Raw genomic sequence first — 112,438 nt, 5'->3', positions numbered from 1 at the left:
CAGGGTGATGTGGTACGCCTTGCGCAGCGTCTCGTGCACGGTCCAGGTGGTCTCGTCGCCCTCGCGCAGGACGCAGGCGTCGCCCGGGCCGACGTCGAAGGTCGGGCCGCCCGTGACCGCGATGGTGGCGCGGCCGGAGACGACCACGAAGAGCTCGTTGGCCTCGGTGTCGGTGACGACGCCCGGGGTGATCTGCCAGATGCCGCGGAGCTGCCTGCCGTCCTCGGACTCCCACAGCACCTTGCCGGACACCTCCGGGGTGCCGGAGACGATCTGGCTGGGGTCGAGCGGGTCCGGCTCAAGCTCGGTGTCGGCGATGTGCACGGCGAAACTGGTCATGCCGCCGACCGTAGCCCGCGTGGGTGGCCCGGGGGAGGAGCAACCTGCGTCAGAGGTAACCGGCAGAATGACAAGTCGTATGGTCGTCCCGACCCGGCGGACGGCCGGGACAAGGCTGGGCTGCGGCACGACAGAGACGCGGTGGGGAGGGTGGCAGGCAGTGGGCGACGAGCTGGACGAGCACGATCGGGCACTGCTGCGCTTCGAGGCGCGCGCCTGGCGGAGCCGCGGCGCCAAGGACGCCGCGATCCGCGAGGAGCTCGGGTACTCACCCACCCGCTACACCCAACTGCTCAACTCACTGCTGGACCGCGAGGCCGCACTCGCCTTCGACCCGGTGCTGGTCAACCGCCTGCGCCGGATCCGGGAGCAGAAGCGGCAGCGTCGCTGAGCCCTTACGACTCGAGTCGTTACTGCTCGGCAAGCGTGTCCGCCAGGGCGGCGAGCAGGGCGGTAACGCCCGCCGGGCCCGGCACGACCAGGTCCGCCCGGTCCGCGATCGCCGCCAGCGGCGGTTCGCCCGTCGTCGGTGCGCTGTAGGCGAGGACGCCGGGCAGGCCGCCGGCACGCAGCTTCTCCACGGCGTCGAACGCCGCGATGTCGCCCAGGTCGTCGCCCGCGTAGAGGACGGATCCGGCCCGTCGCTCGGTGAGGAAGTCGGTCAGCGCGACGCCCTTGTCCACGCCCGGTGGACGCAGCTCCAGCACCATCCGGCCCGGCTCGACCACCAGCCCGTGCCGGGCCGCCAGGCCGCGCAGCGGTGCGTCGAGCGCCGCGAAGGCCGCCTCCGGGTCGTCGGCACGGCGGGTGTGGACGGCGACGGCGCGGCCCTTGTCCTCGATCCAGATGCCCTGCCAGGCGCCCTCGGAGTCCAGGAAACCGGGCAGTTCGGCGCGGACGGCCGCGATGCCCGGGTGTACCGCGGGGGCGTGCACCTCGCCGGACCGCGCGTCCCAGCGCTCCGCGCCGTAGTGGCCGAGCACGGTCAGGTTCTCCAGCCCGGTGACCCCGGCGAAGCCGCCGTGCCGGACGGCGACGCCCGCCGGTCTGCCGGTGACCACCACGATCGCGTCGACCAGCGGTGCGAGGCGCGTCAGCGCGGGGACGGCGTCCGGGTGCGCGCGCGCCTGGTCGGGATCGGCGACGATCGGCGCCAACGTCCCGTCGAAGTCGAGGGCGACGACGGCGCGACGGGGCGTGGCGAGCAGCGCGGCGAGCCCGGCTGCTCCGGCGGGGGTGCTCGGCTCGGGAATGCCCATGGCTACGACCATAACGGTGCTAACGACCGCCCGTCAGGGCGTGCAGCTGCTGCAGAAACCATTCCGTGGGCGGCAGTGCCGTGCCGGCCTCGGCCAGGCGCTTGCTGCGGGAGGCGCGTTCCTCCTCCGGCATCACCAGCGCCGCGGCGAGCGCGTCCGCCGTGGCGATGACGTCGTACGGGTTGACCGTGATCGCGTCCTCGCCCAGCTCCGCGAAGGCTCCGGCCTCGCGGGAGAGCACCAGCGCCACGCCCCGGTCCGAGACGACCGGGATCTCCTTGGCGACCAGGTTCATGCCGTCCCTGATCGGGTTGACCAACGCGACGTCCGCCAGCCGGTAGGCGGCCAGCGAACGCGGGAAGTCGTCGTTGACGTGCAGGATCACCGGCTGCCAACTCGGCGTGCCGAACTCGTCGTTGATCTCCTGCGCGGTCCGCAGCACCGCCGCCGTGTACTCGCGGTACTCCGGCAGGTCGTGGCGGGAGGGGTAGGCGAAGGCGATGTGGACGACCCGGTCGATCCACTCCGGCCGGGTGCGCAGCAGGTGCTGGTAGGCGAGCAGGCCGCGGACGATGTTCTTGCTCAGCTCGGTGCGGTCCACCCGGACGACGGTCCGACGGTCGCCGACCTGCTCGCGCAGCGTGGCCAAGCGGGCGTCCACGTCGGAGCGGTGGGCGCGCTCGCGGAGGAAGCCCGCGTCCGCGCCCAGCGGGTGCACGCCGAGGACGGTGGTCCGGCCCTCGTGGGTGACGGCCAGCAGCCCGTCGGAGTCCGCCGGGAGATCCGCCACCTCCGCGCCCAGCACCGCCTCGCAGCAGGCCGCGAAGGACCGCGCCCAACGCTCCGTCAGAAAGCCTGCCCGGTCCGCGCCCAGGATGCCGCGCAGCACGTCGGCGCCGACGTCGTCCGGCAGCAGCCGGTAGTAGTCCGGCGGAGCCCAGGGCGTGTGCGAGAAGTGGCCGATCCGCACGTCGGGACGGAGCTCGCGCAGCAGCCGCGGTGTCAGTGACAGGTGGTAGTCCTGGACCAGTACCGCCGCACCGGGCTCCGCGCAGGCCGCCAGCGCGTCAGCAAAGGCGCGGTTGTACGCCTCGTAGGAGGCCCACTCGCGGCGGAAGCTCGCGCCGAAGACGGGCTTGGTCGGCGTGTCGTAGAGGAGGTGGTGGACGAACCAGAGGGTCGAGTTGGCGATGCCGTTGTACGCCCGGGTGAAGGTGCCGGGGTCTATGTCCAGCATGTGCACGTCGGGGTCGGTCAGGCCCTGCCGGGCTGCCGCCCGGTCGCCCTCCGACAGCGCCGCGCAGACCCAGACGCTCTCCTGCTCGGTGCCGATCGCGGACAGGCCGGAGACCAGCCCGCCGCCGCCTCTGCGCGGGGTCAGCGTCCCGTCGTCCTCGACCGAGAACGAGACCGGGCCGCGGTTCGAGGCCAGGACGATCGGTGCGGTGCGTCGAGGGGCGGAGCCTGCGGAGCCATGTGCGGAGCCGGAACCGGGGGTAGTCGTTGGAGCCATGTCAGTCACCCTTGCCTAGGACGGGTGCGGGCAAACCTGCGGACCGGCCTGCCGCAGCGCGCTCGCGGTACTCCGGCACGCTCGCGACCGGGGGCCTTTCCACCAGCGTCACCTCGGTGCTGCTCGGCGTGAACCCGTTCGGCGTCCGGGTGAACTGGACCAGCTGCGGGGTGTCCGAGCCGGACGGCGCGACCAGCTCCTCCGGCGCCTTGAGCCGGTCCAGCGCCGTGCGGTAGATCGTCGCCGCCATCCGGCCGAGGGCCTGCGCGTCCTGGTGCCGGTGGTGCCGCACGCCGACGTCGACCTGGCCCAGCGCGTCCAGCCCGACCAGCTCCAACGCGTCGACGAGCAGGCCCAGTTCGACGCCGTAGCCGGTCGGGAAGGGGAGCTGCTCCAGCAGCGAGCGGCGTGCCGCGTACTCGCCGCCGAGCGGCTGGACGAAGCCGGCCAGCAGCGGCCAGTGCAGGTTGAGCAGCGGGCGGGCGACGAGCTCGGTGACCCGGCCGCCGCCCGCGGGTATGGAGCCGGCCTCGGTGTCGAAGGGCCGGTCGTACATCGCCTTGACCAGCGAGACCTCCGGATCGGTCAGCAGCGGGCCGATGATCCCGGAGACGAAGGTGGAGTCGAAGGCGCGCAGGTCCGAGTCGACGAAGCAGACGATGTCGCCCTCGGTGACCAGCAGCGACCGCCACAGCACCTCGCCCTTGCCCGGGCCCGCGGGCAGCCGGGGCAGGATGTCGTCGCGATGGATCACCCGCGCCCCCGCGGCCTCGGCCTCGTGCGCGGTCCGGTCGACCGAGCCGGAGTCGACCACGACCAGCTCGTCGACCAGCGGCACCGCCTCGACCAGGTCCCGGCGGATCGCGGTGACGATCTCGCCGACGGTCTCCTCCTCGTCGAGCGCGGGCAGCACCACGCTGACCGTCGCCCCGCTGTGCCGCTTGGCGGCCAGCAGGTCGGGCAGGGGCCGGTCGGCCGCGCTCCACGAACGGCGGCGCAGCCATTCCTCGACCTGGTCCAGCACGGGACTCCCTCTCCTCGACGCTCCTCGGGCACTCCTGAGGACACTCGTTACCGCAAGGCTCTCCCGAACTCTTCGCCGCCCGCTCCGGGCGCCGCGGTCGTCTCGCGTCTCGGACGGCACTGAGCGCTGGGTGGGCCTTCGGTTACAGTCTTGAGGACGAGGCGAGCCGACCGCACATTGGGGTCCGCCTCCGGACAAATGCGCCGCGCTCGGACGTGCGACGCCATAGCGCTCATCCAGAGGGACTGAGGGAACGGCCCGTTGAAGTCCCGGCAACCCCCCTGCCAGGTTGGCCGCAGCCCACGCGCGCTGCGGCCCCCCGGTCGGGAAGGTGCCAATTCCGTCCCGTGGCGAGACGCGCCCCGGGGAAGATGAGGAGAGAAGAGGTTCTCGCCATCATGGCCCTTTCCAGCAGTATCGCCGCCGACGCCTTCGGCCCCGCCGTCGCCCTTTCCTGTCGCGAGTGCGGCGCACGCACCCCCCTCGCCCCCGACTTCGCCTGCGCCGAGTGTTTCGGCCCGCTCGAGGTCGCCTACGAGCTTCCCGCCGGGGACCCGGAGGGCCTGCGCAAGCAGATCGAGAACGGCCCGAACAACATCTGGCGCTACGCCCCGCTGCTGCCGGTCTCCCCGGACGTCGCGGAGCGCCCGAGCCTGAACCCGGGCCTGACCAAGCTGGTCAAGGCGAACAACCTGGCCCGTGAGCTCGGCGTCACCGGCTCCCTGTACGTCAAGGACGACTCCGGCAACCCGACCCACTCCTTCAAGGACCGGGTCGTGGCCATCGCCGTCGAGGCCGCCCGCACCTTCGGCTTCACCACGCTCTCCTGCTCCTCCACCGGCAACCTGGCCGGCGCCGTGACGGCCGCCGCCGCCCGCACCGGTCTGCGTGCCTGTGTCTTCATCCCGCACGACCTGGAGGCGGGCAAGGTCGTCATGGCCGCGATCTACGGCGGCGACGTCGTCGGCATCAACGGCAACTACGACGATGTGAACCGCTTCTGCTCCGAGCTGATCGGCGACCCGATCGGCGAGGGCTGGGGCTTCGTCAACGTCAACCTGCGTCCGTACTACGGCGAGGGCTCCAAGACGCTGGCCTACGAGATCTGCGAGCAGCTCGGCTGGCGGATCCCGGACCAGCTGGTCATCCCGATCGCGTCCGGTTCGCAGCTGACGAAGATCGACAAGGGCCTCAAGGAGCTGATCGCCCTCGGCCTGGTCGAGGACAAGCCCTACAAGATCTTCGGCGCCCAGGCCGAGGGCTGCTCCCCGGTCTCCGCGGCCTTCAAGGCCGGGCACGACGTGGTCCGCCCGCAGAAGCCGGACACCATCGCCAAGTCGCTGGCCATCGGCAACCCGGCCGACGGCATCTACGTGCTCGACATCGTCCGCCGCACCGGTGGTGCGGTGGAGGACGTCAACGACGAGCAGGTGGTCGACGCGATCCGGCTGCTGGCCCGCACCGAGGGCATCTTCGCCGAGACGGCGGGTGGCGTCACCGTCGGCGTGCTGCGCAAGCTGATCGAGAACGGTCTGCTGGACCCGGCCGCCGAGACCGTCGTGCTCAACACCGGCGACGGCCTGAAGACCCTGGAGGCCGTGGCGGACGCCGCCCGCCCGACCGCCGTCATCCGCCCCACCCTTGACTCGTTCCGAGAGGCAGGCCTCGCATGAGCGTCACCGTCCGCATCCCCACCATCCTGCGCACCTACACCGACGGCAAGGCCGAGGTGACGGTCGAGGGCTCCACCCTGGCCGAGGTGATCAAGGATCTGGAGGCCAACCACACGGGCATCTCCGCCCGCCTCCTGGACGACAGCGGCAAGCTGCGCCGCTTCGTCAACGTCTACGTCAACGAGGACGACGTGCGCTTCGCCGAGGGCCTGGAGACGGCCACGCCGGACGGCGCGGGCGTCTCGATCATCCCCGCGGTCGCCGGCGGCTGCTGAGAGCCGACGGGATCGCCTCAGTCGTACCGACGAGTCGGAGCACCTCGCACCGGGGTGGCTCCGGCTCTGTCATTTCCAGCGGTTTAAGAGGAGTAGAGTGCTCCTGTACCGCGCTTGTCCCGTCCTGCGAGACGGTTGACCGATTCTTTATCGTCCGGCGATATGTCGGAAGCGCCCTGGTATGTCCGGCCCGAATTGCTCCCCTTTGCCGGACATTGCGCGTTATGTCTCTTAATGCGGTCCCAGAATTCTCGGTCGAATGCTCTGTTGCTCAGGGCATCGGAGTGGATACATTCAGCGTCGGTCGAGCCCGGCGCCTGCAGCCCGCAGCGTCTCGGACCCGGCCCGGTTCGCGGTGTGCGGACCGTGAAAGGGCCAGTAATAGGGGAGTTCGGAATGGCTCAGGGCACCGTCAAGTGGTTCAACGCGGAGAAGGGATACGGCTTCATCGCGGTCGACGGTGGTGCGGACGTGTTCGTCCACTACAGCGCGATCCAGATGGACGGGTACCGGTCGCTCGAAGAGGGCCAGCGGGTGGAGTTCGAGATCTCGCAGGGCCAGAAGGGCCCGCAGGCCGACATGGTCAAGGTTCTCGTCTGACCGCCACCTGCTGACATCGGCAGCGATCGCTGACTGATCAGGACCCGCAGAGCTCGTTCCAGACGAAACGATGCATCCACGCAGGTCTTCCGAAGGGCCCCTGTCCCGCCATGGGACAGGGGCCCTTCGACGTGTCCGCGGCCGTGTCCGCAGCCCCCCGGCTGCTTGCACTCGGAGGGGTCGAGTGCTAATCATTGGCGTTAGCACTCTGAGGTAGAGAGTGACAACGGGCCGGGTCGGTGAGGCCCCGGGCGAGGCGGGACGGAACCGCCGAAGGCCGGAGCCGTCCGTCGCGGGCGCAGGCGCGGTCCGAAGCAGCCAGTCTGTCCAGGAGGACCGCTTCCATGGCCAAGATCATTGCGTTCGACGAGGAGGCCCGTCGCGGCCTCGAGCGCGGTATGAACCAGCTCGCCGACGCCGTCAAGGTCACGCTCGGCCCCAAGGGCCGCAACGTCGTTCTGGAGAAGAAGTGGGGCGCTCCCACGATCACCAACGACGGTGTCTCGATCGCCAAGGAGATCGAGCTCGAGGACCCGTACGAGAAGATCGGCGCCGAGCTCGTCAAGGAGGTCGCCAAGAAGACCGACGACGTCGCGGGTGACGGCACCACCACCGCCACCGTGCTGGCCCAGGCTCTCGTCCGCGAGGGTCTGCGCAACGTCGCCGCCGGCGCCAACCCGATGGCTCTGAAGCGCGGCATCGAGAAGGCCGTCGAGGCCGTCTCCGCCCAGCTGCTCGAGCAGGCCAAGGACGTGGAGACCAAGGAGCAGATCGCCTCCACCGCCTCCATCTCCGCCGCCGACACCCAGATCGGCGAGCTGATCGCCGAGGCCATGGACAAGGTCGGCAAGGAAGGCGTCATCACCGTCGAGGAGTCCCAGACCTTCGGTCTGGAGCTCGAGCTCACTGAGGGTATGCGCTTCGACAAGGGCTTCATCTCGGCGTACTTCGCCACCGATCTGGAGCGCATGGAGACGGTCTTCGAGGACCCCTACATCCTCATCGCCAACTCCAAGATCGGTTCGATCAAGGACCTGCTCCCGCTCCTCGAGAAGGTCATGCAGTCCGGCAAGCCGCTGCTGATCATCGCCGAGGACGTCGAGGGCGAGGCGCTCTCCACCCTGGTCGTCAACAAGATCCGCGGCACCTTCAAGTCCGTCGCCGTCAAGGCCCCGGGCTTCGGTGACCGTCGCAAGGCCATGCTCGGCGACATCGCCATCCTCACCGGTGGCCAGGTCATCTCCGAGGAGGTCGGCCTCAAGCTGGAGTCCGCCGGTCTCGAGCTGCTCGGCCGCGCCCGCAAGGTCGTCGTCACCAAGGACGAGACCACCATCGTGGACGGCGCCGGCGAGAGCGACCAGGTCGCGGGCCGCGTGGCCCAGATCCGCGCCGAGATCGAGAACAGCGACTCGGACTACGACCGCGAGAAGCTGCAGGAGCGCCTGGCCAAGCTGGCCGGTGGCGTCGCCGTCATCAAGGCGGGCGCGGCCACCGAGGTCGAGCTCAAGGAGCGCAAGCACCGCATCGAGGACGCCGTCCGCAACGCCAAGGCCGCGGTCGAGGAGGGCATCGTCGCCGGTGGTGGCGTGGCCCTGCTCCAGGCCGGTGTCGCGTTCGACAAGCTCGAGCTGGACGGCGACGAGGCGACCGGTGCCAACATCGTGCGCGTCGCGCTCGAGGCCCCGATCAAGCAGATCGCGACCAACGCCGGCCTCGAGGGCGGTGTCGTGGTGGAGAAGGTGCGCAACCTCCCCGCCGGTCACGGCCTGAACGCCGCCACCAACGAGTACGTCGACCTGATCGCCGAGGGCATCATTGACCCGGCGAAGGTGACGCGCTCCGCGCTGCAGAACGCGGCGTCCATCGCCGCGCTCTTCCTCACCACCGAGGCCGTCATCGCCGACAAGCCGGAGAAGGCCGCGGCCCCGGCCGGCGGCGGCATGCCGGGCGGTGACATGGACTTCTGATCCTGACGGATCGGATGTTCTGAGCCCCACGGAAGGCGGCTCACCCCTCACGGGGGTGGGTCGCCTTCCGACTTTTTGCAGATGGGGACGTCTTTTGCAGATGGGGACGTTGCACTGTCCAGGGGCGCGGGGAACTACGCGAGAAACCACTGATATACGGATGGCCCTGTGAGGTCGGGGCTCTACCTGCACGGGTGGCTTGTCGCGCAGTTCCCCGCGCCCCTGGATAGGTGCAACGTCCCGTCGCGAGGAAAGGAGACACTGGAGTGATGGAGAACGCCCTGGAAACCTCCCTGCACGCCGCGCGCAGCGCCCTGCTGCGGGATCTGAGCGCACGGGACGTCGCCGACGCCGCAGTCGTCTCGCTGCTGGAGGATGCGATCGCGCAGCGGCGCTGGTGGGTGGAGCAGTGGCCGGACGGGGTGGACTACGTGTTGGGCCTGGTCGCCCAGGACGTTCAGGACAGGCTGCTGGAGGGGTGGGGGCGCTGGCCGCTCTGCCAGGTGTGCGCGGCCGAGGGGGATCCGCACGCGCTCTCCGTCGAGCCCGAGCTCGGTCCGGACCCGCACTGGGTCTGCGGCAAGGAGGGCGTGGTGGTCGCGCCGGTCGGAGAGCTCACCCCGTGATCCTGATCGACCCCCCGACCTGGCCCGGCCACGGGCGGCTCTGGTCGCACCTGGTGTCGGACCGGTCCTTCGACGAGCTGCACGCCTTTGCCCGGCGGCTCGGCGTGCCGGAGCGGGGCTTCGACGGGGACCACTACGACGTCCCCGAGCGCCTCTACGAGGCCGCGCTCGGCCTCGGCGCCGTGCCGGTGCGGAGCCGGGAGATCGTGGCCCGGCTGACCGGTGCGGGCCTGCGCCGCCCGAAGCGGCGCGCGCCGCGCGCCTGAGGTCAGCGCGTCAGCGAGCTCAGCGCATGAGCTTCTGGGCTGTCAGCCACTGGATCAGCTCCTCGATCTGGACCTCGCTCAGCGCACGTGCCGGGAAGGCGACGTCGCCGACGCTGCGGGTGCCCTCGAAGACCAGCCAGCCGCCCGTACGCCGGACCCGGCGCACCGCCGGCCAGCGGATCTGGTGCGAGACGAACTGGTTGCGCCAGCTCAGCCCGGCATCGGTGAAGCGCAGGGACATCTCGTTGCTGGTGGTGAGCGAGCGGAGCTTGTGGCCGACGATCTGGCCGTGCACCGAGAGCAGCATGACTGAGATCGCAAGAAGCGCCAGGTGCGACACGGACGCGGGGTGCGAGGCGAGGGCGATGACCAGCCCGGCGAGTCCGCAGAGCAGCCACAGGAGGTTGATCCACGCGCGGGTCCGCAGCCAGCGGCTGCGCAGCTCGCCGCGCGCATAGGCGAAGTCGGCCTCTATGTCCATGTGCCCCACCCGGATCGACTCAAGTGACGGGCGGCACCCTATCGCGCAGACGTGCAAGCTCGGTACGCATGTTCATGGCAGCCCGCTCCGCGTAGGCGGAGCGGGCGAGCTGGGTCCGGTAGAGCGAGGGCAGTGCCAGCAGCCGTTCCAGCACGTCCGCGCGGCCGTTGCGGAAGTCCTCGTCCGGCACGAACGCGTACTCCGCCCGCACCGCGGCCGCATAGCCCGCGTAGATCTGCGGCGGGGAGCCCAGCACCGCGAGGTCGGCGTCGCAGAGGACCTCGCCGTTGTGGTCGCCGGGGGCGGGGTCGTGGGCGGCGGTCAGCCGCACCAGGCGGGCGACCTCGGTGACGGCCTCGTCGGAGACACCCAGCTCGGGCAGAACGCGCTCGGCGAGGCGCGCGCTGCGCTCCTCGTTCTCGCTGCGGTCCGGGGCGTAGATCGCGTCGTGGAACCAGGCGGCCGCGCGGACCAGGTCGGCGTCCTCCGCGTGCCCGGCGAGCCGGTCGATCACGGAGAGCGTCGCGGCCAGGTGGCGCACCGTGTGGTACCGGCGCTGCGGCTCCGACCAGCGGCGCAGCAGCTGCTCGCCGTACGGCTCCGCCTCGGGGGCGGCGAAGAGCGCGGTCCAGCGGGCCAGCAGGGCGTCGGCGAGCGCCTGGTCCGGGTGCGCGGCGCTCTGCTGCCCGCCCGGCGGCGTGCCCGGCTGCGCCGCCTGGCCCCGTGGTCCCGGTTGCGGACCGGAACGTCGGGCGGCGGGGTGGGGGTTGGCATGCGACGGCTCTGGCATACAGCCATTGTGGTCCCGACAGCCCCTGATCCGCTGGGGTGCGGCCGGATGAGGGATGCGTCGGGTGCCTGCGAGGATCTAGGGTGTATTGGACTAGACCTGTTGGGATGCTTGGCCGTGCCCGTACGGCGGTTGCACGGTGGTCGCACGGCCGTCCGCGACGGTCGCGCGTCGAGAGCGGAGCAGAGAGGCTGCACATGAGTGATCGGGCGATCTTCGAGGTCATCGCGACCACCGCGGAGGACGCCGTCGCGGCTGCCGCGGGGGGTGCGGACCGGCTGGAGCTGGCCTCGGACATGGCGGCTGACGGGCTGACGCCGGACATCGCGGAGTTCGCCCGTATCCGGGCGGCGGTGCACGTCCCGCTTCGCGTCATGCTCCGTGACGGCGCGGGCTTCCGTGTCCGCGACCTCGACGCGCTCTGCGCGCGGGCGCAGGCGCTGCGTGCGGAGGGCGCGGAGGAGTTCGTCCTGGGCTTCCTGACCGCGGAGGGCGCGGTCGACCTCGCCGCGGTGCGGACCGTGCTCGACGCGATCCCCGGCTGCCGCTGGACCTTCCACCGCGCGCTGGACAACGCGGTGTCCCGCGACGCGGTCCGCGCCGCGATCGACGGCCTCCCTGGCCTGGACACGGTCCTCACGGCGGGCTCCCCGGAGGGTGTGTCCTCCGGGCTGAACGTTCTCGGTGAGGAGATCACCCGCGCGGGCGAGCCCGGTTACGCGCCGAGGATCCTCGTCGGCGGCGGCCTCCGCAGCGAGCACGTCGGGCGCCTGCGCGCGCTCGGCATCGACGGGTTCCACGTCGGCGGCATGGTCCGCGTCGCGGGCTGGGACAGCCCGCTCGACACCGGCCGCGTCCAACAGTGGCGCCGCCTCCTGGACGCGGACGTCCTGGCGGCGTAACGGGGGGTGCACTACCCGGGGGGCGCCCCGCGCCCCTGGGAAGTGCACCCCCGTCTGCTCACCGGCTAGACCAGCGCCTCCGGCAACGGCCGGGCGTGGAGGACGTCCAGGCCGGAGACGGCGCGGGTGAGGCAGACGTACAGCCGCCGCAGGCCCGTGCGGAGGTCGGCCTCGCCGTCGACGATCGCGGCGGGTTCGTCGAGGACCACGTAGTCGTACTCCAGGCCCTTGGCCAGCGAAGCAGGCACCAGCGTGAGCCGCGCCGCCGCGGACGTCTCCGTGCCGGGCTCCAGGTACGGCAGGCCGGCCGCCGTCAGCGCCGCGCCCAGCGCCGGGATGCGTGCGTCCGCGGCGATCAGGCCGGTCGAGCCCTCGTTCTCCAGCGCGGTGAGGCACGCCGTCACCACGGCGTCGGTCAGTGCCGGGGGCGTCGCGGGGGCCAGGGCGGAGGCGGTGTCGAGTGCCTGCGTGTCCTCCGGTGCGGACGTACCGTCGATGTGACGGATCGTCAGTGCTCCCGCGTTCTCGCGGATCGAGGAGGCCGGCGCCAGGTCGGGGGCGATCGAGGGCAGCAGGCGCGACGCGTAGTCGATCACCTCGCCCGGGACGCGGAAGCCCATGGTGAGCTCCTCGACCCGGGAACCGGGCTTGCCCAGGTGATGCAGGGCGGTCGCCCAGGTGTCCGTGGACCAGGGCGTCGTGCCCTGGGCGATGTCGCCGAGGACCGTCGCCGAGCCCGTGGTGCAGCGGCGGCCGACCGCGCGGTACTGCATCGGGGAGAGGTCCTGCGCCTCGTCCAGCACGACGTGCCCGAGCGAGGAGGTCCGCTCCACCAGGTCGCGGGCCTCGTCGACCAGGACGGAGTCGGCGGCCGTCCACGGCGCGGTCTTCACGCTTCGGCCGGGCTTGTCCCAGACCACGGCCGCCTGTTCGTCCCCGGTCAGGACGCCGTCCGCGCACTGCGCCAGGAACTCCGCGTCGCCGAGCAGGCGCAGCACCAGCTTTGCCGGGTCCACCGGCGGCCAGAGGGCCTTCGCGGTCGCCTTGACGGCGGCGTTGCGGGCCACCGCGTCCTGCACCCGGTCGTCGGGGGCCTCGCCGCCGTTCTCCATCTTGACCAGGACGGCGTGCGCGATCCGTTGCGGAAGCGCTGCCTGGGCTGCGCCGTAACGGATGTCACGGTCCATCAGTTCGCGGACGATGTCCTCGAGTTCGTAGGAGGCGACGCGCCAGCGTCGGGAGCCGCGGGCCACCACGCAGCCCTCGGTCGGCATGGTGATGCCGGACCGCACCGCGCGCCGCAGCACCTCGGCCATCCGCGCGTCGCCCTTGAGACGCGCCGCCTCCGGCGTGTCCACGCCCCGGAGCGGGACGTGGGAGACCAGCTCCTCGACGGTCGCCTGGGCGACGTCCAACTCGCCCAGGGCGGGCAGGACCTGCTCGATGTACTGGAGGAAGGACCGGTTCGGGCCGATGACCAGGGTGCCGGTCCGGGCCAGCCGCTCGCGGTGGGCGTAGAGCAGGTAGGCGACACGGTGCAGGCCGACCGCCGTCTTTCCGGTGCCGGGCGCCCCCTGGACGCAAACGGTGCCGTGGACGTCGGCGCGGACGATCTCGTCCTGCTCCGGCTGGATGGTTGCGACGATGTCGCGCATCGGACCGACGCGCGGGCGCTCGATCTCCGCCGCGAGCAGCGCGCTGGGGCCGGTCGTCTCCTTCGGGTCGCTGAGGTGCTCGTCCTCGTAGGCGGTCAACTCGCCGCCGGTGTAGCCGAAGCGGCGGCGCAGCGCGACGTCGTGCGGGTCCTTCTTGCTGGCTCGGTAGAAGGCCTGGGAGACGGGCGCGCGCCAGTCGATGACCATCGGGTCGCCGTCGGCGTCGTGCACGTGGCGGCGGCCGATGTAGAACTGTTCGCTCTCACTGCCTTCGGCGAGGTTCGCGCCCGGAGCGTGCAGGAAGTTGAGACGGCCGAAGAAGAGCGGGGTGTCCGCGAGGTCGGCCAGGGCCTTGATCCGGTCGTCGATCTCGCGCGCCAGGATAGCGGCGTTGACCCAGTTCCCGGTGACGTCGCTGATGTCGAGCGCCTCGACGTCCTCGCGCATGGCCCGCAGCGCGGACCGGGAGTAGGCGAGGTGGGCGCGTTCGCGGTCGAGCGGGTTGCCCGAATCGACGGCGGCGGGGTCGGTGGAAACAGGGGAGTCGGGGCTGTGCGCAGGCACGAAGAAGCCTTCCCGGCTGCGGGACACCGGGGGTGGCCGGCGCGCAGCGGTCTCAAAAAGTCTGCGATGGGAGATTTGAGAGCCGCCCGGTTACCGTCCGGGCGGCGCCTCCCCAGGTTCGCGACTTGGGAGGCGGCAGACCGGAAACCATATACCCGACGAAGGGTGGCGGGCGAATCATTTTCCGGCGTGAGCGACATCCGTGAGCGACATCCGTGAGCGAGATCGGCGAGCGAGGTCAGAGATCACCGGAGATCGGCCGAGATCAGCGGAGTCGACGGAGATTCAGCCGAGATTCAGCCGAGATCAGGGGTAACCCTGACGAACGGACGAGTCCGCGTACGTCCTGCGGAGGAGCTCTGGGGACGATCCGTTTCGCTCCGTGGGCTGACGACTTCGAGGGGACGAAAACCTAGCGTGGAGACATGGCTACCGCACACGTCGACTCCCGTCCCCGCGTCCGTCCCGACCGTCCCGTCGTTGCCCGTGGTGCCACCAAGGCGGAGCGCAAGCCGCGCAACCCGATCGCGGCCTGCGCCCGCGGTGTCGGCATCGTCGCCACCACGGCCATCTCCATCGTCCTGCTGGGCCGTGACGGCATCCCGGACGACTCCTCCTGAAGACCGCCCGACCGACCAGCGACCAGAGCTACAGCACGTCGTCCGCGTCCACGATCCGGTAGGAGTAGCCCTGTTCGGCCAGGAACCGCTGCCGGTGCGCGGCGAAGTCCTGGTCGATGGTGTCCCGGGCCACGACCGAGTAGAAGTGCGCCATGTGCCCGTCCGCCTTGGGACGCAGCACGCGGCCGAGCCGCTGGGCCTCCTCCTGGCGGGAGCCGAAGGTTCCGGAGACCTGGATCGCCACCGTCGCCTCGGGCAGGTCGATGGAGAAGTTGGCGACCTTGGACACCACCAGCACACTGATCTCGCCCTCACGGAAGGCGTCGAACAGCTTCTCGCGCTGTGCGTTCGTCGTCTCGCCCTTGATCACCGGCGCGTCCAGCGCCTCGCCCAGCTCGTCCAGCTGGTCGATGTACTGGCCGATGACCAGCGTCGGCTTTCCTCGGTGCTTCTCGACGAGCGCCTGGGTGACCCGCCGCTTGGTCGCCGTAGTGGCACAGAACCGGTAGCGCTCCTCCGGCTCGGCCGTCGCGTAGGAGAGCCGCTCCGAGTCGGTGAGGGTGACCCGCACCTCGCAGCAGTCCGCGGGGGCGATGTAGCCCTGCGCCTCGATCTCCTTCCACGGAGCGTCGAAGCGCTTGGGGCCGATGAGTGAGAAGACGTCGCCCTCGCGCCCGTCCTCCCGCACCAGCGTCGCGGTGAGGCCGATCCGGCGGCGGGCCTGCAGGTCCGCGGTGAACTTGAAGACGGGTGCGGGCAGCAGGTGCACCTCGTCGTAGATGATCAGGCCCCAGTCCCGCGAGTCGAACAGCTCCAGATGCGGGTAGACGCCCTTCCGTTTGGTCGTCATCACCTGGTAGGTGGCGATGGTGACCGGCCGGATCTCCTTGCGGGCGCCGCTGTACTCGCCGATCTCGTCCTCGGTGAGGGTGGTCCGCTTGACCAGCTCGTGCTTCCACTGGCGGGCCGAGACGGTGTTGGTGACCAGGATCAGCGTGGTCGCCTTGGCCTTGGCCATCGCCGCCGCGCCCACCAGCGTCTTGCCCGCGCCACAGGGCAGCACGACGACGCCGGAGCCGCCGTGCCAGAAACCGTCGGCGGCCTGCTCCTGGTAGGGACGCAGCTTCCAGCCGTCCTGGGCGAGCTCGATCGGGTGCGCCTCGCCGTCCACGTAGCCGGCGAAGTCCTCGGCGGGCCAGCCGAGCTTGAGCAGCACCTGCTTGATCTGGCCGCGCTCGGAGGGGTGCACGGCCACCGTGTCGGGGTCCAGGCGCTGGCCGACCAGCGGGGCGACCTTCTTGGACCGCAGCACCTCTTCGAGCACCGGACGGTCGGTCGTGGTCAGCACCAGACCGTGCACGGGGTGCTTGCTCAGCTGGAGGCGTCCGTAGCGGTCCATGGTGTCCGCGATGTCGACCAGCAGCGCGTGCGGCACCGGGTAGCGCGAGAAGCGGACCAGGGCGTCCACGACCTGCTCGGCGTCGTGCCCGGCAGCGCGCGCGTTCCACAGGCCCAGCGGGGTCACCCGATAGGTGTGCACGTGCTCGGGCGCGCGCTCCAGCTCCGCGAACGGCGCGATCGCACGGCGGCACTCGTCCGCGGCGTCGTGACCGGTCTCCAGCAGGAGCGTCTTGTCGGACTGGACGATGAGGGGACCTGAGCCGTCGTTCACGTACGTCTCTCCTCCGGTACCGGACGGTGGGCAAACCCCAAGTGTCCCGCATCGCGGCCCGGAGCGGAAAGCGACGTGACTGCGGTTACAGCGCCACAGCTCGTCGACGGCGGTGAGGTCGATGTCGTTCGGGCCCTGTGCACCGCGGTCCTACGCCTGCTCCGACTCCAACTCCGCGACGCCGGTGATGCGGTGGAGGCGGAAGGTGTGCATCTCCTCGTCGGCCTGGTCGAAGGCGGTGACGATGCCGCCCTCGACGCGGACCGGTTCGATGACGCGTTGGCTGGCCGCGCCGTCCGCGTTGACGTAGCCGATCCACACCGGGTCGCCGGTCAGGACGGCCGTCTGGAGGGTCGCCAGCGTCTCCGCGGCGGGTGTGCGCGGGAGCGGGCCGCCGGGAGTCACGGCGCGGTGCGGGACGGTGGCGGCGCGGTCGCCCGCGCGGATGGCCTTGAGGGCGACCGAGACCAGTGCCGGGGTGACCGGCGGCGGGCCGTCCGGGACCGGGGCCGGGGGAGTGCGCGGTGGTGTTCGCCGGGCGTCGGGACGGGTGATCAGGACGTCGCCCTCGGCGGACTCGGCCGCCGGGGCGTAGCCCATGGCGCGCAGCTGGGTCAGCACCGCAGCCGGATCCGCCTGGGCGGCCAGGACGGTCGGGGCCAGGCGGCGCAGCCGCAGCTGCGCTGCGCGGCGGTCGGCCAGCAGTTCGGCCAGCAGCGCGTCGTCGTCGCAGCGCAGATACGCCGACGCGGCGCCGACCCGGAGGCGGCCGTGGCGGCGGGCGACGTCGTCGACCAGGTAGCTGAGCGGCTGCGGCACCGGCGTGCTGGAGTGCTCGGCGAGGAAGGTGTGCAGCTCGGCCGCGCTGCGGCCCGCGTCGAGGGCGCGGCGCACCGACTCGGGCGTGAAGCGGTAGACGGTCGCGCCGCCCTTGGACTCGACGTCGGCTGCGACGGCCAGCGTCTGCGCCAGCGGCGTCTTGAGCGGGCCGGGCGCGATCGCGGTGAGGTCGGGCTGGAGGATCACCCGATCGAGTGGCTCCGGCAGCAGCACGTCCAGTCCCCGCTCGACCGCTGCCTCGGCACCGTCCAGCAGCGGAACGGCGAAGCGCGCCAGCGCGCCGCGTCCGGTCAGGCCGAGGAGTTCTGCCTCGTCGACCGTCCAGGCGACCAGGCGGTCGCGCAGCTCGCCGCCGCGCAGCGGGTGCTGCCAGCGCAGACGGTCCGTCAGGGCGGCCACGTCGCCGGCACCGCCCGGAGGCAGCGTCGCGAGCAGGATCAGCGTGTCGCGGCGGACCTCGGGGGCCAACGCCCGGTCGAGGCCGCCGCCGAGGGCGGGCAGCACCTTGTCCTTCGCGTCGCGGCTGCCGACGAGCGCGGCGATGCGGGTGGCGGTCAGCCAGGTGCGGGCCAGCAGCAGCCAGCGTTCCGCGACCGGACGGCGCAGCCACTCGTCGTAGGCGGGGGTCGGCGCCCAGCGCTCGTCCGCCTCGCCGTCCGGGGCCAGCAGGCCCGCGCCGTAGGCGAGTTCCAGCCAGAAGGCGGTCAGCTGCTCGGGCAGGTCCAACTGCTGCGCGGTACGCCGAAGTTCGCGGACGCCGAGCCCGCCCGCGCGCAGCACCGGCGGGGGGTCGGTGCTCCACAGGTCCAGCGCCTCCTCGACCGTGCGGACGGCCGTGAACGCCTGGGCGGCAGCGGCCCGGTCCGCCTGGTCCGAGTCGAGGCTGCGCGCGACCGTCACCTCGGGTGCGGTCGGCTCCAGTTGACGGTGCACCAGCCCGCCGCGCAGATGCAGGGCCACCTCGCGGGGCAGCACCACCGCGTCGCGTCCGGCGGGCAGCAGGAAGCCGCGTGCCTGCAGCCACTCCACTGGCGTGCGTGCGTCGGCGGCACGCACCGTACGCGGCGGCGTGGCACCGAAGGGGGGACCCCACACGAGCTTGTTGAGCACGCCGCGCGCGCCCTCCGGTGCCTGCGCGAGCAGCGCGTCCGCCCGCGTGTGGTCCCGGAAGAGGGCACTCAGCGAGGCGAGCGCGCTCACCTGGTCGTGGGTGCTCGGCAGTCCGGCGTCGGCGAGGATCTCCTGCAGGCGCCCGGGCGAGAGGCCGGCACCTGCCTCCGCGAAGGTCGGCCCGAGCCCGGTCGGACCGGTCTGTCCGGCCGCGGGCGCGAGCACGTCGCGGGCCGTGCGGATGAGCCGCAGGCGGTCGTCCGTGCCCCAGAGCAGGGCCGCTTCGCGCAGCGTCGCCAGCGCGGGCGCGAGGGCGGCGGCAGTCGCCGGTTCGTCGGCGACGCCGAGCAGGGCGCTGAGTTCGGCGGGCGCACAGGGGTCGCTCGCGACGGCGAGCGCCTCGGCCACCTGGAGCGTGAAGAGGTCCAGCCGCTCCAGCGCGCGGACCACGCTGGCCCGGGTGGAGCTGCGGGTCGCCAACTGGGTGACGTCGGCGGGCACGGGGTGGACCAGGTCGGGCCGGGAGCGCAGCAGCGCGGCGAGCGCGTCGTCGTCCCGGCCGCGCAGGTCCTCCGCGAGGGTCCGCGGCGCGGAGCTCGCGCCGTCGGCGGCGGTGGTGTCGGCGGCGGATCGAGCGGCGGCCCTGGATCCGTCGGTACTCCCGGTGCTCATCCGACCCAGGCTACCCGCTCGGTCTCCACCCGGTCCGGGTCCGGCGGCGTCCGGGGCGTCCGGCGGTGCCCCGGCGGCGTCCCGTCAAGGTCAGCGTGCGCGTGGTGACGCAGATGAGCTGGGGAGTACCGGTGAGGATCCACGGGTACGGGTGTGACAACCGCACCTGGCACGGAGGGCCTGTCCTAAGCTGACCGCCGAGCAGACCGGCAGGCCGACGGGCTGCGGGGAGGGCAGGGGCAGCATGGGGATCGAGAGCGAGCAGCTCGTCTACGACTATCTGAGCCGGGTCGGTGACCTGGCCCAGTCCGCTGCGCTGACCGCAGCGGACCGCGCCCGGTTGGTCAACTCCCTGCGCCAGACCATCGACACGCAGAAGGCGGCGTCGTCGTCGGGCTCGACCCGCGCGGAGGTGAACTCGGTCCGCAAGATCCTCTCCGGTCTGGGCGCTCCCGACGAGGTGGTCCGCCGTGCGGCCGGCGGCTCCCTCCCGGAGCCCGGCGCGTCTGGCGGACGCCGCCGTGGGCTACCGGGGTTGTCGGGACTGTCGGGCTCCTCCGGGTCGTCGGTTCCGGCCGGTCCCTCCGTTCCGGCGGGCCCGTCCGTCCCGGTCCAGGCCGCTCCGCCGGTTTCGGAGCGCGTGGCCCGACCAGCGGGAGGCGCGGACGCCGGTGCTGATGCGTTCGGTGACGCGCAGGGCGACTCCGTCTACGCCGCGGACGAGTGGTGGCGCGGGGCCTCGGCCAGGCGTGGCGGGGCACGAGCGATCGACAGCCCGCCCGGCTGGGCGGGCGGCCTCCTCGAGGAGTTCTTCCGCGACCAGCACTCGGACGTGATGGACCCGGTCACCGGCCTCCCCAAGGTCCAGCCCGCGGAGACGGAGGACGCGGCCGAGGACGAGGAGGCAGAGGCCACACCCGACGCAGCGCCCGAGAAGCGCGCGTGGCTGCGCCGCGTCCTCTCCGGCCCGCAGGCGCCCGCCGGTTCAAGCGAGGTAGTTCCGCGAGTTCCGCTGCCGTTCGTGGAGTCGCTGGCCACGCTGGTGCTGGTCGCCGCGACGGTCACCGGGCTGTGGTACCTGGCGCTGCTGGGCTGGCTCTTCGCCTACGCCGGCCGCCGGTTCGGCCACCGGACGGGGAGGGTCGCTGCGCTCTGGATCCCGGGCATCTGCGCGGCCGCCTGCGGCTTCTGGCTCTACTCCCGCACGGGCTCGACGGGCCACGCGGCGCTGACCTCGGCCCAGGTCACCGCGGCGAGCCACGCCGCGTTCGCGACGTGGCTCCGGGGTGGGGCGGCATTGTCGGCGGCGTTCCTGGGGTGGCGGATCTACCGACGGTGAGTCACTTTGCGGCAGGGCCCACGCCCCAGCTAGTGCAACTTCCCCGCCGCATCACGCCCGCATTACGCCCGCGTCGCCACCGTGTACCGGAGCTCGCTCTCGCGCCGGAGCTCGCCGCCTTCGCGGAGCGCTTCCAGCTCCGCCAGCGCAGCGGCCTTCGCTGCGGGCAGGCGGTCGGCCGGGATACGGGAGAGCCAGGCCCTGCGGCCCGTGCTCCAGAGTGAACGCCACCACGCGTCCCCACTCGGCAGCACCTCCGACGTCGTCTCGGTGACCGTCCGGACCTCGGTGAAGCCGCACGACTCGAAGAGCTTCCCGATCGACTCGACGGAGTCGAACGCCGGATGGCCGCCGCGCGCGCCCTGGCGTGGGGACGAGGGTGGCAGCGGCTCGTCGAGGAAGGACAGCGCGGCGTCCAGCGGGCGGGACCAGCGCGGGTCGGTCGTGCCGAAGCTGCTGGTCGCGAACCGGCCGCCCGGCGTGAGGATGTGGTGCGCTGCGCTCAGCGCGGCCTCCGGGTCGGGGGTGATGAAGAGCATCAGCCCTGCCAGGACCGCCTCGAAGGAGGCCGCCGGGTAGCCGGGATCCTCCGCGTCGCCCACCCGGACGACGACGTTGCGCAGGGCGCGCGAGGCGATCTCCGCTCCGGTCGCCTGCACCATTCCGGGGGAGAGGTCGAGCCCGGCCGCGTAGCCGTCGGGACCGACGGCCTGCGCTGCGGCGAAGAGGACCGCGCCCCGGCCGCAGCCGAGGTCCAGCACCCGGTCGCCCGGTCGCAGGCCCGCGTGCTGGACCAGTCGGGCGGCGGTGGCCCGGAAGAACCCGCCGTTGACTTCGTCGTAGGTGTCCGCGACCAGGTCGAAGCCCTCCGCGATGAAGGCTTTCCTGGCCGCCGCGACACGCGTCTTCTCCTGCTCTGGGGTCGTCGGCATCGTCGGCATAGGAGCCATGGTGTTCCGGAGTGAGGTGCATCACAAGACATCTGCGCGACACCTTCGGTAACCAGCAGGTCACCCGGTGTGCTGACAGTCCGTCACGCGCCGGGGAAGCCGAGGAGGCGCTGGAGTTGAGCCAGGATCAGGTTGGCGGCGAAGTAGCCGATCCCGACGAACCAGAGCTCGTCGTCGACCTCGAACGCGCGGTGACCCTTCACCGCGCCCAACTGCTGCCACTGACTGCTGCTGGTGAACGTCTGCGTCTGTGCCTTCGCCGGATCGCCGTAGGTGGACCAGAAGAGCGCCGTGCCGTCGGCGATGTGCAGGTCCGCGGGAGTGGGGACGGCGACGTCGGGTGCAGCCGCGTTCTCCGCCGCCGGACGTCCGAGCTGGGCCTCGGCGAGCAGTGCGCCCAGGAAGTTCTGCGCCGCGTAGGCCTGCGGGTCCGTGTCCTCGACGAAGCGCAGCAGGCCGATCTTCTGCTTCTTCGTCTGGTCCGAGCCGCCCAGCACGCTGACGAACTGTCGGACGTGGTCCTGGTACGCGCCGGTGACCGCGTCGGCGAAGCTCTGCCGGTTCAGTGCCTGGGCGTGGAGTTGGAAGTCCTGCTTCCAGCTCGCACCGGTGGTCGCGGTCAGCACGGTCGGCGCGATCGCGGCGAGATCGGTGTAGTGGCTGTCGTCGTCGGTCCGGTTGCCGAGGATCAGGTCCGGTCGCAGGCGGGCGACGGCGGTCAGGTCCGGCGCGCCGATCGGGCCGACGTCGGTGACCGGGTCGAGCCAGCCCACCGGGAAGTAGTCGGGAAGCCCGCTGTCCAGCATCGCGCGGGCGGCGCCGACCGGCGTGAGGCCGAGCGTCAGCGCGGAGTCGAGCTCGGCCGCGCCGAGGACGACCACCCGGCCGGGTGTCTGCGGCACCGCGACCGGTCCCGTCGCCGCCGCCACGGTCCGCTCCGGGGAGGGGGAGGGCGAGGGCGTCGCGGTCGCCGCGACCTGGGCCGCGGTGCCGCCCTGGCCCGTCCCGTTGCCCGCACCGGCGAGGGGTTCCGGCGGGGACTGCGCGGCGGCCGACGCGCCGCCTGCGGTGGTGCAGCTGGTCAGGGCGGAGACGGCCGCCGTGCCGAGGGCGGCCGTCAGCGCCCCGAGCACGGCTCGGCGCGAGTGGGCGCGCGGCATCCGACCTCCCGGGAGCGCACGGCCGACCGACGTGCGGCTGACCAGATTGTGGCTTTTGTCCAACCGTCAGAAGAAAGTATTCCCCACGGACCGCCCGCATAGGGTGAGGGCATGACGACGCTGACGGTGGGATTCGACCTCGACATGACGCTGCTCGACACCCGGCCCGGGATCGCCCGCGCCTGGGAGATGCTCGCCGAGGAGACCGGCACCCGGATCGACAGCGCGGTGGTCGTCTCCCGGCTCGGGCCGCCGGTCGAGATCGAGATGGCCCACTGGTTCCCCGCCGACGAGATCAAGGCGCGCGCCGACCGCTACCGGCAGCTCTACGCCGAGCACGGCGTCAAGGGCGTCACCCCGCTGCCCGGCGCGATCGAGTCGCTGGCCGCCGTCCGCGCGGCGGGCGGAAGGACGCTCGTGGTGACCGGCAAGCACACGCCGAACGCCCGGCTCAACCTGGACGCGCTCGGCATCGAGGTCGACGCGCTGCACGGCGACGTCTTCGCCTCGGCCAAGGCGGGGGCGCTGCGCGCCGAAGGGGCGAGCGTCTACGTCGGCGACCACCTCGGCGACATCGAGGGCGCGCGACAGGCGGAGGCGGTCGCCGTCGGCGTCACCACTGGCCCGTACGACGCGGCGGCGCTCCGGGCGGCCGGAGCGGACGTGGTCCTGCCGGACCTGACCGGGTTCCCCGCCTGGCTGCAGGCGCACCTGCGGGCCTGAACCGAACGCTGCGCGCGTTCAGCCCGCGCGGCGCTGAGAGCGGGCGGAGCGGAACAGTCCGCCGAGGGCGACGGCGAAGCCGAGCGGCATCACCATGGACACGAAGTAGGCCGGGGTCGGCAGTCGGTGCAGCCCGAGGAAGAGCGGGGTCACGGTCGCGATGGTGGCGACCGCGCCGAGCGCGAAGAGGATCGCTCCGATGCGGACCAGGGCGTCGCCGGGCCTGGCGTCGGAACGGGCGGAGTCAGTGTTCACACGTCAACGCTAACGGGTCGGCGGAGTATGCCGTCCGGCACGTCGGACGGAGCGGGTTAGCGGTGTGCCCACCGGGGGTATGCACGTCACGCACGGGACTGCGCGTACGCGCGCGGTGGAGGCCCGGGAGCAGCCGATCGCAGGAGGAGGTGCGCCATGACAGTCGTGCGGGTACGCCGCGGACCGGTCCGGTCGCAGGTGCCTCCGGCGGAGCAATCAGGTCGATCATTTCGCCATCGACCTGGAACAATGGCGCGGCGCTAGTTCGCTTTCGCTCGCAGCACCAGCGGCGGTCCGTTCCGAGGGACGCCGCGCCCCCTGTACGACTCACTCCGACTCACCACCGACGAGGTCTCCCCATGCCTACGGGCAAAGTGAAGTGGTTCAACTCAGAGAAGGGCTTCGGCTTCCTCTCCCGTGACGACGGCGGCGACGTCTTCGTGCACTCCAAGGCGTTGCCTGTCGGGGTGGACACGCTCAAGCCGGGCCAGCGGGTCGAGTTCGGCGTGGTCGCCGGCCACCGGGGAGACCAGGCGCTGACGGTGACTCTGCTGGACGACGCCCCGAGCTTGGCCGCGGCGTCGCGGAAGAAGCCGGACGAGCTCGCGGCGATGGTCCAGGACCTCACCACGGTCCTGGAGAAGATCCTCCCGGGCCTCCAGAACGGCCGCTACCCGGACAAGCCGGTGGGGAAGCGCGTCGCGACGTTGCTGCACCACATCGCTGATCAGCTCGACGTCTGACCCCCAGTCACGGGCGACAGGGACGTTGCACTGTTCAGGATTCAGAGCCCCGCGCCCCTGGATAGTGCAACGGCCTGCGTGAGCGACGGTCAGCCGCTCACGCGGGAAAGCGCAACTTCTCCTCCGACACCGCGGGCACCAGGCCCTGCTCGGCCGCGCGGCCGAGCAGGCCGTGGACCGCTGCGTACCCCGCATCGCCCAGCTCGGCCGTGAACTCGTTCACGTACAGCCCGATGTGCTGGTCGGCGACCGCGGGGTCCATCTCCTGGGCGTGGGCCAGGACGTAGTCGCGGGACGCTTCCGGCTCGGCCCAGGCCTGCTCGACGCTGGTGCGGATCGCCGTCGCCAGCTCGCGCAGGCGGGTCTCGCCGAGCGAGCGCTTCGCGATGATCGCGCCCAGCGGGATCGGGAGGCCCGTCGAGGACTCCCACGCCTCGCCCATGTCGGCCAGGCAGCGCAGGCCGTAGTTCTGGTACGTGAAGCGGGCCTCGTGAATGACGAGACCGGCGTCGACCCTGCCGTCGCGGACCGCGGGCATGATCTCGTGGAACGGCATCACCACGACCTCGCCCAGCCCGCCCGGGACGGCCTCCGCCGCCCAGAGGCGGAACAGCAAATAGGCCGTGGAACGCTCGCTCGGGACGGCGACGGTCCTGCCGCGCAGCGCCGCCGGGTCGGCGGGCGCGTCGGCGGCGGTGAGGACCAGCGGGCCGCAGCCACGGCCCAGCGCGCCGCCGCACGGGAGCAGGACGTAGTCGTCGAGGACCCACGGCAGCGCCGCGTAGGAGATCTTCAGCACATCCAGCTCGCCGCGCTCGGCGAGGCCGTTGGTGATGTCGATGTCGGCGAAGGTGACCTCGGGCGGCACCGCGCCCTCGACCAGGCCGTGGGCCCAGGCGTGGAAGACGAAGGTGTCGTTCGGGCAGGGCGAGAACGCGATCGTCAGCACGGAGTCGGCGTCAGCGGCGGTGGCAGCGGCGGTATCGGCGGCGGTGTCGGCGTCAGGAGAAGTCACGGGACCAGTGTCGCCCACGGCAGGTTGGCGAATGCACCCGCCAGGGCGTCCAGCGCCTCGCCGATGCGCCAGGCGGAGCGGTCGCGCGGCCCGACGGTGTTGGAGACCGTGCGCAGCTCCAGCACCGGGACGTCGTGCCCGGCGGCGGCCTCGGCCAGCCCGAAACCCTCCATCGCCTCGGCGACGGCGCCAGGGTGACGCCGCGCCAGCTCGGCGGCGCGCTCGGCGCTGCCGGTGACGGTGGAGACGGTGAGCACCGGCCCCTGCGCGGTCGGCAGGCCGTGCCCGCGCAGCGACGCGGCGACGGGGTCGGCGTGTCGCGTGGCGTGCCGGACCCGGCCGAAGCCGAGCTCGGTCACGTCGGCGAAGCCGTCCGGGGTCTGCGCCCCCAGGTCGGCGGCGACGATGGCGTCCGCGACGACCACGGAGCCCACCGGTGCGGCAGGCGCGAATCCGCCCGCGATGCCCGCCGAGACGGCGAGGCCGTAGCGGGAGGGACTGACTGCCAGCGCGGTTGCCGTCGCTGCCGCTGCGGCAGCCGGGCCGACACCCGCGACCACGACGTCCACCGGGCCGCACGCGGTCAGCGCGTAGCCGCCGGGCAGCGTCCGCTCGGCCGGTCCGGCATGCCCGAAGGCCTGCTGGACACCACGCAACACCGCCGCCGCTTCGGGAGCGACGGCGGTGACGACGAGAACGCGGAACGCGGTCAGTTCGCGACCTTCAGCTGCAGCAGCCACACGCCGTAGATCTTGCCGTTCTTGTCCTGCTCCTTGACGATGAGCGGGCCGGACTTGTTGACGGTGGTCTGGCCGGTCTGCGGGTCCTGGGTGGTCAGCACCGAGGCGATCGACAGCGGGCCGGCGTAGGCGTTGGTGGTCTGCGGGACCAGCTCGGTCGTCGAGCCGGCGTTCCACCCGTGGTCGGTGACCGGCTGGTCGACGTTGATGCCGAAGGTGCCGTTCTGCGACGGGACGATCGCGGTCGCCATGTCGTTGTTCTGCACCGACTTGGTCACCGCGGCGGAGCAGGCGGTCTGCTGCGCGGTGGTCATCGCGTTGCCACCGTAGTAGCAGCCCTTGAGCGGCTGGACCTGGGTCCAGTGCGGGCCGGCGACGACGGCGACGTTCGGCACCGGCTTGCCGTAGCTGTGGGCGAGAGGAATCGTGATGCCGAGCGTCGCGACGCCGACGACGGCGACAGCTCCAAGGGCGGCGACACCGCGGTTAAGACTCATGGTGCTGAGGCTACCGTCCCTCGGGGATCACGCCACGTCGGGGGCGGGGCTCGCGTTTTGCGGGCCCAGGGTCGCCCGGGCTCGCAGCGCCCAGACGAAGGCGACGCCCACCATCACCGAGGCGGTCACCATGCCGACCTCGCCGACCAGCGGGAGCACGATCCCCAGCCCGCCGCCGAGCACCCAGGTGAGCTGCATCAGCGTCTCCGACCGGGCGAATGCCGAGGTCCGGACGGCCTCCGGGACGTCGCGCTGGATCAGCGCGTCCAGGCCCACCTTGCCCAGGCACTGGGCGAGCCCGGAGACGAAGGCGAGCACCACGACCGTCAGCGCCCCGTAGAAGACCGCGCCGGCGAGCGAGGCGGCCAGAGCCAGACCGAGCATCAACGTGACGATCGTCTCAGGGCGGCGGGTGCGCAGCCACGCGCCCATCACCGTGCCGAGGGTGTTGCCGATGCCCAGCGCGGCGGCTACCAGGCCGAGGGAGACCGTCGCCGGCAGCCCGGCGAGCGGGTGCTCGCGGACCAGGAAGGCGAGGAAGAAGGTGAGAAAGCCGAAGAGGCAGCGCAGTGTCCCCTCCGCGCCGAGCGCGAGCACGACGCCGGGTCCGACCGAGCGCAGCCCGATCTTCTCCTTCCCCTTCGGCGCCTTGTCCTCGTCGGTCTTCTCAGCCCCCGCGTCCGTGACCCCGTCCGCCCCGTCCGCCCCGTCCGGCTCGGCCGTCGGTTCGTGGGCGTGGAGGAAGGCGCGCTCCTCCCCCTTGTCCAGGTCCACCTGGTGCGGGAGGGAGAAGGCGAGTCCGGCGCCGACGATGTAGACGATGAACGCTGCGCGCAACGGCCAGTCAGGACCGATCAGGTGCAGCAGTCCGCCCACGCCTCCGGCCAGACCGGTGGCCAGCAGCCCGGCCAGGGAGACCCGTGAGTTGGCCTTCACCAGCGGCAGCTGCGGTGGTCGCAGCCGTGGCACGACGACGCTGCGGATCACCCCGTAGGCCTTGGAGGAGACGAGTACGCCCAGCGCCAGCGGGTAGATCTGCAGGCTCGCGCCGGCGATGGCGCCCGCCATCATCCACGCCAGCGCGGCACGGACCAACAGACTGACCGCCATCGCGGCGCGCCGTCCGCTCGGGATCCGGTCCAGCATCGGCCCGATCACCGGGGCGAGCAGGACGAAGGGCGCCATGGTGATCAGCAGGTAGAGGGCGACCCGGCCGCGTGCCTCGTGCGTCGGCACGGAGAAGAAGATGGTGGACGCCAGCGCGACGGTGATCATCATGTCGCCGGCGGAGTTCACCGCGTGCAGTTCGATCAGTTTCGCCAGGCCCGACTCGCCCGCGCCCTCGGCGGATGTCGCGCGGCGGATCCGGTGTCCGGTCGCCTTCGTGAAGTCGCCGGTGCGCAGCGCGGCAGCCGACGTGAACCGGTGCACGGAAGCCACCGCGCGCCGAGTCCTACCTGTCACCACATCGGCCACAAATCCCATGGTGCCCGACATTTGTGGCAGCTCGGCGGACTTTGCTCCGGCGGGTTCCTGCCCTGAGGGGGACAGCAGGGCATCGCGTCCAGCAGAATAGGTGTCCGGAGACTTCTACCGTCTGAACGACCGACCGAGATCGCGCACCACGGCAGTTCCGTAGTTCTGCCCACGTGCTGCTGAGCCGGTGGTGGTGAAGCGGTGCGTACGGTTGGGAGAGAATCAGTTCGTGATGAGTGCTGCGACGACGACGCGAAGCCGTACCCCTGACCGCCAGTGCGCCGAGGCCGTGGAGTTCGCCCGGGGCGCCGCGGTCCAGGCCGCCGGCGAGTCCGCGGTCGGCGACCACCTCGGTGTCGACATCGATGGCGACCGGGTGGTCACGCACTTTTTCGCGACCCGCGAGCGTGCGTACAAGGGCTGGCGCTGGGCGGTGACGGTGACCCGCGCTGCGCGCAGCAAGCAGGTCACCCTGGACGAGACCGTGCTCCTTCCCGGCCCGGACGCGCTGGTCGCGCCGGAGTGGGTCCCCTGGAGCGAACGGCTGCGCCCCGGCGACATGGGCCCCGGCGACCTGCTGCCGACCGAGTCGGACGACCTGCGGCTGGAACCGGGCTACTCCGGTGACGACGAGCCCGCCCCGAACAGCGTCCTCGCCGAGGACCAGCTCTCGGGCCTCGCGGGCGAGGACGTCGCGGTCGAGCCCTCCGGCAAGGAGACGGCGGTCGCGCCGTCCAACGAGCGCGCGGAGATCGGCGCGGTCGCGGAGGAGCTCGGCATGCGCCGGGCCCGGGTGCTCAGCCGGCTCGGCCTCAACCTGGCCGCCGACCGCTGGGAGAAGGAGTACGGCGCGCACACGCCGATGGCGCAGGCCGCGCCGGCCTCGTGCGCGACGTGCGGCTTCCTGGTCCCGATCGCGGGCTCGCTGAGTCAGGCCTTCGGCATCTGCGGCAACGAGTTCGGTCCTGCGGACGGCCGGATCGTCTCCCTCAGCTATGGCTGCGGCGGCCACTCCGAGGCGGCGGTCATGCCGGCGCCCCAGGTCCCGGCCCCGCCGGTCCTGGACGAACTCAGCCTCGAACCCCTCCCGCTCCACCCCGACCGCGCGGGCGGCTCCGTCGAGGAGAGCACCCCGGCCGAGGAGCTCGGCCACAGCTGACCTGAGGGGCGCGGGGAACTGCGCGACAAGCCACCCAAGTAGCTGGCAGGCCGAACGAGCAGGGCCATCCGCACAGGGTGGTTTCTCGCGCAGTTCCTCGCGCCCCTGGACAGTGCAACTGCCTCGTCTGCAAAACCCCGCGCCCGTGGATGGTGCAAGGTCCCCGCTGGCGGGGGCGCAGCTCACTCACCGATGTCCTCGTACCAGAGGTCGGGGTTGCTCTCGATGAAGTCCGTCATCATTCGCACGCAGGTCTGATCGTCCAGCAGTACGATCTCGACCCCGTTGGCGGCAAGCCACTCGTGTCCGCCGTGGAACGTCCTCGCCTCGCCGATGACGACACGCCCGATGCCGAACTGGCGGACCAGCCCGCTGCAGTACCAGCACGGGGAGAGCGTCGTCACCATCGTCGTGCGCCGGTACCCACGCCTGCGACCGGCGTCGCGAAACGCGGAGGTCTCCGCGTGCAGGGAGGGGTCGCCGTCCTGGACGCGGCGGTTGCGGCCGCGGCCGAGCAGCTCGCCGTCCGGGCCGAAGAGCGCGGCGCCGATGGGGATGCCGCCCTCCGCGAGGCCCTGGCGGGCCTCGTCGACGGCGGTGTCGAGCATGGAGCGGAAGTCCAGGGCCATGTCCCTACGATGCCCCCTGACGATCCGCGCCGCGCCGGTAACGGATACTGAGCGCTATGGCTTACGACGATCTACGGTCCTTCCTCCGGGCGCTGGAGCGCGAGGGCGACCTCAGGCGGATCAAGGTGGAGGTCGACCCGTACCTGGAGGTCGGGGAGATCGTCGACCGGGTGCAGAAGGCGAAGGGCCCGGCGCTGCTCTTCGAGAACGTCAAGGGCTCGGCGATGCCGCTGGCCATGAACGTCTTCGGTACCGAGCGCCGCCTCGCCAAGGCGCTGGGGCTGAAGTCCGCCGACGAGATCGGCGAGAAGATCGCCGGCCTGCTCAAGCCGGAGCTGCCGCACGGCTTCACCGGCGTCCGGGAGGCCTTCGGCAAGCTGGCCGGGATGACGCACGTCCCACCGCGCAAGGTGAAGCCGGGGGAGGCGAAGGTCCAGGAGGTCGTCCTCACCGGCGACGACGTGGACCTGATGCAGTTGCCCGCGCTCTTCACCTGGCCCGAGGACGGCGGCTCGTTCTTCAACCTGGGCCTGACCCACACCAAGGACCCCGACTCCGGCGTGCGCAACCTCGGTCTCTACCGACTGCAGCGGCACGACAAGCGGACCATCGGCATGCACTGGCAGATCCACAAGGACAGCCGCAACCACGCCGCGATCGCCGCCAAGCGCGGCGAGAAGCTGCCGGTCGCGATCGCCTTCGGCTGCCCGCCCGCCGTCACCTACGCCGCGACCGCGCCGCTGCCGGGCGACATCGACGAGTACCTCTTCGCGGGCTTCGTCGCGGGTGAGCGGGTCAGGATGGTCGACTGCAAGACCGTCCCGCTGCAGGTCCCGGCGGACGCCGAGGTCGTGCTGGAGGGCTGGTTGGACCCGGACGTGCTGCTCCCCGAGGGGCCGTTCGGCGACCACACCGGCTTCTACACGCCGCAGGAGCCGTTCCCCGCGCTGACCATCGACTGCGTCACCATGCGCCGCCGCCCGCTGCTCCAGTCCATCGTGGTCGGCCGCCCGCCGACCGAGGACGGGCCGCTGGGCAAGTTCACCGAGCGGTTCTTCCTGCCGCTGCTCAAGGTCATCGTCCCGGACATCGTCGACTACGACCTGCCCGAGGCGGGCGGCTTCCACAACTGCGTGATCGTCTCGATCGACAAGAAGTACCCCAAGCACGCGCAGAAGGTCATGCACGCGATCTGGGGCGCGCACATGATGTCGCTGACCAAGCTGATCGTGGTGGTGGACGCGGACTGCGACGTCCACGACTACCAGGAGGTCGCCTGGCGGGCGCTCGGCAACGTCGACTACAGCCGCGACCTGTCCGTGGTGGAGGGGCCGGTCGACCACCTCGACCACGCCTCCTACCAGCAGTTCTGGGGTGGCAAGGCGGGCATCGACGCGACCCGCAAGCTGCCCGAGGAGGGCTACACCCGCGACGGCGGCTGGCCGGAGATGGTCCTCTCCGACCCGGCCACGGCCGCCCTGGTCGACACGCGCTGGAAGGAGTACGGGCTCTGATGACGACTGCTGTCGCGACTGCCGACGCCGGCAGAACCAAGGCGTTCCTGCGGCTGGTGATGATCGAGCACTCGGTCTTCGCGTTGCCCTTCGCGTACACCGCCGCGCTGACGGCGATGTTCCTCGCCAACGGGCGGGTGCACTGGGTGCAGCTGTTCCTGGTGACGCTGTGCATGGTCGGGCTGCGGACCTTCGCCATGGCGGCCAACCGGATCATCGACCGCGAGATCGACGCGCGGAACCCGCGCACCGCCGGACGCGAACTGGTCACCGGCGCGGTCTCGATGCGCACCGCGTACACCGGGTCGGCGGTCGCGCTGGTGGTCTTCCTGACCGCCGCCGCGCTGCTCAACCCGCTCTGCCTGGCGCTGGCGCCGATCGCGGTGATCCCGATGGTCGTCTACCCGTACGGCAAGCGGTTCACCGACTTCCCGCACGCGATCCTCGGCCTGGCCCAGGCGATGGGCCCGATCGGCGCGTGGCTGGCGGTCACCGGCACCTGGTCCTGGCCCGCCTGCGTGCTGGGCCTCGCGGTCGGCATCTGGATCGGTGGCTTCGACCTGATCTTCGCCTGCCAGGACGTGATGGCCGACCGCGCCGACGGCGTCCGCTCGGTCCCAGCCCGCTTCGGGGTCCCGGCCGCGCTGCGCGGCGCGCGTGCCGCGCACGCGCTGACCCTGCTGCTGCTCGGCTGGTACGCCTGGCTGTCGGGCGCGGGGTGGGCGTTCTGGATGGGTCTGGCGGTGGTCGCGGCGGCGTTCGTCTACGAGCACACGATCGTCCGCCCGCACGACCTGAGCCGCCTCAACCGGGCGTTCTTCCAGGTCAACGGCTTCGTCGGGATCTCGCTCTTCTGCTTCGCGCTACTGGATCTCGTGCTGCGCGGGCTGACGCCGTAGACGCCCGGTAGCTGCCCGGCTGCTGCCACGTAGCTGACGGAATATCACCGGCCCTCCGCTTGCTCACCCCTCACAAGAGGACGACGAGCAACGGAGGGCTTCGTCATGAGCGGCATCGGCACCACCGCAGTCATCGGCACCGGCAACATCGGCGGGACGCTCGGCCGGGCCTTCGCCAGGGCAGGGCACGCCGTCGTCTTCGGCTCCCGCAACCCCGCGACCTCCGACGCCGCGGGCGACACCGGCGCCAAGGTCGCCACCGTGGCGGAGGCCGTCGCCGCCGCGGACACCCTGCTGCTGGCCGTCCCGGCGGGCGAGGTCGAGGCGTTCCTGCGGACCCACGCCGAGGCGCTGGCGGGCAAGCTGATTGTCGACGCGACCAACCACTTCCCGCAGCCCGTGCTGCACAGCGCGGACCTGGTCCGCGCCCTGGTCCCGACCGCCCGTTACGCCCGCGCCTTCAACACCCAGACCTGGGAGACCTTCGCCGACCCGCTCTGGGACGGCGAGCCGGGCAACCTCTTCTACACCGTCTTCGAGCAGTCCGACGCCCCGACGGTCGAGGCCCTGATCACCGCCGTCGGCCTCGTTCCCACCTTCGTCGGCCTGGGCCGCCCCGACCTCCTGGACGCGGCCATCTTCCTGCTCCTCCCGTCCTTCGGCACCCTCGGCCGCCGGACCGGCATCCGCATCGTCCATGACTGAACCGAGCGGTTAGGGTCGATCATGTGAAGCAAGAACCGCGGGAGCCATGGATCGTCGGGGTGTCGGGGGCGTCCGGGACGCCGTACGCCGCGTCGGTGATCCGTGGGCTGCTCGGCGCGGGGGAGCCGGTCGACGTCGTCGTCAGCAGGGCCGCGCGGTTGACGATCATCGACGAGACCGGGATCGCGTTCCGGGACGCGCACTGGCGCGAGGACCTGCGGGAGTGGCTGGAGCGACCGCTCGATCGAGGTAAGCCGCAGCCGTTCGAGCTCGACGACGTCCGCTACTGGACAGCCGGGGACTTCGCCGCCGGGCCGTCCAGCGGGTCGTACCCCGCGAAGGGGATGATCGTGGTCCCGTGCAGCGCCGCCGCCGTCGCCGGGATCGCGGTCGGGCTCAGCAAGGACCTGCTCCAACGTGCCGCCAACGTCACCCTCAAGGAGCGCAGGCCGCTGGTGCTCTGCGTGCGCGAGAGCCCGCTCACGGGGGTGACGCTGCGTCAACTCGTCGAGCTGGACCAGCAGGGAGCCGTGGTGATCCCCGCCTCGCCCGGCTTCTACGCCGGCTCGGGAAGCGTGCAGCAGCTCGTGGATTTCGTAGGCGGACGGGTGCTCGACTCGGTCAAGATCCCGCACGCCCTCTACCGCCGCTGGGAGGGCGAGCTGGGGGCGACGTGATGGAGGTCACCTCGTCGGAGTATCTTCTTTGCGAACCGGGGGTCTTGTCGGCCTGGACTTTGGAATTCCGGATACTGTCGGCAAGCTCCCCAACGATTGGAAGGCCAGGTTTCCCAGCATGGACGCGGTGGACAGGCAGCTCATTCAGGCGCTGCGCGAGAACGGACGCGCCTCGTACGCCGAGCTGGGGCGGCTTGTCGGGCTGTCGGGCCCCAGCGTCACGGATCGGATCAACCGGCTGGAGCAGGCCGGCGTCATCACCGGGTACCGCGCCACGGTCAACCCGGCCTCGCTCGGCCTCGGCGTCACCGCGCTGATCGGCCTGCAGCTGACCGACGCGGCGGACCACGACGACGTCTCCCACCGGCTGCGCGACCTGCCCGAGATCGAGGACTGCTGGTTCATCGCCGGCGAGGACTCCTACATGCTCAAGGCCCGGGTCCCGGACGTCGACGGGCTGGAGTCGATCGTCAAGCGCCTCTCCGGCACCAGGGGTGTAGCCCGCACACGCACCACGGTCGTACTCTCCACCAAGTGGGAGAACCGCGCCGTCGAGCTCCCCGACGCCGAGGTGTTCACCGAGCAGCGAAAGGTGTGATGCACGCATGGCCCTGGTGACGCTGGACGAGGTGCGCGAAGCGCAGCAGCGGATCGCCGGGGTGGCCGTGCGCACTCCCCTGATGCCGTGTCCGTGGGCGGACCGGCCCGACGGGCGTTCACTGCACCTGAAGCCGGAGGGCCTGCAGCCGACCGGGTCCTTCAAGATCCGCGGCGCGTACAACCGCCTTGCGGCGCTGACGCCGGAGGAGCGTGCACGGGGCGTGGTCGCCCAGTCCAGCGGCAACCACGCGCAGGCGGTCGCCTACGCGGCACGTGAACTCGGCATCAAGGCCGTCATCGTGATGCCGGACACCTCACCCGAGGTGAAGGTGGAGAACACCCGCTCGTTCGGCGCCGAGGTCATCCTGGTCGCCATGCACGAGCGGGACACGACCCCCGCGGACCTGGTCGAGAAGCACGGCTACGTCTGGGTCCCGCCGTACGACGACCCGTACGTCATCGCGGGCCAGGGCACGACGGGGATGGAGATCGCGGACGACGCGGCGGCGCTGGACCTCGACCTGCAGACGGTCCTGGTCCCGGTCAGCGGCGGCGGCCTGATCAGCGGTGTGGCAACGGCGTTGAAGCTGACCATGCCGGGCGTCAAGGTCATCGGCGTCGAGCCGGCCCTGGCCGGGGACGCGGCGGAGAGCTTCCGCTCGGGCGAGCGGAAGGTGTGGCCGTTCGCGGACACCCACCGCACGATCGCGGACGGGCTCCGGACGAACTCCCTGGGCGTGCTGCCGTGGGAGCACGTCCAGGCGTACGTCGACGGCATCATCACGGTGACGGAGGACGAGATCCGGGAGGCGGTGGCCGTCCTGGCCCGCCGCGGCCGGCTCGTGGCCGAGCCGTCGGGCGCGGTGACGACGGCGGCGTACCTGTTCCACGGCGCGGAGCTGCCGGGCACGCGGTTCGCCGCGGTGGTGAGCGGCGGGAACGTGGATCCGGCGCTGCTGGCGAGGATCCTCGCCGTCTGAGCTTTTGCAGCTGGGGAGTTGCAGCACGCCAGGGGCGCGGGGAACTGCGCGCCAAGCCACCCGGTCGGGTCGAGCACCGAACGAGCGGGGCCATCCGCACAGGGTGGCTTGTCGCGCAGTTCCCCGCGCCCCTGACAGTGCAACCGACTCGTCGGCCGAATCGCTGCGCCCGTGCATGGGTACTGCACCATCCCGTCAGAGCGAGGGCGTAGGCTCGTGGGGATCGTCGGCCCGGTGCGGGCCACTGCTGATGGAGGCATGAGGCGGATGGACGCAGGGCTGAAGCGCGAGCTGGAGGCGAAGGTCTACGCCGGGGAGCGGCTCAGTCGTGAGGACGGGGTCGCGCTCTACGAGACCGACGACCTGGCCTGGCTGGGTGGCCTCGCCCACCACGCGCGGACGCGGAAGAACGGCGACGTCGTCCACTTCAACGTCAACCGTCACCTCAACATGACCAACGTCTGCACCGCCTCCTGCGCCTACTGCTCGTTCCAGCGCAAGCCGGGCGAGAAGGACGCGTACACGATGCGCATCGAGGAGGCGGTCAAGCTCGCCAAGGCGATGGAGAACGACCAGCTGACCGAGCTGCACATCGTCAACGGCCTGCACCCGACCCTCCCCTGGCGGTATTACCCGCGTTCGCTGCGCGCCCTCAAGGAGGCGCTGCCGAACGTCGCGCTCAAGGCCTTCACCGCCACCGAGATCCACCACTTCGAGAAGATCTCCGGCCTCTCCGCCAGCGAGATCCTCGACGAGCTGATCGACGCCGGTCTGGAGTCGCTGACCGGCGGTGGCGCGGAGATCTTCGACTGGGAGGTGCGTCAGCACATCGTCGACCACGACACCCACTGGGAGGACTGGTCGCGGATCCACCGCCTCGCTCACTCCAAGGGCCTGAAGACGCCCGCCACCATGCTCTACGGCCACATCGAGGAGCCGCGCCACCGCGTGGACCACGTGCTGCGGCTGCGTGAACTGCAGGACGAGACCGGTGGGTTCCAGGTCTTCATCCCGCTGCGCTACCAGCACGACTTCCACGACTCGCGCGACGGCAAGGTGCGCAACACGCTGCAGGCGCGCACCACCATGGCGACCGGCGCGGACATGATCCGCACCTTCGCCGTCTCCCGGCTGCTCTTCGACAACGTCCCGCACGTCAAGGTGTTCTGGGTGATGCACGGCCTGGCCGGCGCCCAGCTGATGCTCAACCACGGCGCGGACGACATGGACGGCTCGGTCGTCGAGTACAAGATCACCCACGACGCGGACGGCTTCGGCACGCCGAACAAGCTGACCCGTGACGACCTGCTCGACCTGATCCGTGACGCGGGCTTCCGCCCGGTCGAGCGGAACACCCGCTACGAGATCATCCGTGAGTACCCGGGCCCGGACGGCGAGCGCCGCGAGACGCCGCAGACGATGCGCTTCTAAGGGCTCCCCGCGGATGGCACTGCGTTTCACGCTCGACCCGGAGCTCACGCCGGAGCTGGTCGAGGGCCTCGTGGACGTCTGGGCGGCGGCCACGAACGGGGGCGGCGCGATCGGCTTCGTCGCGCCGGTCACCCGTGCGGAGGTCCGGCCGACCGCCGACAAGGCGCTGGCCGGGCTCGGCGACGGACTGGACCGGTTGCTGGTCGCCCACGACGAGGAGACCGGCCGCCTGGCCGGGGCCCTCTTCCTCGTCGACCTGCGGTTCTCGCTGATGGACCACTGGCGGACCGTCAAACGGGTCATGCTGCACCCCGACTTCCAGGGCCGGGGCGACGGCGTCGCGCTGCTTGCCGAGGCCGAGCGGCACGCCCGCGCGTGGGGGTTGGCCGGGCTGCAGCTCGACCTGCGCGGCGGCCTCGGGTTGGAGCGCTTCTACGAGCGCTGCGGGTACAAGGAGGTCGGCCGATTGCCGGGAGCGCTGCGGGTCGCCCCCGGCGACGACCGCGACTCCGTCGTCATGTGGCTGGACCTGCGCTGACACCGGGCTGACCCGGCGCACGCGCGGCTCCGTGCCCACCCGGTGAAGATCGCCCTTCCGGGCGTGCTTCACTGGACTGGTCGTACCTCCACGGACAAGGGAAAGAGAAACCGAGCCGTGAGCACCCCCACGTCGCACGCCACCCTCCGCTACTCCGCGATGCGCGCCAGCATCTTCCTGGCCTGCTTCCTGGTCGCCCTGCTCCTGGCCCACTTCGGTGTGCTGCCGGTCACGGCCGGCGCCTCCGGTGTGTTCCTGCTGCTGATCATCGCGGCCCTGGTCTCGGCGCCGGTCAGCTACGTCGTGCTGAACAAGCAGCGCGACGCCATGTCGGAGCAGATCACCGGCGGCATCGAGCGCCGCAAAGCCAAGACGGGCAGCATGGCCAGCCGGATCGCCGCCCAGAACGCGGCCGAGGACGCCGTCGACGACGCGCTCCGCGCGCAGCAGTAACCGCCCGGACTCACGGCAACCGCAGCAGGCCGATCATGACGCGTCGTCCCACCGGGCAGGACGTGGCCCGGCTGGCCGGGGTGTCCCAGGCCACGGTCTCGCTGGTGTTCTCCACCAGCGCCTCCTCGCACCGCGTCTCCGCGCCGACGCGGGAGCGGGTGCTGGCCGCGGCGGCCGAGCTGGGCTACCAGCCGCAGGCGGCGGGCCGTCAGCTCCGGCTGGGCCGGACCGGTCTGCTGCTGCTCGCGGTGCCGAACATCCTCGGACCGTTCTTCGCCCGCGTCCTCGCGGGCGCGCAGGCCGAGGCGGCGCTGGGTGAGCTGTCGGTCGTCGTCTCGTCCGGCTGGGACCACGCCGAGCTCGCCCGTGCGGCCCGCAGCGGTCAGTACGACGGGCTGCTGATCTGCTCGCCCGACGACAGCCAGCTCGGCGGCGACCTGCCGGAGAGCCTGCCCACCGTCTTCCTCGACGCCGACCCCGCGCTCAGCGCCGGTCATCCGCACCGGCGCACCCAGCAGCTCGACGTGGGCGGCGGGATGGCCGCGGCCGTCACCCATCTCCGTGAGCTCGGTCACCTCCGGCTCGGCCATCTGCGGTCGGTCGAGTCCGCGCACACCTTCCGGGCGCGCCAGGCGGGCTTCGAGAGCGCCGCGTCGGGAGCGGAGGTGGTCGAGGTCGGAGTCTCCGTCAACGGCGGCCTGGACGCCGCCAGGGAGGCCGCACGGGCGCTGCTCGCCTCGCGTGCGGGTGCGGGTACCGGTGGCGCGGCGCGGCGGGTCGGCGCGGTCGTCTGCGACGACGACGTGGTCGCGGCCGGTGTCTACCACGTCGCCGCGGAGCTCGGACTGCGCATTCCTGACGACCTGTCGGTCGTCGGCATCGACAACATCGTCGCCGCGCCGCTCTTCGCGCCGGCGCTGACGACCGTGGACCTGCCGGGCGAGCGACTCGGTGCGGCGGGCGTCCGGCTGCTCACCGCCCTGATGGGTGAACGATCCGACGGTCCGTCGGAAAGTCGCGAAACCGAGCCCGAACCCGAGCCGCTGCCCACCGCGCTCGTGGTGCGGGGATCGACCGCCCACCCCACCGGGCGTGCGGAAACCGAAGGATAGGCTGGTCGCGTGGACCCCAAGACCCGAACCCGAATCGTCAGCGGCGCGCTGGTGCTGCTCCTCGTCGCGGTGGTGATCGGCTCGATGGTTCGGTGACCCTTCGTGGTCCCTGAGTTGCGGAGCGTGTTCCGCGGAGTGACGGTGACTGAGTCTCAGTCACTCCCAGTAGTAAGGGAACTCAGCTCATGCGTGTCAGTCGTACCCACTCCGTGATCGCCGGTATCGCCCTCGCCGCCACTCTGGCCGGGGGAGGCCTCATCTCGACCGCGGAGGCGGCTCCTCAACCCCATGGCGGCACGGTGCATCATGTCGCCGCTGCCGCCAGTCCCACTGCCGAGCTCGGCACCCTGGGCAACCTCGGTGCGGTCCAGTCCGCCGTCGCGAAGCTCTCCACGGCAGCCTCCGCGACCCCCGCTCCCAGTGCATCGTCACTGACGGCACTGGTGACGCAGGTGACCGACGCCGTCACGGCGCTCAAGGCGTCCCTGCCGGCGGCTCCGGTGAGCGCCGCGGTGAAGCCCGGCAAGTCGCACGGTATGAAGCCGCACGCCGTGAAGCCACAGGACGCGGTGGGCGACGCGCTGACCAAGCTGACCACCGACGTGCAGGCGATCGTCGCCGCGCTCCCCGACGTGACCAAGGTGCTCGCCGCGATCACCGCTGTGGTCGCGGACCTGCTCGCGGTGGTCACCGCGGTGGTGGCGGCCCTCGGCCTGAGCCTGCCGCCGCTGCCGGTGCCCATCCCGGTCCCCTGATCCGGTAGGCGCGTAACGCGCGAGGGGCCCGGGGAGCTGTTCGACTCCCCGGGCCCCTCGCCGTTGTGGTCGTGAAGGCGTTGTGAGCGCGGAGGAGCGACTACAGGCGCTCGATGACGTAGTCGATGCAGGCGGTCAGCGCCTCGACGTCGGCCGGGTCGATCGCCGGGAACATCGCGACGCGCAGCTGGTTGCGGCCGAGCTTGCGGTAGGGCTCGGTGTCGACGATGCCGTTGGCGCGCAGCACCTTGGCGATCGCGGCGGCGTCGACCGAGTCGTCGAAGTCGATCGTGCCGATGACCTGCGAACGCTCCGCCGGATTGGCGACGAACGGCGTTGCGACGGACGACTTCTCGGCCCAGGTGTACAGGCGCGAGGAGGAGTCCGCGGTGCGGGCCGTCGTCCAGTCGAGACCGCCGTTGCCGTTCATCCACTCCAGCTGCTCCGCGAAGAGGAACAGCGTGGAGACGGACGGGGTGTTGTAGGTCTGGTTCTTCGACGAGTTGTCGATCGCGGTCGGCAGGTCGAAGAAGGGCGGCACGTAGCGGTCGCTCGCGGCGATGCGCGCGGCGCGCTCCAGCGCGGCGGGGGAGAAGACGCCGACCCAGAGCCCGCCGTCGGAGGCGAAGCACTTCTGCGGGGCGAAGTAGTAGACGTCCGTCTCGGAGACGTCGACGGGCAGGCCGCCGGCGCCGGAGGTCGCGTCCACCAGCACGAGCGCGCCCTCGTCGGCGCCCGCGACCCGGCGGATCGGCATGGCCACGCCGGTGGAGGTCTCGTTGTGCGTCAGCGCGTAGACGTCGACCCCGGCCTCGGCCTGCGGCAGCGGGTGCGTACCCGGCTCGGACTTGATCACCGTCGGCTCGGCCAGCCACGGCGCGGCCTTGACGCTTGCCGCGAACTTGGAGGAGAACTCGCCGAAGTTCAGGTGCTGGGACTTGTTCTCGACGAGGCCGAAGGCGGCGATGTCCCAGAACGCGGTGGACCCGCCGTTACCGAGGACGACCTGGTAGCCGTCGGGCAGCGAGAAGAGGCTGCTGATGCCCTCACGCACACGCTTGACCTGGTTCTTCACCGGGGCCTGGCGGTGGGAGGTGCCGAGCAGGGAGGTGCCGGTCTCAGCAAGCGCGCGGAGCGCCTCGGGCCGGACCTTGGACGGGCCTGCGCCGAAACGGCCGTCAGCGGGCCTGATGTCAGCGGGGATCTGGATATCAGCCACGAACGCAGCCTATCGGCTGCGGGCTACGCCGAAGTGGCGGGTCCGTTGAGTGAGACGGGGTGTTGCAGCACGTCAGGGGCGCGGGGAACTGCGCGCGTAACCACCCTGGGCGGATGGCCCTGTTCGATCGGCGACTCACCACAAAGAGTGGCTGGTCGCGCAGTTCCCCGCGCCCTTCGTGAAGTGCGACTGACTGCGGGGCGGTGGCGGTGGCTTGTCGCGCCCGCGCGGTGGAGCCGCACATCGGCGGAGCCCCGCGCCCCTCAGTGAAGTGCAACTGACTGCGGGGCGGTGGCGGTGGCTTGTCGCGCCCGCGCGGCGGAGCCGCACATCGGCGGAGCCCCGCGCCCCTCGTGAAGTGCGACTGACTGCGGGGCGGTGGCGGTGGCTTGTCGCGCCCGCGCGGCGGAGCCGCACATCGGCGGAGCCCCGCGCCCCTCGTGAAGTGCGACTGACTGCGGGGCGGTGGCGGTGGCTTGTCGCGCCCGCGCGGCGGAGCCGCACATCGGCGGAGCCCCGCACCCCTCAGTGAAGTGCAACTGACTGCGGGAGCGCAGTGTTGCTCAGTGCGCGATGTCGCCGAAGCCCTCGACCTCGGTGACGCTGCGGGTGCCCGGGCCGATGTAGCGGGCGGACGGGCGGACCAGGCGGCCCGTGCGCTTCTGCTCGAGGATGTGCGCAGCCCAGCCGGCCGTGCGGGCACACGTGAACATCGAGGTGAACATGTGCGCCGGGACCTCGGCGAAGTCCAGGACGATGGCCGCCCAGAACTCGACGTTGGTGGCCAGCACGCGGTCGGGGCGACGGGCGTGGAGCTCCTCCAGGGCCGCCTTCTCCAGCGCAGCGGCGACCTCGAAGCGCGGAGCGTCCAGCTCCTGCGCCGTCCGCCGCAGGACGCGCGCGCGGGGGTCCTCGGCGCGGTAGACGCGGTGGCCGAAGCCCATCAGGCGCTCGCCCTTGTCGAGGGCGTTCTTGACGTAGGCGACCGCGTCGCCGGTCCGCTCGATCTCCTCGATCATGCCGAGCACGCGGGACGGCGCGCCGCCGTGCAGCGGGCCGGACATCGCGCCGACCGCGCCGGAGAGCGCGGCGGCCACGTCCGCGCCGGTGGAGGCGATGACGCGGGCGGTGAACGTGGAGGCGTTCATGCCGTGCTCGGCCGCGGAGGTCCAGTACGCGTCGACGGCCTTGACGTGCTTGGGGTCGGGCTCGCCGCGCCAGCGGATCATGAAGCGCTCGACGATGGTCTCGGCCTTGTCGATCTCGTTCTGCGGGACCATCGGCAGACCCTGGCCACGGGCCGACTGGGCCACGTAGGAGAGGGCCATCACCGCGGCGCGGGCCAGGTCGTCACGGGCCTGCTCGGCGCTGATGTCGAGCAGCGGGCGCAGCCCCCAGACCGGGGCCAGCATCGCCAGCGCGGATTGGACGTCCACGCGGATGTCGCCGGAGTGGACCGGGATCGGGAACGGCTCCGCCGGGGGCAGGCCCGGGTTGAACTTGCCGTCGACCAGCAGGCCCCAGGTGTTGCCGAAGGAGACGTGACCGACGAGCTCCTCGATGTCGACACCGCGGTAGCGGAGCGAGCCGCCCTCCTTGTCGGGTTCGGCGATCTCCGTCTCGAACGCAACGACTCCTTCGAGCCCGGGTACGAAGTCGGACATCAGGCGGCTCCTCTGATCGGTCGGATCGGCGGATGACTTTGGGGTGTGGCCAAGTCGTCTCTGGGGTTGTTACCGCGCTGTTGCGCGGTGAAGAGGTGCAGCGCGCGTGGCACGCAGTGCCAGAGTGGCAGGCACTGGGTGCATTGCGCCAGATCCCACGACGGTGATGCCCTGCACACGCGTGGTATTCACCTCTGATTCGGTACAAATGCACGCGCCGTTGCGAACATGCGTCCGAGGGGTGGGGGTCGGGCCCGGCAAAGATACTCGCTCTCGATGTGGACACAGTCCAGACTCTGCGGATACCCGGTGCAGATCCTGCGCGTTCTGGTCGGATGAGCTTCCCGGTCCGTTCAGCCGGTGCTGGGATGATGTCGGCGTGCACGCATCGGACCAAGCCCCCCTCGCGCCTCACCACGCCGACCCGAGCTTCTCGGCGGACCCCGCCGACATGCGTCGGCAGTACCGTGCCACCGGTCTGCTGGAGGCGGAGCTCGCCGCCGACCCGATCCAGCAGTTCACCCGGTGGTTCGTGGACGCGCAGCACTCCGGACTCGACGAACCCAACGCGATGGTGGTCTCCACCGCCGACGAGGCCGGTCGGCCCAGCATGCGCACGGTGCTGATGAAGGGCTACGACGAGCGCGGCTTCGTCTTCTACACCAACTACGAGTCGCGCAAGGGGCGGGACCTGACGGTCAATCCGCACATCGCGCTGCTCTTTCCGTGGCACCCGATCGCCCGTCAGGTCATCGTCACCGGAACGGCGGTGAAGGTCGGACGCGACGAGACGGCGGCGTACTTCCGCAGCCGCCCGCACGGCTCCCAGCTCGGTGCGTGGGCCAGCGAGCAGTCCCGTCCGGTCGCCTCCCGCGAGGAGCTGGAACAGCGCTACGCGGACCTCGCCGCCCGCTACCCGGAGGGCGAGGGCGTCCCGGCCCCGCCGTTCTGGGGCGGCTTCCGCGTCGCGCCGGGGTCGGTCGAGTTCTGGCAGGGCCGCGAGAACCGCCTCCACGACCGCCTCCGCTACGACGCCGACCCGACCGCCCCGACCGGCTGGCGGGTGGAGCGGCTCTGCCCGTGAGGGCGGCCGTGCGGAGGGGTGATCCACTCATGTGGACGGGTGATGAGGACGGCTACGCATAATGGCGTAGTCGCTTCCTCGCAAGAGTGATCTTCGGGATCGCTTTTTCGCTGCCATCGGACTGGTCAAATGGTTCGTGACCTGTGCCTTTTAGTGGACATGGCAGTGCGGAATCGCTGGCCCCGGTTACGTGAATCTTCCGTGGAGGGGTAAGTTCACGCGCGGGTGGATGGTGTGCACGTAGAGTTCCTGGCGCTTGGCGATGCAGACCATCGAACAACGCGAGGAGAAGGCCTTCTGGCAGCTACTGCAGCCGCTGCCCGGTCTTTGTCCCTTCCAAACCCAAGGGGTCCTCAAATGACCGTATCTCGCGACAGCAAGTCCCGGGCCACGGAGGCGGGTTCGTCCGTCGACGACGCGCAGTCCACCCGACCCGTTCCGGTCCGGCTCGCCAAGCGGGGTGGTGCCGCGCACAGCATGATGCTGAGCCGCGTGCTGCCCGACAACGGCGTATCCCGGCTGGACGTGGCAGCCTTCAACTCCTCGATCTGATGAGGCGCAGGGGCTTTCCGTCCGTAGATCAATAACCAGCATGGACCTCAATCCTTCCGTAGCCACGCCGTTCAGACAGTTCGTCATCAAACTCAACAGTCGATGCGACCTGTCGTGTGATCACTGCTACGTCTATGAGCACGCCGACACGAGTTGGCGCGGCCGACCCAAGGTGCCGCTCGACGACGTCCTCGTACAGACGGCGGCCAGGATCGCTGAGCACGCGCGTGTTCATCGGTTGGAGCGGGTGCATGTGGTGCTCCACGGTGGCGAGCCTCTGTTGGCTGGGCCGATCCGGTTGCGGCGCGCCGCGCAGGTGCTGGGCGACGCCTTGCGCGGGGTGTGCGAGCTGGATTTACGGATCCACACCAATGCGGTCACGCTGGGCGAGCGTCATCTGAGGATCTTCGACGAGTTCCACGTGAAAGTCGGCGTCTCCCTGGACGGGGACCGCGCCGCGAACGATCTGCACCGCCGTTATGCGAACGGCTACAGCAGCTATGACCAGGTGGTCAGGGCGATCGACCTGCTCCGCCTGCCCCGCTGGCGCCATCTCTACGCCGGCCTTCTCTGCACCGTCGACGTGCGCAACGACCCCGTCGCCGTCTACGACGCCCTCGTCGATCTCGAACCGCCACGCATCGACTTCCTGCTGCCGCACGCCACTTGGGACGAGCCGCCACTGCGGCCCGACGGTCCCGGGACGACGCCGTACGCCGACTGGCTGGGGCGCGTCTACGAACGTTGGAACGCGCAGGGGCGGCCCGTGCCCATCCGCATGTTCGACTCACTGCACCGCACGCTGCGCGGGCAGAGCAGCCTGACCGAGTCGCTCGGGCTCGCGCCCGCCGATCTGGTCGTCGTCGAGACCGACGGCACCCTGGAACAGGCCGACTCGCTGAAGACGGCCTACGACGGTGCCGCCGCGACCGGCTTCGACGTGTTCCGGCACGACTTCGACACCGCCGCCCGCCACCCGGGCATGATCGACCGTCAGCAGGGGCTCAGTGGACTGAGTGCGCAGTGCAGAGCCTGTCCGGTCGTGGAGTCCTGTGGGGGCGGCCTCTACGCCCACCGCTACCGCAGCGCGGACGGCGGCTTCCACGCGGTCGACGGCGGCTTCGACAACCCGAGCGTCTTCTGTCCGGACCTTCTCTCCCTCATCACCGCCGTCAGCGACGCCGAGCACGCCCGCAAGGAGCGCCACCCGATGTCCACCGGTCTGCTGTCGGACCCGCACTTCGACGAGTTGGCCTCCGGCTACGGCAGTTCCGGCGCCGTCGAGGCACTGCGCGCCGCACAGGTGGAGGTGAACCGCGCCCTGCTGGACGAGGTGGCCGAGGCCTGGGCCGCCGTTCCCGATGCGGACCTGCCGTACGGCGACGCGTGGGAGCTGATCGCCCTCCTGGACGAGAGCGCGCCGCCGGCGCTGGACCGCGCGGTGGCCCACCCGTTCACGCGCTCCTGGGCCTTGGAGTGCCTCGGGCAGTCGTCACCGGCCGCCGAGCGGTTCGGCGGCGTGGCCGAACTCGCCGTCGCCGCCGCGCTGTTCGCCGGCGTGCAGGAGAAGCTGACCCTGCCGGTCCGCCCGGCGGGCGAGCTGCGTGTGCCGGGGCACGGCGTGTTGACCGGCGTCGAGGGCGTCTCCGCCCTCGTCATGACGGAGCACGACCGGTTCGTCGTGGAGACGGCCGAGGAGCGCATCGAGGTCGACCTGTCGGTGCCGCAGCGCGAGCCCCGCTGGCGGCCGGTCCGCCTGCTCACGGGCCCGGCGGGGTCCGGGGCGAGGGCCTGGCGGTTGCTGCTCGACGACACGGACCCGCAGCGCCGTGCCCACCACTGGGATCCCGCCGCGCCGATGCCGGACGCGGAGGCCGAGTTCTGGCAGGCCGAGCTGGCCGGGGCCTGGCAGGTCGTCGACGAAAAGCTGTCCGGATACGCGCCGGGTCTGCGCGCGGGCCTGAACACCGTGGTGCCGTTGCGACCGGCGGCCGACGGCAGTTACGTCAGCGGTGCCGCGCGGGACCTCTTCGGCACGGTCGGCATCGCGCGCCCGGGCTCGGCCGAGTTCCTGGCTCTGCTGCTCGTCCACGAGTTCCAGCACGTCAAGCTGGGTGCGGTCTTCGACCTGGAGGACCTGTTCGACCGGGCCGACACCCGCACCTTCGACGCCCCGTGGCGGCCTGATCCGCGGCCCTTCGAGGGGCTCTTCCAGGGAACGTACGCGCATATCGCCGTCGTGGAGTTCTGGCGCGCGCGCTGGCGGGCGACGCACTCGCAGGAGGATCGCGCCGAGTACACGCGTTGGCTCGACCACACCTTCCGCGCCATCGAGGTCATGACGGATTCTGGTGCTCTGACCGAACGCGGTCGCCGCTTCGTCGCGGGGATGCGGGCGACCGTCGAGCCGTGGGTCCGTGAGGAGAGCTGATGTCGACGCCGGACACCCGGGTCACCGAGCGCGAGTTGGAGCGTCTGCTCGCGGTGCTCGGCTGGAACCCGGAGCCGGACGGCATCCTCTTCGTCCAGGCCTCGCTGCGTCGGCTGGGGCCGGTCGAGGGGGAGGAGAGCGACCCGCTGGGCCGGGCCGGAGTCGTGGCACGCGTGCTGCGTGGGGCGGCCGGGTGCCAGGGCACGCTGGTCGCCTACACCGCCACCCCGGAGAACTCGCAGACGTCCCGGCTCTACCTGGAGCGGACGGCCGGGCTGAGCGCCGCCGAACTGGCGGACCACCACGACGGGATGCCGGCGTTCGACCCGGAGAAGACCTCCTGCTCGCCCACGATGGGGTGGCTCTCCGAGGCGATCCGCCTGCTGCCCGGCGCACGCCGCAGCGGGCACCCGCAGACCTCCTTCGCCGCCGTCGGGCCGCTCGCGCAGGAGCTCAGCGCGGTCCACCCCTTCGAGGAACATCTCGGCCCGCGGTCGCCGCTCGGCCGGATGTACGACCGGGGCGCCCACGCACTCCTGCTGGGCCTGGGCATGGAGATGTTCACGCCCTTCCACCTCGTCGACTACGCCGCGGACGCGCCCGTGCAGACCTACCGGGCCAAGTACGCCGAGGGGGAGCGGACTTACTGGCGTTCCTTCCAAGCCGTGCGGTTGGACGATCTGCACTTCCCCGAGCTCGCCCGCCGCGTCGTGGAGCTCCGTGACGACAGTGGGCGGCCACGGCTGGAGCTGCGTCAGACGGTGATCGGTTGCGCCGTCGCCACGCTGGTGCCCGTCCGCGCGGCGGTCGACCTGGCGCGGGACGTCGTCGGCGATCTGAACAGGCCCTGTGCCATCGCAGTGTTGACGGAGCATCAGTAAGCGCGGTTCCATCTTCATACAGTGCGGGCAACATCGTTCGGGGGTGCGAGCGTGGCCGAAGAGAAGGGCTGGGACGAGGACATACCTCGCCCCATCTTCTTTCTGAGTTACGCGCATTCACCTCGCGGGGCCGGTCGGCCCCGCAGCGTGTCGAACCTCTGGGAAGCCCGCCTGTTCCGGGATCTGTGCGAGGCCGTCACGGATCTGTCCGGATGGGACGCGAACGAACCGCCGGGCTTCATGGATTCGGGCCTGAACGTGGGCGAGGGCTGGTCCGAGCGGATCAGCGAGGCGCTCGCGCACTGCCGGGTCTTCGTGCCGCTCTACTCCGTGCACTACTTCAAGAGCCAGGCGTGCGGGCAGGAATGGGCCTCGTTCGCCTCCCGAGAGGTGCTGTCGGAGGTGCCGGGCGGCGGGCTGCCGTCGGCCATCGTGCCGGTGCAGTGGGTCCGGGTGCAGGAGGAGCGGCTGCCGCCGGTGGCCAAGGCGCTGCAGTTCGACCACCAGGCCTTCGGCGACGGCTACCGGACCGAGGGGATGCAGCCGCTCCTCAAGGTCACCAAGTTCCAGTCCGACTACCAACTGGCCGTCTACCGGCTGGCACAGCGCATCGTCGACGTGTCCGAGCAGATGCGGGTGCGGACCGGCGCCCGCCGGGACTTCCAGGACTACGGCTCGGCCTTTCCGGCGCCCGGCCGCAGGCGGACGCTGCGGATCACCGTTGCCGCCTGCGACGCCGACCACATGCCGGAGGGCCGCTCCCGCGTCAACTACGGTACGGACGCGCAAGAGTGGCGGCCGTTCGCCGGGGACAGCGACGAGTCGATCGCCCGCCGGGCCGCCGCTGTGGCACGCGAGTGGGAGTTCCACGCCAGCATCGAGCCCTTCGACGAGGAGGCGGCGCGGGTGCTCGCGGGGGAGCGGCCCACGGCTCCGGGCCTGCTGCTGCTGGACCGCTGGACGCTGCTGGACGCCGCCCACCTGGAGACGCTGCGGCAGTTGGACGCGCGCAACCCGGCCTGGGTCGGCCTGATGGAGCCGTGGGACCCGCACGACCCGGAGAACGTCGCCCGGCACGAGGAACTGCGCGCCCTGTCCGAGCGGACGCTGGTCAACCTGCGCGCCCAGCGCCTCCAACGGGCCCGGCTGCGCGGCGTCGACGTGGTGACCAGCCTGGACGAGTTCGAGTCGATGCTGCCCCATGTCGCGCTGAGCGCCATGCACGCCTTCGAGGAGCTCGACGGGCCGGACTCGTTCCCGCCTGTCCCGCCGGGGCCGAACGGCTCGCCACCACGACCGAATCTGCGAGACGAGCACATCAAGCGGGGTAACGGTCGCCATCACGGACCCCCGCGCAACGCGTCCGATGACGCTTCCGACGAGGGGCCGTCAACCGGTTCTGGGGGAGGGAATCCATGAGCGTGACTCAGCCCGAGGGCGACGGGGCAGAGCCGGTGCTGCCGCTGCGTGACCAGCGCGACGGACGGATCATCACCTTCTACTCCTACAAGGGCGGTACCGGCCGCACCATGGCCCTGGCCAACACGGCCTGGGTCCTGGCGGCCAACGGCTACCGGGTCCTCGCTGTCGACTGGGACCTGGAGGCGCCCGGTCTGCACCGATTCTTCGCGCCCTTCCTGGAACAGGCCGCGCTGGACGCCTCCACCGGCGTCATCGACCTGATCTACGACTACTGGGACGTGCCGCTGGAGAACGAGGAGCTCGATCCGGCGGAGCTGCGTCAGTGGACGCGGGTGCTGCCGCACGTGCTGTCGCTCAACTGGACCGGCTTCCCCGACGAGGGCTGCCTGGACTTCCTCCCCGCCGGTCAGGCGCACAGCGACTACGGCGCGATGGTGGCCAACATCAACTGGGACGCGTTCTACGCCCGGCGGCACGGCGCGGAGTTCTTCAAGGCGCTGCGTGCCGACATGAGCCGGCAGTACGACTACGTCCTGCTCGACAGCCGCACCGGTCTCTCCGACATCCAGGAGATCTGCACCGTCGAACTCCCCGACGACCTGGTGGTCTGCTTCACCCTCAGCAACCAGAGCATCGAGGGTGCCTCCGAGATCGCCCGGAAGATCACCGAGCGGCACTACAACCGCGGCATCCGGATCCTGCCGGTACCGATGCGCATCGACGACGGCGAGAAGGGCAAGGCCGACGCCGGACGGGCGCTGGCCCGCAAGCGCTTCAGCGGCCTGCCGCAGGGGCTCTCCGAGAGCGCGCGGGAGCGTCACTGGGACTCCGTGGAGATCCCGTATCTGCCGTACTACGCCTACGAGGAGATCCTGGCGCCGTTCGGCGACAAGCCCGGGTCACCGACCTCGATGCTGTCGGCCGTCGAGCGGCTGGTCGCCTCCGTGACCAAGGACCGCGTGACCAGCCTGCCGTCGATGGACGAGGACATCCGGCTGCACTACGTGGACCTGTTCACCCGCCCGCGTCCCACCGCGCGCGAGGACATCATCGTGTCCTACGCGTCCGAGGACCGGATGTGGGCGGAGTGGATCGAGTGGGTGCTGACCCGGGCCGGGCTCCGGGTCGTCCCGCGTGAGCTCGGCTCGCTGCCGCGCGGCGACTCCGACCGGGTCCGCGACGCGGTGACCCGCACCCTGGCGGTCTGGAGCCCGGCCTACGCCAAGTCCGTCCAGTCGCGTCAGGCCCGCGACCTGCTGGGCGGCGAACGTTACCTGGACCAACCGGAGTTGATCACGGTGCGGGTCGGCGACACCCGGACCGGCGGCACCTACGGCGGCAACTCCGTGGAGCTGGTGCGTCTGGAGGAGGACGCGGCGCGGGCGGTGCTGCTGCGGGCCGTCGGCCTGCCGGAGACCCTGCTGATGGACTCGGTCCCCGGCGAGGGACCGCGCTTCCCGGGACGTCGTCCGGCGATCTGGAACCTCCGGCTGCGCAACCCGTCCTTCACCGGCCGTGCCGCCGTGCTGGACCGGCTGCGTGACCAACTGCGCGGCCAGCAGCGGGATCGCCGCTCCACGGTGGTGCTGCCGACCCCGCAGACCCTCTACGGTCTCGGTGGCGTGGGCAAGACCCAGGTCGCGCTGGAGTACGCGTACCGGTTCATGGCCGACTACGACCTGGTCTGGTGGATCGAGTCCGAGGAGCCCGAGCAGGTGGCCACCTCGCTGTCCGAGCTCGGCCGTCGCCTGGACCTGCGGATGGGCGAGAACGCCAACGAGAACGCCGAGTTGGTCAAGGAGACGCTGCGGCTCGGAATGCACCCCAAGACCAAGCGCTGGCTGCTGATCTTCGACAACGCCGACGACCCCGGGCAGATCGTGCGGTTCCTCCCCGGCGGCTCCGGCGACGTCCTGGTCACCTCGCGGAACCAGGCGTGGACCAGCCACGCCGAGGCCTTGGAGGTCGACGTCTTCCGCCGCGAGGAGTCGGTGGAGCACCTCTGCCGGCGCGCACAGTCGCTCACCCAGCAGGAGGCCGGACTCGTCGCCGAGGCCGTCGGCGACCTGCCGCTGGCGGTGGAGATCGCCGCCGCCTGGCTGGAGACCACCGGGGTCCCGGTCGGCGAGTACGTCGAGCAACTGAAGAGCCAGCCGGACCGGGCGCTGGGCGGCACTACGCCGGACGACTACCCCGACAGCTTCGGCAAGGCCTGGCAGGTCTCCATCGAGCGGCTCAGCCAGCAGATGCCGGCGGCGGTGCGGCTGCTCCAGCTGTGCGCCTTCCTCGCCCCGGACTCCATCGCGACCAGTATCTTCTACAGCGACCAGATGATGAACGCGCTGGTGGAGTACGACGAGGAACTGCGCGACAAGAACATGATGGGCCGGGTCATCCGCGCCATCGGGCGGTACGCCCTGGCCAAGGTCGACAACAGCAGCAAGACCTTCCAGGTGCACCGCATGGTGCAGGCGGTCATCCGGTCCGGCCTCACGCCGGAGCAGCACGAGGACCTGGTCCACGAGGTCCACCGCATCCTCGTCGGCGCCCGCCCGGACATCGGCGACACCGACGACCCGGAGAACTGGCCGCGGTTCGAGCTGATCTGGCCGCACCTCGGCCCGTCCAACGCCGAGAACTGCGACGAGGCCGACACCCGGCAACTGCTGATCGACCGCGTCCGCTACCTGTGGAAGCGCGGTGACCTGGACCGGGCCGAGGAGCTCGGCCGACGCCTGAACACCGCGTGGACCGAGAAGTTGGGCGAGGACAACCGGCAGACGCTGCAGCTGCGGTTCCAGCTCGCCAGCGTGCTGCGCAGCAAGGGCCTGGCCCAGGAGTGTCTGGAGCTGGACCAGGACACGCTGGTGCGGCAGGGCCGGGTGCTGCGCCCCGACCACCCGCTCACCCTGCAGACCGCCGGCAACCTCGCCGCCGACCTGCGCGTGGTCGGCCGGTTCACCGAGGCACTCCAGCGCGACCAGGAGACCTACCTGAGGATGAAGGAGGAACTCGGCGAGGAGGACCCGCGCACCCTCAACATCGCCAACAACCTCGCGATCGACCACCGGTTCACCGGCAACTACGAGGCGGCCCGGATACTCGACGAGGAGGTCTACAACCTGCGCACCGCGGTGCTCGGGGTGACCCACCCGTACACGCTGAGTTCGAAGGCCAACCTGGCCGACGACGAGCGCGCCCTCGGCAACTACGCGCGCTCGATCAGCCTGCTGAGCGAGTTCCGCGAGGAGTACTCGGTCCCGGTGCCCGACATGGCGTCGCTGCGCTACGCGAAGAGCCTGGCGCTCTCCCTGCGCCGGATCGGTGAGCAGAACGAGGCCCGGCGGCTGACGATCGAGACCTACAACCGCTACCTGGAGCGCTACGACGCCAAGGTGCCGGACGTGTTGTCCTGCGCGCTCAACCTCGCCGCGGAGTACTCGTCGGCAGGGGACAAGGAGCGGGCCCGCGACACCGCCAGGGAGGTGTTCGACACCTACCGCGAACGCCTCGGCGACGTCCACCCGTTCACGCTCATCTGCGCCAACAACCTGACGATCTACCAGCGCGACGTCGGTCAGCCGACGGAGCTGCGCGATGCCGCCGCGCTCGGCGAGCACACGCTGGACTCCCTGCGGCGCACCGTGGGTGCGGACCATCCCTACACCCACTGCGCGATGCTCAACCTGGCCAACACCTACGGCGACCTGGGCGACCTCGCGAGGGCCGAGGAGCTGGAGCGGGCCGCGCTGCAGGGCATGAACGCCCGGTACGGCGGCAACCACCCCGACCCGCTGGTCTGCCAGAGCAACCTGGCGATCACCCTGCGCGGCCTGGGCCGTGAGGCCGAGGCGCAGGACCTGCGCCGTCGGGTGATCGACCGGCTGATCGCGGTGCTCGGCGAGAACCACCAGACCGTCCACGACGCGCGCGCCTGGCGCCGGATGGGGCGCGACCTGGAGCTTGTGCCGGCCTGACCGGTGCGGTCCGGGCGCCGTTCACCGGCGCCCGGACCTGTCGTGCCGCGCCGTCAGGTGGTCACGCGGTGTCGGACGGGGCCGGTGCGGTGTCGAGCGCGACCCGGCACAGGATGTCCGGCAGCAGCCGCCAGGCGGCGAAGTGGGAGGCGCCCGGCTCGACCATCGAGTGGGCACCGGGGATGTGGGCGGCCAGCCACCGGGTGTGCTCGACGGGGGAGAAGACGTCGTCCTCGCCGTGCCACAGGTCCACCCGGCCCTCGATCCGGGCCGGGTCGAAGCCCCACGGCCGGACGAAGGCCAGCACGTCGTCGTTCCAGCCGTCGTCACCCGTCCGCACCGCCTCGGCGTAGTTGCGGGCGAGAGTGCTGCGCAGACCGGCGTCGCGGATCGCGTTGAGGTCCGCCGACGGCAGTTCGTGACGCAGCGCCTGGAGCAGCTCGCGGGGCTGTTCGCGGATGCCGTCGATGCGTGCGGCCAGCAGCGGGCGGAGGCGGTGCGGGCCGTCCTCGGCGGCGCGGAAGGCGGAGATGTTGGAGTCCGTCATGCCCTGGTACCAGTCCAGGGACTCGGCGTCGCGCGGGGCGAGGCAGACCATGACGGCGGTGCGGGTCACCCGCTCCGGGAGGAGCGCAGCGCAGGCGAGCGCGTGCGGGCCGCCGCCGGAACGGCCCACGATGCCGAAGGAGTCGAGGCCGAGACGGTCGGCGATCGCCGCGACGTCGACGGCGGCGTCGCGGACGCGGCGACCGGGCAGTCGGTCGGACCGGCCGTAGCCGGGGCGGTCGTAGGTGACCACCTGGACGTTGAGCCGGTCCAACTGCCGTTCCAGCGGCAGCTGGCCGAGTCTGCTGCCGGGCATGCCGTGCATCAGGAACACCGGGTCCGCGGAGGATCTGCCCCAGATCGCCGCGGTGAGCGTGCGGCCGTCCGGCGCCCTGACCTCGATGTCCCTCACGTCGCTCCTCTACGCGCTCTCCGGATTCGCATGGCGGTTCGTGCGGCGTTCGTGCGGGGTCATGCGGGTTCGTGCGGGTCAGATCCTCCGGTCGCTGCGGGACCGCCACACCGCCTGTTCCTTGGCGAGCGTGGACTCGGACTCGCGGCTCAGCCGCGACCACAGCTCCTCCGCGTCGGGTTCGGCGGGGTTCAGCCTTTCCAGCTGGATCTCCACCTGCTCCAACTCCTTTGCCACCAGCCGGTACGCGGCGGCCAGCGGCCGGAACTGCTTGAGCTGCGTCCAGGCGGTGATCGCCGCGCCCGCCGTGGCCAGGGTGCCGAGGACGTGGGTGTGCACCGCGCCCGCCGTCTGCAGACCGGCCGCCGTGAGGCCGAAGACGATCGCCACCAGGGTCATCAGCGACCAGAAGGTGCTCTTGTTGTCGAAGGCGTCCGCCTTGCCGAGGTACCACACGCGTTGGGCGCGCAGCCGCTCCTGCAGGTAGAGCTCGCGGCGGGTGACCAGCGACCCGGCGCGGAGGCGCCGCATCTCGCTGGTGATGGCCGGTTGGGTGTTCTTGGGGATCACGCCCACGCTGCGGTAGGTCTCGAAGACCTCGCTGAGCCGGTCGAGGAACTGCTCGTCCGCCTCCTCGCTCTCGGCCGGTCCCTCGAAGGGCCGGGCCCGGACGACGTAACGCCAGACCAGGCCCTTGATCGCCTCGGCGGCGGCACGGCTCTCGAACCAGACCGACTGCGGCGTCTCCGCGCGCAGCCGGTCCCAGTAGTAGCCGGCGACCAGGAACGCCGCGATGGACAGCATGGGGGAGAGGTCGATCGAGCCCGCATGCCAGTCCGGGATGCCCAGTAACGAGGCCGCCAACAGCGCGAGTATCTGTCCGCTGTACCAGTGCGTCGCCTTGCGCTGCTCGGTCACCGAGACGCGGTCGGCGGTCCAGTAGGGCTCCGGTATCAGCTGCTTCTCCCGGAAACCCGGTGCAGAGATCTGGACCATGGCGACTCCCCCTCCCCTTCGCCCAGACGCTCGGAACGTGCTGCATCAGGAACGTGCTGAATACGTGTCACCTTGCCCAGCGCACTTGCTCAGCACACGTCCGCACACCATCAACGACCGGAAGACGACGGTCCGTCAACACTTTTGCTGAACCGGGTGTACGAGGCGGAGCAGGCGAGTTGAATGGACATGCCTGCAGGGGGAGGTGCGCCCACCGTGCACACTGATGACGACGAACGTGCCGACGAACGCGGCGACGAATGTACCCACGAACGCGGCGACGGACGTACCGACCACCGGCTGCTCGGCGCGCTGCTGGAGGGCATGGAGGTCGGCCTCGCCGCGCTGGACGCGGACGGTGTGGTGACGCACTGGAACCGTGAGGCCGCCCGGCTGCTCGGGTGGAGCGCGGCCGAGGCGGTGGGCCGACGCGGGCTGGAGGGCTGGGCGGTGCGTCCGGCCGATGCCGAGGCGGTGCGCGCCGACCTGCAGGGCGCGCCGGAGGGCGTCCGGGTGCTGCACGAGTTCCCGCTGCTGACCAGGGACGGCCGCCGGATCCTGGTCCGCGCCCAGGTGAGCTCGGTCCGCACGGCGACCGGCCGGACCCTCTGCCACTACTTCGCCTTCTCCGAGGCCTGCGCGCAGATCGAGATGGAGCGGTCGCTCGGCTTGGCGCACTCCCTGCTCGACGAGGCGCAGACCGGCGTCGTACTGGTCGACGCGGACCTGCGTCCCGCCACCGTCGGGGATGCGGCGGCTCGTTGGCTCGACTGCGAGCGATCGGCCCTGCTCGGCCGCCCGCTGGGGGAGGTGCTGCAGGAGGGCGTCCCTGAGCTGGAGGCGGCGCTGCAGCGGACGCTCGCCACCGGCAAGTCCGTCAGCGGAGTCAAGCTGTGGGTCACCCTGCGCGCCGATCCCGGCCGACGCCGGTGTCTGCGCAGCGAGTTCGTGCGGCTCGCCTCGCCGCTGGGCGAGGAGCCGGTGCCGCTCGGGGTGGTCTGGCTCTTCGAGGACGTCACGCTGCACGAGCAGGCCGAGCAGGAGGCCTCGGTGCTGCGCTTCCGGACCAACCAGCTCCGCCGCGCCGGGCTGGCAGCGGCGGAGTGCACCGACGGCCTGGACGCGGCGGCGGGCTACCTCGACTTCGTGCTGGCCGGGTTCGCCGACCACGCGCTGCTGGACGTGGTGCGCGGCGACGCGCTGGTCCGCGTCGCCGCCTCCCCGCTGGGCGGGCTGGCGCTCGGCGACGGGCTCACCCCGACCGGCCTGCCGGCCCGCTACGGCGAGGTCCATCCCGCACTGCGCGCGCTGGAGCGCTCCGGCACGGTCACCGTGTCGGACAGCGGCGCGCCCGGCCCGATCGCCGGGCTGACTGCGGTGTCGCCCGGTCCCGGCGACTGGGCGGAGCTGCGCCGCTGGCCCGCCGGGACCCTGCACGGGCTCTGCACGCCGTTGCGGAGCCGGGGCCGCAGCCTCGGCGTGCTCACCTTCCTCCGTGGCCCGGGACGGCCCCGGTTCGACCGCGCCGACTGCGACTTCGCCGAGGACGTCGCGGCGCGTGTGGCCGCGGCGGTCGACCTGTCAGGACAAGCCGGTCAGAACCGGTAGAACCGGCAAGAACCGCTAGAACCGGCAAGAACCGCTAGAACCGGTCAGAACGCGTAGAAGATGCGGTCGCGGTGCTCGGCCATCAGCTTGGCGTTCCAGTCGGTGCCGCCGTCGACGTTGCCGGAGCGGAAGAGCGGCGGGGTGATCCCCTCGGCGGCGAGCTTGCCCACCGCGACGGCGACGACGGACTGCATCAGCGCGACCGTCGTCAGCGTCGACACGGGCCCGAAGGTGGTCTCCGCGCCCGCGACGGTCAACTCGCCGTCGCCGACCGCGATCTTACTGTCCAGCACGATGTCGCAGACGTCCTTGAGATAGAGGCCGTCGGGGTGCTGTGAGGAGACCGCAGCCGGGTAGGCGAGCGAGGTGACGCCGACCACGGTCAGCCCGCGTTCGCGTGCGTGACGGGCCAGCTCCACCGGCATCACCTGGCGGCCGGAGAGCGAGATCACGAAGAGCAGGTCGCCCGCGCGGGCTGGGCCCGCGTCCAGGGTGGCGGTGGCCAGGCCGGGCACCCGCTCCAGCGCGCTGCCCAGATGCGCGGGCATCACGTCGACGCCGATCACCCCGGGCACGGTGAGCAGGTTCATCAGCACCAGTCCGCCGGCGCGGTAGACGACGTCCTGGGCCGGGAGGGAGGAGTGTCCGGCGCCGAAGGTGAAGATCCGGCCGCCCTCCTTGACGGTCCGGGCGAGGGCGTCGGCGGCGGCCTCGACGCCCGACGTCTCCTCGTCCTTGATCCGCTGGAGGTGGGCGATGGCGGCGTCGAGGTACTGACCGGCGAGATCGCTCATCAGCTGCTGGCTCCCCTGCGTAGGTGAGTGGGTGCGGGTGGTGACATTCAGGTGGTGACTCGCACGGTGACGGGCCGGGTCGGGCCCTGTCAACACTGCCGTCCGTCGGCTTCCGTCCTCGTCTGTCGTCGTCCGTTGTCGGCGCGGCGTTGATTGTCGGCGGCATGCGTAAGAATTGAGGTGCACCGGAGCGCGACCGGAGCACATCCGAGGAACGGAGCCCGCAGTCCGATGTCAGGCCACCTGATCGACACCACAGAGATGTACTTGCGGACCATCTTCGAGCTCGAGGAGGAGGGCGTGGTCCCCATGCGCGCCCGTATCGCGGAGCGCCTGGAGCAGAGCGGGCCCACGGTCAGCCAGACCGTCGCCCGGATGGAGCGCGACGGTCTGCTGACCGTCGCCGACGACCGCCACCTGGAACTCACAGCCGAGGGCCGCAAGCTCGCCACCCGCGTGATGCGGAAACACCGCATCGCGGAGTGCCTGCTGGTCGACGTCGTCGGCCTGGAGTGGGAGCAGGTGCACGCGGAGGCGTGCCGGTGGGAGCACGTGATGAGCGAGGCCGTGGAACGCCGCGTCCTCGAGCTGCTCCGGCACCCGACGGAGTCGCCCTACGGCAACCCGATCCCGGGCCTGGAGGAGCTGGGCGAGACCCCGGCGGACGAGGGCGAGACGCTCGTCACCCTCGACGAGCTGATGCCGGGGGCCGACGGCCGAGCGGTCATCGTCCGCCGCATCGGCGAGCCGATCCAGACGGACGCGCAGCTGATGTACACCCTGCGGCGGGCGGGTGTGCAGCCGGGCGCGGTCGTCAACATCACGGAGTCCACGGGCGGCGTCCTCGTCGGCAGCGGCGGTGAGGCGGCGGAGCTCCGCAAGGACATCGCGGCCCACGTCTTCGTCGCCCGCGCCTGAGCGTTTCGCACTCCGGGACGCTCCAAACGTCAGGGGACAGCGAGACTGAACCACGCAACGCGACTGAACCACGCAGCGCGACTGAACCAAGCAGTGCAACTGAAGACGAAGGGCCTCGGCTGACTTTCCCCGAGCGCCGAGGCCCTTCGTGATCCCCCGATCCCTCCCGATCCTCCCCTGCTCCCCTCCCGCTTCCCCCGCCGGGCCCGGCTTCCCCTCCGGGCACCTTCTGACGAAGCGGTGACTCCTCTCCTGTGCGTGGAACGCGCTGGCGCTCTCGTCCGGACCGTTACGTCCAGATAGATCCCCTCGGCAACTCCCGCCAATCCTTGAGCCCGTTCACCTGATCGTGGGGCTTTTCCACTCTCCCGCGTGGGTAGATTCCCCGTTACCCCAGAACGAGAACGTGACTGTGCCCCCGGTCGACCGCGGGCATCGTCACCACGGGACTCGGGGGCACAGGGGATTGCCGGGCTTGTGCTACTGCCCCGCGTCTGCGGGCAGCGGCGCCTCTCGGCCGCAGGCGTAAGCGATGGGGTTGATGACCTCGGCCGCCTCGGGCAGCCAGCGGTTCAGCGTGGTGGGCTCGCGGGCCCACTGCGCGTATCCGAAGCCGCCGATCCGGGTGGGCGGGGCGACCACCCAGCCGCCCTCGCCGTGGCCGACCAGGTCGAGCCGGCCCGCGCCCCAGCCGAGGCGGCGGAGCATCTCCGGCAGCTTGGGGAGCGCGCCGGGGAGCACCAGGAAGACCAGCCGTCGGCCCCGCCCGGGACCGCCCGGCATCGCCAGCACGGGGCCGAGCTGCAGGCCCATCCGCTCCATCCGGGCCAGCGCCAGGCAGCCCGCGACCTCCGGGACGTCGATCGCGTCGAACGAGCGGCCGGTCGGCAGCAGGATCGACGCGGCCGGGTTCTCCGTCCACCAGCGCCGGACCACGCCGGGGCCGGAGCTCGAACGACGGGTCCAGTCACGGGTGGCCGGGTGTGCCCCGGGCATCGGGCAGGCGAGGTCACCGCAGGAGCAGTGCGGTGGGCCGTCGTCCTCGATCAGCCAGGCACCGGGGGAGACCTCCCAGTGCCGCTCCTCCGCGTACGTGACTGCCGCCGTCAACAGCGAGTCACGCGCGGAACCCCTGCCGGTTTCCGTGCGCTCGTCCTGTCGAGTGGCTCCCAGGGTGTCTTCCACGTGCTGCACAACTCGCCCCGGCAGCAGGGGTTACGGCCTGATCGGCAAACTCGGCCATCCGGGAAGCGACACGCGGGGCGCGCGGTTGCACGCGAGGGGGCGCACGCCCGGTCCGGTCCCGTAAGCGGGTATGGGGGCTGTCGGGCTTCGCTACGCTGACGGATGTTCCCGACCACTAGCCAGTCGTTCCCAGCCATTCCGAAGCGGTTACCCGCTGTTGGCACTCCGTGACGCATCACCCGACGGGATCGGGGGAATGCTCCTGTCCTGCAACCTCCGACCTCAAAGGTCCCGAATTCCCACGGTCCGAAAGGGTCCGACCTCATAGGGGAGGCAGTGACTTCCATGGCCGCCAGACCGCTCGTCGCACGACAACCCAACGAACGGCTCCAGGCCCTGATCCAGGAGGCGGGCTGCTCGAACGCCGGCCTGGCCCGCCGGGTGAACCTCTGCGGTGCCGAGCACACCCTCGACCTGCGCTACGACAAGACGTCCGTGGCGCGCTGGCTGCGCGGTCAACAGCCGCGCGGGCAGGCCCCGGCGGTGATCGCCGAGGCGATCGGCCGCAAGCTCGGTCGGCCGGTGACGGTCGAGGACATCGGGATGGCCGACGGCAAGAGCCTCTCCTCCAGCATCGGGCTGCACTTCGCGCCGAACCTGGTCGGGGCGGTCGAGCAGGTCTGCGAGCTGTGGCGCAGCGACATCGGGCGGCGGGACTTCCTGGCGGGGGCGTCCGTGGCCTCGTCCGCACTGGTCGAGCCCAGTCGGGACTGGCTGATCACCGCGCCGGACGTGGCTGTTGCGCGTGCCGGGGGGCCGCGCGTCGGTCCGGCCGACGTCGAGGCCGTCCGGGCGACCACGCAGATGCTGGTCGACCTCGACCACCGCTTCGGCAGCGGCCATGTGCGGCCGGTCGTGGTGCACTACCTCAACTCCGTGGTCTCCGGCCTGCTCGCGGGTTCCTACCGGGAGGAGACGGGGCGTCAGCTCTTCGCCGCGGTGGCCCGGTTGACCGAGCTGGCCGGCTACATGGCCATCGACACCGGCCAGGCGGGGCTGGCCCAGCGCTACTACATCCAGGCGCTGCGCCTGGCCCAGGCCGCCGGGGACCGCGCGTACGGCGGTTACGTGCTCGCCTCGTCGATGAGTCACCTGGCCGCCGCCCTGGGGAATCCGCGGGAGATCACCCAGCTCGCCCGCGCCGCGCAGGAGGGCGCCCGGGGCTCTGCCACGCCGACGGCGATGGCCATGTTCTACGCGGCGGAGGCGCGCGGTCACGCGCTGCTCGGTGACAGCCGTTCCTGTGACATGGCCGCCGGGCGGGCGATGCAGGCGCTGGAGCACAGCCGTCCGGAGGAGGACCCGGGCTGGATCGGTCACTTCGACGGCGCGTACCTCGCCGACGAACTCGCCCACTGCCACCGCGACCTGGACCAGCCACGGCAGAGCGCCCGCCAGGCCCAGGAGGCGCTGCGCGGCCACCCCGAGACGCGGGTCCGCCGCCGCGCCGTGGACCTGGTCCTGCTCGCCACCGCGCAGTTGCAGCTGCGCGCGGTCGACGAGGCGTGCGAGACGGGCGCGCGGGCGGTCGAGTTGATGTCCGGGCTGCGGTCGGCGCGCGGTGCGGAGTACCTGGACGACTTCCGACGCAAGCTGGAGCCGTTCCGCAACCAGCGTGCGGTGCAGGAGTTCCAGGCCCGGGCGTTGGCGGAGGTCGCGGCGTAGGGCGCCAGGCAGGTGGGGCACCGGGCCCGGCGCTGTCGGGCCCGGCGGTATCGGGCCTTTGGTGCACAACCGGTATCACCCAGGATGGTCACCCGTCGGGGGGAACGGGTAGCGTGGTGCGCGTTGTGAGCGGAGCCCGAGCGCGACTGGGCGAGCTCGGTCAAAGGTGAGGAAACGCGTGAACCATCGTCGACCCAACCCCGGCGAGCTCACTCCGGACGACCTCTTCCGTCCGGAAGAGGCGCACTACGCCGAGCAGCCGACGCAGTTCCAGCAGCAGGGGCCTCCGTCCGGGAACGGAGCCGCGGCGACGCAGTTCCTGCCGCCGGCGCAGGGGGGCGGTTACGGCGGCGGCTACGGCGCTTCCAACGAGTACCGCAACGACTACACCAACGACTACAACACCGGTGGCGGCTACGGCGGTCACAGCGGTTACGAGACCAACGGCCAGGGTGGGTACGGCGGTCACGGCGGCACCAACGAGTACGACCCGTACAACGGCGGCAACGGCGGCTACGACAGTCACAACGGCTACGACGGGTACGACGACGGGCCGCAGCGCAGCGGGCCGTCCTTGCGGACCATCGCCATCGGCGTGGTCGCGGCGTGCGCCGTGGCCGGTATCGGCCTGGGCGCGATGCTGAGCAGCGGCTCGCCCCAGGCGGCTGAGCAGGCGGGCGGAGCCGCCACGATGAAGACGGCGAACCCGGCGTCGATCGGCGGGGCCACGGAGGCCTCCCAGGCACGGGCGCTCAGCGGGTTGCTGGCCTCCGCCGCGAACGACCGCTCCGCGGTGATCGGCGCGGTCAGCGACATCGAGGGCTGCCAGGCGCTGCCTGCCGCGCAGCAGGCTCTGAGTCAGGCCGCGCAGGCGCGTGGGCAGTTGGTGCAACAGCTGGCCGCGCTGAACGCGAGTCAGCTGCCGCAGGGCGGGCAGTTGGTCCAGGCGCTGCGCACCGGGTGGGAGGCCTCCAAGGAGGCCGACGCGCACTACGCCGCGTGGGCGGGGCAGTCTGCCGGCAACTGCCAGAAGAAGCACCGCCCGCACCCGGGCGGCGAGAAGAACCTGGGCGACACGGCAAGCGTCAACGCCACCCAGGCGAAGGACCGCGCCGCGAGCCTGTGGAACCCGATCGCCTCCGCGCAAGGTCTCCCGACCCGGACCACAGAACAGCTCTGACCTGACCCTTGTGCGCCTCGTCCGGGTTGCGGGAAGGCGGCGCGCTCAGCGGGTGAGTTGGTCGGCGACGTTGACGAGGCCCTGGTGGGTTTCGGCGAGTTCGCCGTTGACGACCTGCTGGAAGCTCACCTCCGTGTTGACCGTGCGCGGCGCGGACTGGAGGGCGATGAGGTTGGCGCTCTGCCACGACAGTGGCGGCGTCGCGCCGTCCGTCGAGACCGGGCCGGTGGCGTCGAACGCGGCGTGGACGCTCTGAGCCGTGATCGGGCCGCTGATCGTCGCGGCGACCTTGCCGAAGACCTCGTAGGCGATCCAGGTCGTCTCGATCGCCGGGTCCGCCGAGCTGATGCTGTCGTTGGTGAAGGCGTACTTCTGGATCACCGCGTGCAGCGAGTTCCAGACCGGACTGCCGTCGGGCGGGTACCAGCCCGTCGCCAGCGCGCCCTCGAGGGGGCCGGAGGCGCCGCCGAGGTTGTCGATGAGGGACTGCTGGAAGCTGCCGATCAGCGCCGAGAGCCGGGCGTGCGAGGGGGCCGCCTGGCGCCAGCTGTCGTAGAAGGTCTGGGTGGAGGCCGCGTCCAGCGCGCTGGTCACGCAGTCCCCGTCGTGGTCGTCGCCGATCGCCGCCTGGACCTGCGCACGGTAGTTGGTCTGGCCGGGGTTGGCGGGTACGTCGACCGCGCTCAGGTGGGAGGACGAGAGACCGTCGTTGATGTAGTCGAACATGGTGTCGCCGACGGCCGTGTTCGGGCGCACGATCGCGACCCGGCGGCAGCCGGCCGCTGCCAACTGCTCGCCGTTGCCGACCAGCAGGGTCTGGTACCCGCCGTTGACCGGGTACGAGTACGGCGAGGTGAACTCCGCCGTGGACGCGCCCGAGCCGCCGATGTAGCTGATGCCGGCGTTCTCCAAGGTCGGCATGAACTGCTCCGCGTACTGGCTCGACGAGCCGATCACCGCGACGGCGCCCTCGGTCGCCGCCTGGTCCGCACACGCCAGCGCGCCCTGCGCGGTGTTGTGTTCGTCGCAGGTGACCACGCGGAGCTGGTGGCCCTGGATGCCGCCGTTCGCGTTGACGTAGTCGGCGATGGCCTGGGCCATCGCGGGTACCCCCGGTTCCGCGCCGGCCTGGCCTTCCATCGGGGCCCAGGTCATCACCGTGACGGCGTCGTCGGCGCTTGCGTTCCCCCCGCAGCCCGTCAGACCTGCACCCAGCACTGCCGCCATGGAGACGGCGGTTCCTAGTCGAGCTAGTGTGGAACCCTTCGTGATCATGCTGTGCTGCCCTCTCCCCAACGGCTGCGCAAGGCATTTCGGCCGAAGCTTTTCGGTCGAAAGTCACCCTTGATGGCAAATCGGACGCCGGAGCGGCATCGACGCCAACGCAAGGTGACCGCGATGTGAACAAGGAGTGATTGCGCGCGTAGAACGTAGGATCGGGCACCATGCAAGGCGCACAGGCTCCCGTCCAGGCTTCGGGTCACACTTCGGTCGAGGCTTCCGAGGAAGCTCCGGTGAGGCCTTCTCGAACCGGCACCCGCTCCAGGAGGATGGGCAGCATGCCGCTCACTGACAATCCCTGGTGGCGTTGGCGGGCTCGGGTCCGTTCAGCGCTGCACATGCTCGGCGATCCGCGTTTCCAGCAGGGCTGCTGGGCGGTCGGCCGGGAGGGCTATGGAGACGTCACCGACGCCGTCTACCGCCTGGTCGAGGACACCTGGCTGGACCGCTGGTCCGCCGAGAAGTACGTCGGCACGATCTTCCGCGACTCCACCGAGGCCGCGCTGGTCGACACCGCGGTGCTGCGGGTGCTCCGCATCCTGCACCAGATCGGTTCCGACGCGCCCGTCACCGCGTACCTGGAGCACCACGCCTGGCCCGAGGCCGTCCGCGCCTGCCGCGAGGCGCACGTCCGGCTCGCCCTCGCCGACGAGGAGGACCCGGACACGCTGCCGCGCTCCCTCTCGCAGCTTGCCGCCCTGACCCGCTCCGGAGGGTGAGACGCCGCACGGGTCCACCCGCGTGGTGTGGGACCCTGGGCGCAGGTTCGTCGCGTAAGGAGAAGCAGTCCGGTGGCTGAGGCCGAGCAGTACATCCTGACCCTGTCCTGCCCTGACAAGCGGGGCATCGTGCACGCGGTGTCCAGCTACCTGTTCCTCACGGGCTGCAACATCGTGGACAGTCAGCAGTTCGGCGACGCGGACAGCGGGCTCTTCTTCATGCGGGTCCAATTCTCCGCCGAGCCGCCGGTGAACCTGGAGAAGCTGCGCGCCAGCTTCGCGGCGACGGGTGACGCCTTCCACATGGACTGGCAGATCCACGAGGCCGAGGCGAAGATGCGGGTGCTGCTGCTGGTCAGCAAGTTCGGGCACTGCCTGAACGACCTGCTGTTCCGGGTCCGTTCGGGCGCCCTGCCGGTGGAGGTCGCGGCCGTGGTCTCCAACCACCGTGACTTCGAGGACCTGGCCGCCTCCTACGGCGTGCCGTTCCACCACATCCCGGTCACCCCGGACACCAAGGCGCAGGCGGAGGCGGAACTGCTGCGCCTCGTCGACGAGGAGCACGTGGACCTGGTCGTGCTGGCCCGCTACATGCAGGTGCTCTCTGACGACCTGTGCAAGGCGCTGACCGGACGGGCGATCAACATCCACCACTCGTTCCTGCCGAGCTTCAAGGGCGCCAAGCCCTATCACCAGGCGCACGCCCGCGGCGTGAAGCTGATCGGTGCGACCGCCCACTACGTGACCGCGGCCCTGGACGAGGGCCCGATCATCGAGCAGGAGGTCGTCCGGGTCTCGCACGAGGTCACGCCCCAGAAGCTGGTCGCCCTGGGACGTGACGCCGAGTGTCAGGCGCTGGCCCGTGCCGTGAAGTGGCATGCGGAACACCGCGTCCTGCTCAACGGCTCCCGCACCGTGGTCTTCCGCTAGAACGTCCGCAGCTGGAACGCTCGCAGCGTCCGGAGCCTCAGCTCCACTGGCCCGGCTGGTAGCTGCCGGCCGGCTGACGGACGATCACGTTGAGCCGGTTGTACAGGTTGATCAGCCCGATCAGGCCGACCAGTGCGGCCAGTTGGTCGTCGTCGTAGTGCTTGGCGGCGTTCGCCCACACCTCGTCCGGGACGCCGCCGGGCGCGTCGGCGAGGCGGGTGCCCGCCTCGGTCAGCTCCAGTGCGGCCTTCTCGGCCTCGGTGAAGACCGTGGCCTCACGCCAGGCCGCGACCAGGTTGAGTCGCTGGGCGGACTCGCCCGCCGCCGTCGCGTCCTTGGTGTGCATGTCCAGGCACATGCCGCAGCCGTTGATCTGGCTGGCCCGGATCTTCACCAGCTCCTGGGTGGCGGCGGGCAGGGTCGAGTCGGTGATGACCTTTCCCGCCGAGTTGATGTACTTGCTGAACTTGGGCGCGACGTCGGTGCCGAAGAGGTTGAGTCGGGCGTCCATGTCGATCTCCTTGGATGCGTGCTGCCTGCTGCCTGCCGTGAGGCGCTTCCGCAGAGATGACACCGCGGCCCGGGGGAGTGTGACGCGTGACGTGCCGAACAGGTGTGATGCACGCCACAGTCAGGGGCGGGACAGCAGGCGGGCCGCCGCGAGCAGGTCGCGGGCTGCCGCCGAATCGCCCTTGATGCCGACCGGGACGCGGTGCGGATCCCGGCGCGCCGCGCAGAGGAAGCAGAACTCCACGCCGTCGATCGCCAGCGTCGCGGTCGGTTCGGCGTCGGCCGGGGGCACCCAGCCGGGGGCGTCGAGGGGGACCAGCCACTCGCCCTCGCCGCGGCCCTCGACGATCAGTTTCACCCATCGCGGCTGCGCGCCCGGCGCCGGGTCCGGCGAGACCGCCTGGCCGGACGCGCGCAGCGCGGACATCGCCAGCGGCAGCAACCGTACGGCCAGGCCGATGAGTTGCCGCATGTGCGCGCCGCGCGGCGGGTGGTAGGGGTAGCCGACCGCCTCCGCGATGTCGTCGGCGTGGATCCAGCACTCGAAGGCGCGGTCCAGGAACGAGTCCGCCACCGGCAGCTCGAACGCGCCGTAGTCGACGCCGTCCTCCGCCACCACCGGGTCGGCCTCGGCCGCCAGCGCCGCCGTCTCCACCACGGCCCGCGTCTGCGCACGCCACATCGCACGGACGGACTCCGGCGGACGCCGCGACTGCGCCTCACGCAGCACCGTGGTCCGCGCGACCAGGACGTCGACCTGTCCGCCCGCCTTGCTGTCCTCGGAAGCGGAAGCGGGTGCGGATGCGGATGCGTGTGTGGCTGCGAGTGCGGGCGCGGGTGCGGCCACCGGATCCGGCAGGCCCAGCGCGTCGGCCAGGACGCCGTCCACCGCGGCGAGATGGGACAGCACCTCGGCCGGGCGGCGCTGCTCGGAGCCACCGTGCCAGGTGAGCTGAGCCTGCTCCAGCCAGTCCAGCTCGCCCAGATCGCGCAGCAGCGCGTCCAGGCGGGCCGTCTCGGCGACGTACGGGTCGGCGTAGGAGGGGACGCGGAACTCCGCGTCGCGTATCTCCAGGCAGCCGGCCATGACCTGGCGGCGCAGGCCCGGGTCCGGGTCGAGCGGCTCGTCGGAGGAGAGCCAGCCCGCGGCGTCCCGCAGCCGGTGCGCCTCCTCGGTGCAGGACAGGCAGTCGGCGAGGTGTGCTTCGAGTCGTCGCGCCTCGTCGGGCGGGCAAGCGTCGAGGGCCCAGGCACCGAGGAGGCTGCGCAGCGCCTCGTGGCCGCTCATCGGGTGGACTCCGTCGGCTCCGTCGGCTCCGTAGGCTCGGTGGACTCCGTCGCCTTGGTCGGTTCCGTCGGTTCGGTGGGCCCGGTCGACAGCGCGGTGGCCAGCAGTTGCAGGCCCAGCCGCATCCGGTGCTTGGCGGTGACGGGCGTGATGCCCAGCTCGGTGGCCGCCTCGCCGTAGGTGCGCCCGCCGAAGTAGGTGAGCAGCAGCGTCTCCCGCAGCGCCTGCGGCAGCGAGCCGACGACGTACTGCACGCGGGCGGCCGTGGCCGCGGCCAGGATCTCCTCCTCGACGCTGGGCGGCTCCAACGGGCCGTCCACGCCGCCGTCCTGCTCTCCGGCGGCTGCGTGCTCGCGGCGGAGGCGCTCGACCGCGCGGCGGTGGGTCAGCGTTCCGATCCAGGAACGCATCGAGCCCTGGGCCGGATCGAAGCTCTCCGGTTGCTCCCAGACGTGGGCGAAGACGTCCCTGGTGATCTGCTCCGCGGCGGCCTGGTCACCCAGCACGCGGTTGGCGAGTCCGTGGACGAGCGGCGCGAACTGGTCGTACAGCTCGCCAAGCGCGGACTCCTCGCCGCGCGCGAGGCGCCGTTGGATCTGCCGGTCCCAACGGATCGGCGCCGGACTCGTCATCAGCACCACCGCTCCGTCGGTACCTGTTCAGGAACTGCCAGGGAACTCCTCAGGTCGAATCTAGCGCTGCGATGTGCCGGTCGTCCGAATGTTTGAAGAATCAAGTGTGCGCGCATGGTGGCACGCAGTGTCAGAGTCAGGGACCGAGGGCTACGCTGAACCACCATCACCACCAGTGATGTCCTGGTAGCGGGGGGAACCCGGACGGTCGGACAGCCGAAGAGTCGGAGAGTCGTGGCACCGTGATGACGACGAACGTGACCGTGGAACGGTACGAACAGGACGACTGGGTGCTGCTGAGCGTTTCCGGCGATCTCGACCTCGGCACCGGAGGCCGGGTCCGTGAGGCGGTGCGCGAGGCCGTGGCGACCGGGTCGAGAAAGCTGGTGGTCGATCTCACGGACGTCCGCTTCTGCGACTCGACCGGTGTCGGGGTGCTGATCGCGGCGCGGCGGCTGATGCGTTCCTGCGGCGGCGAACTGCGGCTGGTCATGCCGCGGGTGGACCTCGCGTCCGGCACGGTGCCGTCTCAGGTGCACCGGGTCTTCGCGGCGCTCGGGGTGCGGCGGCTGTTCACCGTCTCGGACGAGCGGCCGTTCTGAGCGGCCGATCTGCGCGGTCGTTCTTGAGTGGGGACTGAGCGCCGTCGGAGATCCTGGGCCGGAGTTGCGTGAAGGCGCGGTGAACTAGCATCGGGTTGCCCCGCATGCACCGCCGCCGTACGACCAGGAGCCCCACCAGCCGTGAGTACCGGAGTTTCCCTCAGCATCGTGCTGCCCGTGTACGGCGTCGCCGACTACCTTCCGCGCTGCCTGGACTCCCTCCTCTCCGCCGACCTGCCGTCGTTGCAGGTGATCGCCGTCGACGACTGCTCGCCTGACCGCAGCGGCGCGATCCTCGACGCCTACGCCGCCCGCGACTCCCGCCTCACCGTGCGGCACCTCGCCGTCAACCGCGGTCTCGGCGGCGCACGTGAGGTGGGTCTCAAGTACGCCACCGGCGAGTACGTCTGGTTCGTGGACAGCGACGACTGGCTGGCCGACGGCGCGGTGGACCTGGTCGCCGCGCGCCTCGCCGAGATCCGCCCGGACGTGCTGATCACCGGCTTCGCCCGCACCTACCCGGACGGGACGACCGAACCGGACACCTGGCGCCGGTTGCTGGTCGACCCGCCGCTGCCGGAGATCTTCACCCTGGCCGACCGGCCCGGCCTGCTGCAGATGATCATGTCGGTCTGGAACAAGGTGATCCGCCGCGAGTACCTGGCGTCGCTGGACGTCCGTTTCGGCGGCGGCTACTACGAGGACATCTCGGTCACGTACCCGCTGCTGCTGGGCGCGCAGAAGCTCAGCTACCTGGACAAGGACCTCTACTTCTACCGCCGCCAGCGCGCGGGGGCGATCACCAACACCGCCTCGCCCAAGCACGCGGACGCGTTCCCGCAGTACGAGGCGATCTTCGCGTTCCTGGAGCGGCACCCGGAGGTCCCGGCCGAGCTGCGCCGCGTCGTCTTCGACCGGACGGTCAAGCAGGCCGTCACCGTGCTGGACACCCCCGGCCTGGTCCCGGAGCGGCTGCGCGAGGAGTTCTTCCGCCGCACCGTCGCGCACTTCCACCGCCGGCGACCGGCGGGCTACGCCTACCCCAAGGGCCTGCGCGGCGTGCAGTACCGGCTGGTCGACCGCGGCGCGTGGGGCGCGTACCAGCGCCTGCGCCCGCTGCGCGCGCTGCCGCGCACCCTGCCGAACACGCTGAAGCGGGCGGCACGCGGCGCGGGCCGTCGCGGCCTCTACGAGACCTACCGGCGGCTCCCGCTCAACGAGAACCTCGCCGTCTACGCGGCCTACTGGTACCGGGGTTACGCCTGCAACCCGGCCGCGATCTACGAGGCGATGCGCGAGCTCGCCCCGCAGGTCAAGGGCGTCTGGGTGGTCGAGACTGCGGCCCAGGCCAAGGGACTTCCGGCGGGCGTCCCCTACGTCGTGGCCAACACGCCGCGCTACTTCAAGCTGATGGCGACGGCCAAGTACCTGGTCAACAACGTCAACTTCCCGCACACGATGGCCAAGCGGTCCGGCTCGGTGCACGTCCAGACCCAACACGGCACGCCGCTCAAGTACTTGGGCCTGGACCTGAAGTCGCGTCCGCTGGCCGCGGGCGACATGGACTGGGACCGGCTGCGGGAGCACGTCGGCCGCTGGGACTACCTGGTCTCGCCGAGCCCCTTCGCGACGGACGCCTTCGGTCGCGCCTACCCGGGTCCTTACGAGGTCCTGGAGACGGGCTACCCGCGCAACGACCGCCTGGCGAACGCGGACGCGGCGGAGATCGCCGCCGCGCGTGAGAAGTTGGGCATTCCCGCCGGGCAGCGCGTCGTCCTCTACACCCCCACGCACCGCGAGCAGCAGGACACCTTCGTCCCCGCGCTCGACATCGTCACCCTCGCCCGCAGCCTCGGCCCGCGCACGACGCTGCTGATGCGCGCGCACTACTTCTACGACGGCGCGGGCCTCCAGCCGGACGACGTCGGGGTGGTGGACGTCTCGGCGCACCCGGTCGTCGAGGACCTCTACCTGGCGGCGGACATCCTGGTCACGGACTACTCCTCGACCATGTTCGACTACGCGGTCCTGGACCGCCCGATCGTCGTCTTCGCGCCGGACTGGGAGGAGTACCAGCGCGTCCGCGGCGTCTACTTCGACCTGATGGCCGAGCCGCCCGGCGCGGTCGCTGAGACCCCGGAGGAGTTGGCGGAGCTTCTCCGCGCGGGCGGCGGCGCGGACACACGCGAGACGGCGAAGCTGCGGAGCGCGTTCCGCGCGAAGTTCTGCGCGCTGGAGGACGGCGGCGCGGCGGAACGAGTGGTGCGGCGCGTTTTCCCGGTGAGGTAGAAGCCTCTGCGCCTTCAGCCCGCGGTCCGTGCGGAAAGCCACGTCAGTGCGTCCGGCAGCATCTCCCGCCAGACGGTGGGTGTGTGGCCGCCCTCGCGGACGGTGACCAGACGGCTCGTGCCGGGGTCCCGCAGCACCGCGAGCAGCGCCTTCGCCGCAGGCACCGTGCCCTGGTCCTGGAGGCTGCCTCCCATCAGGAACGACACCGGCGGCTGCTTCTTCGCCTGCTTCAGCTGGAACAGCGGGTCGTTGGCGCGGCTCAGCGCCAAGTTGTTCGTTACCAGGGGGGATTCGGGCGTGTTGTAGCCCGACAGGCTCACCGCGGAGCCGAAGACGTCCGGGTGCTGGACCGTCAGGTTGACCGCGCAGTACGCGCCCGCCGAGTAACCCATGACCGCCCACTGCGAGGGTGACTTCGCGGCACGGAAGTTGTCCCGGATCAGCGTGGGGACGTCGCGCGCGAGCCAGGTCGCGGTCCGGGCCACGCCCGGGATGTCCGCGCAGCCGGGGTCGGTGTTGCCGCCGAGGACGTTCAGCTTGGCCGAGACCATGATCATGGGCTTGACCGTGCCCGCGGCCATCAGCCTGGCCATCTCGTCCTGGACCTTCATCGTCCCGAACCACGCCTGCGGCGTGCCCGGCGTGCCGGGGAGCAGTTCCACCACCGGGAAGTCGGTGGTCGCGTACGCCGGGTCGTTGTACTGCGGCGGCAGCCAGACGTAGAGGCTGCCCTCGATGCCGGAGGTCGCGCCGACCGTGCGGGTCTTCATGACGCCGGGCAGGTAGGAGGTGAAGGTCAGCTTGCCGCCGGGCGCGACGCCGTCGCCGCCGTGGTGGGCGCTGTTCCCGGAGAGCGCGGTGTCGGTGACCGTGGTGCTGCCGCCGAAGAGGTCGCTCCAGCTGTCGTAGAACGGCCCCATGCTGTTGTTGACGTAGGTCAGCACCATGACCACGGCGGTGACCTGGCTGAGGACCGCCAGCCCGAGTCTGCCCGCCAGCCGGGCCGCGCCAGGGCCGGGTATTCGGTTCCAGAGCCCGAACAGCGCGGCGAGGGCGACGACCACGAGGACGGCGGTCAGCACGAAGAACGGTGTACCGGTGAGACTCATCGCGACCCTTCAGGAAACTCCCGCCGTCTCCTGGTGCGACTACCGGGCGAGAACCAGACTGTGTACCTCTTTTTCACGCTCGTTTTTCGAGCTCATTCGAGCCTACTCAGCCGATTGACAGCGTCTTCATACCCGCGGATGAACCCCGAACAGTCGGTCGGCGGGGTTACCCTCACCCGACTACCCCTCCCACGGCAGCGCGGCGAACATGTCCCGCAGCCGGTGCTTCAGCACCTTCCGCAGTGTCTCGTTGCGCGGCAACGCGTCGACGACCTCCAGCTGCTCCGGGATCTTCTGCGTCATGAGCCCCGCCGCCCGTAGCCGCGCCGCCACGTCGGCCAGCGTCGGCGGTTCGACGCCCGGCTTCCGTTCCACCACCGCGCAGACGCGTTCGCCGCGCACGGCGTCCGGCAGGCCGATCACGGCGACGTCGCCGACGCGCGGGTCCTGGTAGAGCAGGTCCTCGATCTCCTTGGCGGAGATGTTCTCCCCCTTGCGGATGATGATGTCCTTGAGCCTGCCGGTCAGCCGGACGTGCCCGTCGGGACGGACGTGGCCCAGGTCACCCGTACGGAACCAGCCGTCGGCGGTGAACGCGTCGGCGGTGAGTCCGGCGTCCGTGTAGCCGCGGCAGACCATCGGGCCGCGCAGCCACATCTCGCCGTCGACGACCCGGACCTCGCAGCCGCGCACCGGGTGGCCCTCGGTGTGGGCCAGCTGCTCGGGGGTGTCCCGGGGTGAGCCCATGGTGATGGCGGGGGCCTCGGTCATGCCGTAGCCGTGCGCGAGGACGACGCCCATCTCCTCGGTGACCTCCCGGTAGAGCTCGGGCGGCATCGGCGCGCCGCCGCCGGAGATGATCCGCAGGGTCGGTATCAGCCGCTCGCCCGGCGGCAGTCTGCGCTGCTCGGCCAGGAACGCGGAGTAGAACGCGGTGCTGCCGCCCGCCATGGTCACGCCGTTGCGCCGGTACGTGGGCAGCACGTCCGGCAGCGCGAAGACCTCCAGCAGCAGCGCCGGGAAGCCGTGCACCAGCAGCGCGACCAGGTAGTCGGGACCGCCGATGTGCGCGTAGGGGAAGGCGATCGAGCCGACGTCGTCCGGGCCCATGTCCAGCGCCCGCGCGAAGCCGCTGCCGCCCGCGATCAGCGTCCGGTCGGTGTGCCGGGCGCCCTTGGGCGCGGAGGTGATGCCGGAGGTGTAGTAGACCCACCGCACCGGCGCGTGCGCGTCGGTGAGGTCCGCGCGCGGCGCGGGCGGCAGGGTGGCCGGGTCGCCGTCGGGCAGGTCGGCGTCGTCGTACAGGACGCGGACGGCCGGTGGCCGTTCCCAGCCCCGGGTCAGCTCCTCGGCCATCTTGACGTAGTCGAAACCGCGCCAGACGCCGGGGACGAGGTAGAGCCGCGCGGCGGACTCACCGAGGATGTGGCCGACCTCCGCGCCCCGGTAGATGGCGATGATCGGCGTCTGCACCGCGCCGAGCCGGGACAGCGCGAGGGAGACCAGCACGGTCTCGATCCGCGTCGGCAACTGCCAGGCCACCGGCGTGCCGTCCTCGATCCCGTACTCGGCGCGCAGTCCCGCCGCGATCCGCTCCGCGCGGTCCCGCACCTGACGGTAGGTCAGCCGCCGGTCCGGCTCGCCCGCGGGGTCGGCGGTGTTGGCCGTGTCGGCGGCGTCGGCGGTCTGGATCAGCATCGGCGCGTCCGGCGTGGCCGCGACGCGTTGTTCCAGCAGGTCCCACAGCGATCCGGCGTCGGCGATGGTCACGAGTCTCTCCTTGCTCCAGCTGTTGTGGCTGATCCGGCGGCTTCGGCAGCTCCGGCGGCGAGCACGGCCGCCACGCCGGCGGTGTCGGTGAGGGTGGCGACGAGGGCGAGGGTGTTGGCCAGCACGGCCTCCGCGTACTCGGGCGGGGTCCCGGCGACCGCGTCGGTCGGGATCACCACCTGCAGTCCGGCGTCGACCGCGCCCAGGGTCAGCTCCAGCAGCGCGACGTTGACCGAGACGCCGGTGACGACGACGGTCGTGGCCCCGAGATTGCGCAGCACGGACGCCAACCCGGTGTCCTGGAACGGACCGAGGCCGTGCAGCCGGGGGAGGACCAGGTCGCGCTCCGGATCCGCGCCGATGCCCGCGTGCAGCGCCGGGTCGAAGGGCGTGCGCGCGGCGGCGGCGAAGAGCCGGGCGTTGGTGTTGGCGCCCAACCCGTCCGCGCGGCGCTCGGCGGTGCAGTGGACGACGGGCACGCGGGCCCGGCGGGCGGCCTCGCAGAGTAGCCGGACGTGCTCCACCAGTCCGGTCTTGGCGGCGGCCTCGGCCAGCGCCGGGAAGACGGCCCCCTCGCCGAGCACACCCTGCTGGCACTCGCAGGTGATGACGGCGGTGTGCGCCGGGTCGAGCAGTCGGTCGAGTAGCTGATCGAGCCGATTCTTTCCGTTTACACCCATCCGGTCCTCGCTCGCTTGCCGCTTCAGCTGTCCGTCATTAGTCTGAATCTGACGGACCGTCAGGTAAAGGGTTGTGGAGAGGGTGCCTCGCATGGATAACTCCGCCGAACTTCCGATGGTGGTGAGCGTCGACGACCACGTGATCGAACCGGCGCATCTCTTCGACACGTGGCTGCCGGCCAAGTACCGCGAGCGCGGCCCGCAGCCGCTCCGCGCCGGGATCGGTCAACTGGAGTACGTGGGCGGCAAGTACCGGATCAGCATGGACCCCGACGGACCGCCGACCGACTGGTGGATCTACGAGGACCTCCAGTTCCCGTACAAGCGCAACATCGCCGCCGTCGGCTTCAGCCGCGACGAGATGACGCTGGACGGCATCACCCGCGACCAGATGCGGCGCGGCTGCTGGGACCCCAAGGCGCGCATCGAGGACATGGAGAACAACCACGTCGAGGCGTCCCTGTGCTTCCCGACCTTCCCCCGGTTCTGCGGCCAGACCTTCGCGGAGGCGAAGGACAAGGAGGTCGCGCTGGCCTGCGTGCGCGCCTACAACGACTGGATGGTCGAGGAGTGGTGCGGCGACAGCGGCGGCCGCCTGATCCCGCTGTGCCTGATACCGCTCTGGGACGTGGAGTTGGCCGTCGCCGAGATCCGGCGCAACGCGGCGCGGGGCGTGCGGGCGGTGACCTTCAGCGAGATCCCGACCTATCTGGGCCTGCCGTCGATCCACTCCGGCTACTGGGACCCGTTCTTCGCGGTCTGCGAGGAGACCGGCACGGTGGTCAACATGCACATCGGCTCGTCCTCGCAGATGCCGGCCGCCTCCCCGGACGCGCCTCCGGCCGTGCAGGCGACGCTGAGCTTCAACAACGCGATGGCGTCGATGACGGACTTCCTCTTCTCGGGCGTGCTGGTGAAGTTCCCGAGGCTCAAGCTCGCGTACAGCGAGGGCCAGATGGGCTGGATCCCCTACGCCCTGGAGCGGGCGGACGACGTCTGGCGCGAGCACCGCGCGTGGGGCGGGGTCCGGGACGTCATCCCCGAGCCGCCGTCGACGTACTACTACCGGCAGATCTTCGCCTGCTTCTTCCGTGACCGGCACGGGGTGGCCTCGCTGGACACGGTGGGCGTGGACAACGTGACCTTCGAGACGGACTACCCGCACGTCGACTCGACCTGGCCGGAGACGAAGGCCGTCGCGGCGGAGCACATGGCCGGCTTGGCGCCGGAGGTTGTGTACAAGGTTTTGCGCGGCAACGCGATCCGCATGCTGGGGCTGGACCTGGACAAGCACCTCGACGCCAACGGACGGGCTCTTTAGGGGCGCGGGGAACTGCGCGACAAGCCACCCACCTAGTTGGCGCGCCGAACGGTCAGGGCCATCCGCACAGGGTGGTGTCTCGCGCAGTTCCCCGCGCCCCTGGTGGCTGCAGCACAAGGAGAGTGCACAGGTGCAGCTCAGCGATACAGCGGACGAGGCTGACTACCGTCGTCGTCTTCGCGAATGGCTCGGCAAGACCCTCCCCGAACTCCCGGCACCTCCAGATCCCTCCGACTGGCCGGGCCGCCGTTCCTACGACACGGCCTGGCAGCGGCGACTGTTCGACGCCGGGTACGCCGGCATCCACTGGCCAAAGGACGCCGGAGGCCGTGGCGCCTCGCCGTCCGAGCACCTGATCTTCCTTGAGGAGACCGAGCGCGCGGGCGCGCCCTACGTCGGGGCCAACTTCGTCGGCCTGCTGCACGCCGGGCCCACCATCGCCGCGGAAGGCACCCCCGCACAGCGTTCGCGCTTCCTGCCGCCGATCCTGCGCGGGGACGAGATCTGGTGCCAGGGGTTCAGTGAACCCGGCGCGGGCAGCGACCTCGCCGCCCTCCGCACCCGGGCCGTCCGGGACGGGGACGACTACGTCGTCACCGGCAGCAAGATCTGGACCTCGCACGCCGAAGTCGCCGACTGGTGCGAGCTGTTGGTCCGCACGGACCCCGACGCGCCCAAGCACCGGGGCATCAGCTGGCTGGCGATGCGGATGGACAGCCCGGGAGTCACCGTCCGGCCGTTGCGGACGCTGGCCGGGACGACCGAGTTCGCCGAGCTGTTCCTCGACGAGGTGCGGGTGCCGGTCGCCAACCGGGTCGGGGAGGAGAACGACGGGTGGCGGGTCACCATGGTCACCCTCTCCTTCGAGCGCGGGACGGCCTTCGCCGGCGAGGCCGTCGCCTGTCAGCGCGAGGTGCGTGAACTCGCCCGCGTCGCACGGCAGAACGGCGCCTGGGACGACCTGGAACTCCGCCGCGCGCTCGCCACGCTCGCCGCGGAGTTCACCGCGCTGTGGCGGCTGGTGCAGTGGAACGTGTCCGAGGCCGCGTCGCGCGGGGTGCCGGGCGCGGGCGGGAGCGTGTTCAAGCTGCGGTTCAGCGAATCGCGGCAGCGTCTCCAGGACCTGGCCGCCCGCGTCGTCGGCGCGGAGGCGCTGGTGGACGGGCCGTGGACGGCGCAGCGGTTGCAGGGCCTCTCCTACACCATCGCCGCCGGGACCTCGCAGATCCAGCGCACCATCGTCGCCCAGCGCATTCTGGGCCTGCCGAAGGGACGGTGACGATGCACTTCCAACTGACCGACGACCAGCGCGCCCTCCAAGCGGGCCTGCGCGACGTCCTGAAGGGTGGCGGCGTCGAGTGGAGCGAGCTGGTCGACGTCGGACTCTTCACGCTGCGCCTGCCGGAGGCGGACGGCGGGGTCGGGCTCGGGCTGCCGGAGGCGGTCCTCGCCTTCGAGGAGGCCGGGCGCGCCCTCGTCCCCGGGCCCTTGGTCGGCACGGAACTGGCCGCCACGCTCGGGCTGACCGGCCGCGCCGAGGTGGTCCGCGTCCCCGCACGCGGCCCGCTGCTCGTCCCGCACCTGCCGACGCTCGCCCAGGTTCTGCTCCTGGACGACCACGAGTTGACGGTCTTCGGCCCCGAGACGCTCGACGCCGAACCCGCCCGCGCCGTCGACCCGCAGACACCGCTCTGGCGCGTCACCGGACCGCTCCCCGCCCCGCGACAGCGCCTCGACCCACCCACCGCGCACCGCATCGCCGCCGAGGCGACCCTGCTGACCGCCGCGCTCCAGGCGGGACTCGCCGCCCGCACGGTCGCGGACGCCGTCCGCTACGCCCAGCAGCGCGAGCAGTTCGGACAGCCGATCGGTGCGTTCCAGGCCGTGCAACACCTGTGCGCCGACATGCTGGCGCGCGCCGAGCTGGCCCGGGTCGCCGTCTACGCCGCGGCGGTCTCCGGCGACGCCGACGAGATCGCGGGGGCCAAGCTGCTCGCGGACGACGCGGCGGTGCACGGCGCGCGGGACTGTCTGCAGGTCCACGGCGGTATGGGGTTCACCTGGGAGGCCTCGGTGCACCTGCTGCTCAAGCGGGCCTGGGCCTGGGAGCAGGCCTGCGCTGACCGCGACCGGTGCCTCGACCAGTTGGCCACCGGGCTGGCCGACGGGCTTGCTGAACACTTGTAGGAAGGGTGGTTTTGCCGCGACGCCCCCCAGTTTCCGGGCGTCGCGGCGCGCGTCGATTACGCTCACGGGAGTGCGCAGCAAGCAGTGCGTCCTGGGTTGCGGAGCGGCCGGGGCAGTATGCACCTCCGGGCGGCTCCTCGACTGGAATATGCCCGAAGACCATGCGGGTCGGCATGGCGCCGGATCATCCTTGGACGCAAACGCGCCGGTACGCGGCTCGCGCGGTCGCTCGGCCCGGTTGATCCCGCAAGCACGGGTGGTGTGACGAGTGCAGGTGCAGGCACAGGTGCTTCAGGTCCAGACGGCGGTCCAGGCCGACCCGGCAGAAGTGGGTCGCGCCCGCCGTTGGGCGCGTAGCCGTCTCACCGGCTGCGGCTTCGCGCCGGACGCCCCGATCGCGGAGACCCTGGTCCTGGTCGTCTCTGAACTGGTCACCAACGCGGTGGTGCACACGGGTTCGCCGGCCGTGCTCCGGTTGGTCTTCCCCGTCGGCGGCGACGCCGGGCACCGGCCGGTCCGGATCGAGGTCACCGACGCCTCCGACGTGCCGCCCGCGCCGCGCGCCGCCGCCGACGAGTCGACCAACGGACGCGGGCTGGAGCTGGTCAGTTTTCTGACGGCCCGTTGGGGCTGGTTCCCGGACGGCAGCGGCAAGCGGGTCTGGTGCGAACTGGCGCCGGACGCCGAGTGCCCGGCCGCCGGGCTCGCCTTCGACACCGAGGCCCTGCTGGCCGCAGAGCTCTGACAACCAGCAGGTGGCGTGGCGCGGTTGATCGACAGACAGAGCGGGAACGGGGACGGGGTGAACGCTACGACCTCGTCGGCTGCGACTTCGTGGGACGCGACGGAGGTCGTCCGCGCACTCGAAGGCGTCATCGACATCGAGTGGGCCGCCGACCGGTCCTGGGCGTTGCCCTGGCGGCTGCCCGTCGCCGATCTCGACCTGCACCACCCGGCGGTGGTGCTGCCCGCCATGTGCCCGAGCGGCGTCCGGCTGAGGGTGCGCACCGCGTCCACCCGACTGCTGCTGGATGCGGAGTCCGTGCAACTCCAGGGCGGTCCGGTCTTCGAGGCCTGGTGCGACCTGTCCGTCGACGGCGAGCTGGTGCGCTCCACCGCGCTCGGCGTGGCCGGAGCGGTCTTCGGCGGGCTGCCCGCCGGGACGAAGGACGTCGAGATCGCGTTGCCCATCGCGCCCGCCGTACGGCTGCGCGGACTGCGTGCGCTCGACGGCGCGGCGCTGCACTCCTCGCCCGACGCGCGCCCACGCTGGACCGTCTACGGCAGCAGCATCACCCACGGCTGTGCCGCCACCCCGACGCAGACCTGGCCGGCCACGGCGGCACGGCTGCTCGACCGCAACCTGACCAATCTCGGTTACGGTGGCGGCTGCCTGCTCGACCCGCTGGTCGGGCGAATGCTGGCAAAACACCCAGCCGATTTCATGACGTTGGAACTCGGTATCAACGTCTACAACACGGCTGCTCTGCGCGAACGAACCTTCGCGCCCGCTGTGCACGGGCTGTTGGCCGAAATTCGCTCCCGTCGACCCGATCTTCCGATCACCGTTGTCGGACCGGTGTTCGGCGGCGAACGAGAGACCGAACTTGCGGACGGAATGCTGGAGCGCTTCGGTGATCTCACGCTCTCTCAGCTGCGCGGCGCGCTCCAGCGCGCCGTGGAACTGCTCCGCAAATGCGGCGACACCGCGCTGACCTGGACGGACGGCCGCGAACTCTGCTCCGCTGCGGACGCCGCCCGCGGCGTGCTGCCGGACGGTCTGCACCCGGACGCCGCACACCAGCAGGAGATGGGACGCCGATACGCCGCGGCCGAGACCGGCGGGTGACGGTGTTGCAGCAGGTTTGACTCCGGATACGGCAACGAACGGATGAAGTCTCAAACCGTACGCAACCAATCCGAATTCCGGACAAGCCATTGACGTGAAGTGTCCGCCTGATCACGCTTGGATTCAGCGATTCGTTGCGAGGGGACGTCAAGGGCGCCCGGTCCGTTGTGCTGCCCGCATCCTTGGCGAGTGCGAATCGTGTCGACGCTGGTCAGGGTCCAGGCGTCGACGGGGGCGCCCCCGACCGCAGGTCGGGGGAGAGGTGGCGGGGCGCCGTGCCGCGTGGAGAAGAACCGCGCACGGCGCCGCGCCACCCCCGAACCACCGAGAGCCGCTGTGTGAGCGTTACTTCACCGCGATCGGCGCCACCGGCGCGCCCACGCCGCCCGTGAACGGCTCCGGCGGTGCGGCGAGCAGGAACTCGTGGACGCCGTCCTCGGCGCAGTCCGCCGCCAGCCCCTCCAGGTTCCAGTTCTGGCCCTGCATCATGCCCATCTCCACCAGATCCAGGGCGTGGACGGGCAGATAGAGGCCCTCGATCTCGGGCGGGAAGATCTCGAAGGTGAGCGTGTCGTTGGCCACGGCCACCACGTCCCGGTCGTGGAACCACTCGGGGCAGCGCAGGCCGAGGCCGGGAGAGGGGAAGGCGTAGGCGTCGCGGTCGCCGCCCAGGTAGAGCTGGATCTGGCCGGTCCGGATCAGCACCACGTCCCCGGCCCGGACCTGCGTCCCGGCCGCCTCCTCCGCCGCGTCCAGGTCCTCGGGGGTGACCACGTGGTCGGCGGGCAGCCGGCCGACGCCGTGCACGCGGGCGATGTCCAGCAGCACGCCGCGGGTGACCAGCGGCGTCGTCTTCTCGATGCCGGAGCGGGTGGCGCCCTCCTGGGCGTTGATGGAGTCGGCGGGGCGGTTGTTGTAGATCCGGCCGCCGTGGCTGACATGGCCGAGGCCGTCCCAGTGGGTGCCCGCCTGCAGGCCGAGCGTGGCCACGTCGTCGCTTGTGGCGATGGAACCCGGCCCGAACATCTCGAAGTTGAGCGCGACCAGGCTGTGCAGCGGGTTGACCCGGCCCGGGATCATCCCGTTCTGCACGCCCTGCTGCTGCAACGGCAGGGCGAGCTCGAACCGCTTGCCGGTGCGGACGCAGGCGGCCGCGGCGCGGACGACCTCCGGCGTGATCAGGTTCAGCGTGCCGATCTCGTCCTCGGCGCCCCAGCGTCCCCAGTTGGAGATGCGCTTGGCGATGTCCCGGAACGCCTCGAAGTCGCTGGGTGCGGGCATGCGCTTCGCCTCCTCTTCCCGATCTCCTCGAAGGTCTCTTCCCGTTCGTCTCTTCTCGCTCCTAGAATCTAACGGTCCGTCAGATTCTTGAGGAGGGGTACGGCGTGGCTGAATTCCTGCGCGACAAGGTGGTTGCGGTGACCGGGGCCGGACGCGGCATCGGGCGTGCGGTGGCGCTCGCCTGTGCCGCCGAGGGCGCGAAGGTCGTGGTCAACGACTACGGCGTCGGCATCGACGGCTCCGCACCGACCAGCGAGGTGGCGGACGAGGTGATCAAGGAGATCGAGGCGGCAGGCGGCGAGGCGATCGCCGTCGCCGACGACATCGCCACCATGGCGGGCGGCGAACGCGTCGTGCGCGCGGCCGTAGAGGCCTTCGGGCGGCTCGACGGCGTGGTCTGCGTGGCCGGCATCCTGCGCGAGCGGATGCTCTTCAACATGTCCGAGGAGGAGTGGGACCCGGTCATCGCCACCCACCTCAAGGGCACCTTCACCGTCTTCCGCGCCGCCTCCGCGCTGATGCGCAAGCAGGGCGGCGGCACGCTGATCGGCTTCACCAGCGGCAACCACCAGGGGTCGGTCAGCCAGGCCAACTACAGCGCGGCCAAGGGCGGCATCATCTCGCTGGTCCGCAGCGCGGCCCTGGGGCTGAACAAGTACGGCGTGACGGCCAACTGCGTGGCCCCGGTGGCGCGCACCCGGATGTCGGCCAACGTCCCGATGGAGCTCAAGGAGATCGGCGAGCCGGAGGACGTGGCGGCGCTGGTGGTCTACCTGCTCTCCACACAGGCCAGGGAGATCACCGGCCAGGTCTACACCGTGGCCGGTCCGAAGATCGCGGTCTGGGCGCAGCCCCGCGAACTCCGGGCGATGTACGCGGAGTCGGGCAGCTGGACGCCGGAGCGCATCGCCGACTTCCTCCCCGGCACCGTCGGCGTCGACCCGATGCCGATGCTGGCGCAGCTGGAGGCGATGGCCAAGGCCGCCGCCTCCGACGAGCGTCCCAACGCGTAGCGGACGGCGGGTGGTTGGCGATGGATTTCGGGTTCGAGGCGGCGGACGAGGAGTTCCGCGCACGCGCGAGGGAATGGTTTGCCGCACGGCTCGGTCCGGGCGGTGCGTTCGCCGACCTGCGCGGGGTCAAGACCCCCGAGGACGCCGGGCGACGCCGGGCCTGGGAACGGGAGCTGGGCGCGGGCGGCTGGATCGGCCTGGGCTGGCCGGACGGCAGCCTGACCCGACAGGTCGTCTGGTTCGAGGAGTACGCCCGTGCCCAGGCCCCGGACCCGCTCGGCATCGTGGGCGAGCAACTGCTCGCCCCGACGCTGCTGGCCCACGGCACGGACCAGCAGCGCGAGCGCTACCTGCCGGGCATCGCCTCGGGCGAGGCGATCTGGTGCCAGGGCTACAGCGAACCTGGCGCGGGCTCGGATCTGGCGGCCGTCCGGACCTCGGCGGTCCCGGCCGGGGACGGTTCCGGGGACTGGCTGGTCACCGGGCAGAAGACCTGGACCTCGCTGTCGCAGTGGGCGGACTGGTGCTTCGTCCTGGCCCGGACCGAGCCCGGCTCGCAGCGCCACGCCGGCCTCAGCCTGCTGCTGCTCCCCATGGACCAGGGCCCGCGGATCGAGGTCCGCCCGATCCGGCAGCTCAACGGCGTCAGCGAGTTCAGTGAGGTCTTCTTCGACCAGGCCCGTGCCGTCGACGTGCTCGGCGCGGTCGGCGACGGCTGGCGGATCGCCATGACGCTGCTCTCGTTCGAGCGCGGCGCGGGCATGTTGGGCCGTCAGATCGGTTACGCGCGCGACCTGGACGCGGTCCTGCGCGCGGCGGCGCTGACCGGCGCGGACCGTGACCCGGTGCTGCGCGAGGCGCTGACCCGCCAGTGGGCGGAGCTCCAGGTGATGCGGGCCAATGCGCTCCGCACGCTCGGCACGGCCGAGCCGGCCACGGCGGCGGTGGCCAAGCTGGTGTGGGCGGGCTGGCACCAGCGGCTCGGCGAGCTGGCCGTCCAGGTCCAGGGCCTGCCCGGCGCGTTCGCGGACGGTCGGCCCCATGAGGCCGACGGCTACCCGCTCACGGCCGCCCAGCACACCCTGCTCTTCTCACGCGCCGACACCATCTACGGCGGCAGCGACCAGATCCAGCGGAACATCATCGCCGAGCGCGTCCTCGGACTGCCCCGAGGCTGACCTGCGCCGACGCCCCACAATGCAGAAGGACGTGCTTCGCATGACCGACAAGCACCGGCTCTTCATCGACAACACCTGGCGCGAGGGCGGCGCCGGGACCTACCCGATCATCAACCCCGGCACCGAGTCCCTGGTCGGCCACGCCCCGGAGGCGTCCGCCACGGACGTCGCCGCCGCGATCGCCGCCGCGCGGCGGGCGCAGAAGCACTGGGCTGCCACCTCGCCCAGCGCCCGGGCTGCCCTGCTGGAGCGGATCGCCGACCTGGTGCTGGAGCGCGCCGAGGACTTCGTGCCGCTGCTCCAAGCCGAGACCGGCGCGACCATCCGCGTCGCCGGAGCCATGCAACTGCCGGTCGTCGCCGACCGGTTCCGCCGCTACGCGCGCGGCGCGCTGGAGCCGACCGTCGACTCCTTCCCCGCGCACCCGGTTGCCGCGACGCCGCTCGCGGCGGGCGGGCTGACCAACGCCGCCGCCGCGCGGCGTCCCGTCGGGGTGGTCGGCTGCATCACCTCCTACAACTTCCCGATCGTCAACCTGGCCGGGAAGCTCGCGCCCGCACTGGCGATGGGCAACACCGTCGTCGCCAAGCCCGCGCCGCAGGACCCGCTGGCCTGCCTCAAGTTGGGCGAGATATTCCTTGAGGCGGGCGCGCCCGCCGGGATCTTCAACGTGGTGACGGACTCGGGTTCGGCCGCCGGTGCGGCGCTGGTCGCCTCGCCCGACGTCGACATGATCAGCTTCACCGGCTCGACCACCGTCGGCCGCCGGATCGCCACCGACGGCGGCGCGACGATGAAGCGCCTGCTGATGGAGCTGGGCGGCAAGGGCGCGGCCATCGTGCTGGAGGACGCCGACCTGGGCAAGGCGGTCATGGCCATCGGCTCGACCTGGGCGTTCCACTCGGGCCAGATCTGCACCGCGCCGACCCGCGCGCTGGTCCACCGCTCCCGCTACGACGACGTGGTGGCCGGCTTGGCGCAGTTCGCCGCACGGCTGCCGGTCGGCGACCCGTTGTCGCCGAAGACGGTGGTCGGCCCGGTGGTCTCGGCGGTCCACCGGGACCGCGTCGAGAGCTACATCGCCGGGGCGATCGGCGAGGGCGCGCGCCTGGTCACCGGCGGGACGCGCAAGGAGCACACCGCCGACGCGGCCGAACTGCCCGGCACCGGCTTCTTCGTCGCGCCGACCCTGCTGGCCGACGTGACCCCGGAGATGACCATCGCCCGCGAGGAGGTCTTCGGCCCGGTCGTCGTGGTGATCCCGTTCGACGACGAGGAGGAGGCCATCGCCATCGCCAACTCCACCGAGTTCGGCCTCTACGACTACGTCTTCACCGCCGACGCCGCTCGCGCCTACGCGCTGGCCGCCCGGCTGCGCACCGGGAACGTCGGCATCAACACCGCACAGCGCCACCCGGAGACGCCGTTCGGCGGCTTCAAGCAGAGCGGCGTCGGCCGCGACGGGGGCTCCTACGGTCTCCACGCCTACAGCGAGCAGCAGGCCGTCGTCTGGCAGTCCTGAGCCAACAAAGGAGTGGATCAGCATGAAGGGCGTCATCTTCGACGGCAAGGCCCCACAGGTGGTGAACGACCTGACGGTGCGTGAGCCGGGTCCGGGCGAGGTCATAGTGAAGATCGCGGCGGCGGGCCTCTGCCACAGCGACCTGTCCGTGATCGACGGGACCATCCCTTTCCCGGTCCCGGTGGTCCTCGGGCACGAGGGCGCGGGCACGGTCGAGTCGGTCGGCGAGGGGGTGACCCACGTCCAGCCGGGCGACCACGTCGCCCTCTCCACCCTCGCCAGCTGCGGCACCTGCCGCGAGTGCGGACGCGGGCGGCCGACCATGTGCCGCAAGGCGATCGGCATGCCGGGCAAGCCGTTCACCCGGGACGGTCAGCCGCTCTACAACTTCGCCTCCACGTCCGTCTTCGCGGAGCGGACGGTGGTCAAGGCGGTTCAGGTGGTACCGATCGACCCGGCCATCCCGTTCACCTCGGCGGCGCTGATCGGCTGCGGGGTGCTGACCGGTGTGGGCGCGGTGCTGAACCGCGCCAAGGTGGACATCGGCGACACCGTCGCGGTGATCGGCTGCGGCGGCATCGGCCTCAACGTCATCCAGGGCGCGCGGATCGCGGGCGCCTCGCGGATCATCGCCATCGACGCGGTGGCGGAGAAGGAGTCCATCGCCCGCACCTTCGGCGCGACGGACTTCGTCGACGCCCGCGCCGTCGACGACACGGTGGCGGCGGTCCGCGCGCTGGTCCCGTACGGGGTGGACCACGCCTTCGAGTGCGTCGGCCCGACGAAGCTCACCCGGCAGGCCATCGACATGATCGACCGGCATGGGCAGGCGGTCCTGCTGGGCATGCCCGGTGTCGAGGCCGAGGCGCAGTTCCGCCCGGCGGAGCTGTTCCTGGACAAGTCCATCCTGGGCTGCCGGTACGGGTCGTCCCGACCGCAGCGTGACATCGCCCGGTACGCCCAGCTGTACGGCGCGGGGCGCCTGTTGCTCGACGAGCTGGTCACCTGCACGTTCCCTGTCGAGGCGTTCGAGGAGGCGGCGGAGGCGACGCACACGGGCGGGGTCGCCCGCGCGGTCCTGACCTTCTGAGGGGCCTTTCGCTCCCGCAAGTGGTTGCCCTATCAGGGGCGCGGGGAGCTGCGCGGCAAGCCACCCTGTGTGGTGAGTCCTCGAGCTGACAGGGCCATCCGCACAGGGTGGTTGCTCGCGCAGTTCCTCGCGCCCCTAGGTGTTCAGTCTTCTTGCAGGAGCCGGAACCCGCTGCGGTAGAACACCAACGGCCCCGCCTCCCCGCCGCGTGGCGCAGCCAACTCGCGGACCCGGCCCAGGACGATCAGGTGGTCGCCACCCGTGTGCACGGCGTGCACCGTGCAGTCGACCCACGCCAACGCCCCGTCCAGCCGCGGCGATCCGGTCGCCGCGGACCGTTCCCACCCCACACCCGCGAACTTGTCCGCGCCCGTCGACGCACTCACCGCGAAGGACCGACACAACTCATGCTGGTCATGAGCCAGCACGTTGACGCAGAACGCGCCCGCCCTCGCGATGCGCGGCCAACTCGACGACGTGCGTGCCACGTTGAAGCAGACCAGCGGTGGATCCAGCGACAGCGAGGCGAAGGACTGGCACGCGAAGCCGACCGGGGACCCGTCCTCCGCCGCCGCGGTGATCACGGTGATGCCGGTCGCGAAGTGCCCCAACGCCTCGCGCATCGCGCGGGCGTCCGCCTCCAGCTCGGGCTCGCCCTCGACCACCGCGTGCAGCGGCGTCGCCATCGGACCGGCGCTCAAGGGCGCGCCGGTCTCTCGCAGGTAGCGGACCGCCGCCACCGCCATGCCTTCGTGCCCCATGGATTCCTCCGGGTGCTCTGCTACTGCCATGAGACCTGACGGCACGTCATCCCGTCAGGAAAACCACAAACGCCGGGACGGCGGCGGCCTCAGCGTCCCTCGAACCGGGCGCCCCGCCGTTCGACGAACGCCCGCACGCCCTCCTGGGCGTCGGCCGTCGTCATGTTGATCTCCTGGGCAACCGCCTCCGCCTCGAAGGCGGTCGCCCGGTCGGCGTCCAGCGAGGCGTTGACGAGCGCCTTGGTCAGCGCGAACGCGCGCGTCGGACCGGCGGCGAGCCGGTCCGCCCACTCCGTCGCCGCCTTCTCCAGCTCCTCGGCGGGCACGACCTTGTTGACCAGGCCCAGCCGTTCCGCGTCCGCGGCCCGCAGCTTGTCGCCGAAGAAGAGCAGCTCCTTGGCCCGCTGCGGTCCGACCAGCCGGGGCAGCAGATAGGCCGCGCCGCCGTCCGGTACCAGCCCGCGCTTGGCGAAGACCTGGAGCAGCGAGGCGTTCTCCGCCGCGACGACCAGGTCGCAGGCGAGCGCGAGCTGCGCCCCCACGCCCGCCGCCACGCCGTTGAGCGCGCAGAGGACCGGCTTCTCGCAGTCCAGCACGGCCGCGACCATCCGCTGCACGCCGCGCCGCAGCATCCGCGCCACGTCCCCGGCGACCCGCTCGCCGCCTCCCGCACCACCGCTCAGGTCCGCGCCGGAGCAGAACGCCCGCCCGGCCCCGGTCAGCACGACCACCCGCACGGCCGGATCGGCGGACGCCGCCTCCAGCTCGGTGATCAGCCGCTCCCGCATCGCGGCGGTGATCGCGTTCAGCGCCTCGGGCCGGTTCAGCGTCAGCCGCCTGATCCCACCGACCGTCTCGACCAGCAGCTCGCTCACCGCGCGCTCGCTCACCGCGCGCTCGCTCACCGCGCGCTCGCTCACCGCACGCTCGCTCACCGCACGCTCGCTCACCGGCACACCGCCAACGCGTCCAACGCCACCGCTCCCTTGCCCCGTTCCAGCACCACCAGCGGGTTGATGTCCAGCTCGCCCAGGTCGTCGCCGAGTTCCAGCGCCATCCGCTGCACCCGCAGCACCACGTCCACCAGCGCGTCGACGTCCATCGGGGGCAGCCCGCGCACGCCCTCCAGCAGGGGCCAGCAGCGCAGTTCGCGCAGCATCGCGTGGACGTCCGCAGGGCCGAAGGGGGGGACCCGCACGGCGGTGTCGCGCAGCACCTCGACGAAGACGCCGCCCATGCCCACCGTCACCGTCGGGCCGAAGGTGACGTCCCGGCCCATGCCGACGACCATCTCCACCCCCGCGCCGACCATCTGGCAGACCAGCACCCCGTCCAGCCGGGGTATCCCGGCCGCCCGCGCGTTGTCCGTCAGCTCGCGGAACGCGTCGCGGACCTGACTGGCGCTGGTGAGGCCGACCTTGACCAGGCCGAGCTCGGTCTTGTGGGCGACACCGGGTGCCGATCCCTTGAGCACCACGGGGTAGCCGACCACCCCGGCCGCCCGGACCGCGCCCGCCGCGCTGTTGACCAGTTGCTCGCGCGGCACTCGGATTCCGTAGGCGCGCAGCAGTTGCTTGGCGGCGAACTCGCTGAGCTGCTCACCGGGCTTCAGCACCCGCTGCGCCTTCGCCTTGCCCGCGCAGGACTCCTTCGGCGCGGCGTCGAAGGGGGAGTGGTAGTCGCTGACGAACTCGTGGTGCTTCAGGTAGGCCGCGACCGCCTTGACGCAGTTGCCGAAGGTGCGGAAGACCGCGACCCGCGACGAACCGAGCAGCGTGGTCCGGTACGCCTCCTCGGTCCCGAGCGGCGAGCCCCAGATGACGCAGACCAGCTTGTCCGTCGTCTCGGCGACCTCGACCAGGTCCTGCGCCAGCTTGTCGCTCATCGGCGGGAAAGGGCCGGTGATCGGGCAGATCAGCACGCCGACGTCGGGGTCGGCCAGGATCGCGTCGAGGATCTTCCGGCCACGCCAGTCGCCCACCGGGTGGCCGCCGTTGTCGACGGGGTTGGCCACGCTCAGGTACTCGGGGATCCACTGGTGCAGCTCGTCCTGCTTGGCCTGGCCGAGCCGCGGCAGGGTGAGTCCGGCCGACGAGGCCATGTCGGCGAGGTGTGCTCCGGTCCCCCCGGAGATGGAGTAGACGACCACGCCCGGCGCCGTCGGCGGCTTGGCCCGCGCCAACAGGGCGGCGGTGTCCTGGAGTTCGTCCAGTCCGTCCACCCGGATCACGCCGTACTGCTTGAACGCCGCGTCCACCACGTCGTCCGCGCCGGTCAGCTTGCCGGTGTGGGACTGCGCCATCCGCGCGCCCTCGTCGGTGCGGCCGACCTTGACCGCGACCACCGGGACGCCGCGCCGGGCCGCGTGGTCGGCGGCGAGCAGGAAGCCGCGACCGTCCTTGATCCCCTCGATGTAGGCGGCGATCGCGCCGATCTCCGGCTGGTCGGCGAACCACTGGACGAAGTCGGCGACTTCGAGGTCCGCCTCGTTGCCGGTCGGCGCCCAGTGGCTCAGCCGGATGCCGAGCTCCTGGAGAGTGAAGAGCGGACGACCCTGGTGGCCGCTCTGGGTGATCAGCGCGATGGCCGGTCCGGTCAGGTCGTCGCGGAACCGCTCGAACGCGTTGAGGTTGGTGTTCGGGCCGAGCAGCCGCAGCCCGGTCGGCGCGTCCGCGATCAACTGCTCCAGGCGGAGCTGGGCCGCCTGGCCCTCCTCGCCGGTCTCGGCGAAGCCGGAGGCGAACGCGACCGCGAACCGCACCTTGGCCTCGATCAACTGCGGCACCACCGCGGCCGGGTCGGCCAGCAGGATCACCGCCAGGTCGATCGGGTCCTCGCCGGGCTCGGACGGGATGGACGCGAGGTCGGGATAGCAGGGCAGTCCGTCGACCGTCTCCCGGCCGGGGTTGACCGCGTGCATCCGTGCGCCGACCCGCTCCGACCAGGCGCGCAACTGCCGGGTGATCCCGGTGTTGGGGCGGCCCGGTGTGTCCGACGCGCCGATGACGGCGACGGCGGTGGGGCGGAAGAAGCGGTCCAGGTCGACCGTTCGCGGGCGCAGGGGCCGGCCGCTCACGTCGGTGTCGGGGTCGGCGTTGATGTCCGGGTCCCGCATGGCTGCCTCCGATCCTGACTGTGGGCGGGCAAGAGAATCTGACGTACCATCAGATTACTGTCGGGGAAGCGTTGCAGGAAGAGTCCGGGGCCAGCTAACTGACGGAGCGTCAGTAAACCTGGCCGGAAGCTCGCAAGGGGTGACTTCGGGTGCAGACGGTGCACACGTACGGGTTGTCGGCCGGGCAGTGGTTCGCGGTGCTCCGCATCGGCCTGGGGCTGTGGTGGCTGGAGAGCTGGCGGCACAAGGACAAGAAGGGCTGGTTGCAGCGCTCCACCGGCATCGACTGGGCCAAGGACGTGGCCTCCCGCCACCGTTGGCCGTTCGTCCGCTCCTCCTTCGAGCGGATCGTCGCGCCCAGGCCCAAGGCGATGGCCTACGTCGTCGTCTTCGCGGAGCTGGCGCTGGGCCTCGGGCTGACCGTCGGGCTCCTCAGCCCGATCGCGCTGGCCTGCGGGCTGCTGCTCAACCTCCTCTACTTCGTGCTGATGATCCACGACTGGGCCGAGCAGGGGCAGAACCTGATGATGGCGCTGGCCTCCCTGGTCTGCCTGCTGGCCATGAGCTGGCAGTGCTGGTCGCTGGACCGCGTCCTCCACCTCTTCGGCGCGTGACCCGCCGCTTTCGTTCCTTGCCGTCCTTCGTACTCCGGGAGCTGACACCGTGACGACCGCGCCCCACCGCACCGACCTGCCGGAACCCGACGCCTTCACCCAGCCGTACTGGGACGCTGCCGCCGCCTCTCCGGGGCAGTTGCTGCTGCGCCGCTGCGCCGCCTGCGGCCGGGCGCACCACTACCCGCGCGAGTTCTGCCCGCACTGCTGGAGCGAGGACGTCCGCTGGGAACCTGCCACCGGGCGGGCGACGCTCTACACCTGGTCCGTCGTCCACGCCAACGACCTGCAGCCGTTCCGGGAGCGGGTCCCCTATGTCGCCGCAGTGGTCGAGTTGGCGGAGGGCCCGCGGATGATGACGACGCTGGTCGACTGCGAACCGAAGCGTCTTCAGGTCGGTATGCCGCTTCTGGTCGCCTTCGCGGCGTTTGCGGCTGACGGTCAGCCGGGTCCCAAGGTCCCCGTCTTCCGTCCCGAGGTGGGGGTGAGCTGACGGGGCGACCGGGTGACGGCGTGAACCTGAGCGGCTGCTGTGAGCTTAGACACATCGGGTGATGTGTGTGCGGACGGACACCGTCCGCGATCCGGCCCGGTCGACGGTGCGTCAGCGGCGCGGGGCACGAGCGTGCCGTCGGCTGATCCGGGCTCAAAAACGGGCCTGCCGCCGCATGCCGCTGCCGCTGGTGATCACTCGATGGGGGTAGCGTGACGCGGGTGATGCCGGTGCAGCAGGGTGCCGGCGGACGACCCGAAGGGTGGCTGCACGGCGGCTCCACGGTCCGCGTCACGTCGATCAGCTGCGAGGATCCCCTCTATGTCCAGCCACGTCCGAACCGGCTCCGCGTCGTACCAGGCCGCCCCGGCGGCTGAGGGCGCCCCGCGTCCCACGCGCGCCCAGGCCCGTGCGGCGGCCCGTGCCCGGGCACGGCGCAAGCGGCTGCGTCGTACGAGCTTCCTCGGCGTGGGCTCGGTCGCAGCGGTCGCGGTGATGGCGGTGGCCGGTCTGCTGCCTCCCCACCACACGGACGGCGCCGACGCGCAGGCGGCCGCCAGCGCGGCGCCGGTGCCCGCGCGGACGGGTCAGGGGGACTCCTCCCGTTCCGCCGACCGCGCCGCGCCCGCGTCGGAGCTGCGGCAACTGCCGGGCCTCGGCCAGGGTTTCCTGAGCAAGGTCCCCGCCGACGCGCAGCAGGTCCTGCTGGTCACCGGCAGGGGCAAGAACCAGAACACCGGCACCGCGGTCCTCTACACCCGTGCCGCCGACGGCAGCTGGCTCGCCGGCCCGACCTGGGCCGCCCGCAATGCCCTCGACGGCTGGACCACCGACCACCACGCGGGCGACCTGCACAGCCCGATCGGCGTCTTCAGCCTGACCGACGCCGGCGGTCTGGACGCGAACCCCGGCACCAAGCTGCCGTACCTGCACTCCACGGCGTTCACGTCACCGGGCACCGGCTTCGAGGGCGAGTCGCTGGCCGACGCGTTCGACTACGTGGTCGCGATCAACTACAACCACGTCCCCGGCACCACGCCGCTGAGCCCCGAGCGGCCGATGGGCACGTCGCGCGGCGGCGGCATCTGGGTCCACGTCGACCACGGCGGCCCGACGCACGGCTGCGTCGCGCTGGCCAAGCCGGACATGGCGATACTGCTCCGGGACCTGGACCCGAACAAGCACCCGGTCATCGTGATGGGCGACGCGGCCTCGCTGGCCCAGTAGCAGCAAGCGCTTTGTCCGGGATCTACAGCTACGACACGTCGATCCTGTCCCTAGCATCTTCGGCGACCCGTCGGTAACCGGCTTGAGTGGGAGCATGAACGGTTCCCGCATCGTCGCGCTGGGCCATTACCAGCCGTCCAAGGTGCTCACCAACGACGACCTCGCCGCCATGGTGGAGACCAACGACGAGTGGATCACCTCGCGCGTCGGGATCCGCACCCGCCACATCGCCGCCCCCGACGAGACCGTGGCCGACCTGGCCACCCGCGCCGCCGCGAAGGCCCTGGCGACCAGCGGCTTCGACGCCGTCTCGGTCGACCTGGTCGTCGTCGCGACCTGTACGGCCATGGACCGCAGCCCCAACACGGCCGCCCAGGTCGCCGCCCGTCTCGGCATCCCCGCCCCGGCGGCGTTCGACATCAACACGGTCTGCTCCGGCTTCTCCTACGCCCTGGCCACCGCCGACCACGCGCTGCGCGCCGGCGCCGCGACCCGGGCGCTGGTGATCGGCGCGGAGAAGATGTCGGACACGGTCGACTGGACCGACCGCAGCACCTGCGTGATCTTCGCCGACGGCGCGGGCGCGGCCGTCCTGGAAGCGACCGACACGGACGCCGGAACGGCTCCGGGCATCGGCCCGGTCGTCTGGGGCTCGGACCCCAGCCGCGGCGACGCGGTCCGGATCGACGGCTGGGACCCGACCATCAGCCAGCAGGGCCAGACCGTCTTCCGCTGGGCGACCACCCAGATCGCCCCGATCGCCCGCGAGGCCTGCGAACGCGCGGGCATCCGCACGGACGAGCTGGCGGCCTTCGTCCCGCACCAGGCCAACCTGCGCATCATCGACGCCATCGCCGGCCGCCTTGGCCTCTCCCCGGACGCGGTCGTCGCCCGCGACGTCGTCGACTCCGGCAACACCTCGGCGGCCTCCGTGCCGCTCGCCCTCTCCAAGCTGGTCGAACGCGGCGAGATCCCCTCCGGCGCCCCGGTCCTCCTCTTCGGCTTCGGCGGCGGTCTGGCCTACGCCGGCCAGGTGGTCCGCTGCCCCTGAGCGCGGAGCGCCGAAGTCCGACTCGGGCCGGATCAGGCGCTCTTCGCGTGCTCCACGAACTCAACCCGCAGTTCGAGGCCGAGGGCCTCGGCGAGCCGGTCGAGCAGCGGCAGCGTGGGCACGGCGCCTCCGGCCTCGAAGCGGGCGACGGCGGACTGCGTCATGTCGGCCCTGCGGCCGAGCTCGGACTGGGAAATCCCCAGTTCCGCCCGGCGGCGGCGGACTGCCTCGCCGAGTTCGAAGCGCAACCGCGCTGCGGCGTAGGCCTCCTGGACGATGGGGGAGGCGGCCCGTGCCTTCTTGGCCTCGGACAAGGTCATCCTGGTCTCGGCGGTCATGACTGCGGCTCCTCCTCGTCGAGCGTGTGTGCCTCGCGGCGGCACCTCTCCAGTGCCCTCTTCGCCCGCTGGACCTCCGCCCGTTCGCGCATGCGGGTCTTCGCGAAGACGGTCAGCATGATGATTCTCCGCCCTGGCGCGATCCAGTAGGTGAGCCGTGTCTGCTCGCCGCCACAGTAGAAACGCAGCTCTCGCAGCTTGCCGTCCAGTTGGCGCGTGTAGGGCTCACTCAGCAGGGGACCCCGTTCCTCCAGTAGGTCGAGATGCATCAATGCTTGCGCCCAGCGTTGGTCGTCGAGCGACGCGAGCCACTCAGCGACCTCTGCCTCCAGTTCCACGATACCCCAGCCCATAGCGTGGATGCTATGGGCTGGGGTCTTCGCTGAAACCTTTCGGCCGATCGGGTTCACTCCGACGAGGGAGGCGGGCCCGGCACGGGGTCTCCGCGCTGCTTCGGCTACCGCCCGAGGATCAGCGTCCCCGAGCTGCAGAACCAGCCGCCGGTGCCGCTGACCAGGGCGAGCTGCGGGGCGTTCGGGACCTGGCGTTCCGGCGCGGAGGTGGCGTACTCGTGTCGGAGTTGGCGTACCGCCTCGACGATCAGGAAGAGACCGCGCATCCCCGGGTGGCAGGCCGAGAGGCCGCCGCCGTCGGTGTTGGTCGGTAGCTCGCCGTCGAGCAGCAGGCGGCCCGCCTTGGCGTCGACGAAGGCGCCGCCGTCGCCCTTGGCGCAGAAGCCGAGGTCCTCGAGTGCCACCAGCGGCATGTAGGTGAAGGCGTCGTAGAGCTCGGTCAGGTCGATGTCGTCGGGGGTCACCCCGGCCCGCTCGTAGGCGAGGCGGCCGGACCGCGCAGTGGGGGAGACGGTGAAGTCCTCCCACTCCGACATGGCGCTGTGGCTCAGGTGCTCGCCGGAGCCCAGTACCCAGACCGGGTCGTGCACCGTGTCCGGGACGTAGTCCTCGGCGGCGAGCAGTACCGCGCAGCCGCCGTCCGAGCGGATGCAGCAGTGCAGCTTGGTGAACGGGTCGGCCATCATCGGCCCGGTCAGCACGTCGTCGACGGTGATCGGGTCCCGGTACATCGCGTCCGGGTTGGCCGCCGCGTTGGCGCGGGTCTGGACGGCGACACCCGCGAGCTGCTCCAGCGTGGTGCCGTACTCGTGCATGTGGCGGCGGGCCGCCATCGCGTACTTGGCGATCAGCGTGTGCCCGTAGGGCGCCTCGAACTGGAGCGGGCCGCGCGCCCCCAGCGCGATGCCCGCCGTCCGCCGCCGCGCCTTCAGGTCCGCGCGCGCCGTGGAGCCGTAGACCAGCAGCACCGCGTTGGCGTGGCCCGCCGCGATCGCGTCGGCGGCGTGCCCGGCCATGACCTCCCAGGTGGAGCCGCCGACCGAGGTGGAGTCGGTCCAGGTGGGCCGCAACCCCAGGTACTCGGAGACCTCGACCGGCGCGAGTATGCCGAGCCCCGCCGAGGCCACTCCGTCGATCACGTCCTTGGGCAGCCCGGAGTCGGCCAGCGCCCGGCGCGCGGCCTGCGCGTGGAGTTGATAGGGCGTCAGTTCGTCCACCCGCCCGCAGTCGCTGAGGGCGACGCCGACGACGGCCACCCGCCTGCGTCGCCTGCCGCCGAGCGGCGCGTCGTCGGGGACGGGATGGCCGAGTCGGCCCGGCCGCAGAGCGCTGGGAGCAGCAGCAGTCATGGATCTGACGGTACATCAGATTTACTGCCCGCGCCCCTGTGCGTCTCAATCGCCTGCTCCTAGGATGACGATCCGTCAGTCAGGCGTTCAGTCACGGCTCAGCCTTTGCCCCGAGGCCAGGAGGCGGCATGGATCCCGCGCTCACCCAGGAACAGGACGCGATAGCCCGCGCCCTGCGCGACGCGCTCGCCAAGCAGGCCGGGCCGGACGAGGTCCGCGCCGCAGCGGCATCGGTCCTCGGCTACGACGCGGACCTGTGGAAACGCCTCGGCGAGCAACTCGGGCTGGCCGGGCTGGCCCTGCCCGAGCGCCACGGCGGCGCCGGGCTCGGTCGGATCGAGCTGGCGCTCGCCTGCGAGGAGACCGGCCGGGTGCTGCTGCCGTCACCGCTGCTGGCCAGCTCGGTGCTGGCGGCGGGGGCGATCGCGGCCTGCGGCACGGACGAACAGCGCGACACGCTGCTGCCCCCGCTCGCCTCCGGCGCGCAGACCGCCGCGCTGGTCCTGCCCGGAACGCCCGCGCTGGCCCTCGGCCTGGTGCCGGACCCGCGCACGGCGCCCCTGCCCGGTGACGTCCCGGCGGGCGGCGGCCGCGCGGGGGGCGTCCAGGCCAAGCCCGCGGCGTCCGCCGCGTCCGCGGAGGACGGATCGTGGTCGCTCTACGGCGAGGCCGAGTACGCGCTGGACGGCGCCCGTGCCGACCTGCTGGTCGTCGCCGCGCACGCCGGCGGCTTCCCGCGCAGCCGGACGGTGCTCTTCGTGGTCCCGGCCGACGCCCCCGGCGTCCACCGCGAGCGCAGCGCGGGCATCGACCAGACCCGCAGCGTCGGCCGCGTCGAACTCCGTGACGTGGTGGCGCAACCGCTCGGCGACCCGGCCCTGGACGCGGGCGGGGCGCTGACCCGGCTCGGCCGGGAGGCCGCGGTCGCCGTCGCCGCCGAGGCGGTTGGCGCGGCGGCGCAGGCGCTGGCGCGGACCGTCGAATACGTGCAGGTCAGGCAGCAGTTCGGGCGCGTGATCGGCTCGTTCCAGGCCGTCAAGCACCGGTTGGCCGACGTCTACGTCACGGTCGAGACCGCCCGCAGCGCGATGCTCTACGCCGTGTGGGCGGGCCCGGACCAGCCCGTCCCCGCGCTGCTCGCCCTCGCCCACGCGCTGACGGCGCAGCGGGTCGCGGCGGCGGAGGCGATCCAGCTGCACGGCGGCATCGCCATCACCTGGGAGCACGACGCGCATCTGTACTTCAAGCGCGCGGCGGCCGACGAACTGCTCTTCGGCCCACCGCATCTGCTGCGGGCGCGGGCGGCGGAACTGGCCGGTGTGTGGGGAGGAGCGCAGTGATGATGGAGTCCCTGATGCAGAAGGTCTCGGCGACGCCCACCTTCGCGAAGATCGCCCCCAGCATCGTGCCGCGCCTCGACAAGGCGGTGCACCGGCTGAGCGGCGGCAAGTTCATGCTGAGTCAGTGGATGCTCCCGTCGCTCTTCCTGACGACGACCGGCCGCAGGAGCGGCGAGCCGCGCACCACGCCGCTGGCGTGCCTGCCTCGCGAGGACGGCAGTTTCCTGGTCGTCGGCAGCAATTTCGGGCGCACGTCCCATCCGGCCTGGACGGGCAACCTGCTCGCTCACGCGGGCGCGAGCGTCGACTTCCGCGGCAGGATCGCTCCGGTCCGGGCCCGAATGCTGGCGGGCGACGAGCGGGAGGAGGCGTGGACGGCGCTGTTGCGGATGTGGCCGCCGTACGCGCAGTACCAGGCGCGGGTGGACCGGCAGATTCGGATCTTCTGCCTGGAACCGAAAGAGTGAGCTGCTGCACGCCGGGTGCGCGGAGATCCGCGCGAGACAGCTGCCACTTCCCCTTGCGTTGACCACGGCAAAGGAAATGGTCAAGGGCGGCACCGTCAGGTCAGAGACGGTACCGCCCTAGTGGAAACGGATCATGGATGCGCAGGACGTACCTCCCCCGAGGCACAGCCCGGCGCTAGCGCCGGCGGACAGGCGACCGGGCCCATGGCTCCGTCATGAAGGGTGAAGCCTTTGCCCGAGGGCTACTTCGGCGGCTTCTTGCCGGTCATGCCGAGGTAGACCAGCAGGGCCAGGTTCGGAGTGAGCTCCTTGGCCTTGACGCCCCAGGAGTCGAACCCCTTCTGGTGCTCCGCGACGGCGGCCAGCATCGCCACCAGGGAGCCGGCGACGGCCGGTGCGCTGACCGACTTGTCCGCCTTGCCAGAGGCCTGCATGGCCTTGAGGGAGTCCGTGAGCGAGTTGGTCACGGCGTTGAGGATCTTCATGCGGATCTTGAAGAACCGCTTGTCCCCTTCGGCCGAGCCCAACGTCACGACACGGAGGATGGCCTCGTTGTCGCGCCAGAACGAGAGGAAGCCGTCAACCAGCTCCTCTGCCGTCTGGTAGCCGGCCTTGCCGACCCACGACTTGTCGGCGACCAGGTCCTTGAGGCCGGCGCCGTCCTTGGCCATGTCATCCGCGATTTCGAGGACAGCGCCCTCGACGTCGGGGAAGTACTGGTAGAAGGTTGCGGGGGAGGTACCCGCCATCCGGGCGACGTCGATGACCTTGACGTCCCGGTAGGGCGAGGTCGCCAGCATCTCGCGAAGGCAGTCGAGCAGCTTCTGCCGCGTCGCCTGCCCGCGCCGTCCGGCGACACGCCCATCGACGGTGCGAACTTGTCCTGTCATGCCGTCAGTTTACCGTGGCAAGATCCGGGCGCTATTCGGACGGAAATCTGAATGCTCCGTCAGGCTGACGGGCCCGCTGACAGGCCTGCCGGCGGACCCGCCGACGAGCCGGTCAGCGGGTCTGCTGACGGCGCGGCTGACGCGCCCCCGCCGAGCCATGCCCCGCGGCTGAGCGGGAGTCCACTGCGGCCCGCCGGATCGGTTCTGACGGCCAGGACCTGGTTGACCCCGATCCGGTTCTCCTCGAAGGCCAGCGCGCAGGCGGCCATGTAGAGCCGCCAGACCCTGGCCCGGCCGAGGCCCGCCAGCTTGACCGCCTGCGGCCACTCCTCGCGCAGGTTGGCCACCCAGCGGCGCAGCGTCAGCGCGTAGTGCTCGCGCAGCGACTCAACGTCGCGGACCTCGAAACCGGCGTCTTCCAGCCAACCGACCGTGCTGCCCACCGGGGCCAGCTCGCCGTCGGGGAAGACGTACGCCGCGATGAACGGGCTGAGCCGGTACGGCTCGCCCGGGGCGTTGGGACGGCGGGCGATCTGATGGTTGAGCAGGCGTCCGCCGGGCCGCAGCAGGCCGTGCAGGGTGTGGGCGTAGCGGCGGTACTGGACGGCGCCCACGTGCTCGGCCATGCCGATGCTGGAGATCGCGTCGAACGGACCGTCATCGACCTCGCGGTAGTCCTGCAGCCGGATCTCCAGCCGGTCCGTCAGCCCGGCCTCCGCGATCCGCTCCCGCGCCCCGCGCGCCTGCTCGGCGGAGAGGGTCACGCCGACACCGCTTATGCCGTAGTGCCGGGCCGCGTGCAGCAGCATCGAGCCCCAGCCGCAGCCGACGTCCAGCAGCCGGGCGTCCTCGCCCAGCTGGTGCAGGCCCAGTTTGCGGCAGATCAGGTCCAGCTTTGCCTCCTGCGCTGCCTCCAGCGTGGTGGTCCCCGGCGGCCAGTAGGCGCACGAGTAGACCAGCGAGGGACCCAGCACCAGGCGGTAGAAGTCGTTGCCGACATCGTAGTGGTGACTGATCGCGGCCCGGTCGCGGCGCAGCGTGTGGACCGGACCGGACTTGCGTCGCGCCTCCTCCGTCGGGATCGGCGGACGCGGACCGATCGCGCCCAGGCGCAGCGCCGCGCCGACCATCCGGCGTCCCTCCGGGCCGACCAGGGTCCGCGTGGACGGGCGCAGCGACAGTTCCGGGCGGTTCTCGGCGAGCTGGGCGAGCCGACGCAGCAGCTCGAACATCTCCTCGTCGTCCTCCGGACGGCCCGGGCCGCCGGTGCCGTCCTCCGCAATCGCCAGGTCGCCCGCGACGTAGGCGCGGGCCAGGCCGAGCTCGTTGGGGGCCCAGAGCAGGTGACGCAGCGCGCGCCGGTTCGCGACGGTCAGCAGCGGTCCGTCGGGTGGGCCCGCCTCGGCGTTGTCCCAGGTCCGCAGGCGGAAGGGAGGCTCGACACCGAGTAGTTCGGTGAGCAGTTCGCGCAGCGCCAGTGCACTGTCGCTCGTCATCACGGCTCCTCTCACGACGCGTCGGCACGTGATGGTCCGTCCCCAATCTAGATCGCGCACCACCGCTTGTGAGGGCATTCCGTTGCATTTGGCAGCGAGTCGTGACGAAGGGCGACCGGATGCCGCAGAGTCCGGCTCCAGCGGGTGCAATGAAGGGTGCGTTGAAAGCGCGATGAAGGGCGCGACGGGGCGCGACGGAGGTCGGAGATCCGGACCGTTGCGTCCCGTTGCGCGGACTGTTGCGGTGTTGTGGCTGATGTCCTGCCGGATGGGTTGGTCCGCAGGGGGGTCCGCCGTGGAGAATCAGTGTGCGCCCCCGGGTGGGGCGCGGATGTGACCCAACGGGGAGGTGCTGAGGACGTGGACCAGCTGACGGCGCACGATCCGAGGAGGATCGGGCCCTTCGAGGTGCTGGGCCGGCTCGGCGCGGGCGGGATGGGCTTGGTGTACCTGGCGCGCTCGGCGGCGGGGCGCCGGGTTGCCATCAAGACGGTGCGGGGAGAGCTGGCCGAGGACCAGCTGTTCCGGGTGCGTTTCGCCCGCGAGATCGCGGCGGCGCGGACGGTCAGCGGTTTCTACACCGCTGCCGTCGTCGAGGCGGACGCGGACGCGGCGGTGCCGTGGCTGGCGACCGCCTACATTCCGGCCCCCTCGCTGGAGGACCTGGTCACCGAGTGCGGCCCGCTGCCGGTCGCCACCGTGCGCTGGCTGATCGCGGGGATCGCCGAGGCGCTCCAGTCGATCCACGCGGCCGGACTGGTCCACCGTGACCTGAAGCCGTCGAACGTCCTGGTCACGGAGGACGGCCCGCGCGTGATCGACTTCGGTATCGCAGCCGGGGTCTCGCACACCCGGCTGACGATGACGAACGTGGCGGTCGGCACCCCCGCGTACATGTCGCCGGAGCAGGCCAGGGACAGTCGGGGCGTCACCGGAGCCTCGGACGTCTTCTCGCTCGGCTCGCTGCTGGTCTTCTCGGCCACCGGGCACGCGCCGTACCACGGCGCCAACCCGGTGGAGACCGTCTTCATGCTGCTCCGCGAGTCGCCGGACCTCTCTGGTCTGCCGCAGGATCTGGCGCCGCTGGTCAAGGCCTGCCTGCGCCCGGCCCCGGAGCGCCGCCCCTCCCCGGAGCAGATCGCGGCCGAGCTCGGCCCGCACCTGTACGCCAGCGGAGACGGTGGCGAGGACGACTCCCGCGAGTGGCTGCCCCCGTCGGCGCTGGCGCTGATCGACGCCAAGCGCGGCCGTCGCACGCCGCCTCCGCCCCCGGTGGCGGTGCCGGCTCCGGCGCCGCAGCCCGTTCCGGCACCGGCTCCGGAGCCTGCTCCGGTGGCCGCGCCCGTCGGTGCGACCGGGGTCGACCCGCGTACCGAGGCCGCGCCCAAGGTGCGGCTGCCCGGGGTCCCCTCGCCGATCGGACCCGGGGTCCGCGTTCCGGCCGGCGAGCCCGCCCCGCCGGTCATGCCGCCCGGCACCGGCTGGGTCCGCAAGGGCGGCGCCCATGCCGCGCCCGCGCCGGTGGCCCAGCAGGCCGCCCAGCCCGCCGCTCACGCCGCCGCTCAGCCCACGCACGCCGCGCAGGCTGCCCAGACCGCTCCGTGGCGGCCGTGGCGGTTCCGGATGTCGCACGACGTCTGGGGCTCGCCGGTGGTCGCAGACGGTGTCCTCTACGTCACCAGCTTCGAGGTCCACGCCCTGGACATCGCCAGCGGACGCCGCCGCTTCCGCACCGGCGACGTCGCCTGGGCGCTCGCCGTGGCCGACGGCCGCGTCCACGCCGCCGACGGCCCGAGCCTGTTCACCCTCCACGCCGCCGACGGCACCGAGCGCTGGCGCGTCGCCCTCGACGGCTGGACCTACACGCTGGACGCGGCGGGCGGCGCGATCGTCGCGGGCACGCGCGGCGGCGGGGTCCAGGTCCGCTCCGCGATCGACGGCAGCGAGATGTGGCAGGCGAGAGACGCCCAACAGGACTACGAGAACAGCCAGTCGGGCCCCTGCGTCCTCGGCGACTCGGTCTACTACTACGGCGGCGGTCGGCTGCGCTCGGTCGAGTTGACGTCGGGTCAGCTGCAGTGGGCGCTTCCGCTGGGCGAGGAGGTCCCCTCCCGTCCGGTGCTCCACCGCGGCGTGGTCCACGTCTGCAACGGCACCAGAGTCCTGGCCCTGGACGAGGCCACGGGCCAGGAGCGGTGGCGCTTCGACGCCCCGGTCGCGCTCTTCACCTCCCCGGTGGTCACCGAGGAGGGGGTCTTCTTCGCCGACTACCTGGGCACCGTCTTCGCCCTCGACACGGCGACCGGCTCGCTCCGCTGGCACGTCCGCACGGGCGGTCGCCAGGGCGCGGACCCGGTCGTCCTCGCCGGGGGAGTGCTGCTGGTGAGCAGCGGCGACACGGTCCACGCGTTCGACGCCCGCACGGGCGCGGAGCACTGGCGCTACGCCGCTCGCGCGGAGCTGGCCGGCGTCCCCGCCTCGGCGGACGGCCTCGTCCACGTCGGCAGCCGCGACCACTCCCTGCACACCCTCGACCTCGCCACGGGCCGCCTCCGCTGGAAACTGGACACCGGCGGCGAGATCACCGGTACCCCGGTCGCCGCGGACGGCAAGGTCTTCGCCAGCAGCAAGGACCACTGCGTCTACGCCCTGGACGCTGCGCTGGGCACGGCGACGAAGCAGCCGTAGCGTCCGCGGGGAACTTGCAACACCCAGGGGCGCGGGGCTCTGCTTGATCAACTGCGCGCGCGAACAGCCACCCTGTGCGGATGGCCCTGTTGGCTCGGGGACTCACCGCACCGGGTGGGTTGTCGCGCGCGCAGTTGATCAAGCAGAGCCCCGCGCCCCTCGTGGTGCAACTACCTGTGTGAGCAACAGCCATTCGCCGCTTCCCTTGGCCGCGCAGTTCCTCGCGCCCTTGGATTGAGCAGCCTCAGCTCTTGGGATCGTGTTGCCGGCGCCAGCCGGACCACGCGGAGGAGACCATCTCGGCGACGCCGAACCTCGCCTTCCAGCCCAGCTCCTGGGCGATCCGCTCCGAGGAGGCGACGACCCGGGCCGGGTCGCCCGCGCGGCGGGGGGTGATGACCGGGGTGGTGTCGCGGCCGGTGACCTCGCCGATCACGGCGAGCATCTCGTGGACCGAAACCCCCTCCCCACGGCCGATGTTGAGGACGAGATCGGTGCCGTCCGGCCGCTCCGTGAGCCGCCGCACCGCGGCGACGTGCGCGGAGGCGATGTCCTCGACGTGGATGTAGTCGCGGATGCAGGTGCCGTCGGGGGTCGGGTAGTCGTCGCCGAAGACGCGCGGGGGCTCGCCCGCGTCGAGGCGCTCGAAGACCATCGGGATCAGGTTGAACGCGCCCGGATCGGCCAACTCCGGCGCCGCCGCGCCCGCGACGTTGAAGTAGCGCAGCGATACCGTGCTCATGCCCGCCGCCCGGCCGGTCGCGCGGACCAGCCACTCACCGGCCAGCTTGGTCTCGCCGTAGGGGTTTATCGGAGCGCAGGGGGTGTCCTCGGTGACCAGGTCGACGTCCGGCATCCCGTAGACCGCCGCCGAGGAGGAGAACAGGAAGCGGCTGACGCCCGCGTCCACCGCGGCCTCCAGCACGACGCGGAGGCCCTCGACGTTCTCCCGGTAGTACCGCAGCGGCTGCTCGACCGACTCGCCCACCTGCTTCTTCGCCGCGATGTGCAGCACGCCGACCACCGCGTGCTCACGCAGCACGGTGTCGAGCAGCGGGCGGTCGAGCGTCGAGCCGGCCACGAGTGGCACGCCTGCGGGCAGGCGTGCCACGTCGCCCGTGCTGAGGTCGTCGAGGACGACCACCGGGTGGCCTGCCTCGACCATCGCACGGACGACGTGGGCACCGATGTAGCCGGCACCGCCGGTGACGAGCCAAGTCATGCCGTCACTCTACGCGGCGGTCACCCGCCGCCTGTGTCAGCGCTTGTGCTTGCGGGCCCGCAGTCGCAGACGCCACGGCACGAGGGCCGACTCGAGCTGGACCGCGAAGCTCATCTTGGACTCGCCCGCGCGGCGCTCCTCGAAGCGGATCGGCACCTCCATCGCGCTGAACCCGGCGTGGACGGCGCGGAACTTGAGCTCCACCTGGAAGCTGTAGCCGGCGCTCTCCAGCGTGGCCAGGTCGACCGCGCGGATGGTCTCCGCGCTCCACAGGTTGAAGCCTGCGGTGATGTCCCGGACGCGGGTGGAGAGGATGGTGCCGGCGTAGGTGTTGGCCCAGCGCGACAGCAGGCGGCGGTGCCAGCCCCATTCGTCCGCGAGCTCGCCGCCCGGGACGTAGCGGCTGCCGACGACCAGACCGGCGCCGGTGGCCAGTGCGGTGCCGAGCATCTGTGGGATGGCCTCGGCCGGGTGGCTGCCGTCGGCGTCCATCTGGACGACGAAGCGGGCACCCTCTTCGACGGCGAGGGACATACCGGCGGCGTACGCCTTGCCCAGACCGTCCTTACCCTTGCGGTGCAGCACGCTGATGCGCGGCTTGCCGTCCGACAGGTGGCGCTGGGCGAGCTTTTCTGCGAGCTCACCAGTGCCGTCGGGGCTGCTGTCATCGACGATCTTGAGGTGCAGGCCGGGCAGCTTGAGTGCCATCACCTGCTCGACAGTGGCCTCGAGGCTGCCGATCTCGTTGTAGGTCGGCATGACGACGGTCACGGGCGTCTCCGCCCAGTCGTCGGGCAGCTCGACGGGCTTGCTGGTCACGATGGCTCCTGGTCCTCTTTACGGGCCTGTGCGAACGCTGCGGAACGCGGCACGGACGACCTTGGACTGTAACCCATCCATACGAGAGTACGGTCAGGAGCAGAGCTAGTTCACCGGGAAGAAACGCATTGTTCCTGAGGTCGGCGCTCTTTACCGTGTTTCACCCGTTTGCAGGAGTTCGCGACGGGACCGACTTTGACCGCGCGGGCTTCCGGCTCTCGACGCGCTCGACGCGCTCGACGCCTCAGCCGGCGCAGAGCGCCCAGCGCGGGACGGTCACCTCCGGCGTCATCGCCCAGAAGACCACCTGGACCGGCGCCCCGATCCGCAGTCGCTCCGGTGGAACCGCGTTCCACGGCGCGTTCGGGCGCCGCACGGACGAGGTGACCGTGCCGACCAGGCGGACAGTCGGATCCTCGTCCAACTCCACTACCACGACCGGGTAGGGAGCACGCTCCGCGTAGGCGGGCAGCAGCGGCGGGTGGGCGACGACGAAGGACCAGATCCGCCCCCGCCCGGACATCAGCCGCCACTCGTCCTCGAAGCTGCCGCAGTGCGGGCAGCACGGACGCGGCGGGAACCGGAGTCGGCCGCAGTCCGCGCAGGCCTGGATCCGCAGTTCGCCGCGCCGGGCGTACTCCCAGAACGGCTCGCCGTCGTCGTCGGGCCAGGGCAGCAGCAGACCGTCGGCGGTCAGGGTGTCCATGCGGGTCCTCTCGTCGAAGAGCTTCCAGGGCTCAGGCGCGCAGCAGCAGGGCCGAGGTGGGCACGCCCTCGCCTCCGGTGACCAGGCAGGTCGCGGCGTCGGGGACCTGTGCGGTGGAGCTGCCGCGCAGTTGCTTCACGCCCTCGTTGATCAGGTTGAAGCCGTGGACGTAGCCCTCGGAGAGCCCGCCGCCGCCGGTGTTGATCGGCAGCCTCCCACCCAGCTCCAGTGCGCCGCCCTCCGTCCACGCCGCGCCCTCGCCGCGTCCGCAGAAGCCGTAGCCCTCCAGGGAGAGCGGGATCAGCGGCGTGAAGGCGTCGTAGATCTGCGCCACGTCGACGTCCTCGGGGCCGAAGTCGGCGGTCTTCCACAGCTGCCGGGCAGCGGCCCAGGCGGGGCCGGTCAGCGGGTCGTCGTTCCAGTAGTTGACCATGCCGTGGTGCTGCGAGGGCAGGCCCTGGGCGACCGAGTGGAGGTAGACCGGCTTCGACCGGCAGTCACGCGCCCGCTCGGCGCTGACCACGACGCAGGCGAGCGCACCGTCGGTCTCCAGGCAGTTGTCGTAGAGGCAGAGCGGTTCGCTGATCCAGCGGGCGTCCATGTACATCTCGCGGGTCATCGGCCGGTCGTACATGATCGCGTCGGGGTTCTGGTTGGCCCGGTTGCGGCAGGCCAACGCCACGTTGAAGAGGTGGTCCCGGGTCGCGCCGTACTCGTGCATGTAGCGGCGGGCCAGCATGCCGATCTCGTCGGCCGGGCGCAGCAGGCCGAAGGGCCGGGTCCACTGGGCCGGGGTCGGCAGCTGCTGGGCAGTGTTGGTCCACGGCCGCTTGCCGCTGCCGCGCTTGCGGCTGCGCCAGGCGACGCCGACGCTGGCCTGCCCGGTGGCGACGGCCATGGCCAGGTGCGCGACGGTGGCGCAGGAGCCGCCGCCACCGAAGCCGATCCGGGAGAAGAAGGTGACGTCGCCCGCGCCGATGGCCTTGGCCAGCTCGACCTCGTCGGTCTCCTCCATGGTGTAGGAGGCGAGCGCGTCCACCTCGTGGGGCTCGATCCCGGCGTCCTCCAGCGCGGCCAGAACGGCGCGGCAGGCGAGGGCCTTCTCGGACTCCTCCAGATGCTTGGCGAAGCGCGTCTGGCCGATGCCGACGATCGCCGTGCGGTCCTTGAGCATGGCAGCCCCCGCTCTCCCCGCGCCCCGGCGGTGTGTTCTTGATTATCTGACGCTCCGTCAGACTAGAGGGCGTGAACTCTTCCGGGAAGGCCGCGGCCAGCCTAATCTGACGTGCAGTCATATTGCAGCAGTCGGACGGAGGGCAGACCGATGCGGGCGGATCTGGAGTGGGGCACGATCGCCGAGCTGGTCCAGCGGGCGGGTGACCGCTACGGCGACCGCGAGGCGGTCGTCGGCCCGCGCACCCGGATCGACTACTGCCAACTCGCCCAGCGGGTACGGCGGGCAGCCGCAGGCGTGATGGCGGCCGGGGTACGCCCCGGCGACCGCGTCGGCATCTGGGCGCCCAACACCCCCGACTACGTCGTCGCGGCGCTCGGCGCGGTCAGCGCGGGCGCGGTCCTGGTGCCGCTGGGCACCCGGCTCAAGGGCGGCGAGGCGGCCGAACTGCTGCGCCGGACCCGGGCCAGGATGCTCTTCGTCACCTCCAACTTCCTCGGCGTCAGCTACGTCGCGGCGCTGAAGGCCGCAGGCCCGCTGCCCGGCCTGCGGACAACCGTGATGCTCGGCGAGAGCGGGCCCCAGGCGGTTCCGGAGGGGCTGCTCGGCTGGCACGACTTCCTGGCCGGGGGCGCGGACATACTCGAACGCGCAGTCCGTGAGCGCATCGCGGCCGTCCGTCCGGACGACCCGGCGGACATCATGTTCACCTCCGGCACGACCGGCCTCCCCAAGGGCGCGGTCACCACGCACGCCCAGACCCTGCGCGCCTTCGGCACCTGGGCGGAGCTGGCCGGGCTGGTCGAGGGCGACCGCTACCTGGTGGTCAACCCGTTCACCCACACCTTCGGCTGGAAGGCGGGCATCCTCGCCTGCCTGATGAGCGGCGCGACGATCCTGCCGCAGCCCGTCTTCGACATCGAGGCGGTGCTGGCCAAGATCTCCACCGAACGCGTCACCGTCCTCCCGGGCGCGCCCACGGTCTACCAGTCCCTGCTGGACCACCCCGCGCGCGGTCGCCACGACCTGTCCTCGCTCCGCCTCGCCGTCACCGGCGCGGCGGTCGTCCCGCTGGAACTGGTCACCCGGATCCGCGACGAGCTGGGCCTGACGACGGTGCTCACGGCGTACGGGCTGACCGAGTCCAGCGGCATGGTCACCATGTGCCGCCGCGACGACGCGCCGGACACGGTGGCGGCGACGTCGGGCCGCGCCATCCCCGGCGTCGAGGTCCGCGTCCGCGTCGGCGGTAGTGGCGATGGCGATGGCGGTGGCGGAGCCGAAGGCAGAGAAGGCAGCGACGGCAGCGATGCCGCCGACGGCAAGGACCAGCCGCCCGGCATGCCGGGCGAGGTCCAGGTCCGCGGGTACACGGTGATGCGCGAGTACTTCGAGGACCCGACCGGCACGGCCGACGCCTTCACCCAGGACGGTTGGCTCCGCACGGGCGACATCGGCGTCCTGGACGCCGACGGCAACCTGCGGATCACGGATCGTCTGAAGGACATGTACACCGTGGGGGGCTTCAACGCGTACCCGGCGGAGATCGAACGGGTTCTCACCCGGCACCCGTTGGTCGCGGACGCGGCGGTGGTGGGCGTGCCGGACGCGCGCCTGGGGGAGGTGGGCCGGGCGTTCGTGGTCCCGAGGAGCTCGGCCGACGCCGAGGCGGCGACGGAGCTGATCGCCTGGTGCCGGCGGGAGATGGCGAACTACAAGGTGCCGCGCGAGGTGGTCTTCGTGACCGAACTGCCGAGGAACGCCTCCGGCAAGGTGCTCAAGGGTGAGCTCAGGAGCAGGAGTTAGGCGGCGGTCCGGTCGCCCTGGACCGGGGCGCAGTGCCCCGCGCCCCTGATCGTGCAACGTCCCCGCGCGCTCTGACGCCTACCTCCTGCCTACGCGCAGCACAGCTTCAGCACAGGGCGTCAGCGAACAGTTCTGGGCATGAACCATTCGCCCGCGCCGGCGGCGCTGTCCGCGGCTCACCCCGCCCCTCCAGGAACGGAAAGGGACGGCACCACCACCAAGCTGGTCGAGGTGGTCGTCCCCGTCTACAACGAAGAGCACGTCCTCGCGCACAGCATCCGTACGCTGCACGGCTATCTGCGCGAGACCTTCCCCTACCGCTTCCGCCTCACCATCGCGGACAACGCCAGCACCGACCGCACCCGGCAGGTCGCCGAGGACCTCGCCGCCTCGCTCGCGGAGGTACGCGTCGTCCATCTGGACCAGAAGGGGCGCGGCCGTGCCCTGCGTCACGTCTGGGGGAGCAGCGACGCCGACGTCGTCAGCTACATGGACGTCGACCTCTCCACCGGGCTGGAGGCCTTCCTCCCGCTGGTCGCGCCGCTGCTGTCCGGGCACAGCGACCTGGCCATCGGGTCGCGGCTGCACCGCGGTTCCGCCGTCGTCCGGGGGCCGAAGCGGGAGATCATCTCGCGGACCTACAACCTGCTCCTCCGGGCCACCCTCGCGGCCAAGTTCTCCGACGCGCAGTGCGGCTTCAAGGCCGCCCGCACCGAGGTCGTGCAGGCACTGCTGGCCGAGGTCGAGGACGAGACCTGGTTCTTCGACACCGAACTGCTGCTGCTCGCGGAGCGCAGTGGCCTGCGGATCCACGAGGTGCCGGTGGACTGGATCGACGACCCGGACAGTCGCGTCGACATCGTGCGGACCGTCAAGGACGACCTCAAGGGCATGTGGCGGGTGGGCAGGAAGGCCCTCTCCGGGGCCACCCGGCTGCCCGTCCCGCCGCGCGTCAGCCGGGCCCAGCTGCCGACCGGGATGCGGTGGCAGCTCTCCAGCTTCGCGGTGATCGGGGTGCTCAGCACCCTCGCGTACCTGGTGCTCTACCTGGCGCTGCGGCAGGCAGCCCCGGCCGAACTGGCCAACGCCGTCGCGCTGTTCGTGACCGCCATCGCCAACACCGCGGCCAACCGGCGCTTCACCTTCGGGGTGACCGGCTCCCGTGACGGGCTGCGGCACCAGGTCGAGGGCGGGATCGCCTTCCTGATCGGGCTGGTGCTGAGCACGCTCGCGCTCGCGCTGGCCGGGGCGGTCGCGCCGCACGCGTCGCACCTGGTGGAGCTGGCCTGGCTGGTGGCGGCGAACGCGCTGGCCACGGTGGTGCGCTTCGTGCTGCTGCGCGCCTGGGTGTTCCACCCGCGTCGAGCCGCCCGGCAGGCCCGTGCCGCCGAACTGAACACGATCGAGCAGGAGTTGCACCGTTGAGCGCCTACGTCCAAGCCCCGTCGGCCGGTGCCGCCGCGCGGCCGTCCGCATCCCGCCGTTCCCGCCGTTCCCGTCGTTCCCGCTCGGCCCGCTGGGTCCGGCCCGCCTACTGGGGCAGCCTGCTGCTCGCGGCGCTGGTCTACTGCTACGGCCTGGGGACCAATGGGAACGCCAACTCCTACTACGCGGCAGCCGTGCTGAGTGGCACCAAGAGCTGGTCCGCGATGTTCTACGGCTCGTTGGACGCGGGCAACTACATCACCGTCGACAAGCCGCCGTTCGCGCTCTGGCTGATGGAGGTCTCCTGCCGGGTCTTCGGCTTCGGCAGCTGGCAGATGCTGCTGCCGATCGCCGCCTGCGGCATCGCCTCCGTGGCCGTGCTGTACAGCGCGGTACGGCGCAGCTTCGGGCCCACGGCGGCGACGGTCGCTGCCGTGGTGCTGGCGATCACGCCGATCACCGTGGCGATCAACCGGGACAACAACCCTGATCCGGTGCTGGTGCTGCTCACCGTCTCGGCGGCCTGGTTCTGCCTGGAGGCGATCCGGCGCGGCACGCTGCGGCATCTGCTGATCAGCGCCGTGCTGGTCGGGTTCGCCTTCAACACCAAGATGCTGCAGGCCTACATCGTGCTGCCGGCGTTCTTCCTCGCCTATGTCTGGGCCGCCCCGGGCGGCGTGTGGCGGCGGGTGCGCAACCTGCTGGTCGCGGGCGTCGCGCTGGTGGTGTCGAGCGGCTGGTGGATGGTGATCGTCGACTCGACCAAGAACCACCCGTTCATCGGCTCCAGTTCGGACGGCACGGTGTGGAACCTGGTCATCGGCTACAACGGGCTGGAGCGGGTGCTGGGCGCGAGCGGCGCGTCCGCTGCGGGCGGTTCGACGTCCGGTGCTGGTGGCGGCAGCGGCGGGGGAGCGGTCGCGGGTGGCGCCAACTTCGGCGGGACCTCGGGCGCGGGGCGACTGTTCAACGACATCCTCGGCGGGCAGATCTCCTGGCTGATCCCCTTCGCGGTGATCGCGCTGGTCGGCGCACTGGTGCTGCGTGGCCGACGCCGCCGGACCGACATGCAGCGGGTGTCGCTGCTGCTGTGGGGCGGCTGGCTGCTGACGCACTACGTCGTCTTCAGCTTCGCCTCGGGGACCTTCCACCCGTACTACACGACGATGCTGGCCCCGGCGATCGCGGCGCTGACCGGCGCGGGCGGGACCATGCTGTTCCGCGCGCTGCGTTCCCCGTCGCGGAAGCCGGTCTGGGCGGCGGTGCTGCCGGCCGCGGTCGTGGTGTCGGCGGTCTGGGCGGCGGTCCTGCTGCGGCGGACGACGTCGTTCGCGCCGTGGCTCTGGCCGACGGTCGCGGTGTTGGCAGCGGCCGCTGTGGTGGCGCTGCTGGTCGCCCGCTTCGGCGCGAGCGCGGCACTGGTCGCGGTGCGCGGACGCCTGCTCGCCGTGGGCGCGCTGACGGCGGCGCTCGCCCTGCTGGCCGGTCCCGCCGCGTATGCGGCGGACACCGCCACGGCGGGCGCGATCCAGGGCGTCAACCCGACGGCCGGTCCGACCACGGCGGGCAGCTTCGGCGGGATGCCGGGCGGTGGTCGCGGCGTCGGCGGCGCGGAGGGCCGCGCAGGTTTCCGGGGCGAGCTGCCGGGCGGTAGCGGTGGCGCGCCCAGTGGTACCGGGCAGGGCGGGTTCCCCGGCGGCCTGGCCGGGGGCGAACAGCCGGGCATGTCCGGGGGCGGCGGCTTCGGTGGCATCGGCGGCTCTGGCAGCTCTGGCGGCTCGTTCGGTGAGGGTTCCGCTCGAAGCGGGACGCATGCGGGCCTTGGCGGCGCGGCTGGTTTCGGCGGCGGAGCGGGCGGTCCCGGCGGAGTTGTGAGCTCGGCGCTCCTTTCTTACCTGGAGCGGAACCAGGGCGGCGCGACGTGGCTGGTCGCCGTCTCCAGCGCGCAGACCGCGGCGGACATGATCCTGCAGTCCGGGGGCAGGCCCGTGATCGGCATGGGCGGCTTCACCGGCTCCGACCCGGCGATGCCCCTCACCAAGCTGAAGTCGTACATCGCCTCCGGCAAGCTGCGCTACGTCCTGCTCGACAGTGCGAGCGGCGGTTTCGGCGGCGGCATGGGCGGACCGGGCGGCGGCCAGGCCAACAGCGCGGCCACGGCCTACGTGAAGTCGACCTGCACGGTCGTGCCCGCCTCCGCCTACGGCGCGGGCAGCAGCACGAGCAGCAAGACCACGGCGACCACGGCCACGTCGGGCCAGACGCTCTACGAGTGCACCAAGGGCTAGTAACAGGTCCTGGCTGTGCCGGTCGCTCGATCCCTCCGCCTCACAGCGGGTCCGCGGTGCTCCGCTGGACCCGCTGTGAGGCGCGCGGGCGCAGGCGACGGAGCTCGGCGTCGCGCAGTCCGGGTCGTCGGCTGTCGACGGCCGCCGTCACCGCGCAGAGCGTGAACCCGGCCAGGAACCAGCCGGCCAGCACGTCGCTGGGCCAGTGCACGCCGAGGCCGATGCGGGTCCAGCTGACCAGCAGCACCGACCCGCCCGCCACAGTCGCGGCGAGCACCCGCGCGGAAGATCGTCGAAGCCTGGGCCAGGCGATCGCGAGCAGCAGCGGCAGGATCGTCGCCGCCGTCATCGCGTGCCCGGACGGGAACGCCCAGTCGGTGGCGACCGCCACGGGATGCGGCAGCGCCGGGCGGGGGCGCGCCACGGCCTCCTTGACGCCCACCTCCAGGGCCGCCTGAACCACTCCACAGGCCGTCGCCCAGACGGCGGCGATCCGCGCGCCGCGCCACCAGAGCCAGACCACCACCACGGCCAGCAGCACCCGCAGCACCGTCGGCTCCAGGACGGCGCTGATCGTCCGCATCGAGCCGGTCCAGGCGGCCTGGCGCAGGGCGGCGTTGTGCAGGTGCTGGTCGACGGCGAGGTCGAACCGGAGCAGCGGCTGCCAGGGCGCCTCGACGAGGGCCAGCATGGTGCCGAAGAGCAGCAGGAACGCTGCCGCGCCCGCCCACAGGCGCCATTCCCGCACGTCAGGCTCCCTCTGCTCGGCTCTCGTCGGCATCTCTCAAGGGCCCGATCCGTCACCGAGTCGGTGACCACATTTCGTCGCGCGGGGAACCAGGGCCAGGCGGACAATCGTCCCAGAGAGTGATAGAACCGGACGTCCGCCCCACCGTAACCGGGCGACGACGCTGCGTCGATGATCGGGAATAACCCGCCAGCATACTGCGACCGGCGAAGAAAAACACCACTTCGGGAATGATTCTTCGGAACTCGTCGTTGAGCCGTTACGTAAGCAGTTCCCAGGTACGGGCCAGCCAGGCCCGTCACGTCCCCGAGGGAGTACGTATGGCCACCCGTGCCGTCGTCCGCGGCAAGGCCGATCGGACCCGCTCCGTGCGGCCCACCGCAGGTGAGGCCGACCGCGACCTCGTCGGTATGTACCTGGACGAGATCGCCCGGACCCCGCTGCTGGACGCGGAGCAGGAGGTTCAGCTGTCCACCCGGATCGAGGCCGGCGTCTTCGCCGAGCACCTCCTCGAAGCGGGGCAGACGGTCGGTGACGCCACCGAGGACGAGCTGCGTGCGATATCCGCGGACGGGCAGCGGGCGAAGGACATCTTCATCCGGTCCAACCTGCGCCTGGTCGTCGCCGTCGCCCGTCGTTACCCGCGCAGCGGGTTGCCGCTGCTGGACCTGATCCAGGAGGGCAACGCCGGGCTCGTCCGTGCCGTCGAGAAGTTCGACTTCGGCAAGGGCTTCAAGTTCTCCACCTACGCGACCTGGTGGATCCGTCAGGCGATCACCCGGTCGATCGCCGACCAGTCGCGCACCATTCGCCTCCCCGTCCACCTGGTCGAGGAGCTGGGCCGGATCCGTCGCGTCCAGCGCGAGAAGTCCAAGGAGCTCGGGCGCGACGCCGAGCTCGCCGAGGTCGCGGCCGAGCTGGACACCACCGAGGACCGGATCAAGGACGTCCTGGACTGGGCACGCGACCCGGTCAGCCTCAACATGACCGTCGACGACGACGGTGAGACCCAGTTCGGCGACCTG

Annotated in this window: 102 protein-coding genes and 1 riboswitch (2 of these 103 only partly in view); of the genes, 58 read left to right on the top strand and 44 right to left on the bottom strand. The window is 71.5% G+C overall.

The genetic code is table 11. The annotated features are described in order from the left end of the window. Positions 1-339 carry the 5' portion of a cupin domain-containing protein gene (locus ABH928_RS03575; RefSeq protein ID WP_370061793.1) on the bottom strand. The gene continues 6 nt to the left of window position 1, outside the view, so only the first 339 of its 345 coding nucleotides appear in the window; the start codon lies at positions 337-339; the stop codon falls past the left edge of the window. A 160-nt stretch (positions 340-499) separates the two neighbouring features. Between ABH928_RS03575 and ABH928_RS03570 the strand changes: the two genes are divergently transcribed. Beyond that, positions 500-730, top strand: coding sequence for a DUF3263 domain-containing protein (locus tag ABH928_RS03570; protein ID WP_370061791.1), 231 nt, complete (start codon positions 500-502; stop codon positions 728-730). A 19-nt stretch (positions 731-749) separates the two neighbouring features. On the opposite strand, the gene otsB is transcribed toward ABH928_RS03570, so the two are convergent. Genes otsB through ABH928_RS03555 form a run of 3 tightly spaced genes read right to left on the bottom strand, consistent with a single transcriptional unit; the run spans position 750 to position 4,135 of the window. Next, positions 750-1,598, bottom strand: coding sequence for a trehalose-phosphatase (gene otsB / locus ABH928_RS03565; RefSeq protein WP_370061789.1), 849 nt, complete (start codon positions 1,596-1,598; stop codon positions 750-752). Positions 1,599-1,617: 19 nt separating this feature from the next. Further along, positions 1,618-3,111, bottom strand: coding sequence for a trehalose-6-phosphate synthase (locus tag ABH928_RS03560; protein WP_370061787.1), 1,494 nt, complete (start codon positions 3,109-3,111; stop codon positions 1,618-1,620). Between the two features lies 1 nt (position 3,112). Continuing rightward, the gene (locus tag ABH928_RS03555) at positions 3,113-4,135 is read right to left on the bottom strand and encodes a glucosyl-3-phosphoglycerate synthase (RefSeq protein WP_370061785.1); all 1,023 of its coding nucleotides are present in this window, start codon (positions 4,133-4,135) and stop codon (positions 3,113-3,115) included. 229 nt (positions 4,136-4,364) lie between these two features. Then, a riboswitch (SAM riboswitch) is annotated at positions 4,365-4,513 on the top strand. Positions 4,514-4,533: 20 nt separating this feature from the next. Between ABH928_RS03555 and thrC the strand changes: the two genes are divergently transcribed. The 6 genes from thrC to ABH928_RS03525 all read left to right on the top strand — a co-directional run bounded on the left by thrC (position 4,534) and on the right by ABH928_RS03525 (position 9,542). Beyond that, on the top strand, positions 4,534-5,808 hold the full coding sequence (gene thrC / locus ABH928_RS03550) for a threonine synthase (RefSeq protein ID WP_370061783.1): 1,275 nt from the start codon (positions 4,534-4,536) through the stop codon (positions 5,806-5,808). Beyond that, positions 5,805-6,083 carry a MoaD/ThiS family protein gene (locus tag ABH928_RS03545; RefSeq protein ID WP_370061781.1) on the top strand — a complete coding sequence of 93 codons (279 nt, stop codon included), beginning with the start codon at positions 5,805-5,807 and terminating at the stop codon, positions 6,081-6,083. The genes thrC and ABH928_RS03545 overlap by 4 nt, the downstream gene beginning before the upstream one ends. Positions 6,084-6,479: 396 nt before the next feature. Then, positions 6,480-6,683 carry a cold-shock protein gene (locus ABH928_RS03540; protein WP_370061779.1) on the top strand — a complete coding sequence of 68 codons (204 nt, stop codon included), beginning with the start codon at positions 6,480-6,482 and terminating at the stop codon, positions 6,681-6,683. A gap of 344 nt (positions 6,684-7,027) precedes the next feature. Continuing rightward, positions 7,028-8,650 carry a chaperonin GroEL gene (gene groL / locus ABH928_RS03535; protein ID WP_370061777.1) on the top strand — a complete coding sequence of 541 codons (1,623 nt, stop codon included), beginning with the start codon at positions 7,028-7,030 and terminating at the stop codon, positions 8,648-8,650. A gap of 269 nt (positions 8,651-8,919) precedes the next feature. Continuing rightward, on the top strand, positions 8,920-9,276 hold the full coding sequence (locus ABH928_RS03530; protein WP_370061909.1) for a hypothetical protein: 357 nt from the start codon (positions 8,920-8,922) through the stop codon (positions 9,274-9,276). Further along, positions 9,273-9,542, top strand: coding sequence for a DUF4031 domain-containing protein (locus ABH928_RS03525; RefSeq protein ID WP_370061775.1), 270 nt, complete (start codon positions 9,273-9,275; stop codon positions 9,540-9,542). Before ABH928_RS03530 ends, ABH928_RS03525 begins: the two co-directional genes overlap by 4 nt. Positions 9,543-9,561: 19 nt before the next feature. On the opposite strand, the gene ABH928_RS03520 is transcribed toward ABH928_RS03525, so the two are convergent. Together ABH928_RS03520 and ABH928_RS03515 are read right to left on the bottom strand one after the other, a co-directional pair. Beyond that, positions 9,562-10,023: a YcxB family protein gene (locus ABH928_RS03520; RefSeq protein ID WP_370061773.1), complete on the bottom strand. Its 462-nt coding sequence runs from the start codon at positions 10,021-10,023 to the stop codon at positions 9,562-9,564. 19 nt (positions 10,024-10,042) lie between these two features. Continuing rightward, entirely contained in the window at positions 10,043-10,813 is a 771-nt protein-coding gene (locus ABH928_RS03515; protein WP_370061771.1) for a hypothetical protein, read from the bottom strand. A 197-nt stretch (positions 10,814-11,010) separates the two neighbouring features. On the opposite strand from ABH928_RS03515, the gene ABH928_RS03510 reads away from it, so the two are divergent. Next, positions 11,011-11,715, top strand: coding sequence for a copper homeostasis protein CutC (locus tag ABH928_RS03510; RefSeq protein WP_370061769.1), 705 nt, complete (start codon positions 11,011-11,013; stop codon positions 11,713-11,715). 65 nt (positions 11,716-11,780) lie between these two features. Here the strand turns inward: ABH928_RS03510 and ABH928_RS03505 are convergent, their stop codons facing one another. After that, positions 11,781-13,934, bottom strand: coding sequence for an AAA family ATPase (locus tag ABH928_RS03505; RefSeq protein WP_370061767.1), 2,154 nt, complete (start codon positions 13,932-13,934; stop codon positions 11,781-11,783). Positions 13,935-14,359: 425 nt separating this feature from the next. Here ABH928_RS03505 and ABH928_RS03500 point away from each other — a divergent pair, with 425 nt between their 5' ends. Continuing rightward, positions 14,360-14,554 (top strand): hypothetical protein, encoded by a 195-nt coding sequence (locus ABH928_RS03500; RefSeq protein ID WP_370061765.1) that lies wholly within the window; start codon positions 14,360-14,362, stop codon positions 14,552-14,554. 28 nt (positions 14,555-14,582) lie between these two features. Here the strand turns inward: ABH928_RS03500 and ABH928_RS03495 are convergent, their stop codons facing one another. Beyond that, positions 14,583-16,226 (bottom strand): DNA repair helicase XPB, encoded by a 1,644-nt coding sequence (locus ABH928_RS03495; protein WP_370061763.1) that lies wholly within the window; start codon positions 16,224-16,226, stop codon positions 14,583-14,585. A 150-nt stretch (positions 16,227-16,376) separates the two neighbouring features. Next, complete coding sequence (locus tag ABH928_RS03490) at positions 16,377-18,848, bottom strand: helicase-associated domain-containing protein (RefSeq protein ID WP_370061761.1); 2,472 nt, start codon at positions 18,846-18,848, stop codon at positions 16,377-16,379. Positions 18,849-19,092: 244 nt separating this feature from the next. On the opposite strand from ABH928_RS03490, the gene ABH928_RS03485 reads away from it, so the two are divergent. Continuing rightward, positions 19,093-20,187 carry a hypothetical protein gene (locus tag ABH928_RS03485; RefSeq protein WP_370061759.1) on the top strand — a complete coding sequence of 365 codons (1,095 nt, stop codon included), beginning with the start codon at positions 19,093-19,095 and terminating at the stop codon, positions 20,185-20,187. A 62-nt stretch (positions 20,188-20,249) separates the two neighbouring features. Here the strand turns inward: ABH928_RS03485 and ABH928_RS03480 are convergent, their stop codons facing one another. Beyond that, positions 20,250-21,119, bottom strand: a complete 870-nt coding sequence (locus ABH928_RS03480) for a class I SAM-dependent methyltransferase (protein ID WP_370061757.1) — start codon at positions 21,117-21,119, stop codon at positions 20,250-20,252. Positions 21,120-21,220: 101 nt separating this feature from the next. Beyond that, complete coding sequence (locus ABH928_RS03475) at positions 21,221-22,297, bottom strand: ABC transporter substrate-binding protein (RefSeq protein WP_370061755.1); 1,077 nt, start codon at positions 22,295-22,297, stop codon at positions 21,221-21,223. Positions 22,298-22,408: 111 nt separating this feature from the next. Here ABH928_RS03475 and ABH928_RS03470 point away from each other — a divergent pair, with 111 nt between their 5' ends. After that, positions 22,409-23,020, top strand: a complete 612-nt coding sequence (locus tag ABH928_RS03470; protein ID WP_370061753.1) for an HAD family hydrolase — start codon at positions 22,409-22,411, stop codon at positions 23,018-23,020. A gap of 18 nt (positions 23,021-23,038) precedes the next feature. Here ABH928_RS03470 and ABH928_RS03465 read toward each other — a convergent pair whose 3' ends face one another. Next, positions 23,039-23,275 carry a hypothetical protein gene (locus ABH928_RS03465; protein ID WP_370061751.1) on the bottom strand — a complete coding sequence of 79 codons (237 nt, stop codon included), beginning with the start codon at positions 23,273-23,275 and terminating at the stop codon, positions 23,039-23,041. A gap of 359 nt (positions 23,276-23,634) precedes the next feature. On the opposite strand from ABH928_RS03465, the gene ABH928_RS03460 reads away from it, so the two are divergent. Beyond that, positions 23,635-24,018 carry a cold-shock protein gene (locus tag ABH928_RS03460; RefSeq protein WP_370061749.1) on the top strand — a complete coding sequence of 128 codons (384 nt, stop codon included), beginning with the start codon at positions 23,635-23,637 and terminating at the stop codon, positions 24,016-24,018. A gap of 97 nt (positions 24,019-24,115) precedes the next feature. Here the strand turns inward: ABH928_RS03460 and ABH928_RS03455 are convergent, their stop codons facing one another. From ABH928_RS03455 to ABH928_RS03440, 4 genes are all read right to left on the bottom strand, one after another. Then, on the bottom strand, positions 24,116-24,967 hold the full coding sequence (locus ABH928_RS03455) for a 1,4-dihydroxy-6-naphthoate synthase (RefSeq protein ID WP_370061907.1): 852 nt from the start codon (positions 24,965-24,967) through the stop codon (positions 24,116-24,118). A gap of 62 nt (positions 24,968-25,029) precedes the next feature. Further along, positions 25,030-25,773, bottom strand: a complete 744-nt coding sequence (locus ABH928_RS03450; RefSeq protein WP_370061747.1) for a futalosine hydrolase — start codon at positions 25,771-25,773, stop codon at positions 25,030-25,032. Beyond that, on the bottom strand, positions 25,743-26,270 hold the full coding sequence (locus ABH928_RS03445) for a hypothetical protein (protein WP_370061745.1): 528 nt from the start codon (positions 26,268-26,270) through the stop codon (positions 25,743-25,745). The genes ABH928_RS03450 and ABH928_RS03445 overlap by 31 nt, the downstream gene beginning before the upstream one ends. Before the next feature lie 27 nt (positions 26,271-26,297). Beyond that, positions 26,298-27,755, bottom strand: a complete 1,458-nt coding sequence (locus tag ABH928_RS03440) for an MFS transporter (protein ID WP_370061905.1) — start codon at positions 27,753-27,755, stop codon at positions 26,298-26,300. A 223-nt stretch (positions 27,756-27,978) separates the two neighbouring features. Between ABH928_RS03440 and ABH928_RS03435 the strand changes: the two genes are divergently transcribed. Further along, positions 27,979-28,905, top strand: a complete 927-nt coding sequence (locus ABH928_RS03435) for a DUF3027 domain-containing protein (protein ID WP_370061743.1) — start codon at positions 27,979-27,981, stop codon at positions 28,903-28,905. A gap of 182 nt (positions 28,906-29,087) precedes the next feature. Here the strand turns inward: ABH928_RS03435 and ABH928_RS03430 are convergent, their stop codons facing one another. Next, positions 29,088-29,534, bottom strand: coding sequence for a nucleoside deaminase (locus ABH928_RS03430; RefSeq protein WP_370061741.1), 447 nt, complete (start codon positions 29,532-29,534; stop codon positions 29,088-29,090). Between the two features lie 56 nt (positions 29,535-29,590). Here ABH928_RS03430 and ABH928_RS03425 point away from each other — a divergent pair, with 56 nt between their 5' ends. The 11 genes from ABH928_RS03425 (at position 29,591) to ABH928_RS03375 (ending at position 39,198) form a co-directional block, all read left to right on the top strand. Beyond that, positions 29,591-31,048, top strand: a complete 1,458-nt coding sequence (locus tag ABH928_RS03425; RefSeq protein WP_370061739.1) for a menaquinone biosynthesis decarboxylase — start codon at positions 29,591-29,593, stop codon at positions 31,046-31,048. Then, positions 31,048-31,947 (top strand): menaquinone biosynthesis prenyltransferase MqnP, encoded by a 900-nt coding sequence (mqnP, locus tag ABH928_RS03420; RefSeq protein ID WP_370061737.1) that lies wholly within the window; start codon positions 31,048-31,050, stop codon positions 31,945-31,947. Before ABH928_RS03425 ends, mqnP begins: the two co-directional genes overlap by 1 nt. A 105-nt stretch (positions 31,948-32,052) precedes the next feature. Beyond that, the gene (locus ABH928_RS03415; protein ID WP_370061735.1) at positions 32,053-32,652 is read left to right on the top strand and encodes an NADPH-dependent F420 reductase; all 600 of its coding nucleotides are present in this window, start codon (positions 32,053-32,055) and stop codon (positions 32,650-32,652) included. A gap of 23 nt (positions 32,653-32,675) precedes the next feature. Further along, positions 32,676-33,329, top strand: a complete 654-nt coding sequence (locus ABH928_RS03410) for a UbiX family flavin prenyltransferase (RefSeq protein ID WP_370061733.1) — start codon at positions 32,676-32,678, stop codon at positions 33,327-33,329. 118 nt (positions 33,330-33,447) lie between these two features. Next, positions 33,448-33,927, top strand: coding sequence for an Lrp/AsnC family transcriptional regulator (locus ABH928_RS03405; protein WP_370061731.1), 480 nt, complete (start codon positions 33,448-33,450; stop codon positions 33,925-33,927). Between the two features lie 7 nt (positions 33,928-33,934). Next, entirely contained in the window at positions 33,935-34,909 is a 975-nt protein-coding gene (locus tag ABH928_RS03400; protein WP_370061729.1) for a threonine/serine dehydratase, read from the top strand. 267 nt (positions 34,910-35,176) lie between these two features. Continuing rightward, the gene (gene mqnE, locus ABH928_RS03395) at positions 35,177-36,340 is read left to right on the top strand and encodes an aminofutalosine synthase MqnE (protein WP_370061727.1); all 1,164 of its coding nucleotides are present in this window, start codon (positions 35,177-35,179) and stop codon (positions 36,338-36,340) included. A gap of 13 nt (positions 36,341-36,353) precedes the next feature. Beyond that, positions 36,354-36,878: an N-acetyltransferase family protein gene (locus ABH928_RS03390; protein WP_370061725.1), complete on the top strand. Its 525-nt coding sequence runs from the start codon at positions 36,354-36,356 to the stop codon at positions 36,876-36,878. A gap of 117 nt (positions 36,879-36,995) precedes the next feature. Continuing rightward, a complete protein-coding gene (locus tag ABH928_RS03385) occupies positions 36,996-37,331 on the top strand; it encodes a DUF4229 domain-containing protein (RefSeq protein WP_370061723.1) in 336 nt (111 codons plus the stop codon). A 35-nt stretch (positions 37,332-37,366) separates the two neighbouring features. Continuing rightward, positions 37,367-38,443 (top strand): LacI family DNA-binding transcriptional regulator, encoded by a 1,077-nt coding sequence (locus ABH928_RS03380; RefSeq protein ID WP_370061721.1) that lies wholly within the window; start codon positions 37,367-37,369, stop codon positions 38,441-38,443. A 185-nt stretch (positions 38,444-38,628) separates the two neighbouring features. Then, positions 38,629-39,198 (top strand): hypothetical protein, encoded by a 570-nt coding sequence (locus ABH928_RS03375; protein ID WP_370061719.1) that lies wholly within the window; start codon positions 38,629-38,631, stop codon positions 39,196-39,198. 100 nt (positions 39,199-39,298) lie between these two features. On the opposite strand, the gene serC is transcribed toward ABH928_RS03375, so the two are convergent. Further along, on the bottom strand, positions 39,299-40,417 hold the full coding sequence (gene serC, locus ABH928_RS03370) for a phosphoserine transaminase (RefSeq protein ID WP_370061717.1): 1,119 nt from the start codon (positions 40,415-40,417) through the stop codon (positions 39,299-39,301). A gap of 563 nt (positions 40,418-40,980) precedes the next feature. Continuing rightward, the gene (locus ABH928_RS03365) at positions 40,981-42,081 is read right to left on the bottom strand and encodes a citrate synthase 2 (protein WP_370061715.1); all 1,101 of its coding nucleotides are present in this window, start codon (positions 42,079-42,081) and stop codon (positions 40,981-40,983) included. A 451-nt stretch (positions 42,082-42,532) separates the two neighbouring features. Between ABH928_RS03365 and pdxH the strand changes: the two genes are divergently transcribed. From pdxH to fxsT, 6 genes are all read left to right on the top strand, one after another. Further along, positions 42,533-43,165 (top strand): pyridoxamine 5'-phosphate oxidase, encoded by a 633-nt coding sequence (pdxH, locus tag ABH928_RS03360; RefSeq protein ID WP_370061903.1) that lies wholly within the window; start codon positions 42,533-42,535, stop codon positions 43,163-43,165. A gap of 357 nt (positions 43,166-43,522) precedes the next feature. Next, positions 43,523-43,717 (top strand): FXSXX-COOH family cyclophane-modified RiPP peptide SjiA, encoded by a 195-nt coding sequence (sjiA, locus tag ABH928_RS03355; protein ID WP_370061713.1) that lies wholly within the window; start codon positions 43,523-43,525, stop codon positions 43,715-43,717. 40 nt (positions 43,718-43,757) lie between these two features. Continuing rightward, a complete protein-coding gene (locus ABH928_RS03350) occupies positions 43,758-46,148 on the top strand; it encodes an FxsB family cyclophane-forming radical SAM/SPASM peptide maturase (RefSeq protein ID WP_370061711.1) in 2,391 nt (796 codons plus the stop codon). After that, entirely contained in the window at positions 46,148-47,029 is an 882-nt protein-coding gene (locus ABH928_RS03345; protein ID WP_370061709.1) for an AAC(3) family N-acetyltransferase, read from the top strand. The genes ABH928_RS03350 and ABH928_RS03345 overlap by 1 nt, the downstream gene beginning before the upstream one ends. Positions 47,030-47,050: 21 nt before the next feature. After that, positions 47,051-48,448 (top strand): TIR-like protein FxsC, encoded by a 1,398-nt coding sequence (locus ABH928_RS03340; protein ID WP_370061707.1) that lies wholly within the window; start codon positions 47,051-47,053, stop codon positions 48,446-48,448. Beyond that, on the top strand, positions 48,445-52,428 hold the full coding sequence (gene fxsT / locus ABH928_RS03335; protein WP_370061705.1) for an FxSxx-COOH system tetratricopeptide repeat protein: 3,984 nt from the start codon (positions 48,445-48,447) through the stop codon (positions 52,426-52,428). Before ABH928_RS03340 ends, fxsT begins: the two co-directional genes overlap by 4 nt. Positions 52,429-52,489: 61 nt before the next feature. On the opposite strand, the gene ABH928_RS03330 is transcribed toward fxsT, so the two are convergent. Beyond that, positions 52,490-53,386, bottom strand: coding sequence for an alpha/beta fold hydrolase (locus ABH928_RS03330; RefSeq protein ID WP_370061703.1), 897 nt, complete (start codon positions 53,384-53,386; stop codon positions 52,490-52,492). Positions 53,387-53,464: 78 nt separating this feature from the next. After that, positions 53,465-54,382, bottom strand: a complete 918-nt coding sequence (locus ABH928_RS03325; RefSeq protein WP_370061701.1) for a DUF4231 domain-containing protein — start codon at positions 54,380-54,382, stop codon at positions 53,465-53,467. Between the two features lie 216 nt (positions 54,383-54,598). Here ABH928_RS03325 and ABH928_RS03320 point away from each other — a divergent pair, with 216 nt between their 5' ends. Beyond that, positions 54,599-55,990, top strand: coding sequence for a PAS domain-containing protein (locus ABH928_RS03320; RefSeq protein ID WP_370061699.1), 1,392 nt, complete (start codon positions 54,599-54,601; stop codon positions 55,988-55,990). 44 nt (positions 55,991-56,034) lie between these two features. Here ABH928_RS03320 and ABH928_RS03315 read toward each other — a convergent pair whose 3' ends face one another. After that, positions 56,035-56,784, bottom strand: coding sequence for a sugar isomerase domain-containing protein (locus tag ABH928_RS03315; protein ID WP_370061697.1), 750 nt, complete (start codon positions 56,782-56,784; stop codon positions 56,035-56,037). 231 nt (positions 56,785-57,015) lie between these two features. On the opposite strand from ABH928_RS03315, the gene ABH928_RS03310 reads away from it, so the two are divergent. Beyond that, positions 57,016-57,702 (top strand): metal-dependent transcriptional regulator, encoded by a 687-nt coding sequence (locus tag ABH928_RS03310; RefSeq protein ID WP_370061695.1) that lies wholly within the window; start codon positions 57,016-57,018, stop codon positions 57,700-57,702. 480 nt (positions 57,703-58,182) lie between these two features. Here the strand turns inward: ABH928_RS03310 and ABH928_RS03305 are convergent, their stop codons facing one another. Continuing rightward, a complete protein-coding gene (locus tag ABH928_RS03305; RefSeq protein WP_370061693.1) occupies positions 58,183-58,896 on the bottom strand; it encodes a bifunctional DNA primase/polymerase in 714 nt (237 codons plus the stop codon). Between the two features lie 336 nt (positions 58,897-59,232). Between ABH928_RS03305 and ABH928_RS03300 the strand changes: the two genes are divergently transcribed. Together ABH928_RS03300 and ABH928_RS03295 are read left to right on the top strand one after the other, a co-directional pair. Next, a complete protein-coding gene (locus tag ABH928_RS03300) occupies positions 59,233-60,612 on the top strand; it encodes a transcriptional regulator (protein ID WP_370061691.1) in 1,380 nt (459 codons plus the stop codon). 178 nt (positions 60,613-60,790) lie between these two features. Then, the gene (locus ABH928_RS03295; protein ID WP_370061689.1) at positions 60,791-61,792 is read left to right on the top strand and encodes a hypothetical protein; all 1,002 of its coding nucleotides are present in this window, start codon (positions 60,791-60,793) and stop codon (positions 61,790-61,792) included. A 45-nt stretch (positions 61,793-61,837) separates the two neighbouring features. On the opposite strand, the gene ABH928_RS03290 is transcribed toward ABH928_RS03295, so the two are convergent. Beyond that, on the bottom strand, positions 61,838-63,019 hold the full coding sequence (locus ABH928_RS03290) for an ABC transporter substrate-binding protein (RefSeq protein ID WP_370061687.1): 1,182 nt from the start codon (positions 63,017-63,019) through the stop codon (positions 61,838-61,840). Between the two features lie 323 nt (positions 63,020-63,342). Between ABH928_RS03290 and ABH928_RS03285 the strand changes: the two genes are divergently transcribed. Together ABH928_RS03285 and purU are read left to right on the top strand one after the other, a co-directional pair. After that, positions 63,343-63,792 (top strand): hypothetical protein, encoded by a 450-nt coding sequence (locus ABH928_RS03285; RefSeq protein WP_370061901.1) that lies wholly within the window; start codon positions 63,343-63,345, stop codon positions 63,790-63,792. Positions 63,793-63,864: 72 nt separating this feature from the next. Next, positions 63,865-64,722, top strand: coding sequence for a formyltetrahydrofolate deformylase (gene purU, locus ABH928_RS03280; protein ID WP_370061685.1), 858 nt, complete (start codon positions 63,865-63,867; stop codon positions 64,720-64,722). Positions 64,723-64,759: 37 nt separating this feature from the next. Here purU and ABH928_RS03275 read toward each other — a convergent pair whose 3' ends face one another. From ABH928_RS03275 to ABH928_RS03265, 3 genes are all read right to left on the bottom strand, one after another. Beyond that, positions 64,760-65,233 carry a carboxymuconolactone decarboxylase family protein gene (locus ABH928_RS03275; RefSeq protein ID WP_370061683.1) on the bottom strand — a complete coding sequence of 158 codons (474 nt, stop codon included), beginning with the start codon at positions 65,231-65,233 and terminating at the stop codon, positions 64,760-64,762. 120 nt (positions 65,234-65,353) lie between these two features. Then, on the bottom strand, positions 65,354-66,520 hold the full coding sequence (locus ABH928_RS03270) for an anti-sigma factor (protein ID WP_370061681.1): 1,167 nt from the start codon (positions 66,518-66,520) through the stop codon (positions 65,354-65,356). Next, a complete protein-coding gene (locus ABH928_RS03265; RefSeq protein WP_370061679.1) occupies positions 66,517-67,152 on the bottom strand; it encodes a sigma-70 family RNA polymerase sigma factor in 636 nt (211 codons plus the stop codon). The genes ABH928_RS03270 and ABH928_RS03265 overlap by 4 nt, the downstream gene beginning before the upstream one ends. Positions 67,153-67,397: 245 nt before the next feature. Here ABH928_RS03265 and ABH928_RS03260 point away from each other — a divergent pair, with 245 nt between their 5' ends. Both ABH928_RS03260 and ABH928_RS03255 read left to right on the top strand, forming a co-directional pair. Then, positions 67,398-67,754 carry an STAS domain-containing protein gene (locus tag ABH928_RS03260; protein ID WP_370061677.1) on the top strand — a complete coding sequence of 119 codons (357 nt, stop codon included), beginning with the start codon at positions 67,398-67,400 and terminating at the stop codon, positions 67,752-67,754. 141 nt (positions 67,755-67,895) lie between these two features. Further along, positions 67,896-70,043, top strand: coding sequence for a CDP-glycerol glycerophosphotransferase family protein (locus tag ABH928_RS03255; protein ID WP_370061675.1), 2,148 nt, complete (start codon positions 67,896-67,898; stop codon positions 70,041-70,043). A gap of 14 nt (positions 70,044-70,057) precedes the next feature. Here ABH928_RS03255 and ABH928_RS03250 read toward each other — a convergent pair whose 3' ends face one another. From ABH928_RS03250 to ABH928_RS03240, 3 genes are all read right to left on the bottom strand, one after another. Continuing rightward, entirely contained in the window at positions 70,058-71,152 is a 1,095-nt protein-coding gene (locus tag ABH928_RS03250; protein ID WP_370061673.1) for an alpha/beta hydrolase, read from the bottom strand. Positions 71,153-71,332: 180 nt separating this feature from the next. Then, positions 71,333-72,922 carry a class I adenylate-forming enzyme family protein gene (locus tag ABH928_RS03245; protein ID WP_370061671.1) on the bottom strand — a complete coding sequence of 530 codons (1,590 nt, stop codon included), beginning with the start codon at positions 72,920-72,922 and terminating at the stop codon, positions 71,333-71,335. Then, complete coding sequence (locus ABH928_RS03240; protein ID WP_370061669.1) at positions 72,919-73,602, bottom strand: isochorismatase family protein; 684 nt, start codon at positions 73,600-73,602, stop codon at positions 72,919-72,921. The genes ABH928_RS03245 and ABH928_RS03240 overlap by 4 nt, the downstream gene beginning before the upstream one ends. Before the next feature lie 91 nt (positions 73,603-73,693). Between ABH928_RS03240 and ABH928_RS03235 the strand changes: the two genes are divergently transcribed. The 5 genes from ABH928_RS03235 to ABH928_RS03215 all read left to right on the top strand — a co-directional run bounded on the left by ABH928_RS03235 (position 73,694) and on the right by ABH928_RS03215 (position 78,959). Next, positions 73,694-74,923, top strand: a complete 1,230-nt coding sequence (locus ABH928_RS03235; RefSeq protein WP_370061667.1) for an amidohydrolase family protein — start codon at positions 73,694-73,696, stop codon at positions 74,921-74,923. 130 nt (positions 74,924-75,053) lie between these two features. Beyond that, positions 75,054-76,202 (top strand): acyl-CoA dehydrogenase family protein, encoded by a 1,149-nt coding sequence (locus ABH928_RS03230; RefSeq protein ID WP_370061665.1) that lies wholly within the window; start codon positions 75,054-75,056, stop codon positions 76,200-76,202. A 2-nt stretch (positions 76,203-76,204) separates the two neighbouring features. Further along, entirely contained in the window at positions 76,205-77,110 is a 906-nt protein-coding gene (locus ABH928_RS03225) for an acyl-CoA dehydrogenase family protein (RefSeq protein ID WP_370061663.1), read from the top strand. Positions 77,111-77,396: 286 nt separating this feature from the next. Next, complete coding sequence (locus tag ABH928_RS03220; protein WP_370061661.1) at positions 77,397-77,855, top strand: ATP-binding protein; 459 nt, start codon at positions 77,397-77,399, stop codon at positions 77,853-77,855. A 57-nt stretch (positions 77,856-77,912) separates the two neighbouring features. After that, positions 77,913-78,959, top strand: coding sequence for a GDSL-type esterase/lipase family protein (locus tag ABH928_RS03215; RefSeq protein WP_370061659.1), 1,047 nt, complete (start codon positions 77,913-77,915; stop codon positions 78,957-78,959). 345 nt (positions 78,960-79,304) lie between these two features. Here the strand turns inward: ABH928_RS03215 and ABH928_RS03210 are convergent, their stop codons facing one another. Beyond that, complete coding sequence (locus ABH928_RS03210) at positions 79,305-80,240, bottom strand: cyclase family protein (protein ID WP_370061657.1); 936 nt, start codon at positions 80,238-80,240, stop codon at positions 79,305-79,307. Positions 80,241-80,344: 104 nt separating this feature from the next. On the opposite strand from ABH928_RS03210, the gene ABH928_RS03205 reads away from it, so the two are divergent. Genes ABH928_RS03205 through ABH928_RS03190 form a run of 4 tightly spaced genes read left to right on the top strand, consistent with a single transcriptional unit; the run spans position 80,345 to position 85,043 of the window. Next, a complete protein-coding gene (locus tag ABH928_RS03205) occupies positions 80,345-81,253 on the top strand; it encodes an SDR family oxidoreductase (protein ID WP_370061654.1) in 909 nt (302 codons plus the stop codon). Between the two features lie 20 nt (positions 81,254-81,273). Continuing rightward, positions 81,274-82,431: an acyl-CoA dehydrogenase family protein gene (locus ABH928_RS03200; protein ID WP_370061652.1), complete on the top strand. Its 1,158-nt coding sequence runs from the start codon at positions 81,274-81,276 to the stop codon at positions 82,429-82,431. A gap of 40 nt (positions 82,432-82,471) precedes the next feature. Then, on the top strand, positions 82,472-83,953 hold the full coding sequence (locus ABH928_RS03195) for an aldehyde dehydrogenase (protein WP_370061650.1): 1,482 nt from the start codon (positions 82,472-82,474) through the stop codon (positions 83,951-83,953). Positions 83,954-83,975: 22 nt separating this feature from the next. Continuing rightward, entirely contained in the window at positions 83,976-85,043 is a 1,068-nt protein-coding gene (locus ABH928_RS03190) for a Zn-dependent alcohol dehydrogenase (RefSeq protein ID WP_370061648.1), read from the top strand. Positions 85,044-85,186: 143 nt separating this feature from the next. On the opposite strand, the gene ABH928_RS03185 is transcribed toward ABH928_RS03190, so the two are convergent. The 3 genes from ABH928_RS03185 to ABH928_RS03175 all read right to left on the bottom strand — a co-directional run bounded on the left by ABH928_RS03185 (position 85,187) and on the right by ABH928_RS03175 (position 88,919). Further along, on the bottom strand, positions 85,187-85,804 hold the full coding sequence (locus tag ABH928_RS03185; RefSeq protein ID WP_370061646.1) for a flavin reductase family protein: 618 nt from the start codon (positions 85,802-85,804) through the stop codon (positions 85,187-85,189). An 89-nt stretch (positions 85,805-85,893) separates the two neighbouring features. Next, positions 85,894-86,694 carry an enoyl-CoA hydratase/isomerase family protein gene (locus ABH928_RS03180; RefSeq protein WP_370061899.1) on the bottom strand — a complete coding sequence of 267 codons (801 nt, stop codon included), beginning with the start codon at positions 86,692-86,694 and terminating at the stop codon, positions 85,894-85,896. Between the two features lie 56 nt (positions 86,695-86,750). Beyond that, positions 86,751-88,919, bottom strand: a complete 2,169-nt coding sequence (locus ABH928_RS03175; protein ID WP_370061644.1) for an acetate--CoA ligase family protein — start codon at positions 88,917-88,919, stop codon at positions 86,751-86,753. A gap of 158 nt (positions 88,920-89,077) precedes the next feature. On the opposite strand from ABH928_RS03175, the gene ABH928_RS03170 reads away from it, so the two are divergent. The 4 genes from ABH928_RS03170 (at position 89,078) to ABH928_RS03155 (ending at position 92,304) form a co-directional block, all read left to right on the top strand. Beyond that, positions 89,078-89,533 carry a DoxX family protein gene (locus ABH928_RS03170; protein WP_370061897.1) on the top strand — a complete coding sequence of 152 codons (456 nt, stop codon included), beginning with the start codon at positions 89,078-89,080 and terminating at the stop codon, positions 89,531-89,533. A gap of 49 nt (positions 89,534-89,582) precedes the next feature. Then, entirely contained in the window at positions 89,583-90,026 is a 444-nt protein-coding gene (locus tag ABH928_RS03165) for a Zn-ribbon domain-containing OB-fold protein (RefSeq protein ID WP_370061642.1), read from the top strand. A gap of 321 nt (positions 90,027-90,347) precedes the next feature. Further along, positions 90,348-91,253, top strand: a complete 906-nt coding sequence (locus tag ABH928_RS03160) for a L,D-transpeptidase family protein (RefSeq protein WP_370061639.1) — start codon at positions 90,348-90,350, stop codon at positions 91,251-91,253. 94 nt (positions 91,254-91,347) lie between these two features. Continuing rightward, complete coding sequence (locus ABH928_RS03155; protein ID WP_370061637.1) at positions 91,348-92,304, top strand: beta-ketoacyl-ACP synthase III; 957 nt, start codon at positions 91,348-91,350, stop codon at positions 92,302-92,304. Positions 92,305-92,336: 32 nt separating this feature from the next. On the opposite strand, the gene ABH928_RS03150 is transcribed toward ABH928_RS03155, so the two are convergent. The 3 genes from ABH928_RS03150 to ABH928_RS03140 all read right to left on the bottom strand — a co-directional run bounded on the left by ABH928_RS03150 (position 92,337) and on the right by ABH928_RS03140 (position 94,344). Then, a complete protein-coding gene (locus ABH928_RS03150) occupies positions 92,337-92,642 on the bottom strand; it encodes a helix-turn-helix domain-containing protein (protein ID WP_370061635.1) in 306 nt (101 codons plus the stop codon). Next, entirely contained in the window at positions 92,639-92,995 is a 357-nt protein-coding gene (locus ABH928_RS03145) for a type II toxin-antitoxin system RelE/ParE family toxin (RefSeq protein WP_370061633.1), read from the bottom strand. The genes ABH928_RS03150 and ABH928_RS03145 overlap by 4 nt, the downstream gene beginning before the upstream one ends. Before the next feature lie 104 nt (positions 92,996-93,099). Then, positions 93,100-94,344, bottom strand: coding sequence for an acetyl-CoA acetyltransferase (locus tag ABH928_RS03140; RefSeq protein WP_370061631.1), 1,245 nt, complete (start codon positions 94,342-94,344; stop codon positions 93,100-93,102). A gap of 128 nt (positions 94,345-94,472) precedes the next feature. Here ABH928_RS03140 and ABH928_RS03135 point away from each other — a divergent pair, with 128 nt between their 5' ends. Together ABH928_RS03135 and ABH928_RS03130 are read left to right on the top strand one after the other, a co-directional pair. Further along, a complete protein-coding gene (locus ABH928_RS03135) occupies positions 94,473-95,684 on the top strand; it encodes an acyl-CoA dehydrogenase family protein (RefSeq protein ID WP_370061629.1) in 1,212 nt (403 codons plus the stop codon). Then, the gene (locus ABH928_RS03130) at positions 95,684-96,151 is read left to right on the top strand and encodes a nitroreductase family deazaflavin-dependent oxidoreductase (protein ID WP_370061627.1); all 468 of its coding nucleotides are present in this window, start codon (positions 95,684-95,686) and stop codon (positions 96,149-96,151) included. The genes ABH928_RS03135 and ABH928_RS03130 overlap by 1 nt, the downstream gene beginning before the upstream one ends. A 242-nt stretch (positions 96,152-96,393) precedes the next feature. Here the strand turns inward: ABH928_RS03130 and ABH928_RS03125 are convergent, their stop codons facing one another. Together ABH928_RS03125 and ABH928_RS03120 are read right to left on the bottom strand one after the other, a co-directional pair. Beyond that, complete coding sequence (locus ABH928_RS03125; protein WP_196196750.1) at positions 96,394-97,041, bottom strand: TetR family transcriptional regulator; 648 nt, start codon at positions 97,039-97,041, stop codon at positions 96,394-96,396. Positions 97,042-97,100: 59 nt separating this feature from the next. Next, entirely contained in the window at positions 97,101-98,537 is a 1,437-nt protein-coding gene (locus ABH928_RS03120) for a class I SAM-dependent methyltransferase (protein WP_370061624.1), read from the bottom strand. Between the two features lie 360 nt (positions 98,538-98,897). Here ABH928_RS03120 and ABH928_RS03115 point away from each other — a divergent pair, with 360 nt between their 5' ends. Then, on the top strand, positions 98,898-101,225 hold the full coding sequence (locus ABH928_RS03115) for a serine/threonine-protein kinase (protein WP_370061622.1): 2,328 nt from the start codon (positions 98,898-98,900) through the stop codon (positions 101,223-101,225). Between the two features lie 244 nt (positions 101,226-101,469). Here the strand turns inward: ABH928_RS03115 and galE are convergent, their stop codons facing one another. From galE to ABH928_RS03095, 4 genes are all read right to left on the bottom strand, one after another. Continuing rightward, the gene (gene galE, locus ABH928_RS03110; RefSeq protein WP_370061619.1) at positions 101,470-102,447 is read right to left on the bottom strand and encodes a UDP-glucose 4-epimerase GalE; all 978 of its coding nucleotides are present in this window, start codon (positions 102,445-102,447) and stop codon (positions 101,470-101,472) included. 36 nt (positions 102,448-102,483) lie between these two features. Further along, positions 102,484-103,206: a polyprenol monophosphomannose synthase gene (locus ABH928_RS03105; protein ID WP_370061895.1), complete on the bottom strand. Its 723-nt coding sequence runs from the start codon at positions 103,204-103,206 to the stop codon at positions 102,484-102,486. A 304-nt stretch (positions 103,207-103,510) separates the two neighbouring features. Next, positions 103,511-103,972, bottom strand: a complete 462-nt coding sequence (locus ABH928_RS03100) for a Zn-ribbon domain-containing OB-fold protein (protein WP_370061617.1) — start codon at positions 103,970-103,972, stop codon at positions 103,511-103,513. A gap of 31 nt (positions 103,973-104,003) precedes the next feature. Then, positions 104,004-105,146 carry a lipid-transfer protein gene (locus ABH928_RS03095; RefSeq protein ID WP_370061615.1) on the bottom strand — a complete coding sequence of 381 codons (1,143 nt, stop codon included), beginning with the start codon at positions 105,144-105,146 and terminating at the stop codon, positions 104,004-104,006. 150 nt (positions 105,147-105,296) lie between these two features. On the opposite strand from ABH928_RS03095, the gene ABH928_RS03090 reads away from it, so the two are divergent. The 3 genes from ABH928_RS03090 (at position 105,297) to ABH928_RS03080 (ending at position 110,665) form a co-directional block, all read left to right on the top strand. Next, positions 105,297-106,952, top strand: a complete 1,656-nt coding sequence (locus ABH928_RS03090; RefSeq protein ID WP_370061613.1) for a FadD3 family acyl-CoA ligase — start codon at positions 105,297-105,299, stop codon at positions 106,950-106,952. A 138-nt stretch (positions 106,953-107,090) separates the two neighbouring features. Further along, a complete protein-coding gene (locus ABH928_RS03085) occupies positions 107,091-108,377 on the top strand; it encodes a glycosyltransferase (RefSeq protein WP_370061611.1) in 1,287 nt (428 codons plus the stop codon). After that, positions 108,374-110,665: an ArnT family glycosyltransferase gene (locus tag ABH928_RS03080; protein ID WP_370061609.1), complete on the top strand. Its 2,292-nt coding sequence runs from the start codon at positions 108,374-108,376 to the stop codon at positions 110,663-110,665. Before ABH928_RS03085 ends, ABH928_RS03080 begins: the two co-directional genes overlap by 4 nt. Positions 110,666-110,705: 40 nt before the next feature. Here the strand turns inward: ABH928_RS03080 and ABH928_RS03075 are convergent, their stop codons facing one another. Then, positions 110,706-111,413: a phosphatase PAP2 family protein gene (locus ABH928_RS03075; RefSeq protein WP_370061607.1), complete on the bottom strand. Its 708-nt coding sequence runs from the start codon at positions 111,411-111,413 to the stop codon at positions 110,706-110,708. 320 nt (positions 111,414-111,733) lie between these two features. Here ABH928_RS03075 and ABH928_RS03070 point away from each other — a divergent pair, with 320 nt between their 5' ends. Next, positions 111,734-112,438, top strand: partial view of a sigma-70 family RNA polymerase sigma factor gene (locus tag ABH928_RS03070; protein WP_370061605.1) — the 5' portion only. The gene runs 267 nt beyond the window's last position; only the first 705 of its 972 coding nucleotides appear in the window; its start codon is at positions 111,734-111,736; its stop codon lies beyond the right edge, outside the window.

The sequence above is a fragment of the Streptacidiphilus sp. MAP5-3 genome, from assembly GCF_041262505.1.
Taxonomy (GTDB): domain Bacteria; phylum Actinomycetota; class Actinomycetes; order Streptomycetales; family Streptomycetaceae; genus Streptacidiphilus.
The sequence above is the reverse complement of the archived record's forward strand: the minus strand, read 5'-3'. Positions and strand labels throughout refer to the sequence as shown.

Excerpts from the sequence above, each read along its gene's own strand:
- ABH928_RS03430 (WP_370061741.1), bottom strand. The coding sequence starts at position 29,534 with ATGGCCCTGGACTTCCGCTCCATGCTCGACACCGCCGTCGACGAGGCC.
- ABH928_RS03240 (WP_370061669.1), bottom strand. The coding sequence starts at position 73,602 with ATGGGTGTAAACGGAAAGAATCGGCTCGATCAGCTACTCGACCGACTG.
- ABH928_RS03285 (WP_370061901.1), top strand. The coding sequence starts at position 63,343 with ATGGGCAGCATGCCGCTCACTGACAATCCCTGGTGGCGTTGGCGGGCT.
- ABH928_RS03445 (WP_370061745.1), bottom strand. The coding sequence starts at position 26,270 with ATGAGTCTTAACCGCGGTGTCGCCGCCCTTGGAGCTGTCGCCGTCGTC.
- sjiA (WP_370061713.1), top strand. The coding sequence starts at position 43,523 with ATGACCGTATCTCGCGACAGCAAGTCCCGGGCCACGGAGGCGGGTTCG.
- mqnE (WP_370061727.1), top strand. The coding sequence starts at position 35,177 with ATGGACGCAGGGCTGAAGCGCGAGCTGGAGGCGAAGGTCTACGCCGGG.
- ABH928_RS03480 (WP_370061757.1), bottom strand. The coding sequence starts at position 21,119 with ATGCCGACGACCCCAGAGCAGGAGAAGACGCGTGTCGCGGCGGCCAGG.
- ABH928_RS03125 (WP_196196750.1), bottom strand. The coding sequence starts at position 97,041 with ATGACAGGACAAGTTCGCACCGTCGATGGGCGTGTCGCCGGACGGCGC.
- ABH928_RS03135 (WP_370061629.1), top strand. The coding sequence starts at position 94,473 with ATGGATCCCGCGCTCACCCAGGAACAGGACGCGATAGCCCGCGCCCTG.
- ABH928_RS03500 (WP_370061765.1), top strand. The coding sequence starts at position 14,360 with ATGGCTACCGCACACGTCGACTCCCGTCCCCGCGTCCGTCCCGACCGT.
- ABH928_RS03175 (WP_370061644.1), bottom strand. The coding sequence starts at position 88,919 with ATGCGGGACCCGGACATCAACGCCGACCCCGACACCGACGTGAGCGGC.
- ABH928_RS03265 (WP_370061679.1), bottom strand. The coding sequence starts at position 67,152 with ATGACGAGTCCGGCGCCGATCCGTTGGGACCGGCAGATCCAACGGCGC.
- ABH928_RS03415 (WP_370061735.1), top strand. The coding sequence starts at position 32,053 with ATGAGCGGCATCGGCACCACCGCAGTCATCGGCACCGGCAACATCGGC.
- galE (WP_370061619.1), bottom strand. The coding sequence starts at position 102,447 with ATGACTTGGCTCGTCACCGGCGGTGCCGGCTACATCGGTGCCCACGTC.
- ABH928_RS03310 (WP_370061695.1), top strand. The coding sequence starts at position 57,016 with ATGTCAGGCCACCTGATCGACACCACAGAGATGTACTTGCGGACCATC.
- otsB (WP_370061789.1), bottom strand. The coding sequence starts at position 1,598 with ATGGGCATTCCCGAGCCGAGCACCCCCGCCGGAGCAGCCGGGCTCGCC.
- ABH928_RS03560 (WP_370061787.1), bottom strand. The coding sequence starts at position 3,111 with ATGGCTCCAACGACTACCCCCGGTTCCGGCTCCGCACATGGCTCCGCA.
- ABH928_RS03470 (WP_370061753.1), top strand. The coding sequence starts at position 22,409 with ATGACGACGCTGACGGTGGGATTCGACCTCGACATGACGCTGCTCGAC.
- ABH928_RS03195 (WP_370061650.1), top strand. The coding sequence starts at position 82,472 with ATGACCGACAAGCACCGGCTCTTCATCGACAACACCTGGCGCGAGGGC.
- ABH928_RS03530 (WP_370061909.1), top strand. The coding sequence starts at position 8,920 with ATGGAGAACGCCCTGGAAACCTCCCTGCACGCCGCGCGCAGCGCCCTG.
- ABH928_RS03440 (WP_370061905.1), bottom strand. The coding sequence starts at position 27,755 with ATGGGATTTGTGGCCGATGTGGTGACAGGTAGGACTCGGCGCGCGGTG.
- ABH928_RS03510 (WP_370061769.1), top strand. The coding sequence starts at position 11,011 with ATGAGTGATCGGGCGATCTTCGAGGTCATCGCGACCACCGCGGAGGAC.
- ABH928_RS03085 (WP_370061611.1), top strand. The coding sequence starts at position 107,091 with ATGAACCATTCGCCCGCGCCGGCGGCGCTGTCCGCGGCTCACCCCGCC.
- ABH928_RS03400 (WP_370061729.1), top strand. The coding sequence starts at position 33,935 with ATGGCCCTGGTGACGCTGGACGAGGTGCGCGAAGCGCAGCAGCGGATC.
- ABH928_RS03425 (WP_370061739.1), top strand. The coding sequence starts at position 29,591 with ATGGCTTACGACGATCTACGGTCCTTCCTCCGGGCGCTGGAGCGCGAG.
- mqnP (WP_370061737.1), top strand. The coding sequence starts at position 31,048 with ATGACGACTGCTGTCGCGACTGCCGACGCCGGCAGAACCAAGGCGTTC.
- ABH928_RS03540 (WP_370061779.1), top strand. The coding sequence starts at position 6,480 with ATGGCTCAGGGCACCGTCAAGTGGTTCAACGCGGAGAAGGGATACGGC.
- ABH928_RS03485 (WP_370061759.1), top strand. The coding sequence starts at position 19,093 with ATGGGGATCGAGAGCGAGCAGCTCGTCTACGACTATCTGAGCCGGGTC.
- ABH928_RS03120 (WP_370061624.1), bottom strand. The coding sequence starts at position 98,537 with ATGACGAGCGACAGTGCACTGGCGCTGCGCGAACTGCTCACCGAACTA.
- ABH928_RS03150 (WP_370061635.1), bottom strand. The coding sequence starts at position 92,642 with ATGACCGCCGAGACCAGGATGACCTTGTCCGAGGCCAAGAAGGCACGG.
- ABH928_RS03250 (WP_370061673.1), bottom strand. The coding sequence starts at position 71,152 with ATGAGTCTCACCGGTACACCGTTCTTCGTGCTGACCGCCGTCCTCGTG.
- ABH928_RS03095 (WP_370061615.1), bottom strand. The coding sequence starts at position 105,146 with ATGCTCAAGGACCGCACGGCGATCGTCGGCATCGGCCAGACGCGCTTC.
- ABH928_RS03365 (WP_370061715.1), bottom strand. The coding sequence starts at position 42,081 with ATGTCCGACTTCGTACCCGGGCTCGAAGGAGTCGTTGCGTTCGAGACG.
- ABH928_RS03130 (WP_370061627.1), top strand. The coding sequence starts at position 95,684 with ATGATGGAGTCCCTGATGCAGAAGGTCTCGGCGACGCCCACCTTCGCG.
- pdxH (WP_370061903.1), top strand. The coding sequence starts at position 42,533 with ATGCGTCGGCAGTACCGTGCCACCGGTCTGCTGGAGGCGGAGCTCGCC.
- ABH928_RS03190 (WP_370061648.1), top strand. The coding sequence starts at position 83,976 with ATGAAGGGCGTCATCTTCGACGGCAAGGCCCCACAGGTGGTGAACGAC.
- ABH928_RS03380 (WP_370061721.1), top strand. The coding sequence starts at position 37,367 with ATGACGCGTCGTCCCACCGGGCAGGACGTGGCCCGGCTGGCCGGGGTG.
- ABH928_RS03405 (WP_370061731.1), top strand. The coding sequence starts at position 33,448 with ATGGACGCGGTGGACAGGCAGCTCATTCAGGCGCTGCGCGAGAACGGA.
- ABH928_RS03545 (WP_370061781.1), top strand. The coding sequence starts at position 5,805 with ATGAGCGTCACCGTCCGCATCCCCACCATCCTGCGCACCTACACCGAC.
- ABH928_RS03140 (WP_370061631.1), bottom strand. The coding sequence starts at position 94,344 with ATGACTGCTGCTGCTCCCAGCGCTCTGCGGCCGGGCCGACTCGGCCAT.
- ABH928_RS03200 (WP_370061652.1), top strand. The coding sequence starts at position 81,274 with ATGGATTTCGGGTTCGAGGCGGCGGACGAGGAGTTCCGCGCACGCGCG.
- ABH928_RS03270 (WP_370061681.1), bottom strand. The coding sequence starts at position 66,520 with ATGAGCGGCCACGAGGCGCTGCGCAGCCTCCTCGGTGCCTGGGCCCTC.
- ABH928_RS03100 (WP_370061617.1), bottom strand. The coding sequence starts at position 103,972 with ATGGACACCCTGACCGCCGACGGTCTGCTGCTGCCCTGGCCCGACGAC.
- ABH928_RS03260 (WP_370061677.1), top strand. The coding sequence starts at position 67,398 with ATGACGACGAACGTGACCGTGGAACGGTACGAACAGGACGACTGGGTG.
- ABH928_RS03235 (WP_370061667.1), top strand. The coding sequence starts at position 73,694 with ATGGATAACTCCGCCGAACTTCCGATGGTGGTGAGCGTCGACGACCAC.
- ABH928_RS03145 (WP_370061633.1), bottom strand. The coding sequence starts at position 92,995 with ATGGGCTGGGGTATCGTGGAACTGGAGGCAGAGGTCGCTGAGTGGCTC.
- fxsT (WP_370061705.1), top strand. The coding sequence starts at position 48,445 with ATGAGCGTGACTCAGCCCGAGGGCGACGGGGCAGAGCCGGTGCTGCCG.
- ABH928_RS03375 (WP_370061719.1), top strand. The coding sequence starts at position 38,629 with ATGCGTGTCAGTCGTACCCACTCCGTGATCGCCGGTATCGCCCTCGCC.
- ABH928_RS03210 (WP_370061657.1), bottom strand. The coding sequence starts at position 80,240 with ATGCCCGCACCCAGCGACTTCGAGGCGTTCCGGGACATCGCCAAGCGC.
- ABH928_RS03325 (WP_370061701.1), bottom strand. The coding sequence starts at position 54,382 with ATGGTCCAGATCTCTGCACCGGGTTTCCGGGAGAAGCAGCTGATACCG.
- groL (WP_370061777.1), top strand. The coding sequence starts at position 7,028 with ATGGCCAAGATCATTGCGTTCGACGAGGAGGCCCGTCGCGGCCTCGAG.
- ABH928_RS03275 (WP_370061683.1), bottom strand. The coding sequence starts at position 65,233 with ATGGACGCCCGACTCAACCTCTTCGGCACCGACGTCGCGCCCAAGTTC.
- ABH928_RS03105 (WP_370061895.1), bottom strand. The coding sequence starts at position 103,206 with ATGCCGACCTACAACGAGATCGGCAGCCTCGAGGCCACTGTCGAGCAG.
- ABH928_RS03435 (WP_370061743.1), top strand. The coding sequence starts at position 27,979 with ATGAGTGCTGCGACGACGACGCGAAGCCGTACCCCTGACCGCCAGTGC.
- ABH928_RS03390 (WP_370061725.1), top strand. The coding sequence starts at position 36,354 with ATGGCACTGCGTTTCACGCTCGACCCGGAGCTCACGCCGGAGCTGGTC.
- ABH928_RS03090 (WP_370061613.1), top strand. The coding sequence starts at position 105,297 with ATGCGGGCGGATCTGGAGTGGGGCACGATCGCCGAGCTGGTCCAGCGG.
- ABH928_RS03490 (WP_370061761.1), bottom strand. The coding sequence starts at position 18,848 with ATGAGCACCGGGAGTACCGACGGATCCAGGGCCGCCGCTCGATCCGCC.
- ABH928_RS03225 (WP_370061663.1), top strand. The coding sequence starts at position 76,205 with ATGCACTTCCAACTGACCGACGACCAGCGCGCCCTCCAAGCGGGCCTG.
- ABH928_RS03315 (WP_370061697.1), bottom strand. The coding sequence starts at position 56,784 with ATGAGCGATCTCGCCGGTCAGTACCTCGACGCCGCCATCGCCCACCTC.
- ABH928_RS03185 (WP_370061646.1), bottom strand. The coding sequence starts at position 85,804 with ATGGGGCACGAAGGCATGGCGGTGGCGGCGGTCCGCTACCTGCGAGAG.
- ABH928_RS03155 (WP_370061637.1), top strand. The coding sequence starts at position 91,348 with ATGAACGGTTCCCGCATCGTCGCGCTGGGCCATTACCAGCCGTCCAAG.
- ABH928_RS03460 (WP_370061749.1), top strand. The coding sequence starts at position 23,635 with ATGCCTACGGGCAAAGTGAAGTGGTTCAACTCAGAGAAGGGCTTCGGC.
- thrC (WP_370061783.1), top strand. The coding sequence starts at position 4,534 with ATGGCCCTTTCCAGCAGTATCGCCGCCGACGCCTTCGGCCCCGCCGTC.
- ABH928_RS03475 (WP_370061755.1), bottom strand. The coding sequence starts at position 22,297 with ATGCCGCGCGCCCACTCGCGCCGAGCCGTGCTCGGGGCGCTGACGGCC.
- ABH928_RS03345 (WP_370061709.1), top strand. The coding sequence starts at position 46,148 with ATGTCGACGCCGGACACCCGGGTCACCGAGCGCGAGTTGGAGCGTCTG.
- ABH928_RS03350 (WP_370061711.1), top strand. The coding sequence starts at position 43,758 with ATGGACCTCAATCCTTCCGTAGCCACGCCGTTCAGACAGTTCGTCATC.
- ABH928_RS03290 (WP_370061687.1), bottom strand. The coding sequence starts at position 63,019 with ATGGCGGCAGTGCTGGGTGCAGGTCTGACGGGCTGCGGGGGGAACGCA.
- ABH928_RS03520 (WP_370061773.1), bottom strand. The coding sequence starts at position 10,023 with ATGGACATAGAGGCCGACTTCGCCTATGCGCGCGGCGAGCTGCGCAGC.
- ABH928_RS03515 (WP_370061771.1), bottom strand. The coding sequence starts at position 10,813 with ATGCCAGAGCCGTCGCATGCCAACCCCCACCCCGCCGCCCGACGTTCC.
- ABH928_RS03160 (WP_370061639.1), top strand. The coding sequence starts at position 90,348 with ATGTCCAGCCACGTCCGAACCGGCTCCGCGTCGTACCAGGCCGCCCCG.
- ABH928_RS03300 (WP_370061691.1), top strand. The coding sequence starts at position 59,233 with ATGGCCGCCAGACCGCTCGTCGCACGACAACCCAACGAACGGCTCCAG.